94 protein-coding genes, 2 tRNA genes and 2 pseudogenes are annotated in these 93,547 nt (G+C 40.3%); 33 read left to right on the plus strand and 65 right to left on the minus strand.

All coding sequences use genetic code 11. From position 1 onward, the window contains the following. Window positions 1-143: 143 nt before the first annotated feature. The 10 genes from I2I13_RS17790 to dnaN form a co-directional block, all read right to left on the minus strand. Entirely contained in the window at window positions 144-740 is a 597-nt protein-coding gene (locus I2I13_RS17790; RefSeq protein ID WP_195650139.1) for a UpxY family transcription antiterminator, read from the minus strand. Between the two features lie 357 nt (window positions 741-1,097). Continuing rightward, entirely contained in the window at window positions 1,098-2,042 is a 945-nt protein-coding gene (locus I2I13_RS17795) for a site-specific integrase (protein ID WP_148364976.1), read from the minus strand. 400 nt (window positions 2,043-2,442) lie between these two features. Further along, a complete protein-coding gene (locus I2I13_RS17800; RefSeq protein WP_148364975.1) occupies window positions 2,443-2,835 on the minus strand; it encodes a HEPN domain-containing protein in 393 nt (130 codons plus the stop codon). Then, on the minus strand, window positions 2,832-3,143 hold the full coding sequence (locus tag I2I13_RS17805) for a nucleotidyltransferase domain-containing protein (protein WP_148364974.1): 312 nt from the start codon (window positions 3,141-3,143) through the stop codon (window positions 2,832-2,834). Before I2I13_RS17805 ends, I2I13_RS17800 begins: the two co-directional genes overlap by 4 nt. Before the next feature lie 211 nt (window positions 3,144-3,354). Then, window positions 3,355-5,061 (minus strand): serine protease, encoded by a 1,707-nt coding sequence (locus I2I13_RS17810; RefSeq protein ID WP_148364973.1) that lies wholly within the window; start codon window positions 5,059-5,061, stop codon window positions 3,355-3,357. Between the two features lies 1 nt (window position 5,062). Further along, window positions 5,063-5,806, minus strand: coding sequence for a 23S rRNA (guanosine(2251)-2'-O)-methyltransferase RlmB (gene rlmB, locus I2I13_RS17815; protein WP_148364972.1), 744 nt, complete (start codon window positions 5,804-5,806; stop codon window positions 5,063-5,065). A 41-nt stretch (window positions 5,807-5,847) separates the two neighbouring features. After that, on the minus strand, window positions 5,848-7,509 hold the full coding sequence (gene recN / locus I2I13_RS17820; protein WP_195650140.1) for a DNA repair protein RecN: 1,662 nt from the start codon (window positions 7,507-7,509) through the stop codon (window positions 5,848-5,850). A gap of 32 nt (window positions 7,510-7,541) precedes the next feature. Then, window positions 7,542-8,750, minus strand: a complete 1,209-nt coding sequence (gene coaBC, locus I2I13_RS17825; RefSeq protein ID WP_148364970.1) for a bifunctional phosphopantothenoylcysteine decarboxylase/phosphopantothenate--cysteine ligase CoaBC — start codon at window positions 8,748-8,750, stop codon at window positions 7,542-7,544. Then, complete coding sequence (locus I2I13_RS17830; protein WP_004316864.1) at window positions 8,750-9,529, minus strand: 3'-5' exonuclease; 780 nt, start codon at window positions 9,527-9,529, stop codon at window positions 8,750-8,752. Before I2I13_RS17830 ends, coaBC begins: the two co-directional genes overlap by 1 nt. 111 nt (window positions 9,530-9,640) lie before the next feature. Then, window positions 9,641-10,765, minus strand: coding sequence for a DNA polymerase III subunit beta (gene dnaN, locus I2I13_RS17835; protein ID WP_004297029.1), 1,125 nt, complete (start codon window positions 10,763-10,765; stop codon window positions 9,641-9,643). Window positions 10,766-10,918: 153 nt separating this feature from the next. Here dnaN and I2I13_RS17840 point away from each other — a divergent pair, with 153 nt between their 5' ends. Continuing rightward, window positions 10,919-11,293 carry a DUF3127 domain-containing protein gene (locus tag I2I13_RS17840; protein ID WP_087318232.1) on the plus strand — a complete coding sequence of 125 codons (375 nt, stop codon included), beginning with the start codon at window positions 10,919-10,921 and terminating at the stop codon, window positions 11,291-11,293. A 151-nt stretch (window positions 11,294-11,444) separates the two neighbouring features. On the opposite strand, the gene I2I13_RS17845 is transcribed toward I2I13_RS17840, so the two are convergent. The 5 genes from I2I13_RS17845 to I2I13_RS17865 all read right to left on the minus strand — a co-directional run bounded on the left by I2I13_RS17845 (window position 11,445) and on the right by I2I13_RS17865 (window position 16,867). Further along, entirely contained in the window at window positions 11,445-13,025 is a 1,581-nt protein-coding gene (locus I2I13_RS17845; protein ID WP_195650141.1) for a DUF3352 domain-containing protein, read from the minus strand. An 83-nt stretch (window positions 13,026-13,108) separates the two neighbouring features. Further along, complete coding sequence (locus tag I2I13_RS17850; protein ID WP_148364968.1) at window positions 13,109-13,867, minus strand: MBL fold metallo-hydrolase; 759 nt, start codon at window positions 13,865-13,867, stop codon at window positions 13,109-13,111. Window positions 13,868-14,025: 158 nt separating this feature from the next. Beyond that, window positions 14,026-15,018: a UDP-N-acetylmuramate dehydrogenase gene (murB, locus tag I2I13_RS17855; RefSeq protein WP_195650142.1), complete on the minus strand. Its 993-nt coding sequence runs from the start codon at window positions 15,016-15,018 to the stop codon at window positions 14,026-14,028. Between the two features lie 47 nt (window positions 15,019-15,065). After that, window positions 15,066-15,914, minus strand: a complete 849-nt coding sequence (locus I2I13_RS17860; protein WP_195650143.1) for a DUF4348 domain-containing protein — start codon at window positions 15,912-15,914, stop codon at window positions 15,066-15,068. Further along, window positions 15,914-16,867 (minus strand): NAD-dependent epimerase/dehydratase family protein, encoded by a 954-nt coding sequence (locus tag I2I13_RS17865; RefSeq protein ID WP_148364965.1) that lies wholly within the window; start codon window positions 16,865-16,867, stop codon window positions 15,914-15,916. The genes I2I13_RS17860 and I2I13_RS17865 overlap by 1 nt, the downstream gene beginning before the upstream one ends. Window positions 16,868-17,003: 136 nt before the next feature. Between I2I13_RS17865 and kbl the strand changes: the two genes are divergently transcribed. Next, complete coding sequence (kbl, locus tag I2I13_RS17870) at window positions 17,004-18,197, plus strand: glycine C-acetyltransferase (protein ID WP_148364964.1); 1,194 nt, start codon at window positions 17,004-17,006, stop codon at window positions 18,195-18,197. Between the two features lie 170 nt (window positions 18,198-18,367). Next, on the plus strand, window positions 18,368-18,775 hold the full coding sequence (locus I2I13_RS17875; protein WP_149939683.1) for a DUF2721 domain-containing protein: 408 nt from the start codon (window positions 18,368-18,370) through the stop codon (window positions 18,773-18,775). A 31-nt stretch (window positions 18,776-18,806) separates the two neighbouring features. Here the strand turns inward: I2I13_RS17875 and I2I13_RS17880 are convergent, their stop codons facing one another. The 10 genes from I2I13_RS17880 to purU all read right to left on the minus strand — a co-directional run bounded on the left by I2I13_RS17880 (window position 18,807) and on the right by purU (window position 29,040). Continuing rightward, complete coding sequence (locus tag I2I13_RS17880) at window positions 18,807-21,071, minus strand: sensor histidine kinase (protein WP_195650144.1); 2,265 nt, start codon at window positions 21,069-21,071, stop codon at window positions 18,807-18,809. A gap of 154 nt (window positions 21,072-21,225) precedes the next feature. Beyond that, on the minus strand, window positions 21,226-21,705 hold the full coding sequence (locus tag I2I13_RS17885) for a ferritin (RefSeq protein WP_099146809.1): 480 nt from the start codon (window positions 21,703-21,705) through the stop codon (window positions 21,226-21,228). 141 nt (window positions 21,706-21,846) lie between these two features. Further along, window positions 21,847-23,007: a diaminopimelate decarboxylase gene (gene lysA / locus I2I13_RS17890; RefSeq protein ID WP_099146808.1), complete on the minus strand. Its 1,161-nt coding sequence runs from the start codon at window positions 23,005-23,007 to the stop codon at window positions 21,847-21,849. Between the two features lie 78 nt (window positions 23,008-23,085). Then, window positions 23,086-24,405, minus strand: a complete 1,320-nt coding sequence (locus I2I13_RS17895) for an aspartate kinase (RefSeq protein WP_099146807.1) — start codon at window positions 24,403-24,405, stop codon at window positions 23,086-23,088. Window positions 24,406-24,418: 13 nt separating this feature from the next. Beyond that, entirely contained in the window at window positions 24,419-25,147 is a 729-nt protein-coding gene (locus I2I13_RS17900) for a cell division ATP-binding protein FtsE (RefSeq protein ID WP_004304028.1), read from the minus strand. Between the two features lie 40 nt (window positions 25,148-25,187). Next, entirely contained in the window at window positions 25,188-25,799 is a 612-nt protein-coding gene (hisIE, locus tag I2I13_RS17905) for a bifunctional phosphoribosyl-AMP cyclohydrolase/phosphoribosyl-ATP diphosphatase HisIE (RefSeq protein WP_148364961.1), read from the minus strand. Between the two features lie 122 nt (window positions 25,800-25,921). Next, complete coding sequence (gene hisF, locus I2I13_RS17910; RefSeq protein ID WP_009000029.1) at window positions 25,922-26,674, minus strand: imidazole glycerol phosphate synthase subunit HisF; 753 nt, start codon at window positions 26,672-26,674, stop codon at window positions 25,922-25,924. A gap of 103 nt (window positions 26,675-26,777) precedes the next feature. Continuing rightward, window positions 26,778-27,497 (minus strand): 1-(5-phosphoribosyl)-5-[(5-phosphoribosylamino)methylideneamino]imidazole-4-carboxamide isomerase, encoded by a 720-nt coding sequence (gene hisA, locus I2I13_RS17915; RefSeq protein ID WP_195650145.1) that lies wholly within the window; start codon window positions 27,495-27,497, stop codon window positions 26,778-26,780. Between the two features lie 95 nt (window positions 27,498-27,592). Then, a complete protein-coding gene (gene hisH / locus I2I13_RS17920) occupies window positions 27,593-28,183 on the minus strand; it encodes an imidazole glycerol phosphate synthase subunit HisH (protein WP_195650146.1) in 591 nt (196 codons plus the stop codon). Then, on the minus strand, window positions 28,183-29,040 hold the full coding sequence (gene purU / locus I2I13_RS17925; RefSeq protein ID WP_004297049.1) for a formyltetrahydrofolate deformylase: 858 nt from the start codon (window positions 29,038-29,040) through the stop codon (window positions 28,183-28,185). The genes hisH and purU overlap by 1 nt, the downstream gene beginning before the upstream one ends. Before the next feature lie 442 nt (window positions 29,041-29,482). On the opposite strand from purU, the gene I2I13_RS17930 reads away from it, so the two are divergent. From I2I13_RS17930 to I2I13_RS18010, 17 genes and pseudogenes are all read left to right on the plus strand, one after another. Then, window positions 29,483-29,556 (plus strand) — tRNA-Asp (locus I2I13_RS17930). A gap of 54 nt (window positions 29,557-29,610) precedes the next feature. Further along, window positions 29,611-29,684: transfer RNA gene (locus I2I13_RS17935), tRNA-Asp, on the plus strand. Between the two features lie 299 nt (window positions 29,685-29,983). After that, a pseudogene (locus tag I2I13_RS17940) lies at window positions 29,984-31,174 on the plus strand (site-specific integrase); the annotation flags it as partial. A 272-nt stretch (window positions 31,175-31,446) separates the two neighbouring features. Next, window positions 31,447-32,343 (plus strand): site-specific integrase, encoded by an 897-nt coding sequence (locus I2I13_RS17945; RefSeq protein ID WP_129733282.1) that lies wholly within the window; start codon window positions 31,447-31,449, stop codon window positions 32,341-32,343. Window positions 32,344-32,354: 11 nt separating this feature from the next. Further along, window positions 32,355-32,879, plus strand: a complete 525-nt coding sequence (locus I2I13_RS17950) for an ORF6N domain-containing protein (RefSeq protein ID WP_129733283.1) — start codon at window positions 32,355-32,357, stop codon at window positions 32,877-32,879. A 6-nt stretch (window positions 32,880-32,885) separates the two neighbouring features. Next, window positions 32,886-33,305: a virulence RhuM family protein gene (locus tag I2I13_RS17955; protein WP_129733284.1), complete on the plus strand. Its 420-nt coding sequence runs from the start codon at window positions 32,886-32,888 to the stop codon at window positions 33,303-33,305. 22 nt (window positions 33,306-33,327) lie between these two features. Next, window positions 33,328-33,858: a hypothetical protein gene (locus tag I2I13_RS17960; protein ID WP_129733285.1), complete on the plus strand. Its 531-nt coding sequence runs from the start codon at window positions 33,328-33,330 to the stop codon at window positions 33,856-33,858. Window positions 33,859-34,365: 507 nt separating this feature from the next. Next, on the plus strand, window positions 34,366-34,602 hold the full coding sequence (locus I2I13_RS17965) for a hypothetical protein (protein WP_203558333.1): 237 nt from the start codon (window positions 34,366-34,368) through the stop codon (window positions 34,600-34,602). A gap of 19 nt (window positions 34,603-34,621) precedes the next feature. Continuing rightward, on the plus strand, window positions 34,622-35,614 hold the full coding sequence (locus tag I2I13_RS17970; RefSeq protein ID WP_129733287.1) for a fusion protein: 993 nt from the start codon (window positions 34,622-34,624) through the stop codon (window positions 35,612-35,614). Between the two features lie 51 nt (window positions 35,615-35,665). Then, window positions 35,666-35,872 (plus strand): hypothetical protein, encoded by a 207-nt coding sequence (locus tag I2I13_RS17975; protein ID WP_129733288.1) that lies wholly within the window; start codon window positions 35,666-35,668, stop codon window positions 35,870-35,872. A gap of 20 nt (window positions 35,873-35,892) precedes the next feature. Further along, window positions 35,893-36,453, plus strand: coding sequence for a hypothetical protein (locus I2I13_RS17980; RefSeq protein WP_129733289.1), 561 nt, complete (start codon window positions 35,893-35,895; stop codon window positions 36,451-36,453). 47 nt (window positions 36,454-36,500) lie between these two features. Continuing rightward, window positions 36,501-37,094, plus strand: a complete 594-nt coding sequence (locus I2I13_RS17985) for a hypothetical protein (protein WP_129733290.1) — start codon at window positions 36,501-36,503, stop codon at window positions 37,092-37,094. 14 nt (window positions 37,095-37,108) lie between these two features. Further along, on the plus strand, window positions 37,109-38,041 hold the full coding sequence (locus tag I2I13_RS17990) for a hypothetical protein (protein WP_129733291.1): 933 nt from the start codon (window positions 37,109-37,111) through the stop codon (window positions 38,039-38,041). Between the two features lie 38 nt (window positions 38,042-38,079). Next, the gene (locus tag I2I13_RS17995) at window positions 38,080-38,313 is read left to right on the plus strand and encodes a hypothetical protein (protein WP_129733292.1); all 234 of its coding nucleotides are present in this window, start codon (window positions 38,080-38,082) and stop codon (window positions 38,311-38,313) included. Window positions 38,314-38,324: 11 nt separating this feature from the next. Next, window positions 38,325-39,005, plus strand: a complete 681-nt coding sequence (locus tag I2I13_RS18000; RefSeq protein ID WP_129733293.1) for a hypothetical protein — start codon at window positions 38,325-38,327, stop codon at window positions 39,003-39,005. 8 nt (window positions 39,006-39,013) lie between these two features. Beyond that, entirely contained in the window at window positions 39,014-39,376 is a 363-nt protein-coding gene (locus tag I2I13_RS24550) for a hypothetical protein (RefSeq protein WP_229058435.1), read from the plus strand. A gap of 143 nt (window positions 39,377-39,519) precedes the next feature. Next, entirely contained in the window at window positions 39,520-40,302 is a 783-nt protein-coding gene (locus I2I13_RS18010; RefSeq protein WP_129733294.1) for a DUF695 domain-containing protein, read from the plus strand. A gap of 116 nt (window positions 40,303-40,418) precedes the next feature. On the opposite strand, the gene I2I13_RS18015 is transcribed toward I2I13_RS18010, so the two are convergent. The 14 genes from I2I13_RS18015 to I2I13_RS18080 all read right to left on the minus strand — a co-directional run bounded on the left by I2I13_RS18015 (window position 40,419) and on the right by I2I13_RS18080 (window position 52,287). Next, entirely contained in the window at window positions 40,419-41,216 is a 798-nt protein-coding gene (locus I2I13_RS18015; protein WP_129733295.1) for a cation diffusion facilitator family transporter, read from the minus strand. A 1-nt stretch (window position 41,217) separates the two neighbouring features. After that, complete coding sequence (locus tag I2I13_RS18020) at window positions 41,218-43,395, minus strand: TonB-dependent receptor (RefSeq protein ID WP_129733296.1); 2,178 nt, start codon at window positions 43,393-43,395, stop codon at window positions 41,218-41,220. A gap of 521 nt (window positions 43,396-43,916) precedes the next feature. Beyond that, window positions 43,917-44,336, minus strand: coding sequence for a DUF302 domain-containing protein (locus I2I13_RS18025; RefSeq protein WP_229058434.1), 420 nt, complete (start codon window positions 44,334-44,336; stop codon window positions 43,917-43,919). 313 nt (window positions 44,337-44,649) lie between these two features. Next, the gene (gene arsA, locus I2I13_RS18030; RefSeq protein ID WP_129733297.1) at window positions 44,650-46,368 is read right to left on the minus strand and encodes an arsenical pump-driving ATPase; all 1,719 of its coding nucleotides are present in this window, start codon (window positions 46,366-46,368) and stop codon (window positions 44,650-44,652) included. A gap of 5 nt (window positions 46,369-46,373) precedes the next feature. Continuing rightward, on the minus strand, window positions 46,374-46,703 hold the full coding sequence (arsD, locus tag I2I13_RS18035) for an arsenite efflux transporter metallochaperone ArsD (RefSeq protein WP_129733298.1): 330 nt from the start codon (window positions 46,701-46,703) through the stop codon (window positions 46,374-46,376). 122 nt (window positions 46,704-46,825) lie between these two features. Continuing rightward, window positions 46,826-47,047, minus strand: a complete 222-nt coding sequence (locus I2I13_RS18040; protein WP_129733299.1) for an ATP-binding protein — start codon at window positions 47,045-47,047, stop codon at window positions 46,826-46,828. Between the two features lie 11 nt (window positions 47,048-47,058). Further along, window positions 47,059-47,292 (minus strand): thioredoxin family protein, encoded by a 234-nt coding sequence (locus tag I2I13_RS18045; protein ID WP_129733300.1) that lies wholly within the window; start codon window positions 47,290-47,292, stop codon window positions 47,059-47,061. Between the two features lie 28 nt (window positions 47,293-47,320). Next, on the minus strand, window positions 47,321-48,019 hold the full coding sequence (locus tag I2I13_RS18050; protein ID WP_129733956.1) for an aromatic aminobenezylarsenical efflux permease ArsG family transporter: 699 nt from the start codon (window positions 48,017-48,019) through the stop codon (window positions 47,321-47,323). Next, entirely contained in the window at window positions 48,019-48,447 is a 429-nt protein-coding gene (locus I2I13_RS18055; RefSeq protein WP_129733301.1) for a nitrophenyl compound nitroreductase subunit ArsF family protein, read from the minus strand. The genes I2I13_RS18050 and I2I13_RS18055 overlap by 1 nt, the downstream gene beginning before the upstream one ends. A gap of 30 nt (window positions 48,448-48,477) precedes the next feature. After that, window positions 48,478-49,512, minus strand: coding sequence for an ACR3 family arsenite efflux transporter (gene arsB / locus I2I13_RS18060; RefSeq protein WP_129733302.1), 1,035 nt, complete (start codon window positions 49,510-49,512; stop codon window positions 48,478-48,480). Next, window positions 49,505-49,939, minus strand: a complete 435-nt coding sequence (locus I2I13_RS18065) for an arsenate reductase ArsC (RefSeq protein ID WP_129733303.1) — start codon at window positions 49,937-49,939, stop codon at window positions 49,505-49,507. The genes arsB and I2I13_RS18065 overlap by 8 nt, the downstream gene beginning before the upstream one ends. 12 nt (window positions 49,940-49,951) lie before the next feature. Continuing rightward, entirely contained in the window at window positions 49,952-50,785 is an 834-nt protein-coding gene (arsM, locus tag I2I13_RS18070; RefSeq protein ID WP_129733304.1) for an arsenite methyltransferase, read from the minus strand. An 88-nt stretch (window positions 50,786-50,873) separates the two neighbouring features. Continuing rightward, on the minus strand, window positions 50,874-51,206 hold the full coding sequence (locus I2I13_RS18075) for a helix-turn-helix transcriptional regulator (protein ID WP_129733305.1): 333 nt from the start codon (window positions 51,204-51,206) through the stop codon (window positions 50,874-50,876). 67 nt (window positions 51,207-51,273) lie between these two features. Beyond that, on the minus strand, window positions 51,274-52,287 hold the full coding sequence (locus I2I13_RS18080; RefSeq protein ID WP_129733306.1) for an IS110 family transposase: 1,014 nt from the start codon (window positions 52,285-52,287) through the stop codon (window positions 51,274-51,276). A gap of 485 nt (window positions 52,288-52,772) precedes the next feature. Between I2I13_RS18080 and I2I13_RS18085 the strand changes: the two genes are divergently transcribed. The 5 genes from I2I13_RS18085 to I2I13_RS18105 all read left to right on the plus strand — a co-directional run bounded on the left by I2I13_RS18085 (window position 52,773) and on the right by I2I13_RS18105 (window position 57,669). Further along, entirely contained in the window at window positions 52,773-54,002 is a 1,230-nt protein-coding gene (locus tag I2I13_RS18085) for a tyrosine-type recombinase/integrase (RefSeq protein WP_195650148.1), read from the plus strand. Further along, window positions 53,999-54,982 carry a tyrosine-type recombinase/integrase gene (locus I2I13_RS18090; RefSeq protein ID WP_195650149.1) on the plus strand — a complete coding sequence of 328 codons (984 nt, stop codon included), beginning with the start codon at window positions 53,999-54,001 and terminating at the stop codon, window positions 54,980-54,982. The genes I2I13_RS18085 and I2I13_RS18090 overlap by 4 nt, the downstream gene beginning before the upstream one ends. Continuing rightward, entirely contained in the window at window positions 54,966-56,030 is a 1,065-nt protein-coding gene (locus tag I2I13_RS18095) for a tyrosine-type recombinase/integrase (protein ID WP_195650150.1), read from the plus strand. Before I2I13_RS18090 ends, I2I13_RS18095 begins: the two co-directional genes overlap by 17 nt. 197 nt (window positions 56,031-56,227) lie before the next feature. Next, window positions 56,228-56,560 (plus strand): hypothetical protein, encoded by a 333-nt coding sequence (locus I2I13_RS18100; protein ID WP_129733307.1) that lies wholly within the window; start codon window positions 56,228-56,230, stop codon window positions 56,558-56,560. A gap of 113 nt (window positions 56,561-56,673) precedes the next feature. Continuing rightward, entirely contained in the window at window positions 56,674-57,669 is a 996-nt protein-coding gene (locus I2I13_RS18105; RefSeq protein WP_129733308.1) for a hypothetical protein, read from the plus strand. A 44-nt stretch (window positions 57,670-57,713) separates the two neighbouring features. Here I2I13_RS18105 and I2I13_RS18110 read toward each other — a convergent pair whose 3' ends face one another. The 22 genes and pseudogenes from I2I13_RS18110 to I2I13_RS18215 form a co-directional block, all read right to left on the minus strand. Continuing rightward, window positions 57,714-58,058 carry a hypothetical protein gene (locus I2I13_RS18110; protein WP_129733309.1) on the minus strand — a complete coding sequence of 115 codons (345 nt, stop codon included), beginning with the start codon at window positions 58,056-58,058 and terminating at the stop codon, window positions 57,714-57,716. Further along, window positions 58,049-58,411 carry a hypothetical protein gene (locus I2I13_RS18115; RefSeq protein WP_129733310.1) on the minus strand — a complete coding sequence of 121 codons (363 nt, stop codon included), beginning with the start codon at window positions 58,409-58,411 and terminating at the stop codon, window positions 58,049-58,051. Before I2I13_RS18115 ends, I2I13_RS18110 begins: the two co-directional genes overlap by 10 nt. Before the next feature lie 350 nt (window positions 58,412-58,761). After that, complete coding sequence (locus I2I13_RS18120) at window positions 58,762-59,205, minus strand: PH domain-containing protein (protein ID WP_129733311.1); 444 nt, start codon at window positions 59,203-59,205, stop codon at window positions 58,762-58,764. 11 nt (window positions 59,206-59,216) lie between these two features. After that, entirely contained in the window at window positions 59,217-61,088 is a 1,872-nt protein-coding gene (locus I2I13_RS18125; protein WP_129733312.1) for a DUF4116 domain-containing protein, read from the minus strand. A gap of 2 nt (window positions 61,089-61,090) precedes the next feature. After that, window positions 61,091-61,690 (minus strand): M23 family metallopeptidase, encoded by a 600-nt coding sequence (locus tag I2I13_RS18130; RefSeq protein WP_165359883.1) that lies wholly within the window; start codon window positions 61,688-61,690, stop codon window positions 61,091-61,093. Window positions 61,691-61,875: 185 nt separating this feature from the next. Next, window positions 61,876-62,304: pseudogene (locus tag I2I13_RS18135) on the minus strand (DUF3872 domain-containing protein); the annotation flags it as partial. A 20-nt stretch (window positions 62,305-62,324) separates the two neighbouring features. Beyond that, window positions 62,325-62,663 carry a hypothetical protein gene (locus I2I13_RS18140; protein ID WP_129733314.1) on the minus strand — a complete coding sequence of 113 codons (339 nt, stop codon included), beginning with the start codon at window positions 62,661-62,663 and terminating at the stop codon, window positions 62,325-62,327. A gap of 13 nt (window positions 62,664-62,676) precedes the next feature. After that, window positions 62,677-63,261, minus strand: a complete 585-nt coding sequence (locus tag I2I13_RS18145) for a conjugal transfer protein TraO (RefSeq protein WP_129733315.1) — start codon at window positions 63,259-63,261, stop codon at window positions 62,677-62,679. 2 nt (window positions 63,262-63,263) lie between these two features. Next, window positions 63,264-64,226 carry a conjugative transposon protein TraN gene (gene traN, locus I2I13_RS18150; protein ID WP_129733316.1) on the minus strand — a complete coding sequence of 321 codons (963 nt, stop codon included), beginning with the start codon at window positions 64,224-64,226 and terminating at the stop codon, window positions 63,264-63,266. Between the two features lie 71 nt (window positions 64,227-64,297). Further along, entirely contained in the window at window positions 64,298-65,653 is a 1,356-nt protein-coding gene (gene traM / locus I2I13_RS18155; protein ID WP_129733317.1) for a conjugative transposon protein TraM, read from the minus strand. Then, complete coding sequence (locus I2I13_RS18160; RefSeq protein WP_129733318.1) at window positions 65,646-65,921, minus strand: TraL conjugative transposon family protein; 276 nt, start codon at window positions 65,919-65,921, stop codon at window positions 65,646-65,648. The genes traM and I2I13_RS18160 overlap by 8 nt, the downstream gene beginning before the upstream one ends. 3 nt (window positions 65,922-65,924) lie before the next feature. After that, window positions 65,925-66,548, minus strand: a complete 624-nt coding sequence (gene traK, locus I2I13_RS18165) for a conjugative transposon protein TraK (protein WP_129733319.1) — start codon at window positions 66,546-66,548, stop codon at window positions 65,925-65,927. Between the two features lie 21 nt (window positions 66,549-66,569). Beyond that, complete coding sequence (traJ, locus tag I2I13_RS18170) at window positions 66,570-67,556, minus strand: conjugative transposon protein TraJ (RefSeq protein WP_129733320.1); 987 nt, start codon at window positions 67,554-67,556, stop codon at window positions 66,570-66,572. Between the two features lie 20 nt (window positions 67,557-67,576). Continuing rightward, entirely contained in the window at window positions 67,577-68,197 is a 621-nt protein-coding gene (locus I2I13_RS18175; RefSeq protein ID WP_129733321.1) for a DUF4141 domain-containing protein, read from the minus strand. Window positions 68,198-68,234: 37 nt separating this feature from the next. Further along, window positions 68,235-68,537, minus strand: coding sequence for a DUF3876 domain-containing protein (locus I2I13_RS18180; protein ID WP_129733322.1), 303 nt, complete (start codon window positions 68,535-68,537; stop codon window positions 68,235-68,237). Between the two features lie 5 nt (window positions 68,538-68,542). Beyond that, window positions 68,543-71,047 carry a TraG family conjugative transposon ATPase gene (locus I2I13_RS18185; protein WP_163218418.1) on the minus strand — a complete coding sequence of 835 codons (2,505 nt, stop codon included), beginning with the start codon at window positions 71,045-71,047 and terminating at the stop codon, window positions 68,543-68,545. After that, the gene (locus I2I13_RS18190) at window positions 71,040-71,372 is read right to left on the minus strand and encodes a DUF4133 domain-containing protein (protein WP_129733324.1); all 333 of its coding nucleotides are present in this window, start codon (window positions 71,370-71,372) and stop codon (window positions 71,040-71,042) included. Before I2I13_RS18190 ends, I2I13_RS18185 begins: the two co-directional genes overlap by 8 nt. A 23-nt stretch (window positions 71,373-71,395) precedes the next feature. Beyond that, window positions 71,396-71,698: a DUF4134 domain-containing protein gene (locus I2I13_RS18195; protein WP_018075063.1), complete on the minus strand. Its 303-nt coding sequence runs from the start codon at window positions 71,696-71,698 to the stop codon at window positions 71,396-71,398. A gap of 163 nt (window positions 71,699-71,861) precedes the next feature. Then, entirely contained in the window at window positions 71,862-72,617 is a 756-nt protein-coding gene (locus I2I13_RS18200) for a hypothetical protein (RefSeq protein ID WP_129733325.1), read from the minus strand. 2 nt (window positions 72,618-72,619) lie between these two features. Then, window positions 72,620-73,066: a DUF3408 domain-containing protein gene (locus I2I13_RS18205; RefSeq protein ID WP_129733326.1), complete on the minus strand. Its 447-nt coding sequence runs from the start codon at window positions 73,064-73,066 to the stop codon at window positions 72,620-72,622. An 18-nt stretch (window positions 73,067-73,084) separates the two neighbouring features. Further along, entirely contained in the window at window positions 73,085-73,546 is a 462-nt protein-coding gene (locus I2I13_RS18210) for a DUF3408 domain-containing protein (protein ID WP_129733327.1), read from the minus strand. A gap of 6 nt (window positions 73,547-73,552) precedes the next feature. Further along, a complete protein-coding gene (locus I2I13_RS18215) occupies window positions 73,553-74,305 on the minus strand; it encodes a ParA family protein (protein WP_129733328.1) in 753 nt (250 codons plus the stop codon). Window positions 74,306-75,016: 711 nt separating this feature from the next. Here I2I13_RS18215 and mobA point away from each other — a divergent pair. Together mobA and mobB are read left to right on the plus strand one after the other, a co-directional pair. Continuing rightward, window positions 75,017-75,454, plus strand: a complete 438-nt coding sequence (mobA, locus tag I2I13_RS18220) for a conjugal transfer protein MobA (RefSeq protein ID WP_129733329.1) — start codon at window positions 75,017-75,019, stop codon at window positions 75,452-75,454. Beyond that, window positions 75,439-76,698: a conjugal transfer protein MobB gene (gene mobB, locus I2I13_RS18225; protein ID WP_129733330.1), complete on the plus strand. Its 1,260-nt coding sequence runs from the start codon at window positions 75,439-75,441 to the stop codon at window positions 76,696-76,698. The genes mobA and mobB overlap by 16 nt, the downstream gene beginning before the upstream one ends. A 136-nt stretch (window positions 76,699-76,834) precedes the next feature. On the opposite strand, the gene I2I13_RS18230 is transcribed toward mobB, so the two are convergent. Next, window positions 76,835-77,530: a cation diffusion facilitator family transporter gene (locus tag I2I13_RS18230; RefSeq protein ID WP_129733331.1), complete on the minus strand. Its 696-nt coding sequence runs from the start codon at window positions 77,528-77,530 to the stop codon at window positions 76,835-76,837. Window positions 77,531-78,179: 649 nt separating this feature from the next. On the opposite strand from I2I13_RS18230, the gene mobC reads away from it, so the two are divergent. The 6 genes from mobC (at window position 78,180) to I2I13_RS18260 (ending at window position 90,612) form a co-directional block, all read left to right on the plus strand. Further along, window positions 78,180-80,189 (plus strand): conjugal transfer protein MobC, encoded by a 2,010-nt coding sequence (mobC, locus tag I2I13_RS18235; protein WP_185154804.1) that lies wholly within the window; start codon window positions 78,180-78,182, stop codon window positions 80,187-80,189. 182 nt (window positions 80,190-80,371) lie between these two features. Then, complete coding sequence (locus I2I13_RS18240) at window positions 80,372-81,856, plus strand: DUF3945 domain-containing protein (RefSeq protein WP_129733333.1); 1,485 nt, start codon at window positions 80,372-80,374, stop codon at window positions 81,854-81,856. A gap of 28 nt (window positions 81,857-81,884) precedes the next feature. After that, entirely contained in the window at window positions 81,885-83,975 is a 2,091-nt protein-coding gene (locus I2I13_RS18245; RefSeq protein WP_129733334.1) for a type IA DNA topoisomerase, read from the plus strand. Next, complete coding sequence (locus I2I13_RS18250) at window positions 83,975-84,301, plus strand: hypothetical protein (RefSeq protein ID WP_129733335.1); 327 nt, start codon at window positions 83,975-83,977, stop codon at window positions 84,299-84,301. Before I2I13_RS18245 ends, I2I13_RS18250 begins: the two co-directional genes overlap by 1 nt. Before the next feature lie 160 nt (window positions 84,302-84,461). After that, entirely contained in the window at window positions 84,462-84,908 is a 447-nt protein-coding gene (locus tag I2I13_RS18255) for a DUF1896 family protein (protein WP_129733336.1), read from the plus strand. Further along, a complete protein-coding gene (locus I2I13_RS18260; RefSeq protein ID WP_129733337.1) occupies window positions 84,895-90,612 on the plus strand; it encodes an N-6 DNA methylase in 5,718 nt (1,905 codons plus the stop codon). The genes I2I13_RS18255 and I2I13_RS18260 overlap by 14 nt, the downstream gene beginning before the upstream one ends. Before the next feature lie 86 nt (window positions 90,613-90,698). Here I2I13_RS18260 and I2I13_RS18265 read toward each other — a convergent pair whose 3' ends face one another. The 3 genes from I2I13_RS18265 to I2I13_RS18275 are packed head-to-tail and all read right to left on the minus strand — an operon-like array spanning window position 90,699 to window position 93,381. Further along, window positions 90,699-91,007, minus strand: coding sequence for a helix-turn-helix domain-containing protein (locus I2I13_RS18265; protein ID WP_129733338.1), 309 nt, complete (start codon window positions 91,005-91,007; stop codon window positions 90,699-90,701). Between the two features lie 12 nt (window positions 91,008-91,019). Next, window positions 91,020-93,059: an AAA family ATPase gene (locus I2I13_RS18270; RefSeq protein WP_195650151.1), complete on the minus strand. Its 2,040-nt coding sequence runs from the start codon at window positions 93,057-93,059 to the stop codon at window positions 91,020-91,022. Then, on the minus strand, window positions 93,022-93,381 hold the full coding sequence (locus I2I13_RS18275) for a helix-turn-helix domain-containing protein (RefSeq protein ID WP_129733340.1): 360 nt from the start codon (window positions 93,379-93,381) through the stop codon (window positions 93,022-93,024). The genes I2I13_RS18270 and I2I13_RS18275 overlap by 38 nt, the downstream gene beginning before the upstream one ends. Between the last annotated feature and the right edge of the window lie 166 nt (window positions 93,382-93,547).

Raw genomic sequence — 93,547 nt, forward strand, 5'->3', positions numbered from 1 at the left:
TGCGTGCCAGTTCGGAGGCTAGTTGCTTTTGTTCTTTACCCTGGCGGATGCCGTCCTTGACATATTCAAGAACTTGGGAGTCGCTCATATTTTGAGCCATTAAGGGAAAACAAACTCCCAACAGCAGAATGAATAGAAATACGTTAAAGTTTTTTAGTATCGTCATTGGTAATCTTTGTGGGTTCTACATAACCGATTGGCATATCGACACAAGCACAGCCAAGCATATTTAAACGAACGGCAATCTTACTCTTTCCGGCTACAGTCACAAGTTCGCCGACAAGCCCGCTCAAAGGACCTTTTATGACACGAACTTTCTCACCACGCGCCAGTGGAGTATCATTCATACAGACTGCTTCTTCGGAATAATCGAGCATAAAACGGAAACGTGCCATCTGCTCGTCAGGAATAACGGCAGGAGTACTCTCTCCACGCATCACCATATAACGGCTGACCGTAGAAAATGAAAGAACTTCCATACGTTCTTTTGGATTGACATGTACAAAAACCATCATTGGGAGTAAGACTGTATTAACCATCTTACGACGGTCGCTCCATTGATGAATTTGCTGCTGAACGGGAACAAAAGAATCAATTCCCATTTTAGATAAACGTTCGGCAACTTTCTTCTCATGATGCATTCGAACAAGTGCTACATACCAACGTTTTGAGTGTGCTACGCCTTCCCCTGTCCCACTACTAGGCCCGGCATTTACTGATTTCGGTTTCGTTAAAATCATATTTTTTTACCCCATGTTATTCCGTTACTTCTTAGGTAACGGACAACACACATTTAGAATACACATCGTTGTGGAAAAAGATAAAAAATCGATTATGAGGGAATATAAAAGCAGGTACCTAACATTCAATATAAAGCATTCTTGAATTTAGGTAATAAAAAGTCTTTGAGCATGAAGATGTTATCCTTCATGTTCAGATAGATTCATGTTGCATATTTTAGAGAAAAAGGAAAAAAAGAAGTTTTTTGTTTGTTTGCTATTAATATTTTTACCTATCTTTGTAGCGAATATATTTCCGTTACCTAAGAAGTAACACTAGCACTAAGTCCCTAATCCATAATGCTTTAATAATACTAATCAGAACATTTTAAAATTACAAACGTAAGAATAATTCAATTTATTCACTTTTGTTCTTTCTTCCAATTCGAAACCCTTTAAATATATCTGTGTTGTTTTAATAGATTTGTGTCCTAGTGATTCGCTAATCATTTCGATAGGTACACCTCTGTACTTGGCAGTCGTAGCCCAAGAATGACGAAGCGTATACGACGTGACGGGCGAATGTAGCCTTAATTTTCTGGACAGGCTTTTCAACTCATTATTAAAACGTCTCAAAGCTGACTGATACTCACGATAGGCTCCTTCTTCATTCCGCTTGTACGCTCCGCTTAATATCCGGAAAAGATAATCAGGATAATCGGAACTCCGGGCATCTGATTTATTATACAGTCCCCCAATTGCATTCTGCGCTGACTCTAACACTTCTATGCTCATAGGAGTACCGGTCTTGATGCGATTGTACTTTAAAAGTCCCCGCTCCAAATTGGACTTTTCCAAATGGGCTAAATCAGAAAAAGGCATTCCACAAAACTGAAATAACAGATTGGCAATGGCTTGCGTCCGGCGAAGCTTTTCCGATTGAGGATCTTTGTTTAATAGCATGTGAAGTTCGCCGATCGGGATAGCTTTCTTCTGACGTGTGTCTACCCCGGTAAAAACATCCCGGAACAAACCATGCACATAAGGAGCTTGATGCATATCGACACCACGATTGTAGATACTACGCAGCATACGCATATACGTAGAAATCGTATTGGGCTTCAAACGGGAAGCCATCAGGTAGTTGCTATACCTCTTTAGAGTTTCACGGTTTATCTTACTAAACGTGATGGATTGAGTTCCACAAAACTGCGAAAAAGAACGAATAGCGTGTTTATACACATGGGCCGTAGAATAACGACCCTCTTGTCGCAAACAATCAATGTAATTGTTTGCACAAATAGTAAATCGATTTTTTTCCATAAATTATAACTTATCTCATACGTGTTATTAAAAACGTGCGGAATATAGTAAGATTATAGATAAAATGAACCACAATTTTTAATTTACTCACTATTTTAGATGGATTTTCAATTTATTTCTAAAAAAAATAAGTGAAGACATGCAGTATTTTCAATAACCGTGCATTTAACTTATAACAGAGGAAAAAAGAGAAATCAAACCATAATATCATTAAAACCTACAACCTGAGCTTAACAAGTGAAGTGGGGAAAATAAAAAAAGAGAGAGAGTTTTTTATACAACGTCCCCAAAAACGAGGAATCCCTGCCAATTTTCGAGTTGGCAGGGATTTATTTTTACGATTCAAAGGTTTTGAAGTTACTGCATTTATTGCTCATTCATAAAAGATCAACAATTTAGTTTACTTTTTCAATAACTCATCAATTGAATTTATAAACGTCAATGCATAAGGATAAAGTTCGTCCACTGTTTTCTGATTATGATTGATGAAATCCTCATAATCTCCAGAAGAACGTTTATTAAAAATTAAGGTATAGAATTTACCCATTCCAACAGATAATTGTCCAGTAAGAACAAAATGCTTTCCCAACATTTGACGTACTCCTTCATGTGATTTGACAACAATCTTATTTGCCACTAACAATGCACTTGCAGCATAAAAACAAGCATAATACATTCTATTAATCGCAGTATTCCAATATCCTCTCTCACAATGATCTGCTATTTCGTTCAAAGTACGCCTTGCATTTTCCATCCGATATCGCACAATAGCATTTCTTTCTTCATCTGTCATAACAACGCGATTCCCTCCTTCATTACATTTTCATAAAAAGGAGTCACTACTTTCCCCCATATCTTTTTAGGCAAAATGAATGGATTGATTAAAATACCAGTTTCCAGCTCTATTTTATAAAGAGGATCAGTAATATTCAACTCATCTTCTGTCGAAAGTTCTTCCTTATCCACCAATATCAACAAATCAATATCCGAATCAGGCCGCGCGTCTCCTCTTGCTTCCGAGCCATAGAGTTTCACCTCTACAATTGGTGTCATACCTTGCAAGGCTTTCTGTATTGCTTTTATGATTTTCGTACGTTTCATACCTTCCCTCTTACATTATATATACAAAAAAAAATCTATCAATACTCAAAAGATTACGACCGTAATGATTACCACCGTAATCTTTCAAGTAAATGCAAATATAAACATTCCGATTCACATTACAATGCGATAGGCCGATAAAACAAAACAAGAATAAGGAGTTAAAAATCCCCCATACCACAGATCGTTGTAGCATGGGGGATTTCATAATTTACTTGCAGTATTTTGTAATCAGCTCATCGACATTCGGATCACCCAATTCTTTCGCTTTCTTAAAGTTGCCGCAAGCTTCATCTGTCTTCTTCAGCTGTATCTGGCAAAGTCCCAATAAACGGTAAGCCTCACCATATTTGGGATCAGTCTTCAATATATTATTCAAAATCTGAATGGCTTCTTCATACCGTCCTACACGGAGGTTTACAACCGCATGCTCTGCCTGATAGGTGAGGTCTGTCGGATTCATCTCGATGGCCTTGGCAATATCGTCTAAAGCGCGTTGAAACTGACGGGCTTTCAAAGCTGCCTGTTCGCGATAATAATAGAACACGTCGTTCACTTCTCCTTTGACTGCCGTATGGTAAGCATCATAATCGAGCATTGCATTTCGCGCCTGACCGGCATTCATATTCATCTGCGCACGCTCCAACAAGTATGGAGCAAAGTCGGCCGTAATCGGTTGCGGGCAACGGGCAATACAGCTATCCATTAAGGCTACCACTTCTTTCGGATCCCCTTTCAACAGTTCCTTCGTTTTGGCAGCACTAAAGAAAGTGGCCGGAGAAGCAATATTGCTGGCATTTACCTTTTCATAAGCAGCCAAAGCACCGGCATAGTCTTGTTGGGCAAACAGTATATCGCCTTCCATTTGAGTGTAAATTGGCAGCGGATCAATAGCGATTGCCTGACGGACATTCTTCAAAGCGGTGTCATACGTCCAGTCTTTGTAAGTTTTCTCCGGCTTCGATAATTGATAAGCATACATCAGCTTACCTATATTATAATATACGTCATCTTTCTTCTGGGCTACTTTCAGTGCCTGATTAAAGTCGGCAACGGCTTTATCATACCAGGTCTGGTCGTCTTTACCTTTAGATGCATAATAATTGGCACGACGGAGATAACCATCTGCATTGGCAGGGAACTGGCGGATGAAATCGTCCAACAGCTTTTCATAGTCCTCGCCCGAGAGGCTCGAAGAGGCCATAAACAGATATACTAATGCCTGATCTTCCGTTTCGGGTAAACCTTTCCGAATACCAATGCTTTTCAAGGCAGCGTCTCCCAAAGAAAGGGCACTGATTTTCTGCGACATGGCAAAAGCAGCTCCCGCCGCATAGCAAGTAGTCACCGTATCGATACCGGATGATTTCTGCGCAATACCAAATACCTGACCTTCCGCATTCATCACCGGGCAGCTCACCATCTTATCTTTCATCTGCATACTCAATGTATAATAATGGTATTCGCCGGCTACTTTGGAAACATCTTTCACCTTACCATTGACACAAGCAATGCTTTTCTGCGTAGAATAAGGAAGCATCCACGCTTCGGCTCCTGCCACCGGGGCTGTTTTGGCAATGATCAGCGCAGGCACTTTCTTCTCGGTGATAGCCACACGGAACTTAATAACATCATACATGTCATTCGCTCCAAGTATCAGGCTGACCGGCATCTGTTTGCCTTCGGAAGTAATCACCACCGCACGTTCGGCTCCTTTAAAAAGAGTATAATCTGATAAAGCCAATCCGTCTTCGGACACAAAGAATCCGTTTCCCGTATTCAGCATTTTATCATTCTTGTCATAAGTCACTATTGAGAAGACTGCACGTTTTGCCTTCTCTACCCATTTTGGGGTTTGTGCCATGCTTCCTTGTACCAGGAAGAAAAGCAGCAAAGGTAGAATTAAAATCTTCTTCATATCAGTCATTGTTTCTTTGTTTCACAGCTTCGTAAATCAGGATACCGGCAGCTACAGAGACATTCAGGGATTCGATGGTGCCCAGCATCGGAATTTTCACCCATTCATCACAGAGGGCAAGGTTTTCATAAGAAACTCCTGTATCTTCCGCTCCCATTATGATGCAGAGAGGACCTGTATAATCAGCTTTGGTATAGTCATAATCCCCCTTTTCGGTAGCAGCCACAATGCGGAAACCACTGTCTTTCAGATATTGCAGAGTCGAACGGAGGTTCTGTTCACGGCATACAGGAAGAGTATGTAGCGCTCCTGCCGACGTTTTCACGGCATCAGCATTGACTGACGCACTGCCTCGAACAGGAATAATCACAGCATCGACAGCTGCACATTCGCAGGTACGTGCAATTGCCCCGAAATTGCGTACATCGGTCACTCCGTCGAGCATAACAAAAAACGGATTTTTTCCTTGCTCAAACAAGAAAGGAACAAGATCCTCCGCTTTCTGATAAGTCACAGAAGAAATGAAAGCGATCACGCCCTGATGATTTTTACGGGTTATACGGTTGATACGTTCTACCGGAACACGCTGAACAGGTATCAGCGTACCTTTCAAAGCTGCAAAAAGCTCCTTGGAAAGATCACTTTGAATATCTTTCTTCACGAGGATCTTATCTATCTCTTTTCCAGCCTGAATGGCTTCTATCACGGCACGAACGCCGAAAATCATTTCACTTTTATCTAACATCTGGTTGATTTACTATTTTACTATTTACTATTCACTATTTATCAGTTGCGGGCAAGCAGGGATTTGGCATTGCTAAGGGCAGCTTCGGTAAGAGTGGCGCCGCTAAGCATGTGAGCTATTTCCTCTACCCGTTCTTCGTCAGTGAGACGGCGAATATGGCTGTTGGTTTCCGTATCGCTGTCTTTTTTGTATACCTTATAATGAGCACGCCCACGGGCAGCAATCTGTGGCAGGTGGGTAATACTGATTACCTGACGGTTGCGGTCGCCCATTTCCTGCATCATGTCCGCCATACGGTCGGCTATTTCACCGGAGACTCCGGTATCTATTTCATCAAATACGATGGTCGGCAGCTTGACGGCTCCGGCAATCATTGCCTTGATGGAAAGCATGACACGGGCAATTTCACCTCCTGAAGCTACGGAAGAGATATTCTGCAAAGTGCCGTTCTTATTGGCGGAAAACAGGAAGTTGACTGTATCTTCTCCTTGCAATCCCGGCTCTTTTTTCAGTCCCATTTCGATCAGGAAACGAACATTCGGCATTCCTAATGGAATCAACCGGGCGGCCAGTTGTTTTTCTACTTCACGCGCAGCTTTCGCACGGGCCTTGGTCAACACTTCCGCCTGTTGTTTCACTTGTTTATATTGTTCCTCTTTACGAGCAGTCAGTTCGGCAATACGCTCATCATAGGAAGTGATGTCCGACAATTTGCTGCGGTATTCATCCGTTAGCGCTATCAATTCGCCAAGGGTTTGTGCCCGATGTTTCTGCTGTAAGGAATAAATCAGATTCAACCGTTCATTCACTTCGTCCAGACGGACCGGATTGAATTCAACGGAGTCACTTTGTAAAGAGACTTCGTGCGAAATATCTTTCAGTTCGATATAAGCACTCTCCATACGTTCGGTAAGTTCCTTGGCCGGCTGATATACTCTTTGCAGATTATTCAGCGTATTCAGGCTATCTTTCAGGTAAGAAAGCAATCCGCCTTCATCCGAAGCAAACGACTGTTCCACCCGGTAAAGTCCGGCTTTTATCTCTTCTGCATAACTTAATGTTTCAGCTTCCTGCTCCAGTTCTTCCTGCTCACCTTCCACCAAACAGGCTTCTTCGAGCTGTTCGAGTTGGAAGCGGATATAATCTTCATCGGAGCGGCTTTTCTCTGCCAGCGACACTAATTCAGCCAGTTCGCGGTCTGTCCGTTTCCATTCATCATAATACAGATGGTATTTCTCCAATGCTGCATCATTATGTGCCAGAATATCAAGCACATTCAACTGGAATCCTTCTTTATTGAGCAATAAATTCTGATGTTGCGAATGTACATCTATCAACTGTTCGCCCAGCTCTTTCACTTGTGACAGCGAAGCAGGAGTATCGTTGATGAATGCCCTGCTCTTACCGGAAGCTTGTACCTCACGACGCAAAATGCACTCTTCATCATATTCCAGCTCGTTTTCTTCGAAAAACGGACGCATACCATAGGCAGATAGATCGAAACGTGCCTCTATGATACATTTGGAAGCTCCGTGGCGAATCGCTTTCACATCGGCACGCTGTCCTAGCAGGAGTCCGATAGCTCCCAGAATAATTGATTTTCCGGCTCCCGTTTCACCTGTTATAACGGAAAAGCCTGTTTCAAAACTGATATCCAGTTTTTCTATCAATGCATAATTCTGAATGTATAGTGAACGTAACACCTTATATTTAATTAAAAATTGAGAATTGAAAATTAAAAATTCGAAGATAGGGTGGCTACCAGACGGTCGATGATGTCCTGGGCTACTTCTATTTTCGGTTTCAGGGGATAGTCTGTACGACCTTTCCTGTCGATGATACTTATTTTATTGGTATCATGGCGGAAACCGGCGCCAGCGTCATTCAACGAGTTGAGCACGATAAAGTCGAAATTTTTGCGTTCGAGCTTTCCTTCGGCATTCTGCTGCTCATTATTGGTTTCGAGGGCAAAGCCAACCAATAACTGATTTTTCCTTTTTAGTGCTCCTAAATTGGCAGCGATGTCTTGTGTTGCCTGAAGATGGAGGGTTAGTTCCTCTTCTTTCTCCCGCTTAATCTTCTTGTCGGCCACTGTTTCCGGACGATAGTCGGCTACTGCCGCGCAAAGAATACCTGCATCAGCATCTGGAAAATAGATCTGTGAAGCCGCATACATTTCTTCTGCTGATTCCACATCTACACGCCGGATACGGGAATGTTGCGTTTTGAGCTGCACAGGACCTGTTATCAATGTCACCTGCGCCCCGCGACGGGCACATTCTTCTGCTAATGCGAATCCCATCTTTCCGGAAGAATAATTGCCTATGAAACGCACCGGGTCAATCTTTTCGTAAGTCGGTCCGGCTGTAATCATCACTTTCTTTCCGGATAGTTCGTCACTCGAAGCGAAAAATTCATCCAATACCCGGATAATATTTTCCGGCTCTTCCATACGTCCCTTTCCCACCAAGTGGCTGGCTAACTCTCCTGTTCCCGGCTCGATAATGTGATTACCGTAGGAACGCAATATATCCAGATTTTTCTGGGTGGCGGGATGGGCAAACATATCGAGGTCCATTGCCGGAGCAACAAACACGGGAGCTTTTGCCGAAAGATAAGTTGTTATGAGCATATTGTCGGCTATTCCATTTGCCATTTTGCCGATAGTAGAGGCGGTGGCAGGTGCAATCAGTACAGCATCCGCCCACAGTCCGAGATCGACGTGGCTATTCCACGTTCCGTCACGCTGAGCAAAAAACTCACTGATGACCGGTTTGCTGGTCAAAGCCGAAAGAGTGATGGGAGTAATAAATTCTTTTCCCGCCGGAGTAATGACAACTTGCACTTCCGCTCCTTGTTTTATCAGTCCGCGAATGATATAGCACGCCTTATACGCGGCAATACTGCCGGTAATTCCAAGAATTATTTTTTTTCCTTTTAGCATTATTTTGTAATCAAATTACTCATTTCACGCAAACGGATTTTTGTCAATGCCGCCTTAGTGTTCAGCGTGAAATCACTATTCAAAATCCAACTGTAATATCCGGGATCTTTCTTCAAAACCTCGGCTACAGACATTCCTTTATATTTTCCGAAGTTGAATACTTCCACTCCATTATCATCGTACACCATGCGTCCGGCAAAGTCTACATTCTTGCTGAAACTTGAATAATCTGCCAGGAACGCAATATCATTCTGAAGATCGGAGTAACGGTCGAGCTGTGCTTTCAGCACTTCGTAAGTGGCCCGTGTATCTGCTTCGGCAGTGTGTGCATCTTCCAGATTCTTGTCGCAATAGAATTTATAGGCAGCAGACAGGGTGCGTTGTTCCATTTTGTGGAAGATCACCTGTACGTCTACAAATTTGCGTTTCGTCATATCAATGTCCACTCCGGCGCGAAGGAACTCTTCGGCAAGGACAGGAATATCAAAACGATTGGAATTAAATCCTGCCAAATCGCAACCTTCAATGTCCCTGGCTATGTTTTTCGCCACTTCTTTGAAAGTTGGACAATCGGCTACGTCGGCATCATAAATGCCATGTATAGCAGAAGATGCTTCCGGGATATGCATTTCAGGGTTGATACGTAATGTTTTTGCTTCTTCATTTCCATTCGGATATACTTTCAGATAGCAGATTTCAACAATTCGGTCTGTGTTGATATTGGTTCCGGTTGTTTCTAAATCAAAAAAAACAATGGGATTTTTCAGGTTTAATTTCATTTCTATTTTTTTATTGGGTCACCACAGAGGACGCAGAGGACACAGAGGGTTATTTAACAAATATTCAAATTTATCCTCTGTGTCCTCTGCGTCCTCTGTGGTGAATTAACATTAATCATTTAGCATCATCGGCATCAGCAGCATCAGCAGGTCTTCGTTTTCTTCCTGCTCTACCGGGATGATTACTCCGGCACGTGAAGGATCCGCCAGTTCGATGACTACTTCGTCTGCTGAAATGTTGTTCAGGATGTCAATGAGGAATGTCGATTTGAAACCGATGCTCATTGCTGCACCTGCATACTGGCAAACTTGTGTTTCTTCAGCAGAAGTAGAGAAGTCAATATCTTGTGCGGAAATCACAATCTGGTTTTCCTGCATACGAAGTTTTATCAAGCTACTTGCCTGCGACGAGAAGATAGACACACGACGCAAAGCTCCTACCAACTGCTGGCGGTCTACGGTGACTTTGTGCGGGTTGTTCTGCGGAATTACCGAGTTGTAGTTCGGGTAACGTCCTTCAATCAGACGACAAACCATCCGGTAGCTTTCGAGCATGAATACAGCGTTGCGTTCATCGAATTCGATCGTCACTGTACCTTGTTCTTTCGGCAAAAGATTTTTAAGCAACGTAGCCGGTTTCTTCGGAAGGATGAAAGCTGCACGCTCGTTACCTTTGGCTGCCAATGTCTTGCAACGCACCAGTTTATGACCATCTGAAGCAACCATTGTAATATCTTCTGTAGTAATATCGAAATAAATACCGTTCATCACCGGACGAAGTTCGTCATCGGCAGTAGCAAACACCGAACGGTTGATACCTCCCAGAAGTACACTTGCTTCCATCTCTACACGGACTGCATTATCACCCAATGTAGCCGATTGCGGAAATTCATCCGCATTCTGCCCCATCAGGCTGTATTTTCCGTTCTGGTACTGCACTGTTATTTCATAATTATCCGGATTGATTTCGAATGTGAGTGGTTGTTCCGGGATTTCTTTCAGTGCATCAAGCAATGTTTTCGCTACTACGGCAAAACGCCCGTTCGTATCGCTTTCATTCACTTCTACGGTAGTCACCATCGTTGTTTCACTGTCGGATACAGTCACAGACAATGTTCCGTCTTCCAATTCGAAGAGGAAACAATCGAGAATTGGCAGCGCATTTTTTGAATTAATCACACGGCTGATGGCCTGTAAATGGCTGGAAAGAGCAGTACTTGAAACGATAAATTTCATATATTTTCGTGTATTTAAGTTTTAAATGTTCTATCGCACAAAGTTACGAAAAAAGATTTGGGCTGCCCAATAAAACAAAAGAAAAAAACAGGCATTGTGTGAGGGATATTACTAAAAAATTGTAACTTCGCCGCAGAATTTAAAATTATCGCAATGGAATTTACAGGAAAAATCATCGCTATCCTCCCCCCGAGAGGCGGAGTTTCAAAAACTAGCGGCAACGAGTGGAAATCACAAGAGTACGTTATTGAAAACCATGATCAATATCCGCGCAAAATGTGTTTCGACGTATTTGGTGCAGACAAAATCGAGCAATTTAACATTCAAATGGGTGAAGAACTGACCGTATCATTCGACGTTGACGCCCGCCAATGGAATGACCGTTGGTTCAACAGTATCCGCGCATGGAAAGTAGAGCGCGTCAGTGCAGGTGCTCCAATGGCTTCTGGTTCTCCCGTTCCTCCCCCGGCTCCATCGGCTATGCCCGAATTTACTCCGGGTGATGCAAAAGACGATCTGCCATTCTAAACTGAAAGTCATTCATCCGACGCATAAGCATAAAAACTCTCGACGGGATAATCCTATCGGGAGTTTTTTTTATAATTGAAGATATTTTTATTCATACAGATAATCCGCTCCAAAACCATAGAGATAAACAATTGTATATAAACCGTAATTTTTATTCTGATTTATATTTCAAAATAATATTGGGATATACTACTCCGTCCGTACAGGCAAACTGGACAAAGAGTGTAAAATTACGGAAGAAGCCGGCATTATGCAGAAAGAAATCCGGTATGAAACGGACATAATTTTCCGATTGCCGGAATACGTGGTCGAAATCTGCCATCAACATAAAATGGTACGAATCAGACAAGTGATCCATACCCGTCTGATAAGCTATTGCACCATTGAGCACTTCACCTTTATCCAATTGACGAATATAATGCGACAGACTGTTCTCATCCGGAGCAAGCAACAAGCGTCCACCATAAAATGCCGCATACATATCCAAAGTCGGCTCTACGAAACCGGTCAGTTGTTTAAACAAGGTTGTTTGAGGCAACCGATAGACCAAGTATGCCTTATTTACAGTATAACAAAAAGTAATTCGGGAAGTTTTTCTTCCTTCATCTGCCGGAGCAGTATTGACAAGGGTACGAAGCATTCTTTCAGCCTCCGTCACATCTGCCACAGACAGGCTCAAGACTGCCGCCGCATCCTGATCCTGTAACGTATCTTCACGCAGAAAGAGACAGGCAACCAAGTCCTGTCCGGCATTTTCCATCAGATAGCGAGAAAATTCTTTATCTCTATTCTGCACTTCGCTCGTGCGAACCGTCTCATTCTGCTCCTGCGCATTTCCATAAGAAAGCAAAGATGTCCAGTCCGCAATCCCCTGTCTGCTAAAATAGAAAGCAGTAGAAGGCAGTGCCTCACCCGGGAAGCCTTTGACTGATTGCTGTTGGCGAAGCTGGTTTATAAATGCAAAGCAAGTATCCGCATCGTGAGTAATGCCGGAGAAATAGATAAAATCATCTTTCATCTTCATATCAAATTCCGTCCATCCCATCATCCCTTTCATACGGGTATAGATTGTGGCGGCCGCTGCACTTTTTTTCGGAGCACGCACCCCTGTAAAGGTAGGATCATCCGCCAACGATTTGCCACTCTTATATGCATCAATAACGTTTTCAATCAGTTTTTTTTGAAAACTTAATGCCATAAAGTCAGACGTCAGATAGCAGGCAAGAAAATCACCATCCGCCATCGGGTAAATGATTATTTCCTCTCCTTTGTAAGCAAATGTTTTCGGCGGATAAAGCGAAGATATATATTTACGCACAAACTTGTTTACCAACTCCTTATCCCCATTTCCCAATCTGCAATAAAGTATCTGGTTCCGTTCGTTATCCGGTTCATGGAAACTAATCAGCATCTGACTCATTTGCCGGCTCAAACCATGAGGAGTATCTTCCGAGAGGGCATAAAGGCTTTGTTTCAGATAAGAAAAAAGTTTGGACACATAAAGATATTGCTGATTTTTACTACAAGTCAGATCATCGACCTCCGCTACAAATTCGAGCACATCATCAGTAACAAACACGGCTGAAGTGGTGGACGGAACCAGTTCATAAAGATTAAAATCCTTCTGCCCTTCGGCCGCCGACAGTCTAAAAAAAGAGTACAATGCGAAACCTGAGCACAAAAGTACAACAGAAGACGTGATCGCTATTTTCACTATCGTACGAAGTTTCATAATATTCGCTGTTTATCGGCTAGGTGCAAAAATAATAATTTCTACAAAGAAAACAAAACTTTTGCTAAAATTTTCACCGATAATCAAAGATAGATATCCAATCCGTCGAATGCCAGGTGAATATTTTCCGGAAGGCTCTTTTCAACCTCCGCATGTAAGCCCATATCATGACTCATGTGTATAAAGTACGTCTTCTTTGCTTGAATGCGCCGTGCCACTGCCAATGCTTCTTCCAGATTCTGATGGGTAGGATGCGAGGCAATCCGAAGTGCATTCACTACCAAAACATCTATTCCCGCCAATTGTTCATAAGATTCTTCGGGCATGGTCAACATATCAGTGATATAACCTAATTGCCCGATACGATATCCCAAAATAGGCAATCGCCCATGCATCACACGTAAAGGAAGCACCTCCGTGTGGTTAACAGAAAAGGCCTGCCCCACAGAAATTTCCTGCAAAGGAATGTCGGGAACGCCTGGATAACGATGGTCGACAAAGCAATAGGGCATACGCAAACGCAAGCCTTGCGCCACATAATTTTCCGCATAAATAGGCACTGAACCAAACCGGCAAAACGGACGTAAATCGTCCAACCCGCCCACATGGTCATAATGTTCATGCGTAATGAGCACACCATCTATCTTCTCAAAAGGAAGATGCAATACCTGTGTCCGGAAATCCGGACCGCAATCTATCAAAATCCGCGCATCATCTGTCTCGACAATAGCAGATGCACGCAATCGGTTATCTTTCGGATCGGCAGAAGTACAAACCGGACATGTACAGCCGATTTGGGGTACTCCCGTCGATGTTCCACTTCCAATGATTCTTACTTTCACTTGTTTAATTGAGAATTGAAAATTGAAAATTAAAAAATAATAGTTGAGAATGAGAAATTTGGAATTGAGAACGAAAAAAAGAAAGGTTATAGAGTATTTCTACACCTGAACACTTTTCATTATTCATATAGCTATTCTTCATTCTCAATTTTTACTTCTCAATTTATTAAGTTAACTTCCGGGTGGATATCAATACCGAACTTCTCACGAACAGAGGTTCGAACTGCATCTGAAAGCGCAAGGATATCGCTACCTTTTGCTCCACCAAGATTCACTAATACCAGTGCTTGTTTATCATGCACGGCAGCCGGACCTAAAGCCTTACCTTTCCAGCCGCATTGATCGATCATCCATCCTGCCGGGATTTTCACCCGACCGTCTGACAGCTCATAGTATGGTATCCGGGGATATTCCTGCTGCAAGGCTTCCAGTTTTTCTTTCGGCACAATGGGATTCATAAAGAAGCTGCCGGCATTACCCATTACTTTCGGGTCGGGCAACTTGCTCTCACGAATCTCAATTATCACTTTCCGTACAACAGAAAGCGTCAATGCCGGATATTTTTCAAGCTCCTGACGAATGGTTCCATAATCTAACGTATAATATTCTTTTTTACTAAGCCGGAAACGGACATAGGTGACAAAAGCCGACTTGTTTTCCGGACGTTTAAAAATACTGTTACGGTAGGTATACCCACACTCTTCCACCGAATAAACGCGTTCTTCAGCTTGAATGTTCACTGTTTCCACCGCTGTTATCAGATCTTTCACTTCAACGCCATAAGCTCCAATGTTTTGTACCGCACTCGCTCCCACTTCACCGGGAATGAGCGACAGATTCTCCGTTCCATACCATCCATGTTCTACGCAATATGCAACGAAGTCGTCCCATACTACCCCCGCTCCCACTCGTACCGATACAGAGTGTTCATCTTCTTCCGTCACTTCGATTCCTTCAATGCGGGAATGGAGTATCAATCCGTCGTAATCTTTGGTAAACAGCAGGTTACTGCCGCCACCAATATGCAAAAAAGGTGTCACAACGGCACCTTGCACAATCAGCTTCTTCAGTTCTTCAACCGAAGAATATTCTAAAAAACGAGCGGCACTGACATCGATGCCGAATGTATTGTAGGGCAAAAGAGAATACATATATTTCTAGTTATAAGTTATACTGTTATAGTGCGTCGTAACCCGTATCAGATACTTGTATCTTCAAACTTATACAATTCCCATTCTCCGGCTTTCCGGCGGAAATAAAGGATATTGGAAAAACCATTGCCGATACCTTTCAACGCCAGAATTTTCGTGGGCGAATCATCGCCATTCCGCTGTCCGTAATTAATATTAGAAAGGCGGTCGACAGGAAGTACCGGTTTGAAGGCAAACCACTGATTAAGATCGAGGGTTGTCTCCAAAATGGAGAAATCATCGTCCGGATCGCTGGTTACAAAAGCTAACGGATCCCTCACACGCTGACTCTGAAAAAGACTATCCGTTGCAAAATGTCCGAAAAACTCAACAAAGTTCTCATTATCACTTTGCTCAATAGGCCGCAGGTTGATTGCCTCCAGCATCCATGCACCTTTGATACGTTCAAAATAGTATCTTTTCACCATTCGCGTTTTCACGAACATCCACTCTACCTGCACAGAAGTGAGGGAGGTATCTCCTACTAAATCCATGTCTTCTTCTCTATCAAACAGCAGAGTATAATAATGCTGCTTGGTAAACAAGTCATCATGCTTCCAGTTGCGTTCCTCGATGTTTGATTTCTTATCTCCATTGTAGTAGGGCAATGGAAATTTCACACGCTGACGCTGTAACACTTCATCGGAAGCAAAATTGTAAATAAAATCATCGAAAGATTCATCTGCCTGTATAGGCTGCGGATCTTCCGGCGATTTATCATGGTGGCTAGAATCGGCTATCTGCCGGATTGAATCCACCTCTTTAGTAATAGATGCGAAAGGGTCAATATTTGTTTTCCTGTTTCCACAAGAGCTCAATATACCGAGCAGTATGACCCCTGCAATTAGTTTTTTCATTATTTCAGTTTCTCTCTTAACTTTTCAAGCATATCTACCGTCATGCTTTCCAAATTGTAGGCCGGCTTCCATCCCCACTCTTCACGAGCGCAGGTATCGTCCAGGCTATCGGGCCAGCTATCGGCTATACGCTGTTTCAGAGGATCTATATCATAGATCATCTCAAACTGCGGCACATGCTTCTTGATAGCCTGATATATCGTTTCCGGGTCGAAACTCATGGAAGCGATATTGAAAGCATTGCGGTGTATCAATCTTGCCGGATCGGCTTCCATCAGCGTAATTGCTGCGTTCAGCGCATCCGGCATGTACATCATATCCATTAAAGTGCCTTGCTTAATGGGGCACACAAACTTTTCTCCTTTCACTGCCGAGTAGTAAATATCGACAGCATAATCAGTCGTACCTCCTCCCGGAGGGGTCACATTCGAAATAATGCCCGGGAAACGGACAGCACGGGTATCGACACCGTATTTATTAAAATAGTAATCACTCAATAACTCTGTCGTTACTTTAGTGACTCCATACATGGTACGCGGACGCTGAATGGTGTCCTGCGGTGTTTTCGTGTGAGGCGTACTAGCTCCAAACGAACCGATAGAACTCGGAGTAAACACTGCGCACCCTTGTTCACGTGCCACTTCCAGCACATTCCACAATCCGTCGATGCCTATTTTCCAAGCCAACTTGGGTTTCGACTCGGCAACTACGGACAACAGAGCAGCCAAATTATAAATCGTATCAATGTGATACTCTTTTACTACAGATGCAATTGCATCGCCATCTGTTACATCAGCAATTGCCGACGGTCCCGACTCCTTTAATTCCCCTTTAGGTTCTGCACCCGGAATATAACCTGCTACTACATTTGCATTTCCGTAACGTTTCCGTAGCTCCATCGTTAGCTCCGACCCTATCTGTCCGGTAGCTCCAATAATCAAAATGTGTTCCATTTTTTCTTCTGACTTAGAATATCAAGCTTAAATAGTGCGCAAAGTAAGCACTTTTTTTTCAGATTTTAATCAAAAAGACATTGTTATTCCAAGAAAAATTGTGTCCTTTGCAATATAACTTAATCACCCAAACACTATGTACGGTAAAATGCAAGAATATCTCCGCCAAACATTGGCTGAAATCAAGGAAGCCGGACTTTATAAAGAAGAACGACTGATTGAAAGTGCGCAGCAAGCTGCCATCACTGTAAAAGGTAAGGAAGTATTAAACTTCTGCGCAAACAACTATCTAGGATTGTCCAATCATCCCCGATTAATCAAGGCTTCACAGGAAATGATGAATAACCGTGGATACGGAATGTCGTCTGTCCGTTTCATTTGTGGAACACAAGATATACACAAAGAACTGGAAGCTGCTATCTCGGACTATTTCCAGACTGAAGACACGATTCTGTATGCTGCCTGCTTCGATGCTAACGGCGGTGTATTCGAACCGCTTTTCTCCGAAGAGGATGCCATTATCTCGGATTCGCTAAACCACGCTTCTATCATTGACGGGGTACGTCTTTGCAAAGCGAAACGTTACCGTTATGCCAATGCTGACATGAAAGACTTGGAAAGATGTCTGCAAGAAGCGCAGGCACAACGCTTCCGTATTATTGTTACGGACGGTGTGTTCTCAATGGACGGCAATGTAGCTCCGATGGATCAGATTTGTGATCTTGCCGAGAAATACGATGCGTTGGTAATGGTGGACGAATCTCACTCTGCCGGTGTGGTAGGTGCCACTGGTCATGGCGTAAGCGAGTTGTATAAGACTCACGGACGTGTAGATATTTACACAGGAACGTTGGGTAAGGCTTTCGGCGGTGCACTGGGAGGATTTACCACCGGACGCAAAGAAATCATTGATTTACTCCGTCAACGCAGCCGCCCGTATTTGTTCTCCAATTCATTGGCTCCGGGTATCATCGGTGCAAGTCTTGAAGTTTTCAAGATGCTGAAAGAGAGCAATGCACTGCATGACAAGTTGGTTGAAAATGTAAACTACTTCCGTGATAAGATGACGGCTGCCGGATTTGATATTAAACCGACACAAAGTGCTATTTGTGCGGTAATGCTGTATGATGCGAAACTGTCTCAAATTTATGCTGCACGCATGCAGGAAGAAGGGATCTATGTGACAGGTTTCTACTATCCGGTAGTGCCGAAAGATCAGGCCCGCATCCGTGTACAGATTTCTGCAGGACACGAAAAAGCACATCTTGACAAGTGTATCGCTGCCTTTATCAAGGTAGGTAAAGAGCTTAACGTATTGAAAACGGAATAACTCCGAAGCAAGGTTTCCTTGCAGAATCCATTTTTAGGCACGGATTACACGGATTACGCTGTTGCTTTATGCAAGCATATTTCTAAAAACCGTGAAATCCGTGTAATCCGTGCCTAAAAAATCTCTTTTATTTAATGAATTTTGAACCGCTGCTTAACTATAAAAAGATTATGGAAGAATTAACCCTCACTACTCCTACCCTGCTTTTCTCGGCAGTTTCATTGATTTTACTAGCTTATACCAACCGTTTCTTATCGTATGCCCAACTTGTACGCCAACTACGTGACCGCTACGTGGAAAACCCTTCGGATATCACTGAAGCTCAAATCGAGAATTTACGGAAACGGTTGAATCTGACCCGTACAATGCAAGGACTGGGTATTGCAAGCCTTTTTCTCTGCGTAGTCAGTATGTTTCTTATTTATATCGGACTGCAATTATTTTCCGCTTACGTATTCGGACTGGCACTGATTCTGTTGATAGCTTCTCTAGGCGTATCTTTCCGCGAAATACAGATTTCCACCCGTTCACTGGAGATTTACCTGGGAACAATGGAGAAAGGGAAAAACAAGAAATAATACGGTTGGCATTCCCTTCCATTAGTTTTTATCAAGACACTACCCGGCAAGGAAGGATGACCGTAAAGCGACTTCCCTTGCCTACTTCGGATTTGAGTTCAATCCTTCCACCCAACTTTTCTATAATCACCTGACAAATAGAAAGTCCCAATCCTGCTCCCTGTGAGAATTCGTTCTGTTTGTAAAAACGGCTAAAAATCATCCGTTGTTCTTCACGTGGAATACCCTTTCCGGTATCTTCTACATAAATCCGCACGTTACCTTCATCCGGTAGATAAATATACCCTAATTTGATATACCCGGTTTCCGTAAACTTACTGGCGTTATTCAAGAAGTTTGTTAGAACTTGTATCAAACGCTCCCTATCCACATTAATCTCCAAAGGTATATTATCCACTTCTTTCAGGAATTCCAGACGTGGGGCAATCAATACCTGGTGAGTCATATAAATGTCATCAATCAGCTCTCTCACCCTACATTTCTTGAATGAGAAAGACATATAGCCTGATTCGATACGGGAAAGCTCCAGAATATCGTTAATCAGTTTGAGCAACAACTCGCTGTTCTTGTTAATGGTACCGATGTATTCTTCGCGTTCTACGGAACTCAACCCATCTTCCAATGCCAGAATATTGGCAAAACCAACAATCGAATTAAGCGGAGTACGTATCTCATGGCTCATATTTGCCAGGAAGGATTGTTTCAATTCTGCCTTTTCAGCGAGCAAGCGCGCAGCTTCCAGTTCCTCTTCACGATCCTTTATATCTTGTATGTTGAGCAGCAAACCTGCTGTTTTATATTCGCCACCCGGTAGCTGTTTAGTAGTATAACGGAACTCCCACCACTGATATCCTTTACCGTCGAAGTTACAAAGCTCCCGTACTACTTTCTTTTGGGCTGTTTTCAGATTTTGCCAGTTGAACTTCACTCCTTCCCAATGATCGGGATGAATAAAGCTCATGAATTCCTTAAACGAAAGTTGTCTAGGATTCAGCCCTTGCGACGACCAGAATGCATCTTCAAAAACAAAACAACCGTTATCCAATCTCCAAGCATACGTCATTCCACCCTCAATAGCTAATGACAATGTTTCTTTTTCATCAGCCAATGCTATAAGCGCCTGTTTTTTTCTCGTCTGTTCCCGAAGGTATAACCACCAAAGCGAAGCAAAAAGAAATGTCAGGAAAAGAATTAGTGAAGCGACTAAAGTTCCCCAAAGAAATGGATACTTGTCTCTGAACGGAATATTAATAATGCTATATTTTGCAGGAATACTTTCCTTGCCCAAGCCAATTTGTTTCATTGTATTCCAGTCTACGGCATACTCTTTCCGACTTTCAACAATGGGTATATCCGAGGGGCTTGTACCATGTAATATGCGAACGGCAGTTTTCACTTCTTCTTCTACCTGAATAGGTAGCGAAGTGATGTATCCACCCAACAACTTCTCACCAAACCCAAAGGCTTCATTAATGGCTGTCAGACTGGGACTACCGCAGATGCTTCCAATATTAATAGTGGTGTAATCACGTTTCAACTGAATATAACATTGGTCGCGGTAGCTCCTGTTTAAAACCCACATAAAAGTGGCATCCGAATGATTTCTGGCATTACGCAAAGGAATAGCCATGAAGCGGGTATAACCTTCTTCCTGCACCAAACGTATCTGTTCTTCCGGAGAAAGTTCAGGATTATCTATGAATCCGGTCACTTTACATCCTTTAAACTGCTCCTTTGCATCTCTTCTGATTTGTTTGTCGATATAGGTAGTGTCGAGCATGGTAAACAAACGGACGTGCTCACCGAAGAGCTCTTTTGCCACACTGATATTCTCATTAAAGGCTATCTTGTCATGAAAACCTGTCACGTTGGGATGATGTTTCAACAATCCCCAATTCGGATAATTGACACCACCAAAAACCACAGGCACTTCTTTCGCCAACTGAATTCCACATTTCATCAATGAATAAGTGGCTTGGTCTTCATTCACCAGAATCACTTCCGGTCGCCAGTCTCTCGAAACGGAATCAACTAGAAAGCGCATCCGTTCCAGTTCCGGTTCCTCCCAATAAGATTCACAGTCTAAATAAACGGTACGAATATCAGCATCAATTTTCTCTTTTTCAAATTGCTCCGCTATCATCCGGTTAAATTCCGGATAAGCTGCATAAGTTTCCTCATAAGAGTGGACAACTAAAATACGTCGTTCCTCTTTTTGAGAACAACTACTCACCCCTAAAAGGAGCAATAAAGATAAAAGGAGCAATCTTACAATTCCTCTGTTCAAACCATTCATTTATAATAACCGGGATTAATTTCTCTCTGACTCGTAATACAAAGGTAGTTTATTTTCGAACATAAGCCAAATAAGTGAAAAAAAAGAAGCTGCCCGAACTGGAATTCAGGCAGCTTCTATAATATATTAAAGAACTATTTTCAGAGTAGCATCATTAACGCTGTCCCAATTGTGAGTCTACAAAGAAAATTCCGGTATCACCGGCTTTCTTGATCTTGTCAACAATGCCTTGTGCTGTAGCTTCTTCTTCTACTTGTTCACGAACAAATCCCCACAAGAAATCCTGTGTCGCTTTATCCTTTTCAGCAGCAGCTACGTCTACCAGCTTGTCTACCAATTGAGAAACATGACATTCATGTTTGTAAACGTGTTCGAATACTTCCAAAGGAGTACCCCATCCGTTAGGAACAACATCTATTTTATCAACTTTAGCAGCTCCTCCACGCTTGATAATATAATCTGCCATGGCATAAGCATGTCCCATTTCTTCTTGAGATTGCTTTTTCATCCAATGAGCAAATCCACTGAAACCTTCTCTCTCGAAATAGAAAGACATTGCTAAATACAGGTTAGCAGACCATATTTCAGCAGTAATCTGTTCGTTAATTGCATTCTGTAATTTTTCTGAAATCATAATCGTATTTTTTATTAAGTTGTTAATGTAGTTTCTTTTTGAACTCATTACAAAAATAACAAGCTTTCAGTTAAAATTGTTCCACGCACCCTACATTTTTAAACTACATTCACACTTTGATTGTAGCGGTTCACTTTTTACTTACACCAGTTCGTCAGAGGTATATCCTTTCGGCAGTTCACGGCAGTTATATCCGGAAGCCATTATTTCACCATAAGCACCGGCAGAGCGAAGGGCTATCAAGTCACCACGCTTCACTTTGTTCAGGTCAATCGCTTTTCCGAAAACATCCGACGATTCACAGATCGGTCCTACCACGTCGTATGCTTCCAATGGTTCTTCGGAAGTAATATTTTCCATTTTATGGAATGCCTGATACAGAGCCGGACGGATAAGATCGGTCATGCCAGCATCCAAGATGGCAAATTTCTTCCGAGCACCTTGTTTTACATACAGAACTTTAGAAATTAAGGAACCGCACTGTCCTACAACAGCACGCCCCAATTCAAAATGTAACGTCTGATAAGGACGCAATTTCAGTTGCCCGGCATAGGTAGCAAAATAGTCTTTGAAGTTCGGGATAGCCTGACGGTTGGGATGTCCATAGTCAATACCCAAACCACCTCCTACGTTAATATGTTCTACCAGAATTCTGCGAGCTTCCAATTTATCCTGTAATTCATTAACACGATTACAGAGAGCTACAAAATCGCCCATATCCAGAATCTGCGAACCAATGTGGAAGTGAAGGCCGATAAACTTTACGTTTTTCATCTCCTGTGCCACATCTATCACCTTGTCCATATCCTGCATACTGATACCGAATTTGTTTTCTGCCAAACCGGTAGTGATATTTGCGTGAGTATGTGCGCCTACATCCGGATTGATACGGAAAGCAACATTAGCCACCTTATTTTGAGCAGCAGCCAATTCATTGATTACTTCCAGTTCGGGAATAGACTCTACATTGAAACAGAAGATTCCGTACTCCAGCCCGAGGTTGATTTCCCAGTCCGCTTTACCTACTCCTGCAAAAACGACTTTATTGGCCGGGAATCCTGCACGGATAGCGGCGCGGATTTCTCCACCGCTCACACAATCGACTCCCATTCCGCTCTCACGGATGATAGTAAGTACTTTCGGGTTGGCATTTGCTTTGACAGCGTAATGCACTGAATAATTAGGATATTTGGCAACCTCATGGTTAATAGCCGACAATGTATCACGCAGCACTTTGGTATCGTAATAATAGAAAGGTGTCTGCAAAGTGCGGAATTTATCGATTGGAAATATTCCCTTCATAATTCGAAAAACTTGTTTAGTTGGTTAAAAAAGAGCGCTTTTATCAGTTCGGTAAAAGCGCTCGTGTTATTTATGGAATTACTTGCCGTTGAAAAGCATATCGCTCAACGATTGTAAAGCTACTTTCTTATCGCACTCCCGAATGAGGAAGGAGATATTGTAGTTACTTCCCCCAAACGAAATCATTCGCACCGGTATATCACGCATCGCATCGAGTGCTTTTGCTTCAAAACCGACATTTTCCCATTCAAGGTCACCTACAACACAGATGATACACATTCCTTTATCAACGGTTACTGTTCCGTATTTCTTCAGGTCATCCAGAATCTCATTAAGATGTTTCGTGTTATCTATCGTAACAGATACACCGACCTCTGACGTACAGATCATATCGATGGATGTCTGATAACTTTCGAAGATTTCGAACACCTTACGCAAGAAACCGTGAGCCAATAACATGCGGCTGGATTTGATCTTGATAGCAGTAATGTTATCTTTTGCAGCTACTGCCTTGATCTTACCTTTTTCCGTATCGTTGGAGATTAGTGTACCCGGAGCTTCCGGATCCATTGTGTTCAACAAACGGACAGGGATATTGGCATATTTAGCCGGCTGGATACAAGTAGGGTGCAGAATTTTTGCACCGAAGTAAGCCAACTCGGCTGCCTCCTCAAAATGAAGCTGACGCACCGGAGCGGTCTTGTCAACAATACGCGGGTCGTTATTGTGCATACCGTCGATATCTGTCCAGATCTGGATTTCGGAAGCGTTCACTGCTGCGCCGATCAGAGAAGCGGTGTAGTCGCTACCACCACGTTGCAGGTTGTCTATCTCACCGTAAGCATTGCGGCAGATGAAACCTTGCGTAATGTAGATCTCCGTATCCGGATAAAGATCGAGTTGAGCACGTAACTTATCCTTAATATATACGGGGTCCGGTTCTGCATTCTTATCAGTACGCATGAATTCCAAAGCCGGAAGCAACACGGACTTCACACCACATTCCTGCAGGTAGAAGTTTACCATCGCCGTAGAAATAAGCTCTCCCTGTGCCAAAACCACTTTCTCTTCGAACAAAGTGAAAAGGTCTTTAGTATAGGAGCGGATGTAGTCGAAGTGGGATTTGACAACTTCAAGACCTTTCTGTTTATATTCCTGGGTTGCAAAAAGCTCATCAATATGCTGTTTATATTTTGCTTCCAGCTTATTAATAATCTCGTTGGCACCCTCCGGATTCTTCTTATACAGATAGTCCGAAATTTCCACCAATGTGTTTGTTGTTCCTGACATAGCAGAAAGAACAACAATCTTCTGTTCACCATCGGTAATCAATTTGGCTACTTCCTTCATGCGCTGAGCAGAACCTACGGAAGTTCCTCCAAACTTTAAAACTTTCATTTTCGTTACTGTTTTAGTTATCTATATTTAAATCTATTTCTATTGTTCTCTGTCTGGGCATATATTCATCGGTCACATCTACAATCTGATGGTCGGCACAACGATATACCCTGCCCGGATAATCTTTCAGCAGTTGCAAATTGTGCGTCGTCATCACTACCGATGAGCCGGATTCGCAGATATTGTGCAACAATTCAACGATAGCTTTACCTGTCTCTACATCCAGATTTCCGGTAGGTTCATCCGCCAGGATGATAGCCGGAGAATTGAGTACGGCACGTGCAATCACAATGCGCTGCTGTTCGCCACCGGAAAGTTCGTTCGGAAGTTTATAACCTTTGTTGGACATTCCTACCAGTTGAAGCACTTCTTCAATGCGATCCTGTATCTCCTGTTTGTTTTTCCAGCCTGTGGCACGAAGCACAAATTCCAGGTTATTATATACAGTACGGTCTGTAAGCAACTGAAAATCCTGGAATACAATGCCTAATTTGCGGCGCAGCTGCGGGATATGCTTACGTTTGATAGATCGCATATTATAGCCCAGCACTTCCGCTTCACCGTCAATTACGTCCAGTTCGCCATAAAGAGTCTTGAGCAGACTCGTTTTTCCCGAGCCTACTTTTCCGATCAAATAGACAAACTCTCCTTTGTGCAATTCCAGATTTACATCACTTAGCACACAGAGTTCCTGTTGATGGATTTCTACGTTCTTATATTGTATCAACGCCCCGTCATCCATGCCGACTCCCGTTTTAATTTTAATTTCTAATCTTTACTTATTAATGCTTCTTCCATGTACTGCTATGTCTTTCCTGCAGTTCACGTGCAAGATCTTCAATGCGATAGCCTTTTGAAGCAAGCAATACAATCATGTGATAAATGAGGTCGGCTCCTTCGTAGATCAAACGTTCGTCAGTACCGTTCGTTGCTTCGATCACTGTTTCCACAGCTTCCTCACCTACTTTTTGAGCTATCTTATTGATTCCCGACTCAAACAGACTGGTCGTATAAGAACCTTCGGGCATTTCTTCGTGACGCTTGTCTATGAAGTTCTGCAATTCTTTCAGGAACATGACCGGTTCTTCGTTTTTCTCCCCCCAACAAGTATCTGTGCCTGTATGACACACAGGGCCTACCGGTTCTACTTGAATCAGTAATGTATCATTGTCGCAATCGGCCTTTATAGATACAACATGAAGGAAGTTACCGCTTTCTTCACCTTTTGTCCATAAACGATTCTTCGTACGGCTAAAGAATGTTACTTTTCCGGTTTCTACCGTTTTATCATAAGCTTCTTTATTCATGAAACCCAGCATCAAGACCTTACGTGTCTCGTTGTCCTGTATGATAGCCGGAACGAGTCCGTTCATTTTATCGAAATCCAATTCCATTTTTATATAAGTTCTAATTACTATTTCAATTTACAATTACTATCTATCGCCTACGAATGTTTTTTTTACCTGATGGTAATTCCTTCGCCGCAGCCTAAAGGCTAATTTTTGCAGCACAGCAATTACCTGATGGTAATTCCTTCGCCGCAAAGATACGATTTTAATTCGGGAATTTTAATTTCTCCGAAGTGAAAAACACTGGCAGCCAATGCAGCATCTGCCTTTCCCTGTAAAAAGACATCACGGAAGTGCTCCTTACAGCCCGCACCTCCCGAAGCTATGATGGGAATGGAGAGCTGATCCGCTAAAGCAGCAAGTGCTTCATTTGCATAACCGGCTTTTACACCATCGTGATTCATGCTTGTGAAGAGTATTTCTCCTGCTCCGCGTTCCTGTGCCTCTTTAGTCCACTCGAACAGGTCTTTATCCGTTTCGATGCGCCCTCCGTTCAGGTAACATTTCCAACCATTTTCGGTCTGTTTAGCATCCACAGCCAACACACAAACCTGTGAGCCGAAATTCTTTGCAATTTCGTCAACCAACCGGGGATTGCGGATAGCGGAAGAATTGATAGAAATCTTATCCGCTCCTGCATTCAGCAGACGGTCTACATCACTTAATTCATTGATTCCACCACCTACGGTAAATGGGATATTGATATTAGCAGCAATCCGTTTTACCAATTCCGTAAAAGTCTTACGTCCTTCATGGCTTGCAGTAATGTCCAGAAAAACAAGTTCATCTGCTCCCTGTTCACTGTAAGCACGGCCTAACTCCACCGGATCACCGGCTTGGCGCAAGTTGACAAAATTCGTTCCTTTCACGGTTTGTCCGTCTTTTATATCCAGACAAGGTACTATTCTTTTTGCTAACACAATCCTATTTTATTTATTGTTCAACAATTTATAATCTATATTCCTGAAGCTTGATTCTTATCTCCCTTATAATAAAGGCATCTTATTTATTCCGATACGCTCATTATAGAAAGATTCTCAAATCCTGTAAAGTGACATGTCCTTCATATAATGCCTTACCGAAAATAACTCCGGGAACACCGGCCTCATCCAAGGCAACAATATCATCCACCTTGCTCACCCCACCACTAGCCATCAAGTAGAGATCAGGGAATTTTGCCAGCATCTCTTTATACAAATCAATAGAAGGGCCACTCAACATTCCGTCACAGCTAATATCCGTACAAATTACTTTTCGTATACCTTTATCTATATAATTTTCGAGAAATGGAAAAAGTTCACAGGCACTTTCATCTTTCCAACCATTGACGGCTATCTTATAATCTTTTACATCTGCCCCCAAAATAATCTTCTCACTGCCGTATATTTCCAGCCAATGACAGAATAATTCCGGATCTTTCACCGCAATGCTTCCTCCGGTTACCATCTGCGCACCGCTCTCAAAAGCAATTTTCAAATCTTCGTCACTCTTTACTCCTCCACCAAAATCAATAACGAGAGAAGTGCGTGCAGCAATTTGTTCCAACACCCGATAGTTGACAACGTGATGAGAAGCAGCACCGTCCAAGTCTACCACATGAAGTCTGCGAACACCGTTCGCTTCAAACTCCTTAGCAACTTCCACCGGATTCTCATTATACACCTTTTTACTATCGTAATCTCCCTGGGAAAGGCGTACGCACTTTCCGTCAATAATATCAATGGCTGGAATAATTTCTATCATCTGTTTATTTACTATTTGACAATTTACTATTTAATTATTTAGCTGCATACGCTTTCGGGTATCTCTAATCTATTTTAGAAACTAAGATATGCATCTTAGAGGTTTAAAAAGTTTGTCAGAATCTTCTCTCCTGTCTTGCCACTTTTCTCCGGATGGAACTGGGTAGCATAAAAGTTATCTTTATGCAGTGCAGCACTGAACGGGTGAATATAGTCAGTTGTAGCAGCAGTAAATTCGCAGGTCGGCACATAGAAGCTATGCACAAAATAGACAAACTCTTCTTCGGTGAACCCTTCAAACAATTTGCTATTCGTTTTCCCAATGGTGTTCCATCCCATGTGCGGCACCTTATCTTCATGTTTCTGCGGGACAAAACGTTTCACGTCCACATCAAAGATATTCAAACAATCGACTTCTCCTTCTTCGGAATGCCGGCACATCAACTGCATGCCAAGACAAATTCCAAATACAGGCTGACGGAGATTCTTAATCAGTTCGTCCAGTCCCGTTGCTTTCAAGTGGTTCATGGTAGTTTCCGCCTCTCCCACTCCGGGAAAAATAATTTTATCAGCCGATTGGAGTTCTTCTTTATCAGCAGTAATCACCGCTTCTACCCCCAACCGCTTTAAAGCATAATCCACAGAACGAATATTGCCGGCATTGTATTTTACAACTGCTACTTTCATCAGCTAAATATTACTGTTTTATTTTTATAAGCCAAAACTTTGCGCTCGATGTGCTTCTGCACTGCACGCGAAAGAACGATTTTTTCCAAATCCTTTCCTTTATTTACAAGGTCTTCAATAGCATCTTTATGAGTAATGCGCACTACATCCTGTTCAATAATCGGTCCGGCATCCAGTTCTGTCGTTACATAATGACTAGTTGCACCAATAATTTTCACCCCTCTCTGGAAAGCTGCGTGATAAGGCTTCGCCCCTACAAACGCAGGAAGGAAAGAGTGATGAATATTAATAATCTTATTCGGATAAGCATTAATCATCTGTTCGGAGATCACCTGCATATAGCGTGCCAATACGATAAATGTAATCTTATGTTTGGCAAGCAGCTCCATCTCCTTGCGTTCCTGTTCTTCTTTCGTCTCCTTAGTGATAGGGAACAGATAGAAAGGAATTCCAAAGCGCTCTGCTACGTGCTGCAAATCCGGATGGTTACTTATAATAAGAGGTATCTCTACATTCCACTCTCCTGCCGTATACCGGGCTAGCATATCGAAAAGACAATGTGACAGTTTGGATACAAAAATAGCCATACGCGGTTTAACATCAGAGAAATAAAGACGAAAATCCATTTCATATTTTTGCCCGTAGAGTGTTCTGAAATAATCTTCAATTTTTTCCTGCGGAACCAGAAAATCTTTCAGTTCCCATTCAATACGCATGAAGAAGATGTTCTCTACATGATCTACATACTGATCCAGATAGATAATATTTCCTTTGTTTACCGTAATAAAGTCTGTCACTTCCGCAAGGATTCCCGGTTTGTCGGGACAGTGCAATAACAGTTTGGCTGTTGTCATCATTCTTTTTACTAATTAACGATTCTAGGCGGATTATTTTCCACCTTTCTAATTTTAGTCCGCAAAAATAACGATTTATTGCAAAATTACGAATTATTCAAGCAGAAAGTTGATATAAAAACGGTGATTTCTTACAGATAGAAAGATATCGGGAGTTATTTTCAATGAAAAGAATGACAAACTTTAGGATAGTGACGCCATTGCCTTCGGATAGTGACGGTATTCCATCGTGATAGCGTCACTATAATGACCGGATACCGTCACTATCCGATCTGAAGAAAAACGAATATTTTTTTTCATTACAAAAGTACTCAAAATGAGACACTAAGCATTTTTCTCGTTTTTTCTTGAAAAAAACTTTTCTCAAAACGCTTGCAGGTTTACAAAAAACAACTACCTTTGCACCCGCAATCGAGAGAGATGCAGATTAATAAATTGAAATTCTGGTGCGTTAGTTCAGTTGGTTAGAATACATGCCTGTCACGCATGGGGTCACGGGTTCGAGTCCCGTACGCACCGCTTCTTTCATTAAGAAGCAAAGAGAATAGAAATGAGTTAATCCAATTAAAATTTGGTGCGTTAGTTCAGTTGGTTAGAATACATGCCTGTCACGCATGGGGTCACGGGTTCGAGTCCCGTACGTACCGCGGAAAGCCTAAGTCAATAGGCGCCAAAAAAGAGACAAGTCCTTCATATTCAGTGAATATGAGGGACTTTTTTTATTTATGTTGTCTTAGGAAAAAGCCAAAATAAAGCCAAAAAAAGACATTTAGTGTGTCCCATTTCATACCCCAAACCAAAAAGGGACACAGGGGGGTACGAGAAATCAAAGAAAAAGGGGTACGAATTGTCCAAAATTGGCAGTGTGTTGTCGGGAATTGGCAGTCTGCATAAAACTCATTAACAGATAGTTTACTTTAATTTTGTAACATTAAAAAATGAGTTTATGAAAAGTACATTTAAAGTTCTTTTCTTTTTGAAAAGAGACAAGCAAAAATCCGATGGCAGTGTTCCTATCATGTGCCGGATTACAATCGACGGACAAATAAGCCGTTTCAGTACCAAATTAAATGTGCATCCTAAATCATGGGATGTAAAGTCGTCAATGGCTCTGGGCAGAACAAAAGAAGCTGTCGAGATAAATACCTTTCTGGAAACAATTAAAACAGGCTTATACAACGTTTACCATGATTTACTCACCAAAGAGAACAATGTTAATCCTGATCGGGTTAAAAATATCTTTCTTGGTCTTGAAATTAAAAACCAAACCGTACTCGAATTATTCCAACGGCATGTTGATGATATCGCTAAATTGGTTGGTATAAGCAGGGCAAAAGGTACACTTCAAAAATATGACGTAGCCCGTAGGCACATGGCTAATTTTATTAAAGAGTATTATAATGTTGCTGATATTTCTTTGAAAGAGGTAAATCACTCCTTTTTGAGAAATTTTGAAGTGTACCTAATGACAAGCTGCAAATGTAAGGAAAATACTACTGCTAAATTCTTACAGCGATTCCGCACTATTATTCTTTTCGCCAAAAATAACGGTTGGATTCACATTGATCCTTTTGCCAACTATAAAATAAAGTTTAAGAAAGTCGATAGAGGCTATTTAATACAAGAACAAATAGACGAAATCATGAAGAAACAATTCTCTTCTGAACGTTTGGAGCGAGTAAGAGATATCTTTATTTTTAGCTGTTATACCGGACTTTCCTATATAGACGTAAAAGGATTGGATGAAAGTAATATCCGCATTTCATTTGATAATAATTTGTGGATAATGGGGAAACGTGAAAAGACAGGTACAAGCTACAATATTCCATTACTCGACATTCCAAAGCAAATTATTGAGAAGTATAAAGGGACGATGCCCAATAAGAAAGTTCTCCCTGTTCCAAGCAATCAAAAAGTGAATGAATATCTCAAAGAAATCGGAGCTGTTTGCGGTATTGACAAAGATTTAACATTTCATCTTGCAAGACACACTTTCGCCACTCTTACGCTTACAAAAGGAGTTTCCATTGAAAGTGTATCAAAAATGTTAGGTCATACAAACATAAAAACTACCCAAATTTATGCAAGAATTACCGATGTTAAGGTAAGCAACGATATGGCTTCTTTTGCTGAAAAACTTGAAGAAAGGCGAATCAAATCTAAATCTAATTTAGATAAACTTTTTGAATGCCTTTCATTGCATGAAAAAATGGCTTTATTTAATCTTCCCGGCACTCTGTCTGATGATCCCGAAAGATTAAAGCGTATATCTGTCATGTGGCATAGCCTTTCAGAAGAAGAAAAATTATCTCTCTGGTCTAATACTTTTGAAAATGAAGGCAATCTCACTTTTAAATCGGAAAAAGCCAATACTCAATTAGCTGTTTAACCCACTAATTTTTAATAGTAATGAAAAAAAATGAATATTCAACAGTAATAGCTCTGTTCGACGAGTATAATAAGAATGTATATAAGGTTAAAGCCTTATCTACCTACCTGAAATATGAAGCGGTGAGAAACTATATCGCTGATTACATTAAACAACGATATGGGAAAGTTGATTACTTGCTGTCCGAAATCGACGTCAATTTCATAATAGGTTTTGAAAATTACCTGATGAAGTTTCGCAAATATAACGTAAACACAGCCGCCAAGAAAATAGAATTATTCCGTCGTATTGTAAATATAGCCTGTGAAAAACAGGCTATATCCAACAACCCTTTTAGCCATTACCGGATTAAAAGGCAAGAGGTAGTTCGTGCCTTCCTTTCGGAAAAGGAGTTACAGTCTATTTTGAGCAAAAAGTTTTCGACTAAAAGACTTGAACAAGTAAGGGATGTATTTATCTTTTCCTGTTTTACAGGTCTGAATTATTCAGACTTATCAATGCTAACAACCGAAAATTTTGAAACAGATAAAGACGGTAATCCTATTATCAAAATTATGCGGAGCATGACATATACACCTGTTATAATCCCTTTGCTTTCAGTTCCGCAGAAAATTTTGAATAAGTACAGTCAAAATTTACCGATAGCAAGTAATCAAAAGATGAATGATTATTTGAAAGAAATCGGTGATATTTGCGGTATTGGTAAAAATCTCACTTTCAGGGTTGCAAGAAACACATTTGCGACTACTATTACCTATATGAATGGGGTACCCATTGAAACAATATCCCGAATGTTAGGACATACCAATATAAATACAACCCAAACATTGGTACGAATGGATAACGGAAAGATTGGGCGGGATATGTTGAAATTATCAGAACACCTTACAGGTATGGATACTGCATTAAACCTCTAAAAATATTTATCATGGAATTACAAATTATTCAAAGCAAGATTTATGAAATCCGAGGTATGCGAGTTATGTTGGATTACGATTTGGCTGAATTATATCAGGTTGAAACCAAAAATCTGAAACGTTCTGTTCGTCGGAACATAGACCGTTTTCCTCCGGATTTTATGATTGAACTCTCAAAGGAAGAGTACGATTTTTTAAGGTGCAATTTTGGCACCTTAGAAAATCAAGGACAAGGGCAACACGTAAAATACTTACCTTTTGCATTTACTGAACAGGGTATAGCCCAACTGTCAAGCGTTCTTAACAGCACGTTGGCCATTCAGGTTAATATATCTATTATCAGAGCTTTTGTCGCTTTACGACAATATGCACTGGGTTATGCGGAATTAAATCGTAAATTGGAGGAATTTATGGTGGAAACAAATATGCAGTTTAGTGATATTTACCAAGCTCTTACCGAACTTGCATCACAAAAGGAACTGGAAAATAAACCCCGTAAGCGTATTGGTTATAATGTTCAACAGGATGAAGAATAATATATTATGGAACGAGGATATATAAATATTAAAGAAAATAGTGAAAATCAACTGATTGTTGAAGCAAAACTTGTAAATTGCACCCTGTGGGTAACGAAACATCAAATTGCCGACTTATTTAATGTATTTGTCAATACGATTGGTAACAATCTACGGAGTATATTCAAATCCGGCTTGCTCCGTGAAGAAGATGTTACCCGAATACATAAATTTGAGAGCAACGGGCACCCATGCGAAACGGTACTGTATAATCTGGAAGCACTGATATTTGTCAGCTACCGTGTAGCATCTTTTGAAGCAAAAGCATTTCGGGAATGGGTAATGAAAGCATTAACCGAATATACCCGGACTGATAATAAAAAATCAACAGAAGTTCTGATAGTATATAACCTACACTCAAAACTTCCGGCTATTTCGATGAATTAATAAACGTTTAATACATTTAGATATGAAACACGTATTTTATTTACTTATCGCTGTTTTTATGGTTTCCTGCGGTTCAAACTCATCAACGAGTAATTACGAAAAAACCATTACTGATAACCTGTTAAAAGGGAGCGACACAAAAGAAAATCTCAACTTCAAAATTATTGAGATTAGCGAAACCGGCAACGTTACGGTTGCCGACAGTATCGCCTATCTTACTGATGAATTTCAGAAAAATAATCAACCTAACATCAGTAAGATTGAGCTGGCTAAAAAAATGAGTGAAGATCTACTGGCAAGAGAAAAAAATCAAGCTAAAATTGATAAATACAATGCTGATATTGCACGGATGAGCAATACTATTGATTCTCTAAAAAATCTTACTCCGGATAATCTTAACGGATATGACAGTAAGAATCCGAATGATGTTCTTGCCGTAATTGTTAGATGCAAATACTCAATCGCTCCGGGTGGAACAGCCGTTGAAGAAACATTTGATTTCTACTTATCTCCTGACGGCAGCAAATGCTACGGAAAAACCAGAGCAAAATAAAAATACATATCACAATCCAAATGGAGCCTGTATCGTAAAAATCGGTACAGGCTTTTTTTGTATATAGCTTTCCTTTCTGTGAGGAAAGTTCTGCGTTTTATTATGATAAACGCAAAGCAGACAACCAAATTTCCTTTTTTCTGTACTTCCCTCGGTATAATTTCTTCCTCATTTAGTTATGACCATAAAAAAGGAGGGGTTCGGAGTGAACGAGTATCAGGCGCGAATTTATTTCATGTTTATTGGCTGCACAAGATCAGACGTGTTTTTAAAAAAATCTTCCTCGATTCAAAATCTCTTTTGTAATAGATTTTAAGAAATTATCCGGGCAATAATTATAGCCTCTTTTCTTAAAGAAATGTATCTGCACCCCAATCAGGTACAGGAAAGCGAGTGTATTTTTTTGAAAAATCTTGATGCTGCCAAAAAGCACTGCGTGAGTAAGGCACCTGAAACTCGATCACACCTCACCCTCTCCATACTGGCATAAAAAAAAAGTCAGAAATTATGAGAAGTACAGAAAAAAATAGGAAACAACGACCGACAGCCTACCATCCAATTAGCATAAAATTGGTTTTAAAAATCGTTTTGGCGGTTTTGGGCTTCTGTGTGTGGGGAACAGGGTTTATTTGGGCTTTAGTGGGCTTGTATCTCTTTCTTCCTGTTATACGGGGTATCCTCTCCTTTTTCGTGGGTATGGGTGCTATAATCCTCTTTATTCTCGCAATGCTGACCTTTTTATAATCCCTTAAAATTTAGAGTTATGAGCAAAGTATTTTTATTAGGAGCAAACAAGGAAATTGACAAGGCTATACAGGTTGTTCAAGTCAATCAGGTTATCCAAATGGAGGGTTATAGCTATGACAGATATGTAGTCTATGACATCGTTAAAAATAACTGGGGTATCACTTACAAGCTGATTAACCTACGGAAAAAAGTTTTTCAGACAGCAGACATAATCAGACCATTAAGCGAAAAATTCGGTATCGGTTATTATTACGACAGCGAAAATCCTGAATTTATGGATGGTTTTGAAGTGGCGTTACTTCTTCAGGAAGCGAAAGACATAGTTAAAGCGGAAACAGACGAAGCCGAAAAAGAGAAGATAAGAGTAGAAGAAGTTAAGGTAATAGGGCGTAAACGTTTTGCCGAGATATTTCCCGAAGATGCGCAAGCGGTAATCGTGGCACGTCTGAAACAAAACGAAAGCGATAGTCAAACCGACTATTACGGAAGTAGCACACAACGCACCGTCATTTTAGGCTTTTCCAAACATAAAAGGGATATTTTTTCCGAAATGCGTAAATACGCATCAAACTTCGAGGAAACCGCCTATTTAGCCGAGTTTAACGAGGATTACGAAAATAGGGAAAAATACTCTATGGGTGCAGGGTATTATTTAGGAGAATATAGGCATAGCGGTTGGATAATTAAAAAAGTGCCAGTATATAACCGTGAACGCACTATTGAAGATTTTGCATACACAGCAGGAAGCGAAGATAATATACATATCAGTAAGTCCAACACAACGCCACCAACCAACCAGACAGGGGAAAGTAAATGCGGTTGTACAATGGTTGAGTATTCAGCCAAAGCAGTAGCGGTATTCGGGGAAACCAAAGCAATTAAAGACGAACTAAGAGCAATGGGAGGACGCTTCAACAGTCGATTAACCTTTAATGGGAAAAAAATTAAAGGATGGATTTTCCCGAAATCACAAGAGCAAAGGTTAGCCTATTATTTCGGATTGGATTAAACAATGTAGAACACAGGGCAGAGCCTATCTGCCCTACTAAAAACAATCACCATGAGAGTAGATATAGATATGAAATTCATCCACAGGTATAATAAAAACCTATCCTGTATAATTCTCGCAGAAACTGCAAAAGGGTGGAAAGTCAGCCAAACGGAAACCTTTGCCAACCCAAGAAAGAAGCCAAAAGTAACCGTCCAATTCTATCATGCAATTTGGTTTGATGACCAAAAAGGAGAATGGGACGCAGTAAATAATTAACAATCAAAAAACAATATATCATGTATTACGGATTAAAGAACCCCAATAGAAAACAAGAGTTCATTAATAGAATGAACCAACAAATTAAAGTAAATGAGAACCTTATAAAAGGTTTGGAAACGTGTGAGCCGTTTATCAGAGCCTTTAATGGCAAGGTAGCCAATTCAAAGCTAATTAAAGCCATATACACCGCAGAGAACCCGAACAACCTTTCTTACAGCATCACCGAAAAAAGAGGATGTAAAGGCATTGCAATCGGTATATCTGACAATAATCACAGAATGTATGCAAGTGTGGAGGGCAAAACATGGAATTATCTGACATCATACAACTGCGTTTTTCTCCTGCCAACAACCAAGCCTGATGAAAATTCACAAGACAGGATAAATGCGGATGAAGCAATCAAGCAAATTGAAATAGAAAAAGAATACCTCACAATTCTAATACAAGAATGTAAAGCCGATTTACAGATGTATGATGAAGAAATAACCGCATGGGAAGAACTTGAAAGGCAGATTGAAGCCTATGAACAAAAGTTCTCACCCAATCTGCGAGGAACTATAACAATGAGTGCAAGATAAAAGAAGTCAAACACGGGGCAGTAACCCTGCCCCACAAAATAACAGTCATGAAATACAGAGAATTGTCAGCATACGAAAAATTGCAAAAGATACAGGACATCAATTTTTGCAGGGCAGAACGCCACAATGTAGCTATATATCTGAACGCATTAAGACGTAACGACAGGGCGATAATAGAGGAATACGAGAGTTTTGGAAATACCCCTCGCCAGTTATTAATGAATAAACGAGAGTACGAAAGACATTTAGTATTTGGCTTCATTAAAAAGGAATTTAACGAATACGGTTGGTTGGAAAGACCTGATTTTTTGGAACGTGAAGAAATACAATTCCCACATCGGGACGGTTGGGCGGTATCTAACCATATCACACTGGGTAAAGGCTTAAACGGAAAATGGACTTATGGAATGAGTTACTCTCACAGTACAGGCGGATCAGGCTATGGGCTTAATGTATGGGGTAAAATATTCGACAATAGAAAAGACTGCCTGAAAGCAGCATTAAATGAAATGCTTACAGGACTTGAAAAAGACAGCAGTAAGACCGACCGATATGCAATCAATGTATTAAAACAAGCGAAAGCCTTATTTGACGAGATTACAGGGCGTAAACCTGTACAATTAGAATTATCATTCTTTTAATAAATCCAATCAATATGAAACCGAATAAAATAGCAATTATGTATAAGGGAGTTGTACATTTCCTGAACAGGGTAACAGGCGAAAGCAAGCATTATCAAATAGCTTTTGAAACTGACCGTTGGAGCATCCGTTTTTATCTGTTACAGAACGGTCAAATCCGAATAATCATAAATAAGTCTATCAAAAAGAGCGAAACGGAATATCATACGCATTTCTGCTATGACTGTTATTGCACACTTGATAAGAATGGTTTATTTCTCGATGACGTTCACGATCCTGCCACTTGCCGAAAGATAACCAACCCTACTAAATGGTTTACCATTGAACCCATGTTAAGGGATATTCACAACCAGTTAAAAGAAGAACTGGAAGCCTTGCACCCTTTCGACCTGATACACGATATAAGAGATTTAGAACACTTCATATACAGGAAAATGGAAGAATACGGAAAGGTAGAATTTACCGTAAACAACTCCCTACGTTTCGGTATCGGTGAAAATGCCTATACCACAAGCGAAGAAGCATTGAAAGCCAAAGAAAAAGAACCTGTTGTTTTGCTAAATCTATTCAATGGCAATCATATAATATCTAAAGACACTATCATCTTTTTCCTGTACTGGCTTTTGGACAGGGATAAAGAATTAAGTGTATCAGACGGACAAAAATTGAAAACGGTTGTCAGATCATTTGAGGAAAGTCCCAAAAAGCCGAATGAATGGTCTTTGCAAACTCTTAATACGTGGTGGCAATGGCTTAGTTTTGATGAATTTGAAGATATTACAGGTATAGAGCAGGACAGAGACGGCAATAATGAAATAGATGCAAAATTCCTTGATGATGCCAACCAATTTTGGCAAAATAAAACCTTTCAAGAAAAAATCAAAATTTATCAATCCAATTCACACTTACATGAGATTGTAAAAGAAAGGATTGAAGCATATGAATAACCAAAGGGCGGAGTAATCCGCCCATAATCTCAAAAAGCATGAAATTGAAAGTAAATAAAACAAATAAGACCTGCACAATTAGCGGACTAACTTCAACCGAAGTTGATGTAATATTGGGAATCGTAGATACTGCTAACAGGCGATGTTTCCGAGAACAAGAAGATAGCGGAGAATGGTATAGCAACGATGATTTTGTACTATCACTTACCGATGAACAACGACAAGCGTTGTCAAAAATCGGAGAAGAAATACAGCAAATTTATAACAGTTAATTATCAATATCATGGCACAGGAAAAAATAGACGATTGGATGCAAGATGCCAAAGACCTTGCAAAAGCGGAACGGGAACTCAAAATAGAACATTGGGTATATATAACCTTTGAAGTAAGGGACGAGGACAGAAACCGTGAAATACTACATATAATCGACATCCCTCGTGCCATGTTAGACCGTTGGCGGTGGGTTATTGAGTGGCGCAGGGCAAAATTGGTATGTAAATACCCCCGTAAGAAAATTTGGGTATATCACTGTGCATACGACAAGCGGACGGGATTGCAAACAGGTTTTGACTTCCTTTTAGGCAAAGTAGCTTCGGCAAAAGCGCAGATAACTAAGGTAGAAAGGGCAATCGCCAAATATATCGACTATATGACACACAATGACCTGTTTTTCAATCTTGAAACGGATGAAAAGTTACTCAAAGCCAAAGCCAAATTGGAACAGAAAAAGAAAAATTATAATGAAGCGTATGCCATTTTACAGGCAGAAGTCATCAAGCATAAACAGAACAGCACCATGTATAAATTATTTATTGGATTCAAAAAGTTGGGCGAGTTCAGCTCTATAATGGAAGCCAAGAAATACGCAGATAATAGCGGACTATCAGGTACTTTTAACCTGATTGGAGACAAGTATCAAGATAATTGGTATGTTTCCTCAATGCAAGTACAAACCTCTAAATAACAAAGAATATGACAACAATAAAAGACATAGATGGAAACATAATTGAAGTAACAGATTTGAACGCCGCCATTGACGAATGTAAGCGTTGTAAAGACAGTCCGTATAAAATGGAAAGCGGACACACCGTAGGCGAAAATTATGCCTATATGTTGGAACAACTGCTCCCGCTTCAACAACAAAGCCGTCGTTCACGTTGGTTGGAAGGTACAGAAATGCGCTACAATCAGGGCAAGCGTTTTACAAAAATGGATATTGCCTATGAAATCGGTCGGCACGAACCGTATCACCCTGCCTCTCTCTATTGGGATAGCCTGCGTCGAGAGGAACTTGTAGCGTTCTTCAATGAAATGTTCGGTACAGATATTCGTTGAATTTTCCTCTTTATACACGAAAAAATCCCGACGGAACACCGTCGGGATAGCTATTATATCACTAAATATTTTTTAGATTATCCTAATACAGTGAGTATTAAAATCTTTTAGTTAAATTCACGCCGTAATAAAAGTTATACAATATGTCAGAATCAATTAAAACCAACAATATACCAGAACAATGGGTTGCTTATTTCAGCCACATCGAAGATCATCCCGCTAACGTCCTGATGAACCTCGCGCTGGTAGACTTAGCCCCAATAGATAACCTCAAAGAGTTGCTGCTATTTACTATTCAGATGCTCTCCGCAGATGAAAACGGATTATTCACGGCAGAAGAAGAATCCGAGGTACTACACAGCATCCAAGAAGAAATCATCGAGGCTACCGAAAAGAAAAATGTCATCGTCGCAGGAATCGTTAAGTCAAACGGTCTGATGAATATGTACCTTTATGTAAAACACGGAAAAGAATGCGAGGAACTCTTAAAGTCCGTCATGAATGTACATCCCGAATACTCGTACAACATTGAAGTGCAGAAAGACAAGGATTGGAATACCTACTTCGACTTGTTGTACCCATCCAAATACGAACTGCAAACCATAGAAAACCAGTCGGTCTTATTCCAACTGGATCAGGACGGCGACGACTTCAGCAAAGAAAGGGAAGTGGATCACTTTATCTATTTCCCGACCGAAGAAGGGCGAGAGCAGTTTATTCGGGAAGTCGAAACGCTCGGATATAAAGTGGCGCTAAAAGAAACCGTAGATCATGGCGATTCCTATCATTTCGCATTGCAAATCTCCCGGCTAAACAATGTCATGCCCTCAGAGATTAACGAATATACATGGGAGTTAGTAACATTGGGTAATGACTACGGTGCCAAATACGACGGTTGGGGATGCTGCCCACAAAACAGCAGATAAAATATAGCTGATATAAAATAAACAGACGCGCGGTTTCCGCCCGTTACTATTCTTATGAGATCTGCAAATTATTTGAGAGAAAATATACAAATAATTTGCAGATCAAATGACATTATTTAATTTTTAGCAAGTTTCAATATCCTAATTGCCCCTCTTATAACAATAAGGAATACAATACTACCGATAATAAGGTCGGGTATCTGATTATTCAACTGCCATACTAAGAATCCGGCAAGAATTACCCCTGCATTTATTATTACATCGTTGGATGAAAAGATGATACTTGCCTGAATATGGGCATCTTTGCTCTTCGTCCTTTGAAGTAAAAGCAAACATATAACATTAGCAATCAAAGCAAGTACGGATATACCTATCATTGTTTGAAAAACAGGCATTTCCTCTGTACCTGTAAACCGTCTGATTACCTCTATAAAACCAACGGCAGCCAAAAGTATCTGGAAATATCCGCAAATCATAGCAACACGCTTCTTACGGCTTACGGCTGCACCGACTGCAAACAAACTTAATCCATAAACAAAAGCATCAGCAAGCATATCAAGGCTATCAGCAACCAATCCCATAGATTTGGATATAATACCCGTTGACATTTCAATCAGGAAAAAGCCGAAGTTAATAGCCAGTACAATCCAAAGGACTTTACGCTGTTTGCTATTTTCCTCTGCCTGGACTTCTCCTGTTACTTCTTTACTTTCAATAAAGCGTGAACCGAGATTCAAGGTAGCAAGCTGCTTTTCGATTTCCTGATAGTCGCCTGTATGGTAAACAGTAAATATCCTGCCTTTCAGGTCAAATTCCTGCTTTGCAACACCCTCTATATTTTGGAGTTTCATCCGAATGAGGTTTTCCTCACTCGGACAATCCATTTGTTCAATTTTAAAAATTGATTTATTCATTTTACAATTTAATTATAATCCCGGTATTCAGGATGAAACCGTCCAACGGTGCATAAATGTCCCGAAATTCAGGATTAGTCATCGAACCCGTATGAATGGTATCAAACCTTGTCTGCCGTCTGTCGGTAAAGTTCTCAAAGTTAGCATATATTGAGAACTTTTCCCAAATTCGTTGCATCATTAATCCGAAGACAAGGTAATCCTTACCTGTTTTACCGTCATTCAAATTTTGTTTTCCGGTATAATAAGCTTCCAATCCGATTTTCCATTTATCTTCCACCTCATACATTAAAACAGAATTGATTTTATGTTTCGGGGTTAAGGTTTTTTGGTAGCTTCTGCCGTCTTCCTTTACATCAGCATCCGTATAGGTATATCCGAGAAATAAACCGAAATCCTTATACTTAATTTTCATATTGGTTTCAGCCCCTTTACTATCCACGTGACCGTTAATGTTATTAAACTGCCAACGATTATTTTCAGCAGCTTGCAGTTCAAGCGGATTTTTCAGGTAAGTATAAAAGAATAACTGGTTTATACTTAAAAATACTTGGTCGCCGAACAAACCCGTTTTATAAGTAAAATCCACATTTGCCCCATAACTCCTTTCCAGTTTGTTCCTGTTGTCATCTATCGGCAAGACATTCTGAAACTGGATGCGTTCGCTATCTTCCGAAAAAATGGTAGGTGCTTTATATCCGAACCCACCACCTACACGGGATGAAAATTTCTCCGTTATCTTGAAATGAGAAGATATACGGGGTAGAACTGCAAAACCGTAATCGTTAATATAATCGGTACGCAATCCGCTTTCAAGATTCATCCAGTCCGTTATTTTCGTATTGTTCTGTACAAATACGCCTACGGTAGTCATATTGTAATCACGTAAAGGAAAATCGGTCAGTTTTTCTTCGGTAAACTTATCCGTCCACACATTCGCACCCGCTACCCATTCCGTTTTTTCTTTTGTATGTATATAAGATACTTCTGAAAAAGACGATAACTGGTCGCCGTCAAATTTGAAATCGGGAATCTCAATCTTACGGCTGAAATAAGTAATGCTGTTCTTTACATTTAATCTGTTTTGTTTGTCGAAACGATGTTCAAATGTAAGTTGGCTTGAATGCCTTTGTGTCTTGTTTCTTTCAAAATAGGAATGTTCTTCGTTTCCCTTATCTTTTACATACTCCATATCACCACCCAGACGGTTTTCAATCATGGAGTTTATACCGAAATTAAAATCTGTGTTTTCAGACAGGTACAAGAATAGCTTAGGATTAAATACAAACCTGTCGAACTTTGGTATTGCCGTAAAGCCAACATCTGACGGATCATAAGCCCAGTTACGGTTATACGATGCAAAAACGGTAGTACCTACCTTGTTGAATTTCTGACCGAAAAAGCTGTTTACATCAAGCCCTTTACCTGTTGTCCCATTCAGGTGGATTGAGAAATCCCTTTCCTTTTCAGGCGTTTTCGATATAAGGTTTACCAGTCCCGCAATAGCACCGCCACCGTATAAAGTAGAAGAAGAACCTTTTATTATTTCAACCTGCTTTAAATCGAGCGGTGGTGTCTGTAATAAACCTAATCCGCTTGCTGCACCTGAAAATACGGGAAAACCGTCTTTTAGTATCTGTGTATATCTACCGTCCAAACCTTGAATGCGAATAGATGAATTACCCGATATGGCTGATGTTTGTTGTGTCATAATACCCGTGCTTTCATTCAGAAGCATACGTATATCTCCGGGTTTCATCACTCCTTTTTCGCCTAACTCTTCGGCATTTATAAATTCAATACGGGTAGGAATATCTTTAAAAGTACGTGTCCCCCTTGTTGAAGAAACAACTACTTCCTGCAATGTTTCTTCATCAGGCTCAACCCTGATAACGATAGGTTCATCCGAAGCCAACGGGAATGTAAATTCTTTTATGGTCTTTTCATATCCTACATAAGTAATTTCAAACCTCTGTTTACCGTCTGGAATATTGGAGAGTACCGCTAATCCTTCAGCATCAGAAGATGTTCCGTTCGTAGTATTTTGAAGTATAATATTAGCACCGATTAAAGGCTCTTTGTTATCACAGTCTATTAGTTTAACGTTAAGTGTATTTTGAGCGAAAATATTGGAAATGCTGAATACTAAGAATAGCATCAGTATAATTTTTGTTTTCATTTTATTTCTTGTTTTTAAATCTTCAACTATAAATGATATGAGGATTACGATATTACAAAGAATGTATTATCGTAAAAATTGCAGGGCATATTCACAACGACCTGTATAATAAAAATTAGTTTATGCTTTTGGCGGTTGCCAGATTGAAGATTTATAATCAGAGAGAGCGTTTTTTACTATATAATCTGATTTATAATCAGGTATAGAGCCTAAAATTATTATTATTGGATTATAAAAACGGGCTTCCGGAAATCCGGAACAGGTATTACAATGTAGAAAAGGGGAACAACAACTATCATCGGAACAGTCGTCACAACTATTGCCTATGTCATTGCTCGTTTCAACGGTATCTGTATATATAGCTAAACATTTATCCTCAAAACAACATGGCATTACTGATAACAGTAATACATATATGGATAATATGAGGGACAAATATTTCATGCTGCAAAGATAGCGATTATGTTTTGCAACTTAGTTGCAAGTTTCGTACTATTTTCACAGATTATCTACTGTTTAATTTACGATTCTATTTCGGCTATTGCTTTTTCAATTTCAGCAAAGGCTTCGCTCATTACTTCCTCTACCAGTCCGCCGATTTGTGCTGCCATAGCAACCGAATTCATGCGCGAAATACGGGTTATACCATCAGAAGTCTGATATATAGATATGCGACATGGAAGTAATGATGAATAAAGACGTTCCATATCATGCTCCAATATTCTGCCGGAATATTTGGGGTTGCACAATTCTATGACTTTTATCGGTAGCACTTCTTTCCCATTTTTGCGAAGCGTTTCCTGCATATCATGAATATGCTGTATTTTCCAGTTTCCGAGAGACTGGATTTTTTCGGATAGTTTATCGAAGGTTTCGTCATAACTGTAACGGCTTACGTTTTCTAAAAACATTGCGCTCTCAGGTTGTTCTGTTGATTTCATGATTCTTTTTTTATATTACTCTATGTTATTATTTAAACAATTTTCTTGCCAAAAAGGTTGCATAATACGTTTATTATCCGCTTTATTTTTACTATTTACATTGCATGAAGATACAAGCACCTTACATAATTTTATAAAGATTTTGATAGTCAATTTTTAACAGCTAAATATGCTAAAAGTCTGATTTTCTTTAAAAATGGATGTACATCATCATTAATTTAAAATAAAAAAGATTGATGAAAATCGAAGATTTTTAAAAGATCTGCAAATTATTCGTTTATTTTCTTCAGAATAATTTGCAGATCGTTCTAAATTACACTTTTTCCTTCCATTCAATAACGGCAAAGTTCCCGTCTGAAATCTCCTTCACTTTATTAATCCATTGCACTTCACTTAATGCTTTAGCTTTAAGGAATGGACTATTGGTTGAAGTCAGCAAAAGACTGGAATTAACCACCCACCATTTATTCTTAATTCTGGCACGTTGTAAGTCCTGTTGCAGTCTTTGTGCTTCAAACACAGGTGTTGTTTCCGGCAGGGTTACGATAACCACTTCCGTTTCCTTTTCGCTTCGCAAGCGAGGTAATAGGTTTTGAACCGCAGGGGTGATATTTCCCTGTGTCCGTTCTACTTCCTTATGATAACTTTGGGTTGAATCCAGCAGCAGCAACGTGTGTCCGGTTGGTGCAGTATCTATCACAACCACTTCATTATCCGCTTTGGCAACTATTTCGGCAAAGGAATTGAAAACGGCAATTTCCTGTGTGCATGGGGAACGCAGGTCTTCTTCGATATAACTTAAATCAGCATCACCCATTGTTTCCCTTGCTTTGTCAAGCACATTTTTCTGATAGGCAGCAAGCACCGCTTTTTCATCTATATGGCTTACTGTGATGCCGTCTATTTTCGTTTCGATATAAGCCAAATGGTTTGCAGGGTCAGTTGTAGTCAGATGCACTTTCACTCCTTTTTTAGCCAAACCACGAGCAATATTCCCGGCAATGGTAGTTTTGCCTACACCGCCTTTACCCATCGTGAAAATCACCCGTTTACCTGTTTTGTAGAGGTCTTCAATAACGCTGTCAATCGTATTGAAACTACGTTTCTCAATATCCGGACTTTCGTTCTTTATGGCTACATCCGCATTCAACATATTACGGATATTATCAATGCCTGTCATGTTATAAGAACGAAGCGGAACAATATAGGTGTTCAGTTTTAGCAAGGCTGCCGAACGGTTATTCAGCGCATTTTGCTGGTGTTCATAAATCTGTTTGGAAATACTATCGTCTGCATCGTAGTTTTCTAATACGCCATTTATGATTAAATGCTGTGTTTCGATACCTATATCCGACAACTCATTGGATGAACGTTCGACCTCTTTCAACGGGCTGTCTTCCGGTCGGCTGACAAGGAAGAGCGTTGTTTTAGACTTATCGGTTAGATTTTTTACCGCATGTTTATATACATCTTTGCGGTCTTCCAAACCTGATAATTGTCCTAAGCACGAAGCTCCGGTCGTATTTTCGTCAATAAAAGTATCCCACGCAGAAGGAAGTTGCAACATACGGAGTGTATGACCTGTTGGGGCTGTATCAAAAATGATATAATCATAGTTTTTGCTCTTATCTTCGTCAGTGATAAAATCAGAAAATTCATTGAACGCTGCGACCTCTACTGTGCATGAACCGGATAGTTGTTCTTCCATATTAGCAATTACACTTTCAGGTAATTTACCCCGATATGGAGCGATAACCGATTCCCTGTATTCGGCAGCCGCTTGTTCGGGGTCAAGGTTTACAACAGTCAAGCGGGGTACATCTTTAATGGGAGTACCTTTATTGTCTAACGGCATATCAAATACATCCTGTAAATTGGATGCCGGGTCGGTACTCAACAACAATACTTTTTTTCCACTATCTGCAAGACTTACAGCTGTAGCACAGGCGATAGATGTTTTGCCTACACCGCCTTTACCCGTGAAAAATATATACTGGGTAAGTTTTTCGTTTGAAGGATTATACTTTTTCATGTGGGTTATTTTTTTATTGTTAGTTCATCTTCTGAAATATCGAGCCATTCTGCAATCTGCTTATTTGATGGATACGCCTTTTTTATAGCAATTTCACCATCAACTGTGATTAGAGGAAATACGTCTGCTCCTTCTGCCATAAGGCAATCATTGACAACCTTCGTGGTTACATATACCTGAGGATGGTCTCGCAAGTTAAAACGTTCAACTATAATTCCTTTTTGTTTCAATGTTTCAACCACAACTGCTATACGCATCAACTCAGGGTCGATATTCACTCCGCACAATCCGGTAGGACAGCATAATGCAGGGTCATAAATTTTAATTGTTTTCATTTTTAATATTTTATTTGTTATTAATTCTATTTATTCAATGTTCGTAATGTAGCGAACTATTTGGTTAAAAAAATAGACGCTATCTGATTCAAAACAGCATCTATTCAATGCGTACAATTCTATCAATTACAGTAATCCATTGTTGCTGCATCACCAAAGTAACTGATTGCAGCAGTAGGGCAAAGAGGTTCGCAACCATGACAACCAGTTACACATCCATCAGGATATACAACTACTGGTTTCTCATTTTCTATCGCATAAACTCCTTTCTTGCATTTTTCAAAGCAAGCGGAACATCCTGTACATTTTTCCGAATCAATAATCGGATACCATGTGCTGCTCATAATGTGATGTTTTATAGATTCAGGGATTTCTTTATTTCTTCTTCACTCGGAACATACCCTTTCAACTTTACTTCTCCATCAACAACAACCGCAGGTAAAGACATAATGTTATACTTCATAATTTCAAGTATATTTTCTTCCTTCTTCAAATCGGCAGCAATGTTATTATCTGCCAACACTTTCCGGACAGATTCATAGGTTGTTTTACATTTGGCACAACCTGTACCTAATACAATAATCTCCATATTATTTATCTTATATTGTTATTTCTAATTAAATGCTTGTAATTATGTAGTAAATACCCACTATTATAAAAACGGCAGCGACAATCCATTTAAACCATTTCTGGAAGACACTCATCTTATTGTAGAATTTGCCTACGTTGCTAACACTGTATGCCAACAGCCATGCAATGATAATTACAGGCAACCCGGTAGCTATGGCAAATACAGGGGGAAGTAATAACCCTGACGGGCTGGCAATAGTCATCGGGATTAATCCACCAAAGTACAATACACCGCTATAAGGGCAAAAAGCCAATGCAAACAGCAAACCGAGCAGGAAAGCGTCGAGGTAGGTTTTCTTTCCTTTCTTGTTTTCTATTTTTGAGGTTAGCTTATTCATTCCAGGAACCTTTATTTTAATAATGTCCAACATGAATATCCCGATAATGACTAATGCTATCCCAAGCCACATTCCCCCAACATTCTGCAAAAGTTTAGCTACCTGAAACTGACTTGCTCCAAAATAGAAAATCAAACCAAGTGCCGTATAGGTAAACATTCTGCCGAGTGTATAGAATACGCCATTAAACATTACTCTTCGCTTATCGCCTATATCTTTACTAAGATAAGCGGTAGCTGTAATGTTGGTTGCCAATGGGCAAGGACTGATTGCAGTCATTAAGCCCAAAAGAAACGCCGTTAGTAATGGAAAGTTAGAGCCATCCACAAGATTCTGTAAAAACTCCATCATAATCTTTTATTGACTTCGGTTTTGATCAGGTCAGTGAGGTTTTCGGGAGTATTCAAAGCGTTGGCAAATGCCTTGTCGGTAATATCTATGGAATTATCCCCTTTGGCAATAATAAGGGCATTCCATGTTACTTCATATTTTTCTACGAGTGAAGCATTTTGTTTTTCATCGGTTTTTACTTCAATGAATTTCACGTGTGGATTGTCTGCATAAAGTTCTTTTATTGTCTTCTCTGTTACATCGCCTACCGCAATACAGGTTTTACAGCGTTGTTTACCGTGGAAATAGTAAACGTTCACCACAGAAGCATCCGCTACTTGCTCTTTAGCTTGCGTTTCAGTGGCTTGTCCGTTGTTTTTTTGTGCATTACCACCACAGGCTACCAGCAATATGGCAAAAAGCCCGATTAAAATACTTTTTTTCATACAATGTGTTTTTATTAGTTTGTACTATGTTTATTTATAATATTTCTTCCGAAGCCAAAAAGCCAAGTTCACTAACAGGATTAATACCGGGACTTCGACCAATGGCCCGACTACTCCGGCAAAGGCTTGTCCGCTATGTAATCCGAATACGCCGATTGCCACTGCGATAGCCAGTTCAAAGTTGTTTCCGGTTGCAGTGAAAGCAATAGAAGCATTTTTATCATAAGAAGCCCCCATAAACTTACCTGCGAAGAAACTAAGCAGGAACATCACGACAAAGTAGATAAGCAACGGTATGGCTATCCGAACCACATCCATTGGTATTTGTACAATCAATTCACCTTTCAGGCTGAACATAAGAACGATTGTAAATAACAGTGCAATTAAGGTTATCGGGGATATTTTCGGGATAAACTTTTCCTTATACCATTGTTCTCCTTTCAATTTCACTAATATAAGTCGGCTCAATATTCCCATTAAGAAAGGAATACCTAAATATATAGCAACCGTTTCGGCAATCGTACCGATGGAAATATCAACGATAGCCCCTTCAAACCCGAAAAGGGGAGGAAGTTTCGTAATAAACAACCAAGCATAGAAACTGTAAAAGAATACCTGAAAGATACTGTTCAGGGCTACTAAACCTGCACCGTATTCCGTATTTCCTTCCGCAAGGTCATTCCACACAAGCACCATTGCTATACATCTCGCTAATCCGATAAGGATTACACCTACCATGTATTCAGGGTAATCGTGTAAGAAGATGATGGCAAGTACAAACATTAATATCGGCCCGATAATCCAATTCAGGATTAACGAAACTGATAATATTTTTACGTCCTTAAAAACCTTCGGTAATTGTTTATAATCGACTTTTGCCAATGGCGGATACATCATTAAGATTAAACCGATGGCTAAAGGGATGTTTGTAGTTCCACTGGATAATGAATCTATTGTAGTGCTGAAAGATGGGAAAAAGTAACCCAGCCCAACCCCGATAGCCATTGCCAGGAATATCCAAAGAGTGAGATTCTTATCTAAAAAACTCATTTTCTTCTTACTCATTGCCTTTTATTTTTTCTATGTATAATTTATAAAATGCTTCTTTTATTTCATCCCGTACCCGGATATATTCCGAATGGATAAATTCTGGTGACCCTTTTGCTTCTGACGGATCTTCAAATCCTATGTGCAAACGGTTTTTCACTTTACCGAAAAAAGTAGGACAGTTTTCATTTGCCCCACCACAAACCGTAATGACATAATCCCATTCTTCATTCAGATACTTATCTACACTATCGGAAGTATGGCTGGATATATCTACTCCGGCTTCTTTCATTACTTCTATGGCTTTGGGATTAACCTTTCCGCTTGCATTTGTCCCTGCAGAGAATACTTTTAATGCAGGGTCGAAAGATTGCAGGAAGCCATGTGCCATTTGGCTACGGCAACTATTGCCTGTACAAAGAATTAAAACTTTTTGTGCATTCATATCAAAACATTATTAACAGCATCCGGAACTACAATCGCAAGCACTTTCAGGTTTTACACCTGTTACTGTAATAGAGAATATCTTTGAATTATTCTCCTTGTATTCATGGAATGATTTTTCATCAAGATGCTCTTTTAGGATATCATCAGGGACAACGATAGGTTTTTCCCTTTGTATTTTCACCTGTAAAAAACCTGCACTGAAAATCTTAACCATATATTGTTCTTTAGGAATTGCTCCTGCAATGCATCCGGCGTATAATTCTGCTACTTGTTTGATGGATTCAGGTAATTCACCTTCTAAAACCACATCCGAGATGCAGAAATGCCCACCGGGTTTTAAAACCCTGAAAATTTCATGGAAGATTTTATCTTTGGTTGGTAATAGGTTTAATACGCAGTTACTTATTACAACGTCAACGGAATTACCACCAATAGGCATATCTTCTATTTCACCTTTGCGGAAAGTGACATTTGTAAAACCTCTCTTTTGTGCGTTATTTCTTGCCTTTTCTATCATAGCATCTGTAAAATCAATACCGATGATTTTCCCTGTTTCTCCGACTTCAGCGCGGGCTACAAAACAATCATTTCCTGCCCCGGAACCTAAATCCACAACAAAATCGCCTTTTTTTAATCCGGCAAAAGCTGTAGGAAGTCCACATCCCAGACCTAAATCAGCATCTGCTTCATAGCCGTCAAGCTGACTGTAATCCTCATTCATAATGTTATACACATTATCAGAGGAACAGCATCCAGAGCCACAACAAGACGACTGGTTATCATTTTGTAAAGCAAGTGCGCTGTATTTTTGCTTTACCATTTCTTTAATTTCTTTATTTTCCATATATAATAATAAGTTTATCAAAAATTCAATTCGCTTTAAAGCGAATTGTCTGTAGGTTCGCAAACATACGAACTTTAAAGATAAAAAATTATGTATTACAACAATTGTCTGATATTTCTACTTCAGTCAATAAAGCTTCAAATAATCTTTTCGCTAAAGACCAGTTTTTCTGATTAATGCAATACTTAACAGATGGCAATGTAATTTCACCTTGTATCAAACCGGCATCTTTTAATTCATTCAAATGTTGCGATAAAGTGCTTTTCGCTACTGGTAACACTTCAGACATATCTCCATGATAACAACATTCTTGACTTGCTAACAATTGCAGAATAGCAATCCGTACAGGATGCGAAAGGGCTTTGGCGAAACGTGCCATTTGCACCTGCTCAACCGTATATCTTTTCTTCACTTTTTCCATCTTCTTCATTTTATAGTTCGCAAATATACGAATAGTTTTTTAATTCGCAAATATACGAACAGTTTTTTCAGACAACAAACTGATTAGTATAATTTGAGTTGTATAGTTCATTATTCTTTATTACGGCAAACATGCGGGCTACGAGTTTGGCTCTGATAGCATTTAGTACTGACATTTTATTTTTGCCCTCAGCAACTTTTCTATCGTAATATACCCTTAATCCACTATTCTTATTTTGAATAGCAGATAAGGCTGCTAAATGGAGTAAAGATTTTATACTTTTATTTGCTCTATGGGAAACCCGATTTTTAGAATGCTGACTACTTCCTGATGAATAACTGAATGGAGCAACACCCGCATGGCAACAGAATTTACGACTATCTGTAAATCGTGTAAAGCCTTGTGTTTCCAGTATCATTTTTAAAGAAGTTTTTTTACCTATTCCTTCAATGCTCAATAATAATTTCATCTGATGAGATAATAAAGCATCCTTTGCTACAATATCCTCAATCTCCGCTTCAATATTAGCTATTGCTTTATCTAATTCTTTAATAAGCAGAGATAATCTCTTTGACTTCAATTTATAGACTCTATCAGGCATATATTCTTTTTGATCTGATAATTGAGCTTGGTATTTAGCTCTATCAACACATAGCATATTTAATTCTGTTGTTAATAGCTTTATTGATTCAACACTTATAGTTGGGTGGTTATATATTTTAAGTTTATCTATATAACGATAGGCATATAAAGCAATACGCTTTGCATCTACGGGATCATTTTTTCCTCGTTGCAACCCTGAACTGTATTTTATTTGAGTAGGATCTTCTAACCAAAGTTTATAGTTTCCGGCTTGACAAGAGATTGTTAAAGGATAAATATATAATCCTGTAAATTCAGCACATACTACTATTTGTTCTGCATCTATATTTTGTTCTGCACAAATTACAGATAAGTAGTCCTCGATACTCTTTTGATGATTTGAAATAACATCTTGTTTCACCACCACACCATTACTCAGGAGGCAACAATCCAAGTTCTTTTTACTCACATCAATTCCAATAAAATAATAGTTTCCCATAATAAAGTGATTTAATGATTTATAATTTGGAAAGGCATTTGAATATATCCTAAAAACCTTAAATATCTTTCAGATAAAATTCTTATATAGGTCTAATCCAAGACAAATAACAAGTTCGTTATAGTAACATAAGTTATTCCTATTTTCCATGCTGATTTACTTGTTATTTTCCTTTCTTCTTAATTCATAACGTAAATCATTAAATATTCTTGAAATTAAATGAATAAAATGAGTCCCAAATAGTAACATAGACTTTACATTTCTCTTTTTCCATACGGTTCACTCATTATAGTTTATAAAATAATTACAATGCAAACCTAAGGTTTTCCATGAGTAAAAGTAATCTAACGGAAGAAAAAGTAACTTATCAAAACTTATTCATTATCAAAACTTTGACTATAACGAGCTGTAATATACACATATAGCTATTGCGAGTTTGGATAAAATTTGCATATTGTACATATCATTAAAATCATCATAGTGTTATGGACATATCAAATCTTAAACTCAAACAACATTTGTTGATGGATTATTTATCCAAAGTAGGGTACTGCGCCAATAAACTACGTAGTATTGAAATCTGTATCGAACTGGTCCTGACTAAAGGTAGCTCTTCCAACATCACCTCCTACGAAGATTTATTTTTTCAGGAGGTACAAGAGCAAGGACATACTCCTGAAAGTTATCGTTTCAAGTCCCTAAGAGCGTGTCTTGGGCAACTGAAGAATTTTGATTTGTACGGTAAATATCCTGATGGTAATTATACGGGATTTATTTACGTCACAAATGGTTTTGATAATCTCAATGACTATTACAAATCATTGGCTATATACCATTTAGAGAATGGTATGTGTACCGGAAAACGTAAGAATACGGTTAGGATAGAGTATCTTTGCGCTATTCTATTTTACAAACATTTTCAAAATAACGGTGCGGAAGTATTGGAAGAAGCTACACCTAAAATGATTTGTTCTTTTTTCCACGATGGTATCAAGCAAATCAGAGGGGTTGGTTATTTAGGCCATATAAGGGCGTTAATGAAAATTCTTAGATTACGTGAACCGAAACTGGCTGATTACATACTCAACTTTTTACCAAATATTCCAAAGGCATACAAGAATTTTGAATTTCTTTCAAAAGATGAATCTGACTGTATTCGGAAGTGTCTTGAAAATCCCGACAACACTTTGTCTTTAAAAGAACGTACGATAGGATGGCTTCTGTATTTTTATGGACTGCGAGGCTCTGACATAACAGCTATGCGTTTTGACAATATAGATTGGAGAAAAGACATAATTACTCTAATCCAATCAAAAACAGATTATCCTCTTACATTACCTTTAAATGCGGTTACGGGAAATTCTCTTTTTGATTATATCACTACCGAAAGGGCTGAATCAGATATTAACACGATCTTTATTCCCTCGAAAAATCCCCACACACCATACAAGAAGATTGCAAATATTGTAATGAAAATTTTCAAATGTGCGCATGTTAGAGATAAAGGAGGATGCAAAGGTGTCCGCCTTTTTCGCCATCATTTTGTGACTTATCTCCTTTCGTGTGGAGTTGAATGTTCAGTTGTATCATCTCTAACTGGACATATGTCTCCCGAGTCTCTCAAATTTTATGCAGATGCCGACCATGAGCATCTCAAGGAATGCGCTCTTGACATATCCTCTTATACTATACCCTCTAACCTTTTTGACATATGAAATATCCATTCAAATCCAAACTATCCCCAAAGTTCGAAGAATTTGTTGCCATTTGCATTGCTTCCGGTCGATGGAATAAGACCTATGACTACAACCTGCATCACTTCGACAAATATATTGTTGCTAACTACCCATCTTGTGAGGAATTGACAGTGGAGATGCTGGACTGGTGCAAACGCAGGGAAACGGAAAGGAACAACACTTGTATATCAAGGACGACACCTATCCGAAGCTTCCTCAAATATGCCAATAAAAGAGGCTGGTCAACCTTAAATCCTTTGCCTTTACCTACTGTTGAAGCCAAGTCTTATATACCGCACTTTTTTACACAGGATGAACTTTCTGCATTTTTTAAGGAATGTGACTCTTATGTAATACGCTCATATCAAGAACGAAGGTGTATAACAACCCTGTTAAACCGATTACAGCTCCCTGTTTACTTTCGTCTGTTGTACAGTTCCGGGATGCGTACATGTGAAGTCAGGTGGCTAAAATGTTCTAATGTTAATTTCGAGTCTGGTATCGTGAAAATCATAAAATCCAAAAGCATAGATGAACATGGCATTGTCCTGCATGATTCTATGTTACAATTGCTTCAATGTTATAACCAAGCCATGGAGAAAGTAATGCCTAATAGGATTTATCTTTTTCCTGACATGAAAGATGAACCACACAAGACACGTTGGGGATGTACTTTCTTTAACAAGATATGGTCTAAAGTTAGTAAGGAAAAGGCTGTTGAATACGATTTACGCAGTTTCTATGCCATTTCCAATATTTCTAAATGGGAGGATCACGGATACGAATTGAGCGGCAAGCTCTTGTTTCTTTCCCGTAGCATGGGGCACAGAAATATACAAAGTACTTTTGGCTATTTTCATCTTACCCCGATGCTAACGGATAAGCTCAAATGTAATTGCGCTAAAAAATTCAGTGAATTATTACCTCAAAAGCCTGAATATAATGAAGAAAACATCTAAATTAAGTGGCGCATTAACCACTCAAAATCGTAAAACAGCTAAATTGATTTATGACTGGCACACCACATTTTTACCATCCGTAAAAACAACAAGTGCACACACACTACGTTCTTACAAACTGTCATTGTCCTTATTACTGAGATACCTACAGTCAGAAAGAGGTATAACGCCGTTTACCCTTACTCCGGAATGTTTCTCTGTTGAAGTCTTGACACAATGGCAAATATGGTTGAAAAATAAGCGACAAGTCAGCGCCACAACTTGCAATATCAGAATGGCTGCTATTAAAAATCTGACAAAATATATTGGTAGTCAGATGCCGGAGTATGCTTATATTTACATGGCAGTTTCAGAATTTATAAAACCAATACGGAAAGTAAAACCTATTGTACACGCCATGACACGGGATGCGGTAAAGGCTATTTTTGCAGTACCTGATACAGCTACAAAAATAGGTTTACGGGATTTGAATCTAATGATGCTCAGTTATGGGGTTGCAGCGCGTCTGAACGAAGTACTCTCTTTGACAGTCAAAGATGTCGTACTTGACAACGTTAAAGATCCATATGTAATATTATGCGGAAAAGGAGGTAGTTTCAGGTCAATCTACCTACATGATGACCTTGTAGAATGGCTGAAACTTTACCTTAGAGTTTATCATGGAGATAGGCCAAATAAAGATTCTTTATTATTCTACTCTCCATATAAAGGATGTATGGGGAAATTAACGCAACCAGCAATTGCAAAACGTCTCAGATTGTATGCAGCCAAAGCACATGAAATCTGTCCTGATGTGCCTTTGGATCTACACAGTCATCTTTGGAGGCATAGTATGGCTACCCATTGGCGAGAAGATAATATCAATATTGTTGAAATAAAAGAACTTCTTGGACATCGCAATCTCTCTACAACTATGATATACGAGGATGTGACTGAAGAACAGAAGAAAAAGGCGATTGATACATTGGAAGACACTATTACTAAATCTCAAGATAAAAAATGGAAAAAGCCAGAAAACATGGAACTTCTAACCCTTGTTGGGCTTTAGCGAGAAAATATTATCCAAACTATTTTTGTATAACATGTTGTTATACAATAATGATACAATAAATAGTTTGGATAATGGATAAGTTTTGATAAGTTACTTTATCCAAATGTTTGGATAAAGTAACAAAAAGCCTTTTAAACCTATTTGTTTTCATACATTTGAACAAATAGGTATTTTTGTCTTGAAATCTCAATAATATGCCTGTAAAAATAGAAAAATGGGTAGTTGCCCAAAAAAAACATAAATTGTCAGATAAGCACGTCCAGATGGCTCGTGAGTTGGGACTAAATCCCGATAAATTAGGTAAAATAGATAACCATAAACAGGAAACATGGAAAGTTCCGTTACCCCAGTTTATCGAAGATATATATATCAAACGGTTTAAACGGGAAGAACCTGTTACTGTTCGCTCTCTGAATGACATTATCGCAGATGACAAAGCAAAAAAAGAAAAGAAGAAAAAAGAGAAAGCTAAAAAGCGTGCTTTACGAGAACAAACCGATAGTAGCGAAAATAAATACATAGAATAATCTACAAATTCCACTATGGAAAGTAAATTGTAGATTAACAGATATTTAAAAAGTTAAATGAAATCATCTATGATATATATAAATTCTCTACTTTTGCATAAAAAGCGATAAGCATGAAGGTTGAACATATAACATATAAAGGCTCTACACTTGTTAGAGATACTGATGATATTACAGAGGAAACAATAAATTTACTCAAACCCTTTGAGGACATTAATAAGGAAAAGAGCAAATTGAAATTTCCTTTAACTAATTTGGAAGTCGTTACTACCATAGCCAGCAACGTTGCTATTTTTAACTTTGAAAAAAATAATATCCCTTTGTATATGAACTTTTGCTGTTTTGAAGCAAAAGACGCATCTATGGTATTGGAACTGGTTGATAATTTTATAGAGAAAAGAGGATTTGAGAAATTGACTACTACCCCCAAAGAAAGCTCTTTTATATATACAGTTCCTTGCTATCCTTCCGCTTCGCTTACAAGCGGAGAAGAAGAAATGATAATGGGCGAAGTGGAACTATACATATATTATTCCTTATATCTCAACGATTACCGAAAAAAAACAAATAACACACATTCTGCTGACACTACATCAAAAGAAAAAATAAAATACGAGGTGGGTAAGAGATTCCCTGATGAAAGATATTTGAATCAAATAGAAACAACTGCTGCTATTATTAATACAGCATTTTTTGATGTTTTTTGCAGTTTCCATGAACCAACGACAGAAGAAATAAGACTATTCCGAAAGGGGAAATTAGATGTTTACTTATATGAAAACTCTAACATTCCATTTCTGATTTTTGACATGGGTTTTTCTTTTGAAGTGAGTATTGATGTAACTAAAATTCCAGAGGAAAAACAAGACGATTGGTTAAATTCAGAAGCAAATATAATAACAATGTTTCTTGTGGATGCCGGAACCGGAATCATGCAGGGAATAAGAACAATAAGTATTCCCCCCAATTTTGCAGAAAAAATTAGGGATATATCGGAAAAGCAGTTACAGGAGGACATAAATGTAGAACAAGCAATAGATCAGATAACGGAACAACTTTCAACAGAGCAAATGATGAAGAAATCAACTCTAAAATATACCGTGAAATAAAAAACAAAAGAAGCATTAAAGTTAAATTTAATGCTTCTTTTGTTTTATCGAGGTCTGTCAAAATCATTTTCCATTTCCCACCTGATCCAATCCTCCAGAGAATCAAATTCGTGAGGCATCTTGTCCAATGAATGCCTGTCAATCTTCAGTTCCTTTTGTTTCTCTCTGTAATGTCTGTCTAATTCCTGCACCTTCCTTTGGTATTCCTTTTCCATTTGCCGACTATCAATTATCCACCAAGTTGTAAAGCCTACCACGAACAGGATAAATACAGAAACGAAAAGTATCTCCCCTTTTGAAATGTAGCCCATAGCCCGCAAATCCTCAAACACAAATTTCTTATACTCAATATAGTCTTTTACTTTAGTATAGATTGTCTTTATTTCCATAAACGGGGTTTATTATGGGTAACTGAAAACATATTAAAATAGGTTCTCTCCGGCTTTTCCTTAGATAACAAATGAACAAAGCCCGTGCGGGTTACAATCTCCACATAAACCTCTGTTTCGTCCAGATGTACTATGTCTTCAAATCGAATACAATCCCGTGTACTGACTAATTCTTTTTTCCCTTTCATTGCTTCATAGACATACTCATAGTCAGGAAAAATAAATAGTGATTCTTTAATCGAAATTCTGTGTAATACCAGTATAGGACGGATTTTATCACAAACAGTAAACTTATTTACAGGTGATTGCCTTTTAAGGTAAAGTTTAGAAATGGCTTTTTGTGCAAAATTCATGATCTCTCTGTAATATTATGTTAGTACCAAAAAACAGGCGCAAGAATTACTAAATATCGGCTTTGAGGTACCGCCAAGCACCCACTCACTCAATAGATAATAACCTCACGCCCTTGCCGGTATATGCGAGTAACATATATACAGACTGACGGAAGCTAACATCCATTACCATGTGAGTGAGTTCTAAAATATTTGGCGGTTTTCAAAACCTCACTATAATGCTGCTATTTCCTATGTAAGAACCATCCGATGACTGGCATCGTTATAAATGATCCTGTGTGCAAAAATACACAAAAACAATGGAATATTACTGATTTTGAAAACATAAATCAATAGCACGCCACTGTAAACTATCCTATTTGCTTGTTGATTTCTCGCTTGAATGTAAACGGACGAGCGATAAAAGGATAGCTACTGATAGCACCGCCAGTCGTTACTGTAATAGTTCCAAAATTAAATATACGTCCCAACACGTTCTGGCTTACATGCAATCCTTCGCATTTAGCCAGGACAAGTTCGACCGTTCTGCGGCTTATTACACCCGTTTTCAAAATTACTCGTTTATTAGTAACGGCATAAATCGAACCAACCTTTATCAAAACACGCTGTACAAGGGAAACCAACCCCAAGAACAGCAATGTTACACCTAAATAGCGTGTCATCCGGGCATCATCAAGATAACACATATAGCCAATACCCAACAATATAGCGGGTTGGAGAAAAAGAAATATATGTATTTTTGCCCTGTATTTTATTTCTTCTCCGGGCTGTAAATATGTAGATAAAAAGTTCATATTTTTGTTTTTTAGATTTTCCGCCCTTTCCCTTTTCGGTCTGGCTTTTTATTGATTTGGATAGAGTTTTTTTGTTTTTCTGCGGTAGTTTGTTCCACAGATTTGACATTTAGGTTTTTGCTCTTTGCATCATACCTTAATTCTCCAATTTTCACAAAACCATTAGATGTTTGTATATCCTTAACTCTAATAGATTCTCCATTATATAGCTGCTTATGCTGATCGTATGATAAGGGCTTATTTATTATATTTTCCACTCTTTTGTGGAATGTATAAATGTTATCGCCCTTGCTAATCTCTTCTGGAATATTGATGTTATATCCCTCAATAGCTTTTTTAGTAAATAAAATCATATCAGCAGTCCTCATATTAGAAGGAACCCAACCTAATGAACTGGGATCACTCTTAACGGCTGTTTCAGCAACTTCGGGTGTCCAAGCCTTTTGCGGTATAACGTGAAAACTTCTACCGCTCTTTTGTAAAGCATCTTTTGCTATTTCCGGTGTGATTAAATCATGACTAACAATATGTAACAACAAATCCACTTTTTCGGGATTAGTATGAGCTTTAAATACTTCCAGCAACATTTGAGATGATGTAACAGAATTAACAACAGAGAAATCGTTTTTATCTTTCCCGAAAGTATTGTCCAAAGCAATCCGACACAATTCATCGGTTCGGTCTTCATAAGGAATACCTATTAAGTTTTTCGGATTATCTTTTACCATTTTTCGATATTGTTCTTCCCCTTTCATTTCATCCAAAATATACGGAATGGCATAAGGACTGCTTTTTATAGCTAACTCACATAATTCTTTTGTTTTTTGGCTTTCTGGAATATGTGCCAAGTATGATCCGTCACGTTTTACAGCAGCTTCGCATAATTGTTTATCCTTAAATTGGATGGGGATATTGTAAAACAACTCTGGTTGTTTCTCAAAAATTTTATATGCCAAATCCTGTTTTATATAATCAGGCTTCATATTCTCCAAAAATTCTTTCGTAGTGGAGTAATCTTTGCATTGTTCATTGAAAACCTTTAGATGAATATCCTCAAACGGTATAAATGACAATATACGGGGATGACTGGCTGTATTTACCGCTTCCAGACAAACTTCATGTGTTAGTTTATCCGCAGGGAAATACTGTATTGCAAAAGCGTCTTTCTTTAAAGCCTGATTACATAGTTCCGTAGTTTTCATTTCATCGGGAACATATCTCAGGCTATGAAAGGTCGAATTAATTGCAGCCTCGCATAATTCCATCGTTTTATCTTTGTCAGGAATATTATATAGCCGCATACCATCACCTTTAACAGCCTCCATTCTTAACTCATAAGAATGAAGATGTTCCGGAATAAAGCCTAATACTCCCGGTTCATCCTTAACACCATACATGGCCATCTCCGCAGTCATAATTTGCGGATTGATGAAGCCGTATATATCCATCATATTAACCATAGAATTTTCATATAGCTTTATCCCATGCATACAAACGTCTGGATAAGGGATGAAAGCTAACACTTCGATACCCTCTCCCGTAATATCATAAGCGGAATGAAGGGCTCTTCGGCACATTTGTTCTGTTTTCATTTCTTCAGGAACAAACTGTAATGCCCAGCCGCTATTCTCCACAGCAACATTACATAGATCGGATGTTTTCATATTATCAGGTATGTACTCCAATGTTAAACCATCACCTTGAAGTGCCTTTTTCATAAGTTTTTCATTCAGAATATTTTCAGGCACATACCTTATATTATCGGGATCAACTTCAATGGCAGCCAGAGAAACACTTTCAGTTCGTCTATCTCCGGGTAGTGTCATAAATCTGTCTTTATCCTTACTGACAAATTCAGCATCTTGTTTTTCTTGTGGATTCATTTTTATTTATTTTTCGTTGTTATAATTTCAAAAAGGCAATAACACCATTTTTGGGGATTCAGATAGCGCTTACCTTTTCTTACTTCGTAATGCAGATGGCTACCTGTCGATACTCCTGTATTGCCTACACAGGCAATCTGTTGGGTTATACTTACCGAATCCCCTGCATTTACCATCGTCTTACTCAAATGGGCATAAAATGAATGGAAACCGCCTGCGTGTTCAATCTCAATGTAGTTCCCATATCCCGAACAAAAACCCTTGCGAACTACTATCCCGTTACCAGTGGCATAGACTGGGGTACCTTTGATTTTAGGAATATCAATCCCGGTATGAAATTTTTGTATTTTATAAACAGGATGATAACGCCTACCAAAGCCCGATGAAATATATAGCGGTTTTTTTATTGGAAAAATCACAGGATAGTCGGATAACTCATCAATAGACATTTGCAAAGAATCCGCTATCTGTTGGAACTCATTTATAGAATAGGCAGATTTCGTACAGTCTTCTATTTCCGATTTTCTGTTTAGAGAATCAAACGGCTGCCCCCATAAAGGCAAATGCAGCAAAACGGTGACGAATATTAGTAGGTATTTCATAATCAATCTGTAAAAACAGTAAGTACCCGAAATAATCCGGGTACTTTACTTATTCAACTTCCTCACCCCACAGATCTACGTCTGTCGGTGCATTATTCAACGAATGGGCTATCCATAGCCAGCAGAGGACGTTTAACACGATATAGCTGCATATAATCATGGACTGATACTTTTAGTAAATCATCATCTTCTTCATCATCCCCCTTGTCATTCTGCCAACTAAATGTTTTTTGCACGACCTGACCGAATGAATCTTCGATATATACGTCGATAACCTGCTGATCCGTACTGTGTGATGTATAATAGAGCCGGAATGTCGTTTTATTCAACGGATATAGGTCATTCGGTAGAAATACCGTTCCGTCATCCATCCGCAGTTCTCCTTTTCCATCACTTTGAAAATACCTGATAAAGAACCGGGCGTTATCATAGTCACCTTCCTTTACCAGTTGGCATCGAATCTCCGCACTCTCGCCCTGAACGATTTTTTTCTGGACGGGCATAGTAACAAGATCAAATGAATAAGCCTGCTGAATATCCAAATCGTCACTACAGGCACAGACTATTGCCGATAGCAATAGCGTGTATAAAAAATATGCTAAAAACTTTTTCATGTTTTTTTATTTTAAAATATTTATTGTTTTGTCATTTTATCAAAGACAGCATCAATACCTCTAACCTCTTCCTTGAAATCAGCAATAATATTATACTTGTCTATTTCCAGTTCTATTCTATCTTCTCCAATATTAAGGAGCATACGAGTTTTATCACTGTCATTAAAAACGTAGTTTACTTCCTTCGCTATTTTTTCAAAATCGTCTTTTGAAATAAACCATTTTAATGTGAAACCAACCCCCGCTGACAAAGCAGACATATTATACATATTCACAGGGACAGTATCATCCTGCGATAAATGTTCATTATTCCAGAATCTTAAAAATTCTAAGAGGTTATCTGATGTTGTTGCTATCATTTCTTCTCAAAGTTTAGTTTATTATAAATTTTAACCCTAATCCGTACTGGAAATGAAAATGCCCTGTTGATGTTCCCCACAATATCCGTTCACGGGCAGTCAGGAGCAATACAACACGGTCTGATAAATAGGTTTCCATTTCCAACGTAATAGCACCCCCATAAATGAACCGGTCTTTATTCCGGAGTGTGGAACCGTCAAAAAGTGTTTTTTCTCCCCAGTTGCTTGTTTCATATCCGGCAAGAGCAGATCCGCCCAAAGAAAAAAGGACTACTTTATTATGGTCGGAAAGAAATTTCAGGTAATAACCACCCTCTCCAGTGAACTGGCTGACAGGTATTCTGTCATCTTTATAAGGGTAATATTTATTCAGGAACTCGGCACCGAATACCCACTTATTTGCATGTTTGGTATAGGTGGCCATCGACAACCCGAAATAATAGCCCAGTTCATTCTTTTTGTCTGACAAATGGAATCCATCTACCATTCCACCAGTTACCTGTATGCCTTGCATACCGGGCAAACAACGCTGTGCGTGTGCTTGGTCTGCAAAGACCAGGCACAGCACAAACGTTAGTATAAGTAATAGCCGTTTCATGGTTATTTAACTTTCAATTCGTTGATAACTTTCGCCCTTATCAGGTCGGCATTTTCGACAACAAAACTTTGATGCCGTCCGCCCTCTTTTTCGTTCAGTTCGATGATAAGGTGCTTATCATCCGGTATCGTAAACTTCGGCAAAGTGAAAATCACACGTTCTGTCCGTTTTCCACCTATCAATGTCAGGTTATTATGCGCCCGGAGTGGTACAATTACCTGTTCCTGAATGGCTGTACGTTTCGCCAGTTTTTTATCTACAATCTTGAAAGTGATAAAATCTACATCAAACGGCACATTGGATGAGTTTTTGAGTTGCATGTGGAAATAAAGCAATCCGTTATGCGTGTAAATTCCTTTGAGTGTGTACTGAATACCGAAACGTTTGGAACCGATGTGCTTTATTTCCCTGTCATCATTTTTATAGATAGATTTCATTATCAGTTTAACCAGTAACGGCGATTCGCTACCCAATTCCCTCATGTAAATCTCCATAGCGTTATTTGGTCTGTTCACGGCTTCTCCATCATGGATAAAGTCGGTCATTTCGACACTCAATTTCACCGGTTCATCGGCATATTTAACATTAAAGGTATAGTATGCGCCATCGTCGGTAATGACCGCCAAATTGCTTTCACGAGAGAAGTCCCGGAGAGCAGCTTTTACACGCAATACGTTTTCCGCTCCAGCAGCTTTGGCTGCCAACAGGTCGGCAGAACCCAAATCGACATATCTTATAGCAGACGGGAAAATGATATGCACTGTCTTTGAGAATGTAACCTCCAGTGCGTACGGTGGTATCATCCGGTTAAAGGTTAGCGGTCTGGTCAGACCGTCAAAATAATCTCCGGTAGAGGGAGAAATATTTGCTGTTTGCTGTTTTTCTACGCTCTGTTTTTCAACATCCTGAGCGTTCGCTGTGAATACGCACCCGATAATAGCGAGTGCAAAAAGAATTTGTTTCATACGAAAAATTGTTTTAATTGTTAATTACTAAATACTATTGGATTTTTTTAGTGGTAGGCTTACGCCCTGTTTTATACCTTTGGAAGAAGTAATACCTGATGATTAGCTTTCAATGTTACTTCCACTTTACGCATTTTTTTACTGACGTATTGCGACAATCCCTGAATGGCGCTTCGCCCCAAATCGGCGGCAAGCTGTGAACCTGCGTCGTCTGTTATGGTAATGCTACTGCCCATCGACGTACCCATGTTGGCTGCAATTTCTTTAGCTGCGTTCATTTCATCCGAACCCGGAGCCGAAAATCCCCGCAATCCGTCTAAATCGTAAACATCCATTTCAACAGGTATCACATTATCTGCATACTGTATAGAAATGATTGTTACCTGAAGCCGCTCCCCGCTAATCTTCGCACTTCCTGTCAGAATAGTATTAGCAGGAATCAGAATATTTCCGGCTCTCATAGGCTCCAGTAAACGCAGTTGCATTTCTTTCCCATCGGAAAGTTTTATAGTCTGGCACACACAAGCCTTGATACCGTTTTTCTCCCTTACGCCTTCCTGTCCGGCAGCCGTGATAAATCCCATGTTACGGGGCTTGCTGTATTGCTCCAGAAACTCGTCATTATCCATTGGAGCTGCCAAAAGCGAAACAACACTGTGATGTACCTGTGACACAGGCTTCGGGGTTACTTTCTCACGCAGGTTGATTGTGTTATCCCCATTTTGTTGCTGCTGTCCGTCAGGCGTTACCTGTCCCTGTGCATTGGGCGTGTATTTGGCTGCAATCTGATAAGATTTTTCTATCAGTTCCAGTTGTTTATCCTCCGCACTTTTCGCAGCTTCGGCTTCTTCCAGTTTACGCTCCAATTCCTGCATACGCCGATCCAAAGCAAGCTGCTGTTCATCGGCTCCGCTTGCGGGTTGTTCATACCAACTGTTTAACTGGCGGTTTACATCCTGATAAGCATGGGCTGAAGATTGGATAGGAGAAGCCGCACTACGGGAGTTATCGGGAGAATCGGGAGTAACAGGAGCCGTGCGCACCTGTTTTTCGTAATCTTCCTGCGTTTTGCGGTCTTCATCTTCACCGAGCGAAAATGCAAAGTCTTGTAAACTACGCCTTTTATTTTCTTCTTTGTTACGCATGGCTTCCTGTTCGTAAGCTGTCCGCTTATCCCCTACAATACCTTCGTCTTTAGGGATGGGTAGTTCAGGGTTAAACCCGTCGGGTTGCTTTTCATCCTTTCCGCCGGAGGGCGCAAAGATGAGCCACATAGCCCCGATGAACAGCAAGACAAACAAGGGATAGACAAGCATCTTTTTCCGCTTCTGAATCTCCTGCGGCGTAAGCTCTTTTTTAGGCTTACTCTCTTTCTTTTTTTCAGTAACTTCCGGTTTCGGTTCGTTACCTTCGTTTTCCTTACTCATAATCAAATCTGTTTATTTGGTTGATACTATCTGCTTTCTGCTGATACTCCAGTTCCAGTTGCTTGATATGGTCTATCTGCATTTCCTGACCGCTTTTCTTTCCCATATTATATATGGAAGAAACCGTCATGTAGATGGAACCTGCGCCAAACACGAAAAGCATTACAAGGATTATAATAATCCGTCCGTCGGGCGTTATCTGCCCTAACAATGACCGCAGACCGTCTTCCATCCAGTCCCTTACGGCTGTAAGTTTTTTCTTTATCATGGCTTATCGGTCTATTGTTCTTAAATCCCTGTTTTCTATTATCTCAAAGCGTTCCATAGTGAACCCATGAGGATTATTGTCGCTTCTGACAGAGTTTATCAGGTCGCAGCGTGTAACAAGGCTTCGCTCCGTTACATTACTTGCCCTGATAATCATTTGCCGGGCGTAGGTCATTACCTTATAGGGATAAACATCGAGATTACATGCCACAGAATCAATCTGAATAATCTGATTGATATTACCCGACACAATGCGGTTGTAGTAACCTTTTTCCGACATATCCTGATAATAGCGGAAAGCACTTTTGTCCACCAGAAAGAGTGCCCTGTTGATGTTTGATTCAATGGCGCTTTTATCCGGTGATAAGGTAAAGAACAGTTCGTGAAATCGCTTGATATGCTCCCTTGCTTCAACAGGACGGTTTTGAGATAAGTCCTGTGAAAGAGCCAACATAAGCGATTTTCCTTCATCCAATACATAGATTTTCTGCCGTTGTGCTTCCGCAAAGCTGAATGAGTTCCAGACTGCATATCCGGTAATTCCTGCACACAGCACCACAAACACAATGGCGATAATCCTTATTTGCTTGAAACTTGTTTCAATATTTTTTAAACTTTTGAACTCCATGTTTTTAATTACATTTATTGGTTATTTACCAAGCAAACGACCGCCAACGTTTCCGGCTACTGATCCCGCAACGCCTCCGGCAATTCCACCTGCTTTACTTGCTGTTTTGTTTACTGCGCTTCCGTATGCACCCGCTCCACCTGATTGAATAATCCATCCGGCTACGGTCGGGATAGTGAAGTATCCGATAATTCCGATAATCAAGAATACGATATACACACCATTCGAGCCGTCGGGAATATAGTTCGGATCTTGCAACAAGGCTATATCCTGTTCAAGCATCAAAGTCTGTATGCGTGCCAGTACGGAAGAAAAAATGTCAGAAATAGGAAGCCACAGATATACGCTTATATAGCGTGTAAGCCACTGGGTGAGCGTTGCCTGAAACCCGTCATAAATGGAAAAGGCAAACGCAATAGGCCCCAGTATGGCTAACACGACAAGGAAAAATGTGCGTATCGTATCAATGACCAATGCGGAAGCATTGAACAGCAGTTCAAAGAAATCCCTGATTACCTGCCGGAACCATGCCTTGATATCATACCAAAGGCGTTCTCCCCACATACTGATAATTTCAGGCGTATCGGTAATACCGAGGTCTTTCATTTTTTGATCGTACACTTTATCATCGACAAGCCACGCTTTACCCTCACGGACACGGGCTTCGTACTCCAGATTATCTTTCTGTTGCTGATAGGCTTTCATATCCATTGTCTGCGATTCCAAAATGCTATGAGTACCTGTAACAATGGGACTCATAACCGCATTGATAGTTCCCAAAACCAGTGTAGGGAAAAACATTATACAAAGCCCTATCGCAAAAGGACGGAGAAGCGGAAACACATCAATAGGCTCCGCACGGCTTAACGCCTGCCATACCCTGTATGCTACATAAAAGAGTGCGCCCAATCCTGCCAACCCCTTTGCAACCCCAATCATGTTGCTGCAAAGAGGTATCATGTCTTGGTACAGATTCGCAAGAATCTGATGTAAGTTGTCAAAATTCATAACTGACTACATTTGTTTGATTACCAATATCTTTCGGCAGGACTACCGTAAAGAGATAATACCCTGTCCGTATCGCCTTTTTCTTTGGCACGGATATACGAAACCGATATACTCTTTTGGGTATAATACTTAGTCAGGTTACGATAGTCCAACATCTTAGTATAAATGTCATCTATCGCATCCATCCGTTCTTTATCGGACAGGGAAAGCCCGTTGCTTCCGGTAACTACGTTTTTCAAATCCGTTACCAACGCTCCCCCTTCCTCCAGTAGTTTGGCATAGCCTGTTGAGATTGCCGCCAGTTCATTCGGGGTAAAATTGGGATCACCCACCATTTTATTAAATCCGTTCACGTAGATGTCCGTAATTTCGCTGACCATTGAAATCGTCTTTTGTACCTTACGGGCATCTTTAATCAGATTGTGGACAGACTTCAAAGCGTCGTAGTATTCCTTTCCCTGATTGTAGATTTTGATACTTTCTTGCAGGTTTTTTATCATATTACCTGCCGTGGATGTACCTTGTATCGCACTTGTGATATTTTGCACAAGATTGGTCGGATCGGTTACAACCCACTGCGCTTTCGCCTGAAATGAGAACATAGAAAGTGCCACTATCAGGCACATAAATATTCGTTTCATACTTTTTATTTTTTAATGATTATTGATTTTGTGTACCTTAATCGTACACCCTTTTGTATTCGCCTTCGGTAGTAAGCAGAAGCATATCCCGCTCATCATCGTAGGCAATGCGAATCATACCGTAGAAATAGAAAAAGGTAATCCCCCAGCTCTGGCACAAAGGGACGGTAAACGCCGTGTTTTGTTTGTAAATAAACTTCAACCGGAACCGACTACCGTCATGGAATATTTTAAGTCCGGGGGAACCGCAAAGGCTTTCCCATGTCCCGCATATCTCTCTCATCGGGAAATGGGTATGAAGTTGCGGTGCCGCAAACGGCTTACTGTTTTTTCTTTTCATGGCATCTATCCTCCGTACTCCTGTCGCTTGCTTTCAGCAATCTGCTTAATCGCCAGTTCCATATTTCCATCCAGTTTTTCAGCCAGTTGCATCACTTCCATTTTCTCCGATTCTTCGGTTGTATAGGTGTAATATTCTTCCAGACTTACTTCTGTGGCATATACGGCACTTTGTACACCTCCTAACCCAAACCAGACTTCCTTGTATTTACGACTGGGTACATTGGACATATTGATAGAGAGTACCTGCGATTTTTCCTTTTCGGTCAATCCCAACAACGCCTGAATACTGTCAAATTTGTTCATGTATTTTCTTTGGTCGAGCAAAATTTTACAGTCGCTATTGTTGATAATACTCTCTTTCACAATAGGAGAAGCGATAATATCATCGACCTCCTGTGTAACGACAATCGCCTCTCCGAAGAATTTCCTCACAGTCTTAAAAAGATACTTAATGTACTCTGCCATACCCTCTTTAGCGATTGCCTTCCATGCTTCTTCAATCAATATCATCTTACGGATGCCCTGCAAACGGCGCATTTTGTTGATGAACACTTCCATGATTATGATCGTTACGACGGGAAATAGGATTTTATGGTCTTTTATCGCATCTATCTCAAAGACAATGAAGCGTTTAGATAATAAATCCAGTTGCTTATCCGAGTTCAACAGGAAGTCGTATTCACCCCCGCGATAGTACGGCTCCAGTACATTCAGGAAATTCGCTATATCGAAGTCCTTTTCACGTACTTTCTTTTCTTCCAGTACCTTTTTGTAGTCATCACGGACAAACTCATAGAATGTGTTGAAAGACGGTATCAGTTTTTTATCGGTTTTCAACTTTTCTATATACTGGCTGACTGCATTGGAGAGGGCAACTTCTTCCGCCCGTGAAGGCGGCTCATTATCCCTTTTCCACAGGGTAAGGATCAGCGTTTTTATACTCTCACGCTTTTCAATATCGAAAACATTATCATCCGTGTAAAAAGGATTGAAAGCAATCGGATTTTGTTCCGTGTAAGTAAAATATACTCCATCCTGACCACCTGTGCGCTTGTTGATTAGGTTGCATAATCCCTGATAAGAGTTTCCTGTGTCCACCAAAACGATATGCGTACCCTGTTCGTAGTATTGGCGCACCATGTGATTTGTAAAGAAAGATTTGCCACTTCCCGACGGCCCAAGAATGAATTTATTCCTATTTGTAATAATTCCTTTTTTCATGGGCAAGTCGGAAATATCCACATGGAGTGGCTTACCTGAAACCCTGTCCGCCATTTTGATACCGAACGGACTGGGTGAACTCCGGTAGTTTGTTTCTTCCGTGAAAAAGCACAAGGCAGGTTCGATAAATGTATAGAACGCTTCTTCCGCAGGAAAATCCCCACTATTACCCGGCATTCCTGCCCAGTACAAAGTAGCGGCATCCACAGTATTGTGTCTGGGCTTACATTCCATAAGAGCCAACTGGCTACCTACGTCATTGCGGATATGTTTTAGTTCTTCCACATCATCACTCCACGCTATCACGTTGAAATGCGCCCTGATGGAAGTCAGCCCGAAGCTATGCGCTTCGTTTAGATACTGGTCGATCCACTCCTTATTTATTTGATTTCCACGACTGTACTTTGAAAGCGACTGCATATTCCTTGCACTCTTTTCAAACTTCCGAAGATTCTCCGCACTATCCTCAATAAATAAATACTGGTTGTAGATATGGTCGCATGAGAGAAGTAATCCTACCGGAGAAGCGAACGACAAACGGCAATCACTTCTATCGGTCGATAGTTTTTCATACCGCATATCCGTTCCAATACGTCCGGGCAGATCTTCTGCATCCGAAAGCGTATGCAGGCAAATATGTTTACTACCTACCCGAAGTCCGTCGGCACCCAGTTCCATATCCTGCAAGCAGGTGGTATCATCGAGCGACAAGGCGAAATACTTTTCAATAAGCCCTGCCTTTTCATCCGTTCCTGTAATCTCATCCGAACTGATACGGGTAAGCGTAATAAATCCGCTATCATTCATTATCCGTTCAAATTGCCCGACAGCTTCCAGAAACTTCACACTCGTATCCTTATTGACTTCTTTAGGAATAATGTTCCCACGACAAAGCGATGAGAAGTTGCTTTGCATTCTCATTCGCTCTTTCGTTGTTTTAGTCAGGAACAGGAAACATGAGTGATTCAGGAAAGGACGTTCGTTGAAGTGCTTTTCAAAACTGCGGGATAAGAAACTCATATCATCCTTATCAGTCTGTGGTTTGTAGGTTTCACGCACAAACCAATCTTGTTTATGCACCACACTGTATTCAGGAAGGACTTTTACTGCTTTCGTCCAGGACGAGTGTATCGCTTCATATTCCGTATTGGTTACTGTAAACAATTCCGGCAGCTCCACATAATAAGCGACCGTAATATCCGCATCCTTTGAAATGATGCAGTCATGTTCGACAGCCAGTAACGGGAACTTGTTTTCAATGGTAGATGCCTTCATTATATTACGCATATCCTACCTCCTTTCTTTTCCGTTTGAACAGGCGGTGCGGAGTTTTCCTGTTTATCAAATAGCGGGGATGCTGTTTTACAGCCATGACTTTCATTAAGCCATGTTCCCCGTATTTTGTATTCAGGTTAAAGGTCATCCATACCAATACCGATGCAGCGATTACACCGAAGCCGATACACACCCACTGATCCACGCCTGCCATATACATAATGACAAAGACAATGAATACGGCAAGCAAGCCTGCGGCAAATATGAAAAGGTATTGTGATTTTAAACCTTTGAACTCCACGCTTTTGCCTATCCCTTTGTTAATATTAAACTCCATAACTCTTATCTGTATGAAGCTGATTAAAGGAAGAAGGAGCGCAGGATGGTAGCGGCAACTATAAGAAATATACAGGCACCGAACCACGACGCGGCCGTTTTCGATGTATCGGGATCGCCGGAACTGAATTTTCCGTACACCTTTACACCCCCAATCAAACCGACGACCGCACCTATGGCGTATATCAATTTTGTCCCCGGATCGAAATAGCTCGTTACCATGTTCGTGGCCTCGGTAATGCCGCCAATTCCGTTACCTTGTGCGAATGCACTTGAAACAGCAGCCAGAATAAAAGCTGCCGACATTAGAAATTTTTTCTTTGTCATAATGAGAAATTGTTTAAAAAATGGTATCGGGGTGGATAGTCCCGATACCGGGTTGATAAATCTTGTTACTATTGAATTTTTTAGTGGTTGATAGCGCGAAAGCTATCCGTAATCTCTTTCTTTCATCTTTCTTTGTTTTACATTATTATTAATACTTTTCGCACTATGCGAAATCTCTGATATTAAAATTGTCGGGAGCCTTTTTGCCGTTTCCGGCAGTTCCGGCTTCCTTGTCTTTCCGCTCATAAAAAGCCGAAAGGCTTTCAGCCATAAGGTCGGTAACGATTCGCTTTGCATCGGGCTTACCAGAAACCACCTGTTCAAACATATCAGTCTGCCGTATCTCCAGTAAAGTATCGCCCGCTTTTCGTTTTTGCTCCGGCGTTGCTTCATTCGTCCGGTTTACAGTGCGGACTGCATTACCCAGATCATCGAACTGAATACCTGAAGCGAGTACGGCTTGTGCCGTTCCTTCCACTTCTTCCGTTTCTTCTTCGTCTTCCGGCGCATCTTCGTTTTCGTCCGTCATTTCATATTCGAGCGGATAATCTATATCCATAGGCTCGTTTTCTTCATCCGGTGGAGTGTCGGAAAACGCTTCTTCCAATTCCTCCGGCGGCACTTCCGCTGATGGCTTTACCTCGTTAGGCGAAGCAAATATATCGGGATTTTCAGCCTGATTTTCAGATTTTAGCGAGGTGGCAGTGAGTGGCTCCGATTTGGCAGCGAGTGGCGTCGATGCGCTTAAATCAAATGTGCTTTTCCCGACAATATTTTCCTTCAAACGACCTGCTTCATGAATGGAGCTACCCTGACCGATAATGTTCTTTTTTCGTCTTTTTCCTGCTCTTGCCCACAAGAAATAAATTCCGACAAAAAGGGCATACAGGATAACTACGGTTATAAATATCTTTTCCATCCTTACTTTTTAGGGTTTAGGTAATCATCATTGTTATTCTTCTTATACTGTTCTGAAATCTCATCCTGAAAGGTTTCAAAATGATGCTTCAGGACATTGTCTATGTAACTGAATATGGTTACTTCATTTTTTCCTATAACCCCTACAATCTTTGAAATCCGGTTATGGTATTCCTTACGGATACTTACTAATTTTCCGTTTCTTGTCGGGATACCTGCATTGACAAGAAACTGTTTCTTATAGCCGGAAGATTCGGGTTTCGTTTTATCACCCGGAACGACTATCATTTCTATTTCAGGAGCCGTTTTTTCTTCGTATTCTTTCCGCATACGTTTCTTATAGCGAATAGCTTTCGGCAGAATAATTGCCGCCAGTATCACCAATCCCCAGAGGACAATTCCTATTATTGCCTTATCTCCGCTATCTATTAAAAATGGACTGACTATCATAATTTGATTGTTTTATTGTTAGAAAATTCCTTCGTTGTTTTTATTGTACAATTCCGTTATCTCATCCTGATAAGCAGCAAAATGTTGGGACAGTACATTATCTATATAGCTGAATAAAGACACCTGATTTTTACCGATGACCTGAACGATCTTCATAATCTTTTCATGGTGGTCTTTGCGTATGTAAACAGATTTTCCGGTACGTGCCGTAATGCCGACTTCCTGAATAAACAGGCTTTCGTAATCAGGAGATTTACTGCGTTTCCGTTTGGTTTCCTCACGGGGGGATTCTTCCTGAATAACTTCCGTTTTTTCAGGTTCCACGCTTTCCGCTTCCTGTTCCTGTTTCTTTTCGTGTTCAGGAACTAATGCTCTGGGTATGGAACTCGGATTATTCCGGCGTTCCTTATTCTTGAATGAGGATATGACAAAACTGGCATCAATCTCATTCAGGTTTACTTCTTCTTTCTTTTTCGCCATAATCGGTTATTTTAAAGTTTCCAACATTTCATCTATCAGGGCATCGAGGTTACTGCCTCTTACCAATGCTTTGTCCGCAGGGAACAGTGTAGAGCGGAACAGGGCTTTGTGGTTTACCGACTGCTCCCGGCGGAACCGCTTACTGTCGGGCAGGAATGTTTTGAAAAGCGGGAAACCCAGTTTATCAATCACATCTTCATACACTTCGTAGAGTTCGGTTTTCTCCCGACCATCAACGAGATTCCAAAGCAGGTACAGCCCTTTGATTTTTGCTTTGCCGGGCGTAATCAGGGCATCATTGACCGTAATCACATATTGCAGGGTGCTTTCCAGTACCAACCTGTCAGCACTGATCGGAGCAATAATGTAATCCATGAGTGAAAGCGTGTGTACAACTGCCGGATTGTTGATTGTTCCGGGCAGGTCGAAAAATACGAAGTCAGGCTGCAATACTTCAATAACTTCCTGTGCATCTTCCATAGCATTTTCTGGGCTGCTTTCGATAACTTCATAAGCCTTTTTACCCAATGCAGAAAACTGTTCGTAAGCCATGAGCTTGTAATGGTCATCATCCATCGACATTTTTATATCACGCTCACGCATTTCCGCAATCGAGTGTTGTGGAAAGTCGCAATCAATCACGGCTACGTTATAGCCTTTCACATAGTGCAAGTAAGAAGCAACCAACACCGTAAGAGTTGTTTTTCCGGCTCCCCCCTTTTGGGTACTGAAAGCCACGTTCAAAGTTTTCTTTTCCATTGTCTGAAATTTTTAATTATTATACATCGTTTGTATCTCTGTCCGGTTGAACAACCGTCTGTCTGTTCAGCCATACGTTTGATTAGTTATCCGTTCATCTGTCCGTCCGTTTGACCGTTTAGCCATTTGGCTGTTTGTCTGTCCGTCTGTTTAGCCGTTGGAACGTTTAGCCGTTTAGCCAGTCATTTGTTTGTTCAGCCATTTGTTTAGCTATTAATCCGGCTGTATCTCCATATAGCCGACTGTATGTTTTTATATCCGTACAGCTATTCATTTAGCTATCCGGCTGTCTGTTCATACAGTCATTTTCTCTGCAAATAAAAACCTATTTATTAGCAGAATCATCACTTTTTCACGAGGTGGCAGTGAGTGGCGTCGATTTGGCAGCGAGTGGCTTCGCTGCTTGGAATACAGCACGTTACTTTAGCCTATAACTTTGCTGCATGAAATGTCGGGAGATATCCGACCGCCATTTTCGCTCGTTTACTCGCATTCATATCTGTCCCTGTTCAGGACAGATTTTATTTGCGTCATGGCAAATAGCAAGCTGTGTTTTTTGCTGCACGAAACAAGTTCTGCTGCAAAAAACGCTTGCCCCTCCGGGGGGGCGCAACCTCCGAAGTCGGTTGCTTATAATGAATCATTCGGGCGATGATTGTTAAGGCGGCAAGGGTGCCTAACGACGGATTATACCACTAAAAAATCCGACGTATGAATGAAAAAGCAAAGAATCTCCCCAAAAGGGGAAAAGGGGGTAGAAACCCCAAGAATGATCCGGCGAATTACCGTTATTCGGTAAACTTCACCGCAGTAGAACATGCCCGGTTCCTCACCATGTTTGAGCAATCAGGGCTACAATCGAAGGCTCGTTTTATCGCTGCCCGTGTTTTCGGGGACGAGTTTCGAGTGGTAAAAATCGACCGTTCCGCTATGGAATACGTTACTAAACTCACATCTTTTTACGCACAATTCCGTTCCGTTGGGACGAATTACAATCAGGTTGTAAAGGAATTGCATACCAATTTTTCAGAAAAGAAAGCACTTGCTTTGCTCTATAAATTGGAAAAGGCAACGGTAGAACTGGCAGAAACGGGGAAAAAAATTCTGGAATTATCGGAAGAATTTAAGGAACAATGGTTGCAAAAATAAACATCGGTAGTAACCTGTACGGTGCATTGACGTACAATCAGGAAAAGGTTGATAAAGGTCTGGGAAAGATATTAGGTGCGAATCTTGTGTTTGAACCTGCCGATGGACACTTCAACGTTATTGATTGTATTGAGGACTTCATGCAGTTTATCCCGTCGCACTTCCGTACCGAACAACACGTTTTCCATGTATCCCTGAATCCACATGAGGATGATGTTTTGACAGATGACCAACTGGTAGATATCGGAAGGGAATACATGAAACGATTGGGGTATGGCGATCAACCTTATCTGATATTCAAGCATGAGGACATTGAGCGGGAGCATATGCACATTGTATCGCTTCGGGTAAAAAGCGACGGAAAAAAGGTTTATGATGGAAAAGAACATGAACGAAGTAAGGCTATAACAGAAGATTTGGAACGGGAATATAACTTGCATCCGGCAGAAGGACAAAAGCAGGGTGAACAATGGGAACTAACCCCTGTCGATTTTTCAAAGGGAAACCTTAAAAAGCAGATTGCATCCGTTATCAAACCGCTGGCTTCTATGTATCACTTTCAAAGCATGGGAGAATATAAAGCCGTCCTTTCCTTATATAATATAAATGTTGAGGAACTGAAAGGCGAGGCAAAAGGAAAGCCTTATCGGGGATTGCTTTATTCCGCTTTGGATAGTGAGGGCAACAAGGTCGGCAATCCGCTAAAGTCTTCCATATTCGGGAAGTCAGTCGGTTACGATGGACTGGAAAAGCGTATGGAGAAATCTGCCGAACGCATCAAAACTAAAAACCTGAAGACACATACATTAAAAGCGGTATCGGAAGCCAAGCAGGGCAGCCAAAGTGAGAGCGAGTTCCGAGCGAAGCTAAGGCAGCAGGGTATTGATGTTCTGTTTAGGCGGAATGATGAAGGACGGATATATGGCGCTACATTCATAGACCATACTACCCGCACCATACTGAACGGTTCCCGATTGGGTAAAGAGTATTCCGCTAATGTTTTCAATGACCTGTACGGTGGAAAACAGGAACAAGCACAAGAGCCAGTCAAAGACACACGCCTTTCTGATGTTTACAATAATATTCAGCCAGGCACGCACCATGATAACAGTTACACTTCGGATAGTGTAACCGGTGGGCTTTTCTCAATTCTTAATCCGGAGCCGGAGAACCATCCTAAAGAAGAAATGCCATTACCACGTCGTAAGAAAAAAAAGAAGCGCAGGTATGGCAGGCAGATGTAATAAAATATAGGTTTTGTTTGTCATTTCACCTATACGATAAAAGACGGAATCAGGTTATTGATTTCGTCTTTTATAATTAATAACTTGCCCATTAGGATGTTGAATCAACAAAGTTATTGTCTGTAATTAACTATATTTATTCTGGATCTGCCGTGTGTTGCTTTTTTTTATAGTCAATTAAATCTTTACCCGAACCTTTCATCAGATCAATAGCCCATTTTGTTATTACTACCGAGCTTATTATACCACTCAAACAATCTAACCAATATATCTGCCAAAACATTCCGATAGTTAGGGCAATAATAGCGGTTATACTTGTTAATCCGTCAGCCAATACATGTAGGTATGCCGAGTGGATATTATGGTCACGATGCTCATGATCGTGATGCAGGAATACTGCACTTAGAGCATTTACAATCAATCCAACAATGGCAACGATAATAGCTTCCTTGAAAAATATATCTACTGGATTCATTAACCTTTGTACGGATTCAACTGCCATCAATACAGCTACAATCAGCAATGCTACGGCACTCGTATAGCCGGATAAAGCCAATAGTTTCCCTTTATTGAATGAGTGATTTTCTGTTTGTGAATACTTACGGGCTGCATAGTAAGCAACCCATGTCAGACCTAAAGCAAGTACATGGGAAGCCATGTGCCAGCCGTCAGCTAATAATGCCATTGAGTTAGTCCAGTACCCGAAGCTAATTTCTACTACCATTGTTGCGGCTGTCAGCAAAACAACCCATTTGGTTTTCTGTTCGTTGGTATGTGTATGATTTTTAGTATGCGGATGATTATTCTCCGCATGATTATGTTTATCTCCCATGATGATTAATATTTTATTTGGATAATCGTCTTATTATTTAGCTAAGAAGTTATTTATAAAATATTATTCTTGGGTGGATGCCAGATTGAGTTAATAAGATTTTGAGGAATATAATATGTGTGATCCGGTATTTTAATATCGGATTTTATGGCAAATGGTTTTTCAGGATTGTCGAAAGAATGTTCCGCAAATATAAAAGGATTAATATGTACTGTATTAAGTGAGTTATGAAAAGGCAAAGATGCGTGATTGTGATTTGCCTTTTTTTTCGTTTTATGCTCATTTTCGGAATAATGCAGTTTAAAAAAATCTTTTAAGTCAATGGATGTTTCTTCAGTGTGTTCGCAATAATGTTGGATTAAAAAAGGCAAGCGATATATTTCCTGCAAAACAGTATTAGTGAATCCTATTTGCAGGGACAGTAAAGTAACGACTATGATGGTCAAAAATTTCACGCCTCAAATTTAGCAATATTCCTTAAAATAGTAAATCACTATTTTAAGGTATTTACTTATAAGGTACCTCTTATTCCATTTTAGCGCCACTCGCTGCCAAATCGAAGCCACAAGCGACCACATGACAGAAAATCAATCATTTACAAGAACAACCTCTCTAATTTCGCTTCTCAAACTTTTAATTTTTAAAGATTATGCAACAAGAAGATGATTTAAGAGGACTTGCCAAAGTGATGGAGTTCATGAGGGCAATCAGTATTATTTTTGTAGTGATAAACATTTATTGGTTTTGCTATTACGCTTTGCGTGAATGGGGAATCAATATTTCGGTAGTTGATAAGATACTACTGAACTTTGACCGGACTGCCGGACTATTCGGTAGTATTCTTTATACCAAATTATTTGCCGTTGTTTTCCTTGCCCTTTCGTGTCTGGGAACTAAGGGAGTTAAAGAGGAAAAAATCACTTGGCCGAAAATCTATGTTTTTCTGACAATAGGTTTTATCCTGTTCTTTATGAATTGGTGGATACTTGAATTGCCATTACCTGCATCGGCTACAACAGGTTTTTACATCCTGACAATGGCAGCAGGTTATCTGTTCCTTTTGGTCGGTGGATTATGGATGAGCCGTTTACTCAAAAACAATATGTTCGACGACGTATTCAACACGGAGAACGAGAGTTTTATGCAGGAAACACGGCTATTACAGAGTGAATATTCCGTGAACCTGCCTACGAAATTCTGGTATAAGAAAAAAGAATGGCGGGGTTGGATAAACGTTGTAAATCCTTTTCGTGCAAGTATTGTGTTAGGAACTCCGGGCAGTGGGAAGTCATACGCTGTTGTTAATCAATACATTAAGCAACAAATTGAGAAAGGATTTTCAATGTACGTGTATGATTTTAAGTTTCCTGACCTTTCTACAATCGCTTATAATCATTTACTGAACAATCAATTAGGCTACAAAAAAGTCCCCACGTTTTACGTGATAAACTTCGACGATCCGAGCCGTTCACACCGATGTAATCCAATCAACCCTTCTTTCATGGAAGATATTAGCGATGCTTACGAATCGAGTTATACAATTATGCTTAACCTTAATAAAACATGGGTGCAAAAACAAGGCGACTTCTTTGTGGAATCTCCGATAATTCTGTTTGCTGCTATTATATGGTATCTCCGAATTTATAAAGACGGAAAATATTGCACATTCCCTCATGCGATAGAGTTCCTGAATAAAAGGTATGAAGATATTTTCCCTATTTTGACAAGTTATCCCGAACTGGAAAACTACCTAAGTCCCTTTATGGACGCGTGGCTTGGGGGCGCAATGGAACAGTTGCAGGGACAGATAGCAAGTGCTAAAATACCGCTTTCAAGAATGATTAGCCCGCAATTATACTGGGTAATGAGCGGTGATGAGTTCACGCTTGATATAAACAACCCTGATGATCCGAAGGTATTAGTCGTAGGCAATAACCCCGATAGGCAAAATATATACGGCGCAGCTTTGGGACTTTACAATTCCAGAATAGTTAAATTGATAAACAAAAAAGGGCAATTAAAGAGTTCGGTCGTAATCGACGAATTACCGACAATTTATTTCAAAGGTCTTGACAATTTGATCGCAACAGCCCGTAGTAATAAGGTTGCTGTGCTTTTGGGCTTTCAGGATTTTTCGCAGCTAATAAGGGACTACGGGGATAAGGAAGCAAAAGTTGTGATGAACACCGTAGGAAATGTTTTTAGCGGTCAGGTTGTGGGAGAAACTGCAAAAACATTATCCGATAGATTTGGTAAAGTCTTACAGAAACGCCAGTCTATGACTATTAACCGCAATGATAAATCGACCTCTATAAGTACCCAGATGGATAGCTTGATACCACCGTCCAAAATCAGTAACTTGACACAAGGGATGTTTGTCGGAGCGATTGCCGACAACTTTGATGAACGTATCGAGCAGAAAATTTTCCATTGTGAAATAGTTGTAGATAATGCAAAGGTAGCTGCCGAAACTAAGGCTTATCAATCTATTCCTATTATTACCGACTTTAAAGACGAAAACGGAGTAGATAAGATGAAAGAGCAGATACAGCTCAACTATAACCGTATCAAAGAGGAAACCAAACAAATTGTTGCAGAAGAACTACAACGCATTAAGGATGATCCTTCATTGGCTCATTTATTACAGCAACAAGAATAAATATACATATATATATAATGTAGGAGAGCCGGATTTCCGGCTCTTTGTTTTTCCTATAACGCCACTCACTGCCAAATCGAAGCCACAAGCGACCACCTGCCGAAAAATCAACAGCTAACCTCTTGATTACCGCTACTTTTATTCTGCATTAATAGTGATGCAGAACAAAAACAGTTTTTATTATGGATGAAAAATTAAATCCGAAAGACAAAGTTCTCCTGATGCGAGATGAAGGAGAAGGCAACAAACTCAAAGTCGTGAAAGGCATCGACAAAAAAGGTAAAATTGATGCCATTGATCCCATGAAGGCGAAGCAAACCGATTTTATCAAAATTGACAAACACGCCGATCCCCTTGAAAACTTTTTCAAAAACTTCTTTAATCAAGCTAAAAACCCGTCGCATACAGGATTCTATGCGGTTACCGTCGATATGCTTGATAAAGTATTAAAACTAAGTGATGAAGATTTGGAGAAGTATCGTATCAATCCGAAAGATTATATGAATCAGCAGGAACAATCCACCAAAGAGAGTGAAAAGCAAGTTCAAACCGAAAAAAAAGAAGAAAAAATGGAAGCAACACCAGCAACCGAACAGAAGACCGAATTTAAGCAATTCGACACAAGCCGTATCCCTGAAAGTGAATATCAGAAATACGGTATCAAGCCCGAAAATCTGGAGGGCGAACTCAAAGCCATGAGTTACGGGTATAAATCTCCGCACCTTGTAGATATCAACCCCAAAATAGAGGGAGTAGAATATCCCATGAAAGCCCGTCTTTCACTGGAGGAACAGCCGGATGGCAGCCTGAAATTTACCCCGCATCCATACCAACAGCAGGTTGATTTGGAAAAACCGTTTCAGGGCATTATGCTCCCCAATGACGTAAAAGAAAACCTGTTAGCAACGGGTAACAGTGGTAGGGTGGTAGAACTGGAGCCAAGACCGGGCGAAAAAGTACCGTCGCTTATTTCTATCGACAAGCAGACTAACCGTTTGGAAGCCGTACCCCTTGATAAGCTCACAGTATCTCAAAACCTGAAAGGTGTTGAGTTATCTCCTGAACAACAACAGGCATTAAAAGAAGGGAAAAAGGTACTCGTAGAGGGTATGACCTCCAAAAAGACAATAGGTACCGATAATCCTAAAAAATTCGATGCTTATGTTCAGTTTAATGCAGCCAAAGGCGGTTACGATTTCAATTATGACGGATTAGACCGCAATAAGTATCAGCAGAACAATAGACAGGAACAAAGCCAGAACGGAGAACAGCAGAACCAAGTCCGTATTCCTAAAAAACTTTTAGGCGTTGATTTGGACGATAAACAACAAAGTTCTCTCCGGGAAGGAAAAGCCGTCTATGTTCAGGGTATGATGAAAGACGGAAAGGGCGAGCCTTTCAATGCCTATGTAAAGGTCAATCAGGAAAAAGGCAAACTGGATTTCTTTAAGTGGAACCCGGACAGAGCCAAAAAGCAAGGTGCGGATGTGAAAGTTGCCGAAGGCAATAAGACACAGGTAGCAGTCAATTCACAGGGTAAAACCAATGAAGCAACCAAACATTCAAATGAACCCCTGAAACAAGGTCAGCAAAACCCGACCGAAAAGCAGCAAGAGCAGAAGCAGATTAGGAAACCTGTGAAAAAGTCCACAGGACATAAAATGTAATACCAACCACTAAAAAATCCAATAGTAAATGAAAGTAATAATTGCAGAAAAGCCAAGCGTAGCCCGTGATATAGCGGCTATCGTTGGTGCGGATAACCGCAAGGACGGTTATTTAGAAGGGAACGGATATTGTGTAACGTGGGCATTTGGCCACCTCATAGGACTGGCAATGCCGCAGGACTATGGTATTACAGGATTTCAGGCTGAAAACCTACCGATACTTCCTGCCGAATTTAAGTTATTGCCTCGTCAGGTAAAGGACGGTAAAGAATACAAACCTGATCCGGGCACAATGAAACAACTTAAAGTTATCAAAGAGTTATTTAATAAATGTGAGCGTATAGTGGTTGCGACCGATGCAGGACGTGAAGGGGAGTTAATTTTCAGATATATATATAATTATCTGGAGTGTTCCCGCCCTTTCGACCGTCTTTGGATAAGCTCTCTCACGGATCAGGCTATCCGCAAAGGATTGGAGAACCTACGTCCGGGAAAAGAGTACGACAACCTGTATCGTTCGGCAAAAGCCCGGAGCCAAGCCGATTGGGTTGTCGGGATAAACGCTTCACAAGCCCTGTCAATATCAGCCGGGCACGGCGTATGGTCATTGGGACGGGTGCAAACACCTACACTCGCCATGATATGCAGCCGTTATCTGGAAAACAAAGATTTCAAACCGCAAACCTATTTTCAGGTAAAATTGCATACGGCAAAAGATGCAACCCAGTTCGCCGCTATTTCCACAGAACGGTACAACACAAAGCAGGAGGCAGACGACATCTTAAACCGTGTCCGATCCGCCGAATCCGTAAACGTGATAAGCGTAGAAAAGAAAGAAGCCAATCAGGAACCGCCATTGCTCTACGATTTGACTACTTTGCAGAAAGAAGCGAACAGCCGCCATAGTTTTTCAGCAGATAAAACCCTGTCGGTAGCCCAGTCGCTTTACGAAGCGAAACTTATTTCCTATCCAAGAACGGGCAGCCGTTATATTTCCGATGATGTTTTTGCCGAGATACCCGCCCTTATAGGTCAGTTATCCGGTTACGCTCCATTCGGCAACTATGCAAAAATAATGTCAGGGGCAAGCCTGAACAGGCGTTCTGTAAATGATAAGAAAGTAACAGACCACCATGCTCTGATTATCACCGAAAATATGCCGAAAGATATTTCAGCCGACCAACGTATCATATACGATATGATTGCTGCCCGAATGTTGGAAGCCTTTTCCGGCAAATGCACCAAAGAAAACACAAGCGTTTCTTTGGATGCTTCGGGCATTGCTTTTTCAGTCAAAGGTAGCATTATCCTTATTCCCGGTTGGCGTGCCGTATTGAACGCACCTGATGAAGAAAAAGGCGAAGACGATGCTCCGGCACTTCCATCCCTGTCCGATGGGGATGTACTTCCCATTAACGGAACGGACTTACTGGAGAAACAAACCAAGCCCCGCCCATTACATACGGAAAGTAGTTTATTATCTTCTATGGAAACCTGTGGTAAAGACCTTACCGACGAAACGGAACGGGAAGCGCTCAAAGAATCGGGTATCGGAACACCTGCCACCCGTGCCGCTATTATCGAAACGCTTTTCTCCCGTGAATATATTCAGCGTGAAAAAAAATCCCTTGTTCCTACCAATAAAGGATTGGTAGTCTATCTGGCTATCCGTGATAAAAAAATAGCGGACGTAGCTATGACCGGAGCATGGGAAAGCGCATTGAATAAAATAGCAACGGGAGAAATGGATGCCGATACCTTTCATAGAAGTATCGAAGTATATGCCGCACAGATTACCACCGAATTACTGGAGAAGAAAATCGAAGGCGGCAATACAAGAGAGAGCTGTCCATGTCCGAAATGTAAAAACGGTCAGGTAGTAATATTCCAAAAGGTTGCAAAATGTAACAATGAGGCTTGCGGACTGACAGTATTCCGGAATAAATCAGGAAAAGACCTGACGGACGGACAACTGAAAGACCTGCTTACCAAAGGCAAGACAGGTACTATCAAAGGCTTTAAGAGTAAAGAAAATAAGCCTTTTGATGCTGCCGTAGCTTTTGATGCAGAGTATAAAACGATATTCCAATTTGATAATTCCAAAAAGAGGAAAAAGTAATGAAAATAAGTTTGTTATTAAATTTAGGACAGGCATTGACGAGAAATGCAAATCTGGATAAGCCGACTAAAATGCTATATTCTTTTATTGATTATTGTAAAAGTCATGATTTTCCATATCCTACTATTCCAAGAATCGGAGAATTTATTTCATTGGAAGAGTTCTTTATAGAATGGGCGAAATCGCTTGATGACTGCGAATTAAATATGCTTGATAATATTAATTCGCTAACTACGTGTATCGGTAAGGAAATTAAGGTCATCAATGTTATTCACAATGTAAATCGCTCAGTCCTGTACTGTTCTGACTTGTATAAATTGGAATAAAACAGCTATCTTTGCCACTAAGAAGTTCATATGGCACAGGTTTTAATGAGAAATTATTAAATCTATCCTATTGAATTTTTTAGTGGTGGCACTGGGGAGGGATACCCCGGTGCCTTTTGCTTATCCGTATCAATAGTTTTCCACTAAAAAATTCATAGTTATGAAATACAATTCAAATTTAGAGCCTGCGGAAATGTCATACTTCCGGCTCAATCTACTTTCTTATTTACGTGATTCCCACCCCGACAAAGCAAATGACCTTTCATTTATTGCCGGACGTGGGGATATGGCAGCCGAAGCGTACAGCGAAGCCGTAAAAAGCGGTTTAGACCATATTCAAGCTGCCGAAATTGCAAACGAAGCCTTATTCAAAGGCTTACACTTTTCACCTTATAATATAGTAGTTGAAATACTTTGGAACGAGTTTTTCGACGAAGTTTCTCCGGGTGGTGCCCAGGCAAAGGCAAAAGAACTAATGCCCGAATGTCAGGCGGTATTTGCTAAATACAACCTTAGTGATGATTATGCCGAAACGACAGAGTACCAGTCGCTTTATACAGAGCTTGTCGGCACGATCCTGATACTGCTCGAAAATGAGTTACAATAAGCGAACTCATTTGCGTCAGAATATTGACGCAATAAAGTTAGCGTTAAGGCTCGACAAGGAACAAAAAAAGGCAACACCCGAAGAACGGGAAATACTCGCAAAATATTCAGGCTTTGGAGGGATTAAGGCAATCCTTAACCCTGCCGACAAACCCGAAGATATTGAGCGGTGGTCTAAATCCGAAGTCGAGCTTTTCCCGTTGGTGCAAGAACTCCACGAGGTACTCCGTGAAAGTTCTCCCACACCGGAAGTTTACAAACGCTATGTCAGTTCCCTGAAAAGTTCTATCCTTACGGCATTTTATACGCCGAAGCCTGTTATTGATGTGTTAGCGGATGCACTAAAGGATAGCGGTATAACTCCGACACGCTTTTTAGAACCCAGTGCCGGAACAGGTGCGTTTATTTCTTCTTTCAAAGATATTGCACCTGAAGCTAACGTAACCAGTTTTGAAAAAGACCTGCTAACAGGTAAAATTCTATCGCACCTTTATCCTGATGATAAGGTACGGATTGAAGGTTACGAAAAAATGGAAGGACGCTATTCACAGCATTTTGATGTGATTGCATCTAATATCCCTTTTGGAGATGTTTCGGTATTCGATCCGCTACTGTCCAACCATGAAATACCCGCCGTCAAACAATCGACACAGGCGATACACAACTACTTTTTTGTAAAAAGTGTCATGTCGGCCAGAGAAGGCGGGTTAATCGCCTTTATTACCAGTCAGGGCGTACTCAATTCGGAACAAAACAAACCGATACGGGAATACCTGATGAACTCTTGCGATGTGGTTTCAGCTATCCGTTTGCCGAACAACCTCTTTTCCGACCATGCCGGAACTGATGTCGGCAGCGACCTGATTGTATTACAACGGAATAATAAAAATATAGTTCCAAGCCAACGACAGCAGGATTTTATCGAATCCCGCAAATTATCTAACGGCATATCTATTAATAACCTGTTCCGTGATTTCAACAGAGTAGTACAAACCCGTTCCAAAATCGACACCGATCCATACGGCAAACCTGCTATTGTTTTTACCCATGAAGGCGGTATTGAGGGAATAGCCACAGATTTGCGGCAAATGCTGAAAGATGATTTTTCAAAACATTTGGATTTGCAGCGTTACCAAAACTATGCACAGGAAAACCCGGCACAGTCGGTAACACAACAATCTCAATCTGCAAAATTGGATAACAGCAATCAGATAACCGAACAGGATATTCAGGAATTAAGTGATTACGCTTCTGAAATGGACAGAAAACTGTATGCCGAACGTCCGCCACAACCCGAAGATTTTGGAATTAAAGAAAAAAAGCAGAATGAAACAGAAGAAAGACAACCGGCTGCTCCAAATACTTTTAGAGGTACTCTTTTCGATATGGATGATCCTGCCATTAAAAAAGCGCCGACTACGGAGGCGAAACCCCAGTCCGTAACGCAGGAACCATTAATAACGCTCTATGACCTTTTCGGCTTTACCCAAGAGGAACGCAGTCAGGTAAACAAACCCAAAAAGAGAGGTAGAAAATTCAAATTACAGGCAAGCAAGTCAAAGGAACTGCCGTTTATGGACTGGCGGGAAGAAATGGCGCATAATGCAGCGCAGCAACGGGAAAAGCTACAACAGGAAAGCGCCGAGGCCTATCCCGTATTCGATGCCCGTCGGGAAGAACAGTTGGAACGGCTGAAAGAGGAAGCCGAACGGGAACAGCAGGAACGCATGAAACCTGTTCCTTTCCTATTGGAAGATATACCGTCCCATTACCGTGATGGCTCACTTGTTACCGACGAAAATAATCGTATCGGTTATTTGCGTGATTTGAATGGATTTCAGCCGATGTTCCATCCGCTTCAGCTCACCGGAACACAGCAGGCGAAAGCATCCCTTTATATTGAAATACGGGACACTTATCACCACCTGTACAGCAACGAAGCAACAAGGTTGGAAGCCAATCCTGCATTAAGGGAAATGCTTAACCGACTGTATGATGATTTTACCCGCCGTTTCGGAAATATAAACGATGCGAAAAATCTTAGTCTTATAAAAATGGATGCCGGAGGAACGGAAATTCTTTCTCTGGAACGGTATATCGACGGTAAAGCCGTCAAAGCAGATATATTTCAACAACCGGTTGCCTTTAATCCCAATGAGATTACCCATGCCGATAATGCACGGGAAGCCCTGACCGCTTCGCTCAATAAACATGCAACGGTAAACCTTGAATATATGGCAGGGCTTACAGGGGGGACTTCGGATGAAATACTGGAGGAACTCAAAGGGCAGGTATTTTTCAATCCAATGATAGGCTCTTATGAAATTAAAGACAAGTTCATAAGTGGTAATGTTATCTCCAAAGCGGAACACGTAGAGCGGTATATAGAAAACCACCCCGACAATGAAGCGGCAAAAGAATCATTAAAGGCTCTGAAAGAAGCAATACCCCGTCCGATAGCATTCGAAGATTTGGATTTTAATTTCGGAGAACGGTGGATACCGTCGGGCATTTACAGCAAATACGCTTCACATTTGTTTGATACGAATGTATCGGTGCATTATGCTCAAAGCCGTGATGAATACACGCTCAAAGCCGACAGCAAAAATATCAAGATATGGGATCAGTACGCTGTTAAGGCAACAAGCCGGACTTTCGACGGTATCGCCCTGATGAAACACGCCTTGCATAATACCTCTCCTGATATAACAAAGAAAGTCAATAAGTTGATTGACGGGGAAATAAAAGAGGTCAAGGTACGTGATTCCGAATCTATTCAACTCGCCAATTCCAAGATTGACGAGATACGGAACGGTTTCGTTGAATGGCTTAACGAACAATCACCGGAGTTCAAAGACCGACTGGCAGATAAATACAACCGTACATTTAATTGTTTCGTCCGTCCGGAGTATGACGGAAGCCACCAAGAGTTTCCGGGACTGGATCTGAAAGGCTTGGGTATTCCCGACCTATACAATAGCCAAAAGGATGCAATTTGGATGGATAAACTCAATGGCGGGGGTATTATCGACCACGAAGTCGGGGGCGGTAAAACCCTGATAATGTGTGTAAGCGCCTACGAGAAAAAACGTTTGGGATTGGTAAATAAACCGCTCATTATGGCGCTCAAAGCCAATGTTCATGAAATAGCCCAAACTTTCTGTACGGCTTACCCCAATGCAAAAGTGTTGTATCCGGGTAAAGAAGATTTCACCCCTGCTAAACGGGCGAAGATTTTCAACGAAATGAAGAATAACAACTGGGATGCAATCATTTTAACACACGAACAGTTTGGTATGATACCCCAGTCACCCGAAATTCAGCAACGGATATTACAGGCGGAACTCGATAGCGTAGAAGAAAATCTGGAAGTGTTACGGGCACAAGGAAAGGAGATTTCCCGTGCTATGGAAAAAGGTTTAGTTAAAAGACAATTAAACCTTGAAGCCAAATTGGAAAATATAACCTACCAGATTGAGAACCGCAAGGATGACACCGTAGATTTCCGTCTTATGGGTATCGACCACTTGTATGTTGATGAGAGCCACCGATTCAAGAACCTGACCTTTACAACCCGACACGACAGGGTTGCAGGTCTGGGTAATGCCGAAGGCTCACAACGTGCCTTGAATATGCTTTTTGCCCTGCGTACCATTCAGGACAGGACGGGAAAAGATTTGGGAGCCACTTTTCTTTCAGGCACAACCATTTCCAACAGTTTGACAGAGTTATACTTGCTTTTCAAGTATCTCCGGCCGAACGAACTGGAACGACAGGGTATTAATACATTCGATGCGTGGGCGGCAATCTTCGCCAAAAAGTCGATAGACTACGAATTTTCGGTAACGAATGAAATTGTGCAAAAAGAACGCTTTCGGTATTTTATCAAAGTACCCGAATTGGCAGCTTTTTATGCCGAAATAACAGACTATCGTTCTGCGGAGGATATTGGTATCGACCGCCCTGTAAAGAATGAAATTCTGCATAATATTCCACCAACACCCGACCAACAGGAGTTTATACAAAAGTTGGTAGAGTTCGCCAAAACAGGTAAAGGTGAAATATTAGGACGTGCGCCATTATCGGAAAGCGAAGAAAAAGCAAAAATGCTTATCGCTACCGATTACGCGCGAAAGATGTCCCTCGATATGCGACTGATTGATCCAGTTAAATATGGCGACCATGTGGACAACAAGGCTTCCCATGTGGCTAAAATGGTATCAGACTACTACACAAAATTCAAAGACCACAAAGCAACCCAGTTCGTTTTCTCCGATTTAGGCACTTACAAACCCGGAGAATGGAACCCATGCTCCGAGATAAAGCGTAAACTGGTGGATGACTATGGAATCCCGGCTCACGAAATACGCTTTATTCAGGAAGCCAAAACGGATAAGGCTCGTAAAACCATGATTAAGGATATGAACGAGGGTAAAATCCGTGTATTGTTCGGCTCTACCGAAATGTTGGGAACCGGAGTAAACGCCCAGAAACGATGCGTTGCAATCCACCATTTAGATGCGCCTTGGCGACCGTCAGACTTGGAACAGCGGGACGGTCGGGGCATTCGCAAGGGCAATGAAATTGCGAAGCTATATGCGGATAATAAAGTAGATGTACTTATCTATGCTGTGGAAAAATCGTTAGATGCGTACAAGTTCGGTTTACTTCACAACAAGCAGCTTTTCATTCGCCAGTTGAAAAATAATTCACTGGGTAGCCGTACTATCGACGAGGGAAGTATGGACGAAAAAGGCGGTATGAACTTCTCTGAATATGTGGCAATTCTTTCCGGCAATACCGAATTACTGGAGAAAGCACGATTGGAAAAGAAAATCGCTTCTTTGGAATCCGAACGACAGGCATTCATGCGTGGCAAGTCATCATCACGTTACAAATTGGAGGATATTATATCCAATGTAGAGCAAAACAACGGGTTTATTAGCCGTATATCCAAAGATATTGAAGCGTTTAACACCCGTGTTCAGCATCAGCCGGACGGTATTACCCGCCTGAATCCTGTTCAGTTAGACGGATTACAGGGCAGTAACCCAAAAGAAGTCGGGCTGAAGCTAAATGAAATAGCCGACAAAGCCCGCACACATGGAGCGCATGAGAAAATTGGTACACTTTACGGTTTTGATTTAATGGTAAAATCTGAAACCACTAATAAAGATGGCTTCGATGTTATACAAAATCGTTTCTTTATTAAGGGAGAGGGCAATATTCTCTACAATTATAATCACGGGGTAATGGCTACTGATCCGAAGACCGCAGCACAAAATTTCCTGAATGCACTCGATACCATGCCTAAACTTTTGGAGAAGTATCAAGCGGATAATGAGAAGTTGCAAAAGGATATACCTGTACTGAAAGAAGTAGTCGAAGGTACTTGGCGTAAGGAACCGGAACTGAAAACCCTGAAAGACGAGTTAATAAAGTTGGATAGGGAAATTCAGCTCTCACTTACTCCAATCAGTGAAACTGAAGGACAAGCGGAAACTGTACCTGATAAGACTGTTTCTACTACCAATCAGAACCAGTCGCAAGGCAAGACCGAAACATCGACTGTTCGGGATGCACCATTGCCAAATACTTTGCAGGGAGTTAAAGAAATAATGGGCGATAGGCTTGTTATTGCATCGGTGGGTGGTAGTCCGCCGAAAGTGGATAAAAAGGATTCTTCTAAAAATTTCAAACTGTAAAAATAAAGCCCGTGCCTGTCATCACGACGGTACGGGCTTTTGAATATAAATTCATAAAAACTATAAATATGGAAATAGTAATGCCCTCACGGGTTTTTCTTATTGTTGCCCCTTTTCTTGTTAAAGTTTTCCCTGATGAAAATATGAACATCACTTTCTTTGTAGTATGTCTTATGATAAACTGTCTGAAAAGGCAGTTCTCCGGTACTACGATAGCGTTGCAGGGTGCGTTTACTTACATTAAGCAACATGCACAAATCCTGATTATCAAGCAAAATTTCTCCATCTAACATATTCCTACGTTTACTCATTTTATCAAGTATTTTATCTATTTTGTCGAAGCGATCCATGATACGCTCCATCCATGCTTCAAAATTTTCTCTATCTATATACATAGTATTTCGTTTTTAGATGATATGCCCTATCATAAAGTAGTTTTGATTGGACGGATCTTTTATAATTATATCTTTCTCTCGCATATATTTAATATAGCTTTTGGCGGTACGTTCCTTTACATCCATTATCTGCTGTATGCGGTCGCATAGGTCTATATAGGTCAGATGCCTTTGTGAATCGAATATCTCACGGGCAACTGTCGCCAGTTCTTTCTCTTTCCTTTTTTCTTTTTCCTCTCGTGGTTTTTCTCCGATATATATGTGCATACCTAATTCTTTATCCCACGAAAACTGCATTAAAGGAACGTCGAGAGGACTGCCGTCCCTTACTTTGAGCGCCTTCACCACTGATATTGACGGATCGCTGTCAAGTTCTATACTAAGGATTGCAGCAGCTTTGCGTTGTAATTCCGAACCAAGATGCCCACGCAATTTCAAGCCATTGGGTACATAATGAAGCACACATATAATACAGGTACGGTATATTCCTGCCAACCTGTATAGTTCATCCATAATCCTGATGCTTTCAACTTCGTCATTTGCCGATGACACTAAATCTGCTATCCCGTCAATGACAACTAAGCGAATGCCCTCATATTCGTAATGGTACTTATCCATACTCTGAACAATAGCTTGTAACCGTTCTTTTCGGGACATTCCCGTAAGAGAAAAAGCCCGTAGTTCTTCCGGTTTTTCTTCCAGTTTAGCACGCTTTAAAAGATTTGATACATTTTTGAAAAGCTGTACTTCCGATTGTTCCGTATCATAGAGCAAAACCGCTTTATGGTCGGAATTATCCCGTACATCAACGCCTAACGTATCAATGGGACGATTGTCGTTTCTTATCGAACCTGCAATCAGGGCAGCAACATAGTTGCTTTTTCCTGTGCCTTCACCGCCAGTAATACAAAGTATGTTACCCTGTGTGCCCAGTGGTACGTCGCCGGCAGATATAACTTCTTCTGCTTTTGCCGGAGGATTGTTAAAATCAATTTCGCATGATTTCAGCATGGTCATTGTTTCATTATATAGGTTATCAAGAAAATCGAGAAATAATTGTCGGAACTCTTTCCGGCTATTACCCTTACTGAAATAGTCGGTAATATCTTTGTCCTTTTTTTCTCCCGAAAGTGGGAGTACAAGACGTTTAACACCATATTCGGACAATGCCTTTTCATGCTTCACCGCACTATCTGTTCCTGTTTTATCTGCATCATAGAGCAGTACAATATGTTTAAACCGGAATGTCAGTTTGTAGATGATCCCTGTCGGGATTATAGAGGTTTCACTATTAAAGCAGATAGCGTGGAATCCATGAGCGGCAAGTGTCATCACGTCTTTTTCTCCGCCGGTGATAAACAGCGTATCTCCTTTGGCGGGTAATTGCTCCAGTCCGAAACAGTAATTCTCCCCGATATTACCACCATATAAAAAACGGACTTCCGAAAACGGACGGTAAATCTTCACATACCGTTTACTCATATATCCGAAAATAGGCTCATTTTCTGATGAAGTATAGTAGAATGGTTTATTGTCTTTATTTTCGCTTCTAAATTCTTTCAGGGAAACTGTTTTGTAGTATTTCAATATTTCGGGCGTAATACCTGATTGCTTCCAAAAATCCAGTTCTTTTTGAGTGAATTTTTGTTGAATGATATTATACGGTTTGTTTTTGGGTAGTTCAGGCGTAGGCTGTTGTTTGTTCGATGTGATTGGCTGCAGAGTATGAGAGTAATCGGAATCACCCAGTCCTAATGCCATATCCCTGTTTATTGTCTTTAATATTTCGACAAAATCAGCTCCATTGCTACAATCCAAACCGTTCAATCTTCCAACGAAGAAAAAGCAATCGCCACTGTAATCGTCATTGCCGAAATCCTTAATTTTATAAACGCCATTACGACGGTCAAAATATACATTGCACGATGCTTTACGGTCTTCATACAAAGGATTAAGGAAATTACGTCCTGTTTTCCATTGGACTGGGATATAGTGTTTGAATACGTCCAAACCGTTATTCGTCCGTCTTAATAATTCGTCTTTGTTGAGCATGGAGTTTATGATTATTTATAAGGTCATTCATACATTCATCGGTGCTGCGGATTCTTTTCTCAGTAAGCATCCGTTTTATTTCAGCAATGGTATAATATGATTTGCCGGAGATAATGGAATAAGAAATCATCCGGTTACTTCGCAAACGTTGAAGTGTTCGTTCGCTGATTTTGAGAAAGGTGCAAACTTCGTAACTGTCCACCCACATTTCGTCCGGGTTGGTAGTATCATCATCCTGATGATCTATCACGAATTTCGCTATGGCATTAATTTTGGAAACTAATTCTTTGTATGCCTGTGATTCTATTGTAATGACATCCATAATTGCTACTTATTGAATTGATGCAAAGTTCGGAAGTTGCAAAAACGTAGAATGACAAGTTGCTATAACTATTTTTGAAATTTCATTCTAAATATCTAATAATCAGAATGTTTTAGTTTTGTTTTTTTAGGAATGTAAAGTGAGAATCTTTACATTGGGTATTTTT

This window comes from Bacteroides sp. D55t1_190419_B8 (assembly GCF_015558905.1).
Lineage (GTDB): Bacteria > Bacteroidota > Bacteroidia > Bacteroidales > Bacteroidaceae > Bacteroides > Bacteroides vicugnae.

Coding starts and splice junctions, on each gene's coding strand:
- I2I13_RS24550 (WP_229058435.1), top strand. CDS start 39,014: ATGACAACAATAAAAGACATAGATGGAAACATAATTGAAGTAACAGAT.
- I2I13_RS17880 (WP_195650144.1), bottom strand. CDS start 21,071: ATGAATGGTTTGAACAGAGGAATTGTAAGATTGCTCCTTTTATCTTTA.
- I2I13_RS18015 (WP_129733295.1), bottom strand. CDS start 41,216: ATGAATAAATCAATTTTTAAAATTGAACAAATGGATTGTCCGAGTGAG.
- I2I13_RS17805 (WP_148364974.1), bottom strand. CDS start 3,143: ATGAAACGTACGAAAATCATAAAAGCAATACAGAAAGCCTTGCAAGGT.
- I2I13_RS18010 (WP_129733294.1), top strand. CDS start 39,520: ATGTCAGAATCAATTAAAACCAACAATATACCAGAACAATGGGTTGCT.
- I2I13_RS17865 (WP_148364965.1), bottom strand. CDS start 16,867: ATGGAACACATTTTGATTATTGGAGCTACCGGACAGATAGGGTCGGAG.
- I2I13_RS17970 (WP_129733287.1), top strand. CDS start 34,622: ATGAGCAAAGTATTTTTATTAGGAGCAAACAAGGAAATTGACAAGGCT.
- I2I13_RS17795 (WP_148364976.1), bottom strand. CDS start 2,042: ATGGAAAAAAATCGATTTACTATTTGTGCAAACAATTACATTGATTGT.
- I2I13_RS18090 (WP_195650149.1), top strand. CDS start 53,999: ATGAAATATCCATTCAAATCCAAACTATCCCCAAAGTTCGAAGAATTT.
- I2I13_RS18000 (WP_129733293.1), top strand. CDS start 38,325: ATGGCACAGGAAAAAATAGACGATTGGATGCAAGATGCCAAAGACCTT.
- I2I13_RS17860 (WP_195650143.1), bottom strand. CDS start 15,914: ATGAAAAAACTAATTGCAGGGGTCATACTGCTCGGTATATTGAGCTCT.
- I2I13_RS18145 (WP_129733315.1), bottom strand. CDS start 63,261: ATGAAACGGCTATTACTTATACTAACGTTTGTGCTGTGCCTGGTCTTT.
- I2I13_RS18185 (WP_163218418.1), bottom strand. CDS start 71,047: ATGCGTAATATAATGAAGGCATCTACCATTGAAAACAAGTTCCCGTTA.
- I2I13_RS18190 (WP_129733324.1), bottom strand. CDS start 71,372: ATGGAGTTTAATATTAACAAAGGGATAGGCAAAAGCGTGGAGTTCAAA.
- I2I13_RS18260 (WP_129733337.1), top strand. CDS start 84,895: ATGAGTTACAATAAGCGAACTCATTTGCGTCAGAATATTGACGCAATA.
- I2I13_RS18040 (WP_129733299.1), bottom strand. CDS start 47,047: ATGAGCAGCACATGGTATCCGATTATTGATTCGGAAAAATGTACAGGA.
- I2I13_RS18210 (WP_129733327.1), bottom strand. CDS start 73,546: ATGGCGAAAAAGAAAGAAGAAGTAAACCTGAATGAGATTGATGCCAGT.
- I2I13_RS17960 (WP_129733285.1), top strand. CDS start 33,328: ATGAAACACGTATTTTATTTACTTATCGCTGTTTTTATGGTTTCCTGC.
- I2I13_RS18245 (WP_129733334.1), top strand. CDS start 81,885: ATGAAAGTAATAATTGCAGAAAAGCCAAGCGTAGCCCGTGATATAGCG.
- traJ (WP_129733320.1), bottom strand. CDS start 67,556: ATGAATTTTGACAACTTACATCAGATTCTTGCGAATCTGTACCAAGAC.
- mobC (WP_185154804.1), top strand. CDS start 78,180: ATGCAACAAGAAGATGATTTAAGAGGACTTGCCAAAGTGATGGAGTTC.
- I2I13_RS18075 (WP_129733305.1), bottom strand. CDS start 51,206: ATGGAAAAAGTGAAGAAAAGATATACGGTTGAGCAGGTGCAAATGGCA.
- I2I13_RS18110 (WP_129733309.1), bottom strand. CDS start 58,058: ATGGAAATAAAGACAATCTATACTAAAGTAAAAGACTATATTGAGTAT.
- I2I13_RS18080 (WP_129733306.1), bottom strand. CDS start 52,287: ATGGGAAACTATTATTTTATTGGAATTGATGTGAGTAAAAAGAACTTG.
- I2I13_RS17965 (WP_203558333.1), top strand. CDS start 34,366: ATGAGAAGTACAGAAAAAAATAGGAAACAACGACCGACAGCCTACCAT.
- I2I13_RS18055 (WP_129733301.1), bottom strand. CDS start 48,447: ATGAAAAAAAGTATTTTAATCGGGCTTTTTGCCATATTGCTGGTAGCC.
- dnaN (WP_004297029.1), bottom strand. CDS start 10,765: ATGAAATTTATCGTTTCAAGTACTGCTCTTTCCAGCCATTTACAGGCC.
- traK (WP_129733319.1), bottom strand. CDS start 66,548: ATGGAGTTCAAAAGTTTAAAAAATATTGAAACAAGTTTCAAGCAAATA.
- kbl (WP_148364964.1), top strand. CDS start 17,004: ATGTACGGTAAAATGCAAGAATATCTCCGCCAAACATTGGCTGAAATC.
- I2I13_RS18175 (WP_129733321.1), bottom strand. CDS start 68,197: ATGAAACGAATATTTATGTGCCTGATAGTGGCACTTTCTATGTTCTCA.
- rlmB (WP_148364972.1), bottom strand. CDS start 5,806: ATGTTAGATAAAAGTGAAATGATTTTCGGCGTTCGTGCCGTGATAGAA.
- I2I13_RS18160 (WP_129733318.1), bottom strand. CDS start 65,921: ATGATAAAGAAAAAACTTACAGCCGTAAGGGACTGGATGGAAGACGGT.
- traN (WP_129733316.1), bottom strand. CDS start 64,226: ATGAAACAAATTCTTTTTGCACTCGCTATTATCGGGTGCGTATTCACA.
- murB (WP_195650142.1), bottom strand. CDS start 15,018: ATGTATTCTCTTTTGCCCTACAATACATTCGGCATCGATGTCAGTGCC.
- I2I13_RS18180 (WP_129733322.1), bottom strand. CDS start 68,537: ATGAAAAGAAAAAACAGTAAGCCGTTTGCGGCACCGCAACTTCATACC.
- I2I13_RS17895 (WP_099146807.1), bottom strand. CDS start 24,405: ATGAAAGTTTTAAAGTTTGGAGGAACTTCCGTAGGTTCTGCTCAGCGC.
- arsD (WP_129733298.1), bottom strand. CDS start 46,703: ATGAAAACAATTAAAATTTATGACCCTGCATTATGCTGTCCTACCGGA.
- I2I13_RS18195 (WP_018075063.1), bottom strand. CDS start 71,698: ATGACAAAGAAAAAATTTCTAATGTCGGCAGCTTTTATTCTGGCTGCT.
- I2I13_RS18125 (WP_129733312.1), bottom strand. CDS start 61,088: ATGAATCCACAAGAAAAACAAGATGCTGAATTTGTCAGTAAGGATAAA.
- I2I13_RS17845 (WP_195650141.1), bottom strand. CDS start 13,025: ATGAAACTTCGTACGATAGTGAAAATAGCGATCACGTCTTCTGTTGTA.
- I2I13_RS17790 (WP_195650139.1), bottom strand. CDS start 740: ATGATTTTAACGAAACCGAAATCAGTAAATGCCGGGCCTAGTAGTGGG.
- I2I13_RS18265 (WP_129733338.1), bottom strand. CDS start 91,007: ATGTATATAGATAGAGAAAATTTTGAAGCATGGATGGAGCGTATCATG.
- I2I13_RS18065 (WP_129733303.1), bottom strand. CDS start 49,939: ATGAATGCACAAAAAGTTTTAATTCTTTGTACAGGCAATAGTTGCCGT.
- I2I13_RS17955 (WP_129733284.1), top strand. CDS start 32,886: ATGGAACGAGGATATATAAATATTAAAGAAAATAGTGAAAATCAACTG.
- hisA (WP_195650145.1), bottom strand. CDS start 27,497: ATGATAGAAATTATTCCAGCCATTGATATTATTGACGGAAAGTGCGTA.
- I2I13_RS18270 (WP_195650151.1), bottom strand. CDS start 93,059: ATGCTCAACAAAGACGAATTATTAAGACGGACGAATAACGGTTTGGAC.
- I2I13_RS17990 (WP_129733291.1), top strand. CDS start 37,109: ATGAAACCGAATAAAATAGCAATTATGTATAAGGGAGTTGTACATTTC.
- mobB (WP_129733330.1), top strand. CDS start 75,439: ATGGTTGCAAAAATAAACATCGGTAGTAACCTGTACGGTGCATTGACG.
- purU (WP_004297049.1), bottom strand. CDS start 29,040: ATGATGACAACAGCCAAACTGTTATTGCACTGTCCCGACAAACCGGGA.
- I2I13_RS18115 (WP_129733310.1), bottom strand. CDS start 58,411: ATGAATTTTGCACAAAAAGCCATTTCTAAACTTTACCTTAAAAGGCAA.
- arsM (WP_129733304.1), bottom strand. CDS start 50,785: ATGGAAAATAAAGAAATTAAAGAAATGGTAAAGCAAAAATACAGCGCA.
- I2I13_RS18140 (WP_129733314.1), bottom strand. CDS start 62,663: ATGATAGCAACAACATCAGATAACCTCTTAGAATTTTTAAGATTCTGG.
- I2I13_RS17830 (WP_004316864.1), bottom strand. CDS start 9,529: ATGAAATTAAACCTGAAAAATCCCATTGTTTTTTTTGATTTAGAAACA.
- I2I13_RS17875 (WP_149939683.1), top strand. CDS start 18,368: ATGGAAGAATTAACCCTCACTACTCCTACCCTGCTTTTCTCGGCAGTT.
- I2I13_RS18215 (WP_129733328.1), bottom strand. CDS start 74,305: ATGGAAAAGAAAACTTTGAACGTGGCTTTCAGTACCCAAAAGGGGGGA.
- I2I13_RS17800 (WP_148364975.1), bottom strand. CDS start 2,835: ATGACAGATGAAGAAAGAAATGCTATTGTGCGATATCGGATGGAAAAT.
- I2I13_RS17885 (WP_099146809.1), bottom strand. CDS start 21,705: ATGATTTCAGAAAAATTACAGAATGCAATTAACGAACAGATTACTGCT.
- I2I13_RS18200 (WP_129733325.1), bottom strand. CDS start 72,617: ATGGAAAAGATATTTATAACCGTAGTTATCCTGTATGCCCTTTTTGTC.
- arsB (WP_129733302.1), bottom strand. CDS start 49,512: ATGAGTAAGAAGAAAATGAGTTTTTTAGATAAGAATCTCACTCTTTGG.
- I2I13_RS18205 (WP_129733326.1), bottom strand. CDS start 73,066: ATGATAGTCAGTCCATTTTTAATAGATAGCGGAGATAAGGCAATAATA.
- mobA (WP_129733329.1), top strand. CDS start 75,017: ATGAATGAAAAAGCAAAGAATCTCCCCAAAAGGGGAAAAGGGGGTAGA.
- I2I13_RS18095 (WP_195650150.1), top strand. CDS start 54,966: ATGAAGAAAACATCTAAATTAAGTGGCGCATTAACCACTCAAAATCGT.
- I2I13_RS17840 (WP_087318232.1), top strand. CDS start 10,919: ATGGAATTTACAGGAAAAATCATCGCTATCCTCCCCCCGAGAGGCGGA.
- I2I13_RS18120 (WP_129733311.1), bottom strand. CDS start 59,205: ATGAACTTTTTATCTACATATTTACAGCCCGGAGAAGAAATAAAATAC.
- hisH (WP_195650146.1), bottom strand. CDS start 28,183: ATGAAAGTAGCAGTTGTAAAATACAATGCCGGCAATATTCGTTCTGTG.
- arsA (WP_129733297.1), bottom strand. CDS start 46,368: ATGAAAAAGTATAATCCTTCAAACGAAAAACTTACCCAGTATATATTT.
- traM (WP_129733317.1), bottom strand. CDS start 65,653: ATGAGTAAGGAAAACGAAGGTAACGAACCGAAACCGGAAGTTACTGAA.
- I2I13_RS17980 (WP_129733289.1), top strand. CDS start 35,893: ATGTATTACGGATTAAAGAACCCCAATAGAAAACAAGAGTTCATTAAT.
- I2I13_RS18250 (WP_129733335.1), top strand. CDS start 83,975: ATGAAAATAAGTTTGTTATTAAATTTAGGACAGGCATTGACGAGAAAT.
- I2I13_RS18240 (WP_129733333.1), top strand. CDS start 80,372: ATGGATGAAAAATTAAATCCGAAAGACAAAGTTCTCCTGATGCGAGAT.
- I2I13_RS18045 (WP_129733300.1), bottom strand. CDS start 47,292: ATGGAGATTATTGTATTAGGTACAGGTTGTGCCAAATGTAAAACAACC.
- I2I13_RS17975 (WP_129733288.1), top strand. CDS start 35,666: ATGAGAGTAGATATAGATATGAAATTCATCCACAGGTATAATAAAAAC.
- I2I13_RS18100 (WP_129733307.1), top strand. CDS start 56,228: ATGCCTGTAAAAATAGAAAAATGGGTAGTTGCCCAAAAAAAACATAAA.
- I2I13_RS18255 (WP_129733336.1), top strand. CDS start 84,462: ATGAAATACAATTCAAATTTAGAGCCTGCGGAAATGTCATACTTCCGG.
- I2I13_RS18085 (WP_195650148.1), top strand. CDS start 52,773: ATGGACATATCAAATCTTAAACTCAAACAACATTTGTTGATGGATTAT.
- I2I13_RS17810 (WP_148364973.1), bottom strand. CDS start 5,061: ATGAAGAAGATTTTAATTCTACCTTTGCTGCTTTTCTTCCTGGTACAA.
- I2I13_RS17985 (WP_129733290.1), top strand. CDS start 36,501: ATGAAATACAGAGAATTGTCAGCATACGAAAAATTGCAAAAGATACAG.
- I2I13_RS18025 (WP_229058434.1), bottom strand. CDS start 44,336: ATGAAATCAACAGAACAACCTGAGAGCGCAATGTTTTTAGAAAACGTA.
- I2I13_RS18230 (WP_129733331.1), bottom strand. CDS start 77,530: ATGGGAGATAAACATAATCATGCGGAGAATAATCATCCGCATACTAAA.
- I2I13_RS18105 (WP_129733308.1), top strand. CDS start 56,674: ATGAAGGTTGAACATATAACATATAAAGGCTCTACACTTGTTAGAGAT.
- I2I13_RS18130 (WP_165359883.1), bottom strand. CDS start 61,690: ATGAAATACCTACTAATATTCGTCACCGTTTTGCTGCATTTGCCTTTA.
- I2I13_RS17950 (WP_129733283.1), top strand. CDS start 32,355: ATGGAATTACAAATTATTCAAAGCAAGATTTATGAAATCCGAGGTATG.
- I2I13_RS18050 (WP_129733956.1), bottom strand. CDS start 48,019: ATGGAGTTTTTACAGAATCTTGTGGATGGCTCTAACTTTCCATTACTA.
- coaBC (WP_148364970.1), bottom strand. CDS start 8,750: ATGCTAAAAGGAAAAAAAATAATTCTTGGAATTACCGGCAGTATTGCC.
- I2I13_RS17945 (WP_129733282.1), top strand. CDS start 31,447: ATGAAAAAAAATGAATATTCAACAGTAATAGCTCTGTTCGACGAGTAT.
- hisIE (WP_148364961.1), bottom strand. CDS start 25,799: ATGGAATTGGATTTCGATAAAATGAACGGACTCGTTCCGGCTATCATA.
- I2I13_RS17995 (WP_129733292.1), top strand. CDS start 38,080: ATGAAATTGAAAGTAAATAAAACAAATAAGACCTGCACAATTAGCGGA.
- lysA (WP_099146808.1), bottom strand. CDS start 23,007: ATGAAGGGAATATTTCCAATCGATAAATTCCGCACTTTGCAGACACCT.
- I2I13_RS18020 (WP_129733296.1), bottom strand. CDS start 43,395: ATGAAAACAAAAATTATACTGATGCTATTCTTAGTATTCAGCATTTCC.
- I2I13_RS18275 (WP_129733340.1), bottom strand. CDS start 93,381: ATGGATGTCATTACAATAGAATCACAGGCATACAAAGAATTAGTTTCC.
- I2I13_RS17900 (WP_004304028.1), bottom strand. CDS start 25,147: ATGGATGACGGGGCGTTGATACAATATAAGAACGTAGAAATCCATCAA.